This is a genomic window from Aquidulcibacter paucihalophilus, assembly GCF_002105465.1.
Classification (GTDB): Bacteria; Pseudomonadota; Alphaproteobacteria; order Caulobacterales; family Aquidulcibacteraceae; genus Aquidulcibacter; species Aquidulcibacter paucihalophilus.
In genome coordinates this window covers 1-88,535 of the sequence record NZ_NCSQ01000144.1, presented here as the reverse complement: position 1 = coordinate 88,535, position 88,535 = coordinate 1, and the positions used below count along the sequence as shown (strand labels likewise).

Here is an 88,535-nt window from a genome sequence, read left to right as displayed (position 1 = left end):
CAACGCCCTAAGCCACGCCGTGGCCCTCGCCGAATGGATACCCCAAAATAGAGGATACAGGCCTTTGTCTGTGGGTCTGGCGCGCAAACGCGACCATCGGCCAAGCGCTTAAGGCCCATGCTGGTTGCTGTCCGGCTTGGCAAAACCGTTTGTGGCGTCAACCCAGCACGACGGGCGAGATCTGCGAGGATGGCGGGTTCTAAAGCTTGTTTAGACAAGCGCTCCAACACGGGATTGGCTAAGTCCGCACCCAAAACGCCCAGAATCTGCCCGCCTTCACCGCCTCCGGTCCGTTTGGCGATCTCATTGGCGGCAATCGCCCGCGCAATGCCGGTGACTTGCGCTTGTAAGGCAGGTCGATCAATTCGCGCCTCAATGCCCGCCAAGTCGCGGTCCCGTAGTGCCATCACGAAGGCCCGTACATCCGACGAGGCATCAAGCGGACCCGGCGCCGTCGCACAGCCGCTGAGTGCCAAGAGCAAGCAGAACCAGACAAATTTGCGCATATTCATCCCCGCAGAAATTCAAAGCCTAGGCAAATCATCCTAGGCGTGGACGCATGAATGACGACTAAACATTATGCCAGAACATGCTCTGGGAGTTGGCCTAAATAGCTGTGAGAAACACCACACTGGAGAAGAACAATAAGATGGCAAAGGGTGCAAAAAACAGTCCAAAAGCCGCCGTGAGGCCGAAAGCGGTCGTATATCTCAACGCATAGGCATGTTTGAGGTGGAAGAAGAGGTGAATCACGCAAACAAAGAACAAATAGTCGAGGAGGTCAGCCCAAGCGATCCAATGGGCAAGAATCGTAAAACCGATAAAGACCAGGACCAGAAACGCGGATGCATAGAGCGTAAAGACAACATGATCATAAAGTTTAGTATCGCGCCGCCAAGCTAGCAGCAGGCAGATGAAGGGCAGGCTTGCCGGCACAATCAAAATCGCAAAGCTGTGTGCCGACGCGGCAAACTTTTTCACAAAAGCCTTGGGGTCTTTCAGGTTCGGATTAACGCGCTCATTCAGGGCTGGCCATGGCGTTTCCACCTGAAAGCCTGAAGGTGCGAAGAGCAAAATCAATTGCGCGCTTTTATCCCAAAATGTTGCCTTATGGTTATCTTGAGAAAGGATGAGAACCGATTTGCGTGCTAAGTGGACGCCCTCTGGTTCCTTTGCGCTGCCAGTTTCTGCCGTGATGCTTGCTGCGACGGCATTAATTTCAAATAGAATGTCTCTCGAGCCATTTCCAAGCAGGTCTTCACCCTTGTAAATGAAGCTGATTCCAAACGGATCTCCTGTTGCGGTGATTTTACCTTCGGGCAAGGCCTGAATTCGCGCTAGCCTTTCTTCTGTTTGCACCACACGGGCCCTATCCGTTTCCACTTCCGATTTAGCACTCAAGAGCTCTCGGGTCGTCTGCGCATTGCGCTCAGTCTCGGATGTTTGGCCCAGCGCTTGGAGCTTTTGCTGGCTGACTGAGAGCATTTTTTGTGCGTCGGCGAGTTCGGCCCGCACTTCGTTTAGGAGTTCCTGCTTCGTATAGTGCTTAGCTGCAAAATATGTTGGGCCAACCAAGAGGCTATAATAGGTGAAGAGGAAGAAGACGGACGCCACGAACAGGGTAAATGGTGGGAGGAACCCAACACGTTTGCCATAGACAAAATCTCTCGTCAGTTTGCCGGGTCGGAAAAAGAGATTGAGAACTGTTCGAAAAGTCCTCGAATCTAAATTCACGATGCTTCGGAAGATATCCGTGACTTCTTTGAGGTAAGACCGATGGACGGCGGATGATTGTCCGCACCCATGACAGAATTTGCCGACTAGCATGCGTCCGCAATTCTGGCAGGTCGACACCTCGCGTGTCGGTGGACTGATTTGTGTTGGGGGCGCGGAAGTCTCAGCCAAGCTTAATGTCCCGCTCGTGCTTTTAGTTGCAAGCCCACGATCAGCGCCTCGACTGCCTGCGCGCAACTCAGGGGCAGGCCCCAATAGTCATAAATGCCACCCCTTGAGTCATTTCTCCCACAAATGACCACGACGCCGGTGCCGACCTCTTCTTTGATCAGGCTCGCAAGCCAACCCACAAAACCGCTATTGTCGAGGCCGGGTTCGAAATGGAAACAAATGATCTTGAATGCCTCCTGATCCGTGGGGCCATGGATCGGCACGAGTTGTGACCAGACCTCGCCGTCGCGCACCAAGGCCAGCGCCGCGAGGTCGACAGATCGTTGGAAATCTGCCGCCGCAAAAGTTTCAAATCGATAGAGTGCTGGCTCTACCTGCCAGTCGGCGCTGGCAATTACCTGCAACAATCTATGATGCGTTTCGTCGGGGGTCTCCTGACTCACATGGACAAGCATGGCAACTACACAGGGCTCAAATCTTACTCCAAAGTAGTGATAAGCTGACTTAATGCGCGACACAACATGATTTTTGTGGGCGCTATCTGGACAGCAAAAAGCCGCAGGCTGGACCTTTCAGACAATGCCCCTTAGACCTGAAGCATCGGGGGACACGTGCCAAAATCAGTTTTGATCCTTTTTGCGCATCCATCTTATGCGCGTTCGAGAGCCAACTGCGCCTTGCGTTCGGTTGCGCAAGACCGCGAGCATGTGACGGTGCATGATTTGTACGAGACCTATCCGAATTTTCTGATTGATGTGGAAGCAGAGCAGCGTTTGCTGCTGGACCATGACCATATCATTTTGATGCACCCCTTTTTTTGGTACTCTGCGCCCTCCTTGGTGAAGGAGTGGCTCGATGTCGTCTTGGACTATGGATGGGCCTTTGGCGAAGGCGGAACCGCCTTAGCAGGCAAGACTTGGACCCAAGCGATTACGACCGGCGGCCCCGCAAAATCCTATTGCTCCGATGGCTTAAACCGCTTTTCTGTTGAAGAGCTTCTCCGCCCATTTCAGGCGACTGCCAATCTTTGCCAATGTGTTTGGCAGCCCCCCTTTGTCGTGCATGCCAGCCGTCAGGCGACACCGGAAATTCTCGCTGAAGCCGCGGCCAATTTTAGCGCCATGCTAGAGGGGCTTATCGATGGCTGAAGCCAATCTTCTTGAATCCGCCTTTGTCTATTTGACGGCGACTGTTGTTTCAGTACCGATCGCAAAACGCCTCGGTTTGGGCTCAGTTTTGGGCTATTTGATCGCAGGTGCGGTCATTGGACCCTATGTCCTCAACCTCGTCGGCGACCCTGAAAATGTCATGCACACGGCAGAGTTCGGCGTGGTTATCATGCTGTTCCTAATCGGACTTGAACTTCAGCCAAGTCTCCTCTGGCGGTTGCGGACAGCAATCCTCGGTATGGGTGGATTGCAAGTGATTGGAACGGGTGCCATCGCCACGGGCCTTGGCATGGCGCTCGGCCTCACCTGGCAAGTTGCGCTTGCGGTTGGTCTGACCTTGTCTCTTTCCTCGACCGCGATTGTACTTCAGTCATTGCGCGAAAAGGGGATAGCTGGAACCGAAGCGGGTCGCGCAACATTTTCAGTGCTTCTGTTTCAAGACATCGCCATCATCCCGATGCTGGCGCTATTCCCATTTCTCGCGACGATCACCGTTGCTGGGGGCGGCGACGCTGCCAAAGGGGCCTTGGCGGCTTATCCAGGGTGGGCGCAAGGTCTTGCGGTCGTTGTTGCTGTAGGTGCGATTGTCTTGGCAGGCCGCGTGCTGTTGCGCCCAATGTTCCGCTGGGTGGCTGCTTCTGGCTTGCATGAGATATTGACCGCCTTTGCGCTTCTCTTGGTGGTAGGCGTGGCCCTCTTGATGCAATTTGTCGGCATTTCGCCGGCGCTAGGGGCTTTCGTGGCAGGCGTTGTGTTGGCCGACAGCGAATTCCGCCATCAGATCGAAAGCGATATTGACCCCTTTAGGGGCCTGTTGCTCGGCTTATTCTTCATTTCGGTCGGGGCAGGGATAAATTTCGCCCTTTTGGTTGCCCAGCCTTGGCTGATCCTTGGGTTGGTGGTCGCCTTGGTACTCGTGAAGGCGATTGTGATGTTTACCATCGCGCGTGCCTTTGGCCGCAAGACAGGCGAGGCGGCATTGATTGGCTTGGGCCTTGCCCAAGGGGGAGAATTTGCCTTTGTGCTCTTTGCATTTGCGGAAGGCGCAGGGGTTATTCCAGCCGAGGTGACAGCCCCCCTAATCGTGGCCGTTGCTCTTTCGATGGCAATCACACCTTTATTGCTCCTGGCAGGCGATTGGGCGATGCGGCGCCTAGAATCGGGTTCTGGCGAGGCGCGTGCGCCCGAGGTGGAAGAAGGCCATCATGACGTTATCGTCGCGGGCTATGGTCGTTTTGGGCAGATCGTCGGTCGGATGCTCTCCACCTATGGCTATAAGATCAGCGTTCTCGATCATGATGCAGACCAGGTGGATGTTCTGCGAGGCTTTGGCCGCAAAGTGAATTATGGTGACGCAACACGGGTCGATCTTTTGCGCTTGGCAGGTGCCGCCGAGGCTAAGCTTCTAATTGTCGCCATTGATAATGATGAGAAGGCGCTTGAGCTGGTGGAAACCGCCCGAGAGGCCTTCCCCAACCTGAAAATTCTAGCCCGCGCCATTGACCGTCGACACGCCTATCAATTGATGGCTGCCAAAGTGGATGGGTTGGAGCGTGAGACTTTTGCGGCGGCCGTCCGCCTAGGGGTGAAGTCGCTGCAGGTGATGGGCAAGCCAGCCTTTGCAGCTGAGCGCGCCGGCATGATCTTCACCCGTTACGACGAACGCGCCTTGACCGCGATGTTTGAAGATTGGCAGCGGGTTGAGTTCGCCGATTATCAGCGCATCGTGCGGGATCGTACTGCGTTGGAAGAAGAGCTGTTGAAGCGCGACATGATTGCCTTGGTTGGTAAAAGCGATGGCGATGAATGGGGCGAGGAGACACTGGAGCGCGAGGCGTTTGAGCGCACCCTTGCCAGTAAAGCAAAGTCTGATTGATCCAAGCCCCTGTCCGGCCTAAAGACGCGGGGCCGTCGGCGATTTGACGGCTTACATAGGGACCGCTTTACTCATGAACGTGACATTAGACTCCATCCGTGCGGCTGCCGCGCGAATTGAAGGCCGCATCATTCGCACACCTTTACTGATGTCGAAGACGCTGTCGGATATTACCGGCGCAGAAGTCTGGGTGAAGTTTGAAAACTTTCAATTCACGGCGGCCTTTAAGGAGCGCGGTGCCCTCAACAAGCTCTTGTTGCTTACCGAAGCTGAGCGTCGCAATGGCGTCATCGCCATGTCGGCGGGCAATCATGCCCAGGGCGTCGCCTATCATGCCTCGCGTCTCAACATTCCGGCGACCATCGTCATGCCACTGGGCACACCGTTCACGAAAGTGGAGCATACCCGCAAGCATGGCGCGCGTGTGGTGCTGCATGGCGAAAGTCTGTCGGAAGCGACCACCTTTGCGTATCAACTCAAGGATCGCGAAGGCCTGACCTTTGTGCATCCCTATGACGATGCCGATGTGATTTCGGGGCAAGGTACAATCGGCATTGAAATGTTGGAGGATGCGCCACAGCTTGAAACCCTGATTGTGCCAATCGGGGGAGGCGGCTTGATCGGCGGAATTGCTGTTGCCGCCCGCGCCATGAAGAATGACATAGAGGTGGTGGGCGTGCAAACCCGCATGTTCCCTTCCATGCATGCTGAATTGGCCGGTAGAGAGCCTGGCCCGCTCTGCGGGGGACAAACCATCGCTGAGGGTATCGCGGTGAAGCAGGCAGGTCGTTTAGGGTTTGAAATCGCCAAGGAATTGGTTCGCGATGTTTTGATTGTCGATGAGGATGATCTGGAACAGGCCATTACCCTGTTCTGCAATGTTGAAAAAACGGTTGCCGAAGGCGCAGGGGCTGCTGGTTTGGCCGCCTTGCTGGCCCATCCGCAACGCTTTAGCGGCAAGAAGGTCGGGATCGTCCTGTGCGGCGGTAACATCGATTCACGGCTGTTGGCTTCTGTTCTCACGCGGGCTCTGGTGCGCGAAAAGCGGATCGTCAGCTTGCGGATTATTGGCGATGACCGGCCAGGCCTGTTGGCCGTGGTCTCCAAAGTCATTGGCGATTTGGGCGGGAATATTCTCGAAGTAGCGCACAATCGTTTGGCCTTGGATGTGCCAGCAAAGGGCGCAGAATTTGATATTCTTATGGAAACGCGGGACTCGCGCCATACCCAAGAAATCATCGATGCGCTGGTGGCTGCCGGTTATCCACCCCGCACCATTTAACACCGAATGCCCATAAAGGACTGGTCCCATGGCTGCTCTGCCGATCCTCACCATTGGCAACAAAAACTATTCCAGCTGGTCAATGCGGCCTTGGCTCGCGCTGAAATGGGCCGGGATTGGCTTTCAGGAACGGATCATTCCTTTGGGGCCACGCGGCATGGGCCCCAATCCAGACATCGTCGCGGTCAGCCCATCTGGCACGGTGCCGGTTTTGGAATTGCCAGAGGGCGAGAAGATTTGGGACACACTGTCGATTTGTGAATGGGCCCATGAGCAAGCCCCAAACGCAGGCCTTTGGCCTAAGGATTCGATTGCCCGTGCGCTTGCCCGGTCGGCTGTTTGCGAGATGCACTCTGGCTTTGCCGCTGTGCGCCAAACATTTCCGATGAACTTGCGTCGCATAAAGGTCGGCCATGAATGGTCCGACACCGTTCAATACCAAGTCCAGCGTATTGATGACTTGTTGTGCGGCCTCAAGGCGCGCTTTGGGAGTGCCGGCAGTCCCTTCATCATGGGCGATCGCTCGATCGTGGACGCTTTCTACGCCCCAGTTGCAACCCGTTTTCGCACCTACCAGGTGCCGGTGTCGGCAGCGCTTCAAGCCTGGTGCGACGCGATTTTCCAAGATCCAGATTTTGCCGCTTGGGATCAGGCCGCCCAGCTTGAAACTTGGATAATTCCAGAAACCGATGCGGCTTAGGGGCATCGGGTGCAACCATTTGGCGCGCGACAGCGTATCACAAACATGATCCAACGCCGCACCCTCTTGCTCTCCGCCCCATTCGCCCTTTTGTCGGCTTGCTCCAAAGCGGAGGCTGTCGCGACGAAGAGTGATTTGGGAACCGCCCCATCGCCCGCAATAGTCGCCTTGACCCCCCGACCCAATGAGCTGGTCTGGCTACAGTTTAAGGGGACAGTCCGCACCAGCGAATCCGTAGCCGATGTTCGCGCCGCTACGCTGCATCGCGCCGTCGTGCGACGCACAGTCGATCGTGACGTCGGCGAGACCAAATTTTTCGATCTATGGCAAAGTGCTGGCCAGCCAGCTGTGGCGGGGCCCTCTTCCACTCGCGCCCTGCGGTCGCTGCAAGATGGCACAAGCGGATTTTGGTTAGAGCGCGAGTTCACCCATCCCGCTCTCGGTCGAGGCGTGGAATCTTCCCGCTTGGCCCGCACAGGTGCCAATGTGTTGGCACTGAGCGGCAAACAAGTCTGGCTTTTGGGTGGCGGAGTGGGTGCTACGCCAGCCCTAACCGCCGATCAAGCGGCGCAGGTGAATGCGTGGCTCATGAGCCTGGGTCTGAAGCCGACATAGCGGCAATCGCGTCGGCGATGGCGACCGTTTGTTCGGCCATATCGCGATGCAAAAGCTCGGTCATTTTTCCATCGACTTTCAGAACCCCCTTGCCCGCATTGACGGGGTCCAAGAAGGCTGCAATCACAGCTCGGGCATGGGCCACCTCGGCCTCTGTTGGCGCAAATACGCGGTTACAAATCTCAATCTGGCTTGGGTGGATTAAGGTCTTGCCGTCAAAACCGAACTCTAGCCCCTGCCAACACATGGCTTCAAAGCCCTCGCTATTGGCTATGTCATTGTAAACACCATCAATCACCGCTAGGCCATAAAGGCGGGCTGCCGTTACGCTGGCAGCAAGGGCAAAGTGGAAGGGGGCCCTATCAGCGGTTTGACGGGCGCGGGTTTCTTTGGCCAAATCATTGGTGCCCATCACAAAAGCGGCGAGGCGCGTTGTGGCACTCGAAGCAGCAATTGAAGCAATCTCTAGAATCGCCCGCGGCGTTTCAATCATCGCCCACAGGCTCATAGAGGGGGCGGAGCCTAGGGCATCCATGGCCTCGCTGGCAGCACGTACTTCTTCGGCAGACGAGATTTTAGGGAATAAAATCCCATCAGGTCCGGCCGCGACAGCCGCTTCCAAATCTTGTGCACCCCAAGGCGAAGTCAGCCCATTGACTCGGATAATCACTTCCCGCTTGCCATAGCCACCGGCCTTCACGATCGCCGCCACCGAGGCGCGCGCTTCATCCTTAGCATCGGGGGCCACCGCATCTTCCAAATCCAAGATCACCGCATCTGCTGGAAGGTTTTTGGCCTTTTCCAAAGCTTTGGCATTGGCACCGGGCATATACAATACACTGCGACGGGGGCGGGCTTGGGGAGCGGTCATGGGAAGCCTTTCACGTGAGATTTGGCTTCTTCTAGCCACAATCAGGGCAGTGGCGTAAAGAGCAGGCCATGCCATTGGTGCTGATTCTTGGTTCACATGTCGCGGGAAGCCGGGTGGGTGGCACCTTGGCCAGCCTCGCTTTGGCCCAATCGCCGATGAAGATTGATCCCGTACATGTGCCGACCACGCTTCTAGGCCGGCATCCTCGCTGGGGACCGCCGGGTGGAGGGGTGGTTAGTTCTGACTTGTTCGCCGGCATGTTGGAGGGTATTGCCGCCAATGGCCTGTTCGCAGCGGTCGATGGTGTCCTGACCGATTATTTTGCCAGCGCCGAGCAAGTCCAGATTGCCGCTCGGGCGATTGATGCCGTCAAAACAGCCAATCCTAGAGCTATTGTTCTCGTCGACCCCGTTTTGGGCGACATGCCTGGCGGGCTTTATGTCGGGCAAGGGGTGGCCGATGCGCTGGGCGAACATCTGATCCCGCGCGCGGATTATCTTACGCCAAATCTGTGGGAGTTGGGCTATCTGACCAAAACAACTCCGCAAGACCTGAGGCAAATTCATGGTGTTGCTACCGCTTTGGGTCGTCCGTCTTTAATCTCTTCTGTAGAGCGGGATGGCGAGATTGGCGGAATGTTGGTTGATGGAACGTGCGCCTGGCTTGCCAGCCACTTTAAATCAGCCAACCCACCCAAAGGCACCGGCGACTTGATGGCGACGATGTTTCTCGCCCATTTGATCGACGGGCAAACAGCGCCGCACGCCATGGCCTTGGCTTTGGCCGGCGTGTCTTACACGGTTGCCCGTGCCCAAGAGTGGGGCGCAGAGGAATTGCCGATTGTCGCTGCTGGCGTTGAGGCTTGGCGGGCTGAGCCCTTGGCCTTGACCCAGCTCAGCTGAAGGGTCCAAATGCGGCTATGACTGATCTGGTTTCACCTTATGTTGCGCCGGGCTTTGAGCCGGTTTTAGATGCTTTCCACTTGAACTTTGAAGAAGGCCTCGAGTTGGGAGCAGGTTTCTGCGCCATTTTGGAAGGCGAGGTCGTCGTCGATCTGGTCGGTGGCCATATGGACCGCGCCAAAACACAAAGCTGGACGCGCGAAACCTTGGTACCAGTCTATTCCACCACCAAACCGATCGCCGCCATGGTTATTGCCCGCTTGCAGGATCAAGGTCTGTTGAACTTTGATGATCCGATTGGCTGGCTGTGGCCAGAGTTTACTACGCATGGCAAGGAGGTGACTGTGGCGCAGGCCTTATCACACCAAGCTGGCGTTCCGGGTTTCCCCGACCCAATTGATCCCGATCTTTGGCTTAATCCGCCTGCTTTGGCAGAAGCCTTGGCCCATGTCGCCCCCATGTGGCGGCCGACGACGGCAAGCGGCTATCACCCTCTGACCTATGGCTATATCGTAGGTGAACTGGCCCAGCGTGCGCATGGCACCAGCCTCGGAACCCAATTGCGTGTGGATGTCTGCCAGCCGCTAGGTATTGATTTCTGGATCGGCCTGCCCGAACTCCATCACAGCCGTTGTGCGGAAATGAGCCGTCCGAAGGCGATGGCGGAATTGGGGCCTGTTTCGGAGGCCCGCCGCGTGGCTTTTTTGACGCCTTGGGCCTCCCCCAATCGAGGTGGTGCAGCTTGGCGTCTTGCAGAGATTCCCTCCGCTAATGGGCATGGCACGGCGCGTTCGGTTGCCACGCTTTATGGCGTCTTTGCCAATGAGGGCAAGATTGGGAACCACCAGATCATTTCCCCCGAGACGATGGCAGATTTCACCAAGCCGCGCATTCGCGGGCTGGATTTGGTCTTGCCCTATGAGATTGAATGGGCGGCGGGCGTGATGCGCAATTCTAATCTACGCTATGGCAGCAATCCCGAAACCCTTGGTCATTCTGGCTGGGGTGGCTCTGGCGGTTTTGGCGATCCGGCAAAACGCTTGTCAGCGGCTTATGTCATGAACAAGCAAACCCCAGCGCTTTTGGGTGATGAACGCGCCGGACGCCTTATTCAAGCGCTCTATGCTTGTGTGGATGCACGCAAAGCCTGAAGCTTAGCCTCGGCATCTTCCCGCGCCTGCGGATCGCCAACATGCAGCCACGGCCCGTCGAGCACGAGGCCATAAAGGCGACCTTGCGGACTCCAGTCGTCAAACCATGTGCGGGCGAGCGAGCGTTTGGTAGCGGTTTTGCCTTCAAACTTTGCCCTGGTCGTGATTTGCACCCCAGCATACGCATAAGGCGCACTTGCAGCCTCGCCGCGACGGGTAAGCCTGCCGGCTCCGTCCATGAAGAAATCGCCTGGTCCATCAAACCCAAGGGCTTCATCTAGGCGTGCCAGCAGCAGCAAGCCATCCATGCGGTTCGGGTCAAAGGCCTCTGCCATCCGTTTGATGGCGGTCTCATCCAACCAGATCGCATCGGCATTGCAGGTGAAAAGTGGCCCATCTGGGAAATGCTGCAAGGCATAGACAAGGCCACCTTCGGTTTCCAAAGGCTCAGGCAAAGCGTCTTCGCGCGAAAAGATCAGGCTTGGCTTGGCTTTGCCACGGGGGGTTAAATGCGCCACCAATTTCTCGGCAAAGTGAAAGCTATTGACCACGGCTGTGCCGACACCGGCTTCTGCAAGGCGGTCTAACATATGGTCAACCAGGCATCGGCCATCGACCTCAACCAACGCTTTTGGCCGGTCGTTGGTTAAGGGTCGCATGCGTGTGCCGAGGCCCGCCGCAAACACCATGGCATGGCTTGGCATCGCACTCATGCAGTTTGTGCCTGCCGAAATGCCTCGAGGGGCACATAACGTGCCACCCAGCTTTGCATCTCTTTGAGGCGGGGGTGGGTCAGGACTTGGGCCAGATGCCCTGCCTCACGCGGCATGAACTGGCGATAACGTTGCTTGCCATCTCGGCCTACGAGACGGGAGAAGATACCCAAGATGCGCAAAGCATTGATCGCGCCTTGGATGGCCAGCTCTTCATCGAATGGCGCGCGCTCAGACCCCGTCGCATCTAGATAAGCCCGAATGGTCGCTTCATAGGCCTCAGGACTGACATCACGTCGCGCATCATGCAGCAACATGGCAAAGTCCCAAGCGCGATAGCCATGTACAGCGTCTTGGAAATCGAGCAAACCAACGCGTGCGATGCCCTGCCGCTCTGGCAGCCACAATATGTTCTCAGCATGATAGTCGCGCAGGGTAAAGGCGCGTGGATGGGTCAGGATTTCGCCAATCAGGGTATCGCGAATTTCTGCCCATTCGGCGCGAGCATTGGCACTAAATCCATCAAGGCCTAAAAAACGCGGAGTCCAGTCCACAAACAGATTGGCATTTTCGCGCAAGGCAATCGCATCAAAATCTAAGATTGGCCAAGGGCCCATGGGTGAGGGAAGGTTTGCCGGGATCGGCGTCCGATGCAAGGTAGCCAAGGCTTCACCGGCAACATGATAGAGCTCAACTTCATCGGCACGGCCTTCGGCAATGACCCGCGCATAGAGATCATCTCCCAAATCCTCGACGACCGCGACGCCAACAGGCGCATTCACCGCCAAGGTGTCGGGGGCAGAAAAACCGTGGCTGCGTAAATGAGTGCCAATAGCGACAAAGGCCTCCACTCGCGATGCCGCTAGTCGCGACAGCGCGTTCCAGCCCAAAGCCTTACGCGTCTCTTCATCCGCGCCGGGCGGACAAGGCCCATCCTCGTTACCTGGCGGGGCCTTCATGAGAATGGCGGTGCGGCCCTCGTGGTTCAAGCGCTCATAGGAACGGGTAGAGGCATCTTGGTCGAATTTTTGCCGATCTGCTTGGCCGAAGCCTGCGGCATACAAAGCCGAAGCGATCGCCGCCTCAAAACGGGTGGCCTCAAGCGTGGAAGTGTTAGAAGTCATTCAGGCGAGATTTCCAAGTCGTAGTCGGGGAAGCCGACAGATGGGCGCGGCGGTGATCGCCCGAAATGAGGATATGGATGTCGAGGCTGCGGGGCGACAAATGCGGCCCCGCTTTATCTGGCCATTCCACCAAGCTGATCACCTCGTCAAGCTCCTCCCAGCCCAATTCCCAGACATCATCGGGGTTTTCGAGGCGATATAGGTCGAAATGAAGCAGTTCTGGCGCGTCTGGCTGTTCGTCCGGGTCGGGCAGATAGCGCTGCACCAAGGTAAAGGTGGGACTAGGGACTTCGGTGTCGCTGTTGAGAAAAGCTTTGATCAGCCCGCGCGCGAGGGAGGTTTTGCCAGCCCCTAAATCACCCCGCAGCGCCAGGCAATCACCCGCTCGCACCACTTTGGCCAAGCGCGCCCCAAGGTCGCGCGTATCGCGATCGGTCGCAAGGTCGAAGGAAAGCAATAAATCCATCATCACTTTGTCGTTAGAAGAGGTTGGCCGCGCGGTCAAAACCACTCGCTGTTGAAAGCAAGCTAGACTAGGTTTGTTTGCATGTTTTCTTGGCCCAGCCTTCTTCATCTCACAAGCCCCGCCGCAGTTTTACTCCCTGAAACAATCGTTAGTGCGCGGGTGGCCGAGTCTGGGGTAGATACTGAGGTCATTGTAATACGAGCTGAGCGTCTTCCGCCTGATCGGTCCATGCCATCGCAGATCAGTTTGACCAAAACTACCTTGGACTCGTCTCTTGGGGTACGTTTAGACGAGGCGTTGCGGGTTGCACCCGGTGTGGGTCTTTTTAGGCGCACGGCGAGTGGGCCGGCAAACGCCACTATCCAGGGCCTGTCTCTAAGGCCGATTGCGCCAAATGGGGCCGGGCGCGCTTTGGTGAGCCTTGATGGTGTTCCCCAAAATGATCCCTTCGGCAGTTGGGTCTTCTGGGTGCGACATGATCCTTTGTTCTTGGAACGGGTTGACGTGCGTCGCGGAGCAGCTGGAGCAGGCTTTGGCCCACTGGCCCTAACCGGCACGTTGGATTTGGTAGAGGCGCGTGGGGGACCATCCCGCATCCGCCTGTCTGCTGGCGGGCAGGGAGCGCTCCAAGCAGCAGGACGCGGCTCTCTGGCGGCAGGCGATGGGACCATCACCGCTTTAGCCTCGTATGAGATGAATGATGGTCTCATCCCTGTTCGTCGCAACCAGCGCGGTGCCGTGGATCTGCCTGCGGACTTCACGGCCTCTACCTTGACTTTGATAAGCGAAATTCCGGGCCACAACGGACAATGGGCGTTTCGGGCTTCCGGATTTGAGGAAGAAAAGGGGGCAGGAACCCTTGGCGGCCGCAGCGCAGCGCGAGGGGCGGATATCAGTGGGGCTCGAAAATGGGCGGGCGATTGGGGTCAATCGCGGCTTATCCTGTTTGCGCAGACACGTGATTTCTCCAACCAAACTGTGTCTGTGCCGACTGATCGCGCCAGTGTTACACCCGCGCTGGATCAGGTTGAAACTCCGGCTTCAGCCTTCGGCGGGTCCCTGATCTATGCCCCCGCTACGGTGCGTTGGAGTCCAAGGTGGAGCTTGGATTGGCGCCAAAGCGAAGGCGAAACGCGTGAGCTATTCCGATTTATCGGCACCAGTTTCACCCGCACGCGGGTGGCAGGCGGCCAGCAAAAGCTGTTGGGGCTTGGCCTAGATCTTCCGCGTGCCCTGTCGTCCGCAGACGAACAATTGGGCTTAGATGTAACCCTGCGCGTGGATCATTGGGCCCATGATCGCGCCAAGCGCCTAGAGACGGACCGGGTAACGGGGGCGGTGACGCTGTCAGAAGCGTCTTCCGATAAAAATGGCTATGTTGCGACGGGCCGGATGTCCCTATTTGCCATGGGCGGACAAGCGCGCCTGAGCCTGTTTCGAACTTTCCGCCCGCCCAGTCTCAACGAGCTGCACCGTCCTTTTCGGGTCGGTAATGACGTGACTGAGGCCAATGCCAATCTCGTGCCGGAGGTGCTTGAAGGTTTGGATGTTGACTTGAATGCAAATTGGCAGGGGCTTGGCGGGGATTGGAAGGGCAGTCTGACCTTTTATGCGAACAAGCTTAAGGACCCGATCACCAATGTAACCATTGGGATTGGTCCCGGTGTGTTGCCCCGCGTCGGTTTCTTACCCGCAGGCGGCACCCTGCGTCAGCGACTGAATGCGGGGGAAGTTCAGGCCAGAGGTATGGAAGCTGGATTGACTTGGGTAGCGGCTGGAAGCGGCATGCAGCCGGAAGTCGAGATGCGGTTGTCTTTGGTCGATGCCGAAGTTGACGGGGGGCGATTACTTCCCGCTCTGACAGGTCGGCGTCCGGCCCAATCAGCTCCATGGGCAAGCTATCTTGGGTTCACATTGCCGCTGTCAGCCGGGCCAAAGTTGAAGGTCGCGCTGCGTGGTGAAGGCCCGCGCTTTGAGGACGACCTCAATAGCCGCAAACTTAAGGCCTATCAGGCTTTGGATTTGCGCGCCTCTTGGTCGCCAAAACCGGATCTTGACTTCTATGTCGCGGGCGAAAACGTCACGGGTGCACGGATTGCGACGGCCATATCGGGCGCGGGAATCTTGTCGGAAACTGCTACCCCTATCTGGCGCTTGGGCATGACGATTACGCGATAAAGGTGGCTTTTACCTCATCGACAATTTTGTTCTCAATCACACCCAGGCTATCGACTTCACAACGCACCGTGTCGCCCGCAAACAGATAAACCGGCGGCGTGCGGGCAATACCGACCCCCGCTGGTGTACCGGTGAAAATGACGTCGCCGGGCAGCAGCGTGAAGGCGGTGCTTAAATGAGCAATCATCTGCGGGACCTTGAAGATGAGGTCGGCCACGCAACCGTCCTGCATTAATTGACCATTGACGTAGCACCGCAGACGCAACTGATCCAAGTCTGCGATTTCGTCAGCAGTCACCAACACAGGGCCGAACGGGGCATGGGTATTAAACCCTTTGCCCATAATCATCGTCGGTGTGGCCTTTTGCCAATCGCGAACGGAGTAATCACACCCCACGCAATAGCCCGCGATCACTTCATGGGCGCGTTCGACCGGTACATGGCGAGCCTCTGCCCCAATGATGACCACAAGCTCGACCTCGAAATCGAGCATATTAGATACACAGGGCTTTTCTACCTCACCATAGGGCGCATTCACGGCCGTGATCTGCTTCATGAACCAGGTTTGGATTGCAGGCGGTTCTCGACCCGTTTCGGCTGCATGATCGGCATAGTTCAAACCAATTCCAAAGATGCGCGGGGGGTTAGGTACGGGGGCGAGGAACTCAATCGTGTCCACCGGTACTTCTCCCACACTTGCACGGCCGCTTGCGGGGCCGCGAAGTGCCGATATTACGCCTAACCCATCACCGGGGGCTGCCAAAATCTGCGCCACTTTGCCTTCAATTTGCGCGATCCGCCGTGCGCCATTGTGCATAATTGTAGCAAGTTTCATGCGCTTAGCATCCTCATGGTCTCGTGAAGCGCCAAGTTGTGACGATTTGGCAACAGCACACAATTGTGACTTGAGATTGCAGTATTTCACCCTCGACCCCTACGTCAACCATGCGTATAGCCGAAGTAAGCTCTGAGAACTTTGCGCAACGTCATGCGTTGTTGCGGGTTGGCAGAAACAAAGGGCCTGAAACATCAGGCTGAAAACAACCATTCTCTGGGAGAGAAAAATGAATTTTGAACGATTGGGCCGCCGTGGTCTTCTGTTGGCTGCATGCGCAACGTCTGTTTTTGCCGCACCTGCATTCGCGCAGCAACAAGCGCCAACTGCACAAGATGATCGGCCCGTTGAGGAAGTTATCGTTACGGCGACCCGCCGTGAAACCGCGCTGCAAAACGTCGCTGTCGCCGTGACCGCGATCGGTACCCAAGCCATTGAGTCGGCTGGCGTTAAAGACATTCGCGACCTGACCCAATTGGCTCCATCGCTGCAAGTGCCTGTTTCCGAGAACTCCGGTTCGGTTACAGCCCGTATCCGCGGCGTCGGTACGCAAGGTTCTAACCCCGGTCTGGAATCCTCGGTCGGTGTTGTGATCGATGGCGTGTTCCGCGCCCGCAATAGCGTTGCTTTTGGTGACTTGGGCGAAATTCGCGCCATCGAAGTTCTGCGCGGTCCTCAAGGTACTCTGTTTGGTCGCAACACGTCGGCTGGTCTGATCAATGTCACCACGAAAAAGCCAAGCTTTGAGTTTGGCACCTCGGGCGATGCGACCTTCGGCAATTACGGTTTGGGCGGTCTTGGTCTCGGCATCACCGGTCCGCTGATCGAAGATAAGTTGGCTGGCCGTTTGTATGTCACCGCGCGCGCGCGCGACGGTTATATGAATGTGAATAACGGTACCGCCCGCACGGACTCAAATGATTCCAATTATTATGCGATCCGTGGCCAATTGCTCTACACCCCAAGCGAGACCTTTGATGCCCGCTTGATTGTCGACCAAGCTTCGCGCGCTGAGGCCTGCTGTGCTGCTGCAGTTTGGCTTAAGGACGTTCGTGTTCCTTCCACCACTGACATCTTGAACAAGATTTCGCCTAATGCGCTTCAAACCACCCGCAATCTCAACAGCTATCTGGCCAGTGCAAACCGTACCTATGACCAAGATATCGAAGACAAGGGCATCAGCCTTGAGATGAACTGGGATGTTGGCTTTGGTAAGCTGACGTCGATCACGGCCCAACGCAACTGGAAGCGGACCGCGGGTGCTGACTCTGATTATAGCGGCGCAGACATTGTCTATAGCTTGAAGTCAGAAGGTGCTGGCGCTTCGTTTGACAACTTCACGCAAGAATTCCGCTATGCGGGCTCGCTTGGCAAATTGGATTGGTTGGTCGGTACCATCTATTCCAAGGAAACCATCAACTCCCATGTACGGTTCCGCACCGGCAATGATTACCAAGCCTATATTGGGGGTCTCTTGGGGCCTGCCTTGGCTTTGGCAAACCCAGCTTTGGCGGTGAACCCATTGAGCCCAACTGTAACCAACACGCAGCTGGCAGGTGTGGTTTCGACGTGGCAGACCATCTTGGGTGTCACCCCAGCCAATATCGGCACCTTGGCCCCCGGTGGTGGTCAGTTTGACGATTATGAGCAAAATGCGGAATCGATCGCGCTGTTCACCCACAATATCTATCAATTCAACGACGACTTCAGCGTAACTTTGGGGCTGCGTTACACCTCGGAAGAAAAGAAGTTCCAAGCAAGCTATCGCACTCAAGGCAACACGGCCTGTACCGCTCTTGAGAACCGCTTGGGTCTCGATGCAGCCCGCAATGCGGGTGCCTTGTCGGCGGTTGTAGGTGCCATCTGCGCACCGTGGATGCGTTCTGCCCTCGATGGTATGGATCACCGCCAAGAGAAGTCGGAAAAAGAATGGTCTGGTATCGTCTCAGCTGCCTATCGGATTGCCCCCAACATTAATTCTTATGCCTCCTACTCGCGGGGCTATAAGGCTGGTGGCTTCAACCTTGACCGTGCTTTCTCTGACCTGCAGAACAATGTGGTCACCTCCATCATCTCGCCAGGCGTCGGTAACCGCACCGTGCGTCAGCCAAACACGTCGTTTGCACCTGAGACTGTGGATGCCTATGAAATTGGCTTGAAGACTCAGTGGTTTGACCGCGCCTTGACCGCAAACTTTGCGGCCTTCCATCAGACCTTCGAGAACTTCCAACTGAATACCTTCACCGGTATTTCGTTCGTCGTGACCTCGGTGCCTGAAGTGGTCTCGCAAGGGGTTGAATTCGACTACGTGTTGCGCACGCCAATCGAGGGCTTGTCCATCACCGGTGGTGCTGCTTACTCATTGACCGAGTACACCAAGAATTTGGGTTCGGCTTCACAGCCAAATACCTTCTTGGGTCAAAACCCCAACCTCTATTGGTTGCCCGGCGCGCAGCTGACCAGCTCGCCAGTTTGGACCTACGGTTCGGCGTTCAATTATGAGCGTTCGGTCTTCTCCGACAAAGCGACGTTTAAGGCCTATACGGACTTCCGCACGATCACCGACACGATCACCGGTTCCAACTTGGATCCACGCAAGACCCAACCCGGCTATACCCTGATCAACGCCCGTTTGGCATTGAGCACGGCAGACGATCGTTGGACTGTCGAATTGTGGGGACGCAACATCACCGATGAGCGTTATGCCCAGATCACTTTCGATTCACCGCTGCAAGGCGACGCACCTGCTCTGACCAACCAACCCGCTTTGGGTGGCTTCGCGCCACGTCCGGTGACAAGCCAAATCAATGCCTTTGTTGGTGAGCCACGAACCTATGGTGTGACCTTGCGCTGGAACTACTAAGTTCCAACGCTGCCAAATTAAGCTGAGGGGCGCGGCATAGGCTGCGCCCCTTTTGCTTGGTGAGTCTGTGGGAGAGGTATGCAACCAATCTCGCAAACGATGCGTATAGGCTATCATGACCCATCTAAAGCCCTTTACTGCCCTCGTTGCTTTTTCAGCCTTTGCACTCGCGGCCTGTGGGACCCAATCCCCGATCCAACCTGAAACTGTCGCACCACCTGCCAATCTTGCGTCCGCCCCCGTGCCCAGCAATCTGGCGACCGCAGTTTTTGCCGGTGGCTGCTTTTGGTGCATGGAAAAGCCATTTGACGAGATCCCGGGCGTGGTTGCAACCACCTCAGGCTATACGGGTGGCACCTTGGCGAACCCGACTTATGAGCAAGTCGGTCGCGGTGGGACAGGCCATTTCGAGGCAGTGAAGGTCACTTATGACCCTGCAAAGGTCAGCTATCAAAAGCTCTTGGATACCTACTGGCGACAAATCGATCCTTTCGATGCTTTTGGCCAGTTTTGCGATAAAGGCGAGACCTATTTGCCAGCAATCTTCTATGGCAATGACGATGAGAAGAAAGCCGCCGAAGCGGCGCGTGAAGTGCTGTTTGCGCGCTTTAAGAAGCCAATAGTTGTGCAGATTTTGCCAGCCAAGACGTTTTATGACGCAGAAGGCTATCATCAAGATTATTATCAGAAAAACCCGCTTCGCTACGCCCATTATCGCAATGGCTGCGGCCGAGATGCCCGTTTGCGCGCCGTTTGGGGCCAATAAAGATGTAAAAAGCGGCAATATGTCACAATTGCTGCCTAACCCATTTACAAATCGGCCCACCACAGGCTAACGTAAGGGCAAGTCGGGTCTTTGGCTCGGCTTTGGTGTCCGGAATGGTTCATTGCGCTTTTCGTAAGCGCTGGATTGGACCGGCGCTCCCTGAGCATCGCCTTGCGGTGGAGCCCCTGGCTCCACCGCTTTTTTCATTTTGGACTTTGGGGAGCCCTTGGCTCCACCGCTTTTTTCATTTTGGACTTTGGGGAGCCCTTGGCTCCACCACTCTTTTCATTTTGGACTTTAGGGAGCCCTTGGCGCCACCACTCTTTTCATTTTGGAATCGGCAAACCTTTAGCCGGCCTCCATATAACTCAGTCGTCGATTCAGCTTCTCTAAAGTCGAGCTCGATCACAAGTCGCTGCCTAAAGTCTAAACAAAGTGTAACATTGTTGCCACTGTGCGAACAGCTTGGCACATATATCCCCAGTGTTCCCGCCTCAGAGCCGCCGCTGTCATAGAAGTGTCACATAAACGTCGCAGAGGCGTATCTCAAGCGGGCTAGGTGGCCCACTCTACGCGCAGCCTCCCACTACGATGCGCAAAAATGACTTTCACAAGGGGTACCCTATGTCTCACGTAACACGCTTGTCTTCGGGCGTAGCGCTCGCCGCAATCTCATTAGGCATGTTTGGCTGGAGCGGTCCTGCTTTAGCGCAATCCACCGGTTCGCAGCAAACTGAAGCCGAGCTGATCATCGTTACCGCAGCGCGCAGCCGCACAACTGCCGGTCTTATTGAAGCTGAAAAGACCCCAAAGACCCGCTCGACCATTACGGCAGAATATATTGCAACCCAGCCAACCGGCCAAACTGTTTTCCAAAGCTTGAACTTGGTGCCTGGCTTGAACTTCACCAACAGCGACCCTTATGGATCGTCGGGTGGTAACGTTCGCCTGCGCGGCTTTGACGGCAACCGCATCTCTTTGACTGTTGATGGTATTCCGCTGAACGATACCGGTAACTATGCGATCTTCACCAACCAGCAGTTGGATCCTGAATATATCACGCGCACGACCGTCAACACAGGCACCACCGATGTCGACAGCCCTTCGGCTTCCGCAACCGGCGGTACCATCAACCTGCGCATGCGCCGTCCAGATGAGAAGATGGGTTTCCGCGCAACTGCCTCCGCGGGATCGTATGGTTATGGCCGGGGCTTGTTGAGCTTTGATACCGGCGCGTTCGGTCCATGGGGCACCACCGCTTTTGTGGGTGGTTCCTACCAGAGCTACAATAAGTTCAAGGGCCCCGGAGAACTTGAGAAAAAGCAATTCAACGCCCGTGTTTTCCAAAAGCTGAACGATACTGATTTCGTCAGCTTGTCGTTCCACTATAATGAAAACCGCAACGCCTTCTACCGTAACGGTACTTTGGCGCAGTGGGCTTTCTATGGTCCAAATTTCGACAATTTGGCGACCTGCGCCCGCGTCGCTCCTGTTGCGGGCACGGCTCAGAACGATGGCGCAACTTTGGTAGCAAGCAACGCTAATTTCTTGGCAAGCGCCGACAATCCAGACAATCCATCAAGCTGCACCAACTTCTTCGGTCTGCGCATCAACCCATCCAACACGGGTAATATTCGCGGTAGCTCTAACTTCCAATTGACACCAAACCTTCGCCTGACGGTGGACCCAACCTATCAGTACGTGTTGGCAAACGGTGGCGGTACAACTGTGGTCGCCGAAAGCGATCGCCGCTTGCGTGGTGCTGGTTTGGTCTTGACCGGCGCTGGCGCAATCCCCGCCGGTGTTGACTTGAACGGTGACGGCGATGTGCTCGACAGCGTTCGTCTCTATACACCAAATAACACCAACACGAACCGCGTTGGCGTCAATGCTTCCTTGATTTGGGACATTAATGAGACCAACCGTCTGCGCTTCGCTTATACATTCGACTATGGTCGTCACCGTCAAACGGGCGAATTCACCCGCTTGGATGCCCAGGGCAACCCGCTGGACGTCTTTGGCGGCCGTGAAGGTCCAAAAGTCAATGGTGTGGACGGCAGCTTCCTGCGCGGTCGGGACCGCTTCTCGATTGCGCAACTGAACCAGTTCGCAATCGACTATAACGGCCTGTTCTTCGAAGACAAATTGCGCGTCAACATTGGTGTTCGCGCACCATTCTTTGAGCGTCAGTTGGATCAACGTTGCTTCAGCCAAAACGGGACTTCCAACGTACTTTGCACCACCGAAACCCCAAGTGCGACTTTGGCCAACGGCAATGTGACCTTCGTGTCGCAGGGCACGAACCAATACATCGCGCCTTATAAAGCAACGCGTAAGTATGATGCTGTATTGCCAAACATCAGCGCCAGCTATGAGTTCATCGAGAACAACTCGGTGTACGCCAGCTATGCGGAAGGCTTCTCGGCACCTCGTACTGACAACCTATACACCCCATTGCGCGGTGCAACCGGCGGCATCCTTCTGAACAACGCTGTTCCAGAAACCACCCAGAGTTTCGACTTGGGGTATCGCTACCAAGCTTCCAACTTGACGGCTTCGATCGCTCTTTGGAACACCAAGTATGAAAACCGGATCGTCTCTGCGTTCGATGAGAACTTGGGTATTAGCGTGGATCGTAACGTCGGTGCCGTTGATCTGAGCGGTCTTGACTTGGAACTCGGCTATCGCTTGGGCCAACGCTTCACCGCCTACGCCTCGGCATCGTTCAACGACAGCGAAGTGAAAAACAACGTACCGCTGTCCGCAACAACCTCCCTGCCAACCGGCGGCAAGAAGCTGGTTGAGACGCCAGACACCACCTATGGCCTGCGTTTGCAATATGTTCTCGATGGCCTGACCCTTGGTGTTCAAGGCAAATATGTCAGCGAGCGCTTCTCGACCGACGTCAATGACGAGAAGTCGCCGGCTTATAGCGTAGTCGACTTGGATGCGAGCTACGACTTCGACAAATTGGGTGTGAAGAACACGGTTCTTCAGTTCAACATCATCAATCTGTTCGATGAAGGCTATTACGGCAACATCAGCTCCACCAACAATGCGTTGACGATTGCCAACGTGTCGACCGTGGCTGGCGTAACTGTCGCCCGTACCGGTGCGGCACCAACCTATTCGCTGGGTGTACCGCGTACACTGCAAGTTACTTTGAAGACAAAGTTCTAAGCTCAAAGTGCTGTAACGTTTGGTTCATGGGGCGGCCTTTACGGGGGCCGCCCCATTTGCGTTTGTGCCCCCATAGACTAGGGTAAGGGTACATTGTTTTCTCAAGTACAAGGTCTGGTCTGATGAGCTTCGATCCAAAGCGGCGGTTGTTTTTGAACGCATGGGCCATGGGAGTGGCAGCCGCTTCGATCAGTAGCCCTTGGCGCGGCTCGGCTATGGCGCAAACCCCTAAATTCATCTCCGATCCCTTCACTATGGGGGTGGCTTCCGGTGACCCGACGCAAGATGGCTTTGTGCTTTGGACGCGCTTGGCTCCAGAACCTTTGGACCCTGATTACGCCATTGATGGCTTGGTTGATGTTCAATGCGAGATCGCCGAGGATGAGGCCTTTACCAAAGTCGTGCGGCGTGAGTTTGCTGTGGCGCGGCCCGATAATGCGCATTGTGTGCATGTGGAGGTGGGCGGCTTGAAGCCGAACCGCCCCTATTTCTATCGCTTCCGCGTTGGTTTGGCTGTTTCGCCTGTTGGCCGCACGCGCACCACCCCGGAATTTGGATCACCCTTGGCAAAGTTACGTTTTGCTTGGCACTCCTGTGCCCATTATGAGCATGGTTTGTTTACGGCCTATGGCGACCTCGCCAAGCAGAATCCCGATGTCATCCTTTCGTTAGGTGATTATATTTATGAGGTTTCTTATGGTGCGGCTGTTCGACGTATGCCAGTGGAAGATGCCTTTAGCCTGAATGACTATCGATTGATTCATGCTGTCCATAAAATGGACCCGGACCTTCAGGCGGCCCATGCTGCGGCCCCCTGGCTTTACATCTGGGACGACCATGAGGTCGCCAATGATTATCAGGCAGACTTTGGCAAAGTCCTGCCTGGTCAAGATCCCGCTAAGGATTTCCCGATCCGAAAATACAACGCCTATAAAGCCTTTTTCGAGAGCCAGCCGCTCCGCGCGCGTTCTCGATTTGATGCGGTAAACCGTATGCGGATTTATGGTCAAAGTGGCTGGGGTGATCTGCTCGACTTTACTCTGTTGGATACACGGCAATACCGGTCCAAAGGGGCTTGCTTGTCGCCAGGTCGGCAAGAGGCAGAGACCGTGAGCCGTACGTCGTGTGCAGAGCTGCAGGACCCCTCGCGGACCATCCTAGGGGCCCGGCAAGAGCGTTTCATGTCTGAGAATTTTATGCGCGCGCCATTTAAGTGGTCGGTCCTGGTTCAACCTACGCTGTTCGCCACCTTGTTCCAGAAGAATAGCCAGGGGGATCCGACTGCCTTTACAGATGGTTGGAGTGGTTTTGAGCCTGCCCGACAAAAGATTATCGACATGATGGCGCGCCGACGCAGGGATGTGTCTTCCGTCGTGATCGGCGGCGATATGCATGGTTTCTGGGCCAGTGACGTCAAGCAAGATTATGCGAAGCCCGAAAGTGACACGGTAGCAGTTGAATTTGTAGGCGGGTCTATCACGTCGATGTCGTTCAATTATGATCGATGGAACCGCCTGTTCCCCGATAATCCGCACTTGAAATGGCAAGATGACCGTGTGCGCGGCTATGGCCTAGTTGATGTGACGCCGCAGACGATGGATGTCCGCTTAATGAGTACGCCAACCACATGGCGACGCGATCAAGCCTTCAAGCCCTTGAAACGTTATATCGTGGAGCGCGGCAAGGCTGCACTCAACGAGGCCTAAGTTTCACACACAGCTATCTTGCGGCATTAGCGTGGCAGGGCCATGTGACCAGCCTTTGAAATGCTGCCTAGAGGAGCCGTATTTTGACCCACTTGAACATCCCCGCCGAATGGGCCCCTCACAAGGCGATCTGGACGTGTTGGCCCTCGGCGGCAGATCTTTGGCAAGAAAATTTGGTTCCTGCACGGGCAGAAGTGGCTGCGATGATCCATGCGCTGGCGGCAAGCACGCCAAGCGGCAACCCGGGCGATGTGGTCCATGTACTTGCCTATGGCGACGAAGCCATGGCCAGCGCGCGCGAAAGCTTGCCTTCCCATGCGCACATCCGTGCCTGTGGATTTGGCGATATTTGGTTACGCGACACCGGACCTATTTTTGCCAAGCGGGATGGGAAGGCCATAGCCCTGCGCTTCGTCTTCAATGGTTGGGGCGGCAAATATGACCTGCCCTTTGACGATAGCGTCGGCGATCGTGTGGCTGAAGCGGCCGCAACCTCCATTGAGCGGGCAGATTTCATCTTAGAGGGTGGGGCAGTGGATCATGATGGGGAGGGCACCATTTTGACCACAAAACAGTGTTTGCTCAATCCAAATCGAAATGCCGGATGGACCGAGGCGGTGGCAGAGGCTCACTTGCAAGCAGCCTTAGGGGCGAAAAAGGTGTTATGGCTGGATGAAGGCCTCGCCAATGATCACACAGATGGGCATGTCGACAATATTGCCCGTTTTGTTGGCCCCGGACGCGTGATGTGCATGTCACCATTTGGCGAAAATGACCCCAATCGGGACGTCCTCGATCAGATTGCCGCGGATTTACGCAGCATGAAGGATGCAGCGGGGCGGTCGCTGGAAGTAATCCAAATCCCCTCGCCTGGGCTGGTTACAGATGATGACGGGGAGGCTATCCCAGCCTCGCATATGAATTTTATCATCGGCAATGCCAGCGTGGTGATGCCACATTATGGAACGCCTGCAGCCGATGCGGCACTTCGCGGTCTCGCTGCAGCTTTTCCACGCCACCGCGTTGTTGGTATTCAAAGTACGGCTATCCTGACAGGTGGCGGCAGTTTCCATTGTATAACCCAGCAGGAGCCAGTCTGAGATGTCGCGCCTTGTGAACCTAGCCGCCCTTCAGACCCATTATGGTTCTGACTTGCAAGATAATATTAACAGAACCATCGCGCTGATCCGTCAGGCAGCGGCAAAGGGTGCGCAAATCATCCTGCCTTCAGAATTGTTTCAAGGACCTTATTTCTGCACCACCCAAGACGAGCGCTGGTTTGCGACTGCCTATCCCGCACTCGAACATCCCTGCGTAACGCAACTACAACCCATAGCAGCTGAGTTGGGCGTTGTGCTCCCGGTCTCCATCTTCGAGCGCGACGGGCCGCGTTACTATAATAGCGTGGTCATTCTCGACGCCGATGGCACAGCGTTGGGGACGTATCGCAAGAGCCATATCCCTGACGGCCCGGGCTATCAGGAGAAATACTATTTTCGCCCCGGTGATACGGGCTTTAAGGTTTGGAACACGCGCTACGCTAGGATCGGCGTCGGCATTTGTTGGGACCAATGGTATCCCGAAGCGGCCCGCGCCATGACGCTTTTGGGGGCTGAAGTTTTATTTTATCCCACTGCTATCGGGTCAGAACCCCATGATGGCACACTCGATACACGTGATCCTTGGCGGCGCGCCATGCAGGGCCATGCGGTTAGCAATGTCATTCCAGTTGTGGCGGCCAATCGGATTGGCGTGGAAAAGGGCCTTGGAGACGATCAGCATTTCTATGGCTCATCCTTTATTACCGATCATCGCGGAGATTTGATCGCAGATCTTTCGCGTACCGAGGAAGGCATCGCCTTAGGCACCGTTGACCTGACATTTTTGGATCGACACCGCGCAGCTTGGGGCTTTTTCAGGGATAGACGGCCCGATCTGTATGCTCAGAACTGAGTCAAATTTGCCTTTCACGGTTATAAAACCGTAACAAAACCAGACTCAATTCTTAACAACAGCATCTTCTACAGACATTTCCTGCCTCACAGCGGCAATTTAGCGCATAGCCCCCTTCCACAAACGCGAAAGGGCGGCTAGGACTCCGATGGAGCCCGATCGTTACAAAAAGGTTAACGGCGGGACTGATTTTGGAGGATACAGAAAACCATGTTTGCTCTTCTGCAAGCCGCCGGTGCTGCTGACACCGCTGCCACCCCCGCCGCTGACGCAACTGTTGCTGCTGCTGCTGAAACCACGAATGCTGTTGTTGAGTCAGTGAACGCTGTCGCTGCTGCCGCTGCACCTGCTGCACCAAGTGCCGCTGAAGCCGCTGCTGCTGCTGCAGAAGCTGCCAAAAACGCAGGCCAACAAAACATCACCTTGATGGACATGATCGCCGCTTCGCCACTGGTGTCGAAGATCGTTTTGGTCATCTTGTTGCTTTGCGCCGTTTACGCCATCGCCCTGATGTTCGAAAAAATCATTGTCATGCGCGGCAACAAAAAGCGCACGGTTGACTTCATTGCCGCTTACAAGAAGGCAAAGACTCCAGAAGAAGCTGCCCAATTGCTCGCAAAGCAACCAGATGGCTTTGCTAAGAAGATGTTTGCTGCTGGCTATGGCGAGCTGCAAAAGGCGAAGGACGCAGGTCTCTACAACAACCGCGACGCACGCGGCGACTTGTTGGAGCGTATCCGTGCAGCCATGACCGCTGAGCAGAACAAGGGTATTGAAGAGCTGGGCTCCAACATGACCTTCTTGGCTTCGATCGGTTCCAACGCACCATTTATCGGTCTGTTCGGTACGGTGTGGGGTATCATGAACTCGTTCATCGCTATTGCAAACACCCAAACCACCTCGCTGGCCGTTGTGGCACCAGGTATCGCAGAAGCTCTGTTCGCAACCGCTGCAGGCCTCGTGGCTGCTATCCCAGCCGTGTTGATCTACAACTTCTCGGCCAAGCAAACCGGAACCATCGGTGGCTATCTGGAAGATTTTGAAGCCGACTTCATCTCGCTGGTTACCCGCGACATGGACAAGCAGGGCTGATCGGGGCTCTAGAAAAGGAGACCGATCATGGGTGCAAAACTAGCCGGAGGCAGCAGCAGCGGCAAAAGAGGCCAGCTGGATGTGAATGCAGAACCCAACATCGTGCCATTCGTGGACGTTATGTTGGTGCTGTTGATCATCTTCATGGTGGCTTCGCCAGTTGCTTCAGTGGACATTAATGTCACGCTGCCTGACTCCAAGGTCTTGCCATCGAAGCGTCCACCTAAGCCAACCTATGTCACCATTCAGGACAAGGGCGGTAAAGTGGGCTACTTCGTCGGCAATGATGAAGTCGTCGATACGACACAGCTCGGTAAGAAAGCCTTTGAAGGCGTTGTGAAAGACAACCCAACCTTCAATGGTGACTTGGCCAAGATCATCGACCAACGGATCTACGTCCGTGCCGATGGTGAAACGCCATACCGTAATGTGGTTTTCGCAATGAACCGCCTTCAAGATGAAGGCTTCTACAAAGTTGCGCTCGTTGGCGCAGACAAACGCCGCTAGGTTAGGGAGGTACGATCATGTTGAATAATTATACCGCCCATGTCTGTGTCGCCGGAACTTTGAGCTTGAAGGGAGCGACGCACCATGGGCGCTAAACTCTCCGGAGGGAGCAAAGGGAAGGACTTGCAGCCGAGCTCGGAACCAAACATCGTTCCGTTCATCGACATTCTCTTGGTGTTGCTGATCATCTTCATGGTGGCCGCGCCAATTCCGACGACGGACGTGAAGGTGGATCTTCCGCCGCCATCTCCGCCGCCTGAAAAGCAGCAAGAGAAGCCAAAGACCCCGACCGTGGTCGACATTCGCGACGATGGGACGGGTGTGCCGCAAATCTTTGTGGATACCCAGTTGACCGAACCTGATGCCTTGGCTGCCAAGGTGTTGGAACGGATCACCTTCCATGTGCCAGATTCTCCAAACCGCCTGCTGGAAACAGTTCGGGTGCGTGCGGATCAAACCTTGCCATATGCGTCGGTGATGGAAACCATGGCGATTCTGCAAGAAGCCAATTTCCAAAAAGTTTCTCTGGTTGCCGAAGACGCAATCAGTGAAGATCAGTTGCGATAGGAGGGCAATGAGATATGGCTAAATATCGTATGTTGTTCCTCTTGATCTCGATCATTCTTTGGTCGGGTATCTTGTACGGTGTATCAAAAGTACGCCCGCACATCGTGACGGACTTCTTGGACAATCTGAACGTGGTGAAGGCGGAGAAAGAAAAGAAAGCTCCGCCGCCGCCACCACCTCCACCGCCGCCGCCTGAAAAGCTGCCGCCGCCACCGCCACTGGTGGAGCGCCAAACCAAGATGATCGTGGACATTCCACCGCCTCCGGTAGAAGAAATCCGCGAAACTGTGGTCAAGGCACCCCCACCACCTGCGCCAGCGCTGACAGATTATCAGCCGCCAGCACCGCCACCGCCACCACCGGCACCACCCCCTCCGCCTCCGCCACCATCGTGCACCGAGGCACCGAAGAACCCCCGCAAACTGCGTGAGTTCAACGTGGAGCGGGCCTATCCACAGCGTGCTGTGGATCGGGGGACCGAGGGCAGTGTCCGGGCAACCTTGCAGATCGACGCAACCGGTTCGGTTGTCGGGGTGATTATCACCTCAGCCAACCCGCCAGGCGTGTTCGAGTCGGCAGTTGAGCGTGAAGCGCGTCGTATGCGCTTCGAGCCAGCTCGCCGGAATTGCGAAAACGTAGCAGATGATTTCTTGCTCGATGTTCGCTTCGTGCTTGGCGATTAAGCTCAGAAGCTTCGGTTAAGTGAAGGGGCCGCTGCAGGTTTGCAGCGGCCCTTTTGTTTGTGAACTTCGATAGATAGACACAAAAAAGGGGCGGCATTGGCCGCCCCTTTCCGTTCCTTCATGTGCGGACTTATTGTTTACTCAAACAATTTCGCCCAGCGCGGCTTTACACGGTCTTTCCAATGGCCGCGATGATAGGCATCTGAAGCGATCAAAGGCACAACGGTAGAAGCTTCAGCGAAAACCATTTGCTCAAGCGCCACCGAAACCTTGCCCCATGAGCAGGCTTCCTTCAGGGTCGAGGAAGAGCACGCGCCATCGCGTACGTCGGCGACGGTGATTTGAACGGCATAGGCATGCATTTCTGCTTCAACGCCCAAGATTTCGGCGCACACCACGGTGTCTTGCGCAAAGTTCTTTGGCACGCCGCCGCCCACCATGAACAGGCCGGTGCGGCCTGCCGCGATTTTAATGTCGGTAAGTTCGCGGAAGTCGGCGATCGCATCGATCACCAAATAGGGCTTTTTGTCTTTCATGCGCTGGACTTGATGCTTGACCAAGCCAAAGCCTGCCGAGCTATCGACAAAGGCTGGACAGAAGATTGGTACCCCACACTCATAAGCGGTTTGGATCAGACTGCCTTCTTTCTTGGCATTGCCTTCGCTCAACCATTTGCCCATGGCGGCAATGAAAGCGCGTGAGGAATAGGCCTTGGGCTCCAAGCTGTCAGCGATCTCTAGGATGGTGTGATCGCAGGCCTGCAGTTCTTCTTCATCGATATAGGTATCATAGATACGATCGATGTAGAGGCTGCGCAGGGTCTCATCATCGGGCACTTCCAAGGCTTGATAGTGCTTGAAGCCGAGGGCTTCAAAAAAGTCCATGTCGATTATCGACGCACCGGTTGCGACAATGGCATCAACCATGCCGTACTTCACCATGTCTCGATAAACGTGCATACAGCCGCCGGCGCTGGTAGAACCCGCCAGGGTCAACCAAACGGATGCCTCCTTATCGGCGATCATGGTGTTGAAAATCTCAGCCGCACGACCGGTGTCACGGCTGGTGAAGGACATTTTCTTCATGCTGTCGATAATGGGGCGCGCATCATAAGATGTAATGTCCACATGTTCGACGACATTGGAGAGAAGTTCAGCTTTACGATTTACGTTGATGGAATCAGCCATAGTTTGGGCACTCTTTTAACCTGCGCCACAAGGCCAGCGACCGCGCCGGAACTCCCTATGGGACAGTGATGGGCGGCATTAGCCGAAATCGCATCAGAATGAAATCATGCTGATGTGACTGTTGCAGTCGCGCCTATTGGGCCAACCAGGCTCGAAGATGCTGATTGACGGCTTGTGGGGCTTCTTGTTGGACCCAATGGCCAACTCCTTTCAGTCGGATCAAGGTCAAGTCTTCCACGAGGCCTTCATAGCCATCGGTTAATTCCACGCCAAGCGCGAGGTCTTCTTCGCCCCAAATCATCAGAGTGGGCACACGGATGGGGGTTACTTTGTCTCGCGAGAAGTTTGCGAGCCCCGGGGTCTGCGCCGCCGCCCGATAATAATTGACCATGGCCGTCAATGCGCCGGGGATCAGCGCATTGTCGCGATAGATCTGAAGAATCTCCGGCCCAAAATTGGTCTGATCCATCGCCAGAGCGCTAAAAGCCCTTCCAATTGCCTTTGCCCCGGCGGCAGCCAGTAGTTTCTCAGGTAGCCAGGGCAGTTGGAAGAAGAAGATGTACCAGCTCTTCTTGATTTGTTGCCAGGTTCGCAGTCCTTCGGCCATTCGCGCCGGGTGGGGTACGTTCAGGATCACGAGACGCTCAAGCGGTCGCAGGCTTGAGGCGGCAAAGGCCCAGGCAATTATGGCCCCCCAATCATGAGCAATCAGGGTCACGGGCCGCCCGTTGCTTGCCTGATCGATGAGTTGGGCCACATCTTCCATCAAGTGCTCTATGGCATAGTCGCGCATATGAGGTGGCTTGGCGCTCTGACCATAGCCACGCAGATTGGGAGCCCAGACTTCATAGCCGAGTTTGACAAGCAGGGGGATTTGAAAGCGCCATGAATGGTTGGACTCTGGAAAGCCATGCAAGAGCACGGCGAGCTTCGCTCCGCCTGTGCCCGCGACCAAGGTCTCGAGGCGCTGGCCATTGGCCTCGACAAAGACCATCCCGCCCAATGTTTCAGAAGCCATGAACCATTCCTTTTGCCTGTGCTGTAAGCAGATTGCGACGTGACGCCTAGGTTAGGTCGCAAAGCCGTGTGTGGACAATCTGGCCTGCCGCTTCTTGTCTTTAGCTCTGCTTGCGGGCATTTTGTCGGCATGAATATGCATGTTCCACCCAAGGATACACCCGATGCCCTGATGCTAGCCATGGGCGCGCGCGCCCGCGCGGCAGCAAAGGCTGTTCGTGAAGCCAGCGCACAAACTCGTTCGGCGGCTTTGAGTGCTATGGCGCGCCACATTCGCGCTGCCGCGCCGGCAATTATGGCTGCAAATCACACAGATATGGCCCGCAGTGTAGCCGATGGCTTGTCCCCATCGATGCTGGACCGGCTGAAGCTGGACCCTGCCCGATTGGAAGCTATGGCAGCTGCGGTCGAGGATGTGGCCGGTCAGCCTGATCAATTGGGCGAGGTCATGAAGGATTGGACGCGGCCAAACGGGCTGCATATGCAGCGCGTGCGCATTCCCATTGGCGTGATTGGCATCATTTATGAGAGTCGCCCTAATGTTACCGCTGATGCGGGTGCGCTCTGCCTGCGGTCGGGCAATTGCGTCATCCTGCGCGGCGGGTCGGATGCTTTCGGGAGTTCAACCGAAATCACAAAGGCATTGCGTGCGGGGCTGAAAGAGGCGGGGCTTCCAGAAGATGCTATCCAATTGGTGGCTACCACCGACCGGGCCGCTGTGGGTGCCATGTTGTCTGGCCTTGATGGTGCGATTGACATGATCATTCCCCGTGGCGGGAAAAGCCTTGTCGGCCGCGTCCAAGCAGAAGCGCGCGTGCCAGTATTGAGCCATTTGGAAGGCATCTGTCATACCTATATCCACACTGGGGCAGATGCTGCCAAAGCCGTCTCGCTAACCCTCAATGCCAAAATGCGGCGTACGGGTGTCTGCGGCTCTACAGAGACCCTCTTGATCGACGCCGCCGTTGCGCAAACCTTATTGCCGCAGATTGCAGAAGCTTTGACCGCAAAGGGCTGTGAATTGCGCGGCGATGCGGCCGCGCAAGCCATTGTGCCAATGGCTGCCGCCACGGAAGAAGATTGGCGGACAGAATATCTGGCCCCGATTCTGTCTGTAGCCATTGTCCCTGGCATCGAGGCGGCCGTGGCCCACATCGCGCACTATGGTTCTGGCCATACTGATTGTATCGTGACCGAAGATCCGGTCGCTGCAGAGCGCTTCTTGCATGAAGTTGATAGCGCTATCGTACTGGTCAATGCGTCCACCCAATATGCGGATGGTGGCGAATTTGGTTTTGGGGGCGAGATTGGTATTGGAACCGGTCGCCTCCATGCCCGCGGGCCTGTTGGGGCGGAAGGGCTAACGACCTACAAATATGTTGTGCGTGGTTCAGGCCAGACCCGGCCTTAATTCGGGCACCGCTTAAACAGACGGCCCGGGCCAGAGCCATCGACGGCTTGGCCATCCCGCACGAGCACATAGGGTTGATGCTCAGGCAGGCGGCCTTCAAAGTGCCATTCCTGCATCTGGTTTGGCCCCATTTTTTTATAGCGCTCAACAGTCTGGTTACAGCCGACTGGCGCGCAAACCCGTGTCTCAACCTCGATCAGGCCCTCGGCACTGGTGCCGACCCGAAGCAGTTCAAGCTTTTCCCCATCTCCCTTTTCCCCCGAGCCGACTTCGACCTGTGGCGTCGGGTTGAAGCTGAAGGTCTGGAAGTTCTCTTTCTTGTCGCAGGTGGTTGCCCGCCAGACTGACTGGCCAAGCCAAATTTGCGCTGGATTTGCCGCTGTCGAAGCCTCAGACGTTCCGCCCCGAAGACCGGTTGGCTTTTTGGGTTTGGCCTCAGCAGACAGGTTGAGCAATGCCGCGATCAAGAGGGCAGGCAAGATCCCCACGGCAAAGTTGGCAGGCTTAAGCTTGGGTAGAGACACAGGCATCGAACAACTCCAGACTCCAGTTTGCCTGATCTTACCTTGCTAGGGTGTGAACAAAGCCCTGTCTTGGTGTGGATTTATTCTGGCCCTATAGCCCATCACGGCTTATCGTGGTTTTATGAGCGATCTAGCTTCCCTGCCATCAGAAGCGCCTCGGGGTAATCCGATGCGAGATGTCGCCTCTCTGATTGGGGGGCAGACTTTGCTGCAGATTGCAGGTGGCCTTTTGAGCGTTTGGCTGCCGCTGCAAATGCAGGCACTTCACTTCACTGGCAGTCAGATCGGCTTGGTTGCCTCAGCCTACGGGCTAGGCTTTTTGGCCGGGGCTTGGTTTGCGCCCAATATGTTACGCGCGATTGGGGCCATACGCACGTATGCTGCCGCAGCATCTATTGCCTGCGTTACCACGCTTTTGCTCTATGCTAGCGATTCAGCTTGGGCTTGGGCGATCAGTCGATTAGTGGCTGGGGCCGCAATTGCGGTGATGTTTGCGGCTGCTGAAGGTTGGATGGCTGCTGCCATCCCGAATGCCCGCCGTGGTGATGTGACGGGCTTTTACATGCTGTGTACGAAGCTGGGGTTGGTGTCGGGCCCCTTCATCATTGGCTTTACCCATCCAGAACCAAATGCGGCTGGGCCGATCATGGCCGCTGCGGCCTTCCTCGCTTTGTCGCTTGTGCCAATTTCAATTGCCGACACAACGCCACCCCCACCGGCTACGGTTTTGCGCATGTTGCCTTCGCGCCTATTCAAGCTTGCACCGGCAGCCTTTGTGGCAGCCATTGGCTCGGGCCTCGTCAATGGGGCGGTGCTGTCTCTCGCCCCACTTTATGCAAGTGAGCGCGGCGGGCCACAAGCGGCTGCAACCTTCCAAGCAGCAGCTTGGATCGGCTCTCTTTTGGTGCAGTGGCATGCAGGCCGCTTGTCAGACCAGATGGACCGTCGCATCGTTTTGGCGACCCTGATTGGCGTTCCAGCAATTGCTGCCTTTGTGCTGGCAACGGTTGGAGCAGAGCTTTCGCTAACCCTCAATACCATTTTGTTTGCAATTTGGGGGGCGGGGGCCTTGTCTTACTATGGCATTGCTGTTGCCCATTTGGGGGATCGCACCCCCAGATCAGAATTACCAGCTGCGAGCGCTGGCCTGCTGTTTGTGTGGGCGGCGGGGACCATCGTCGGGCCAGCCATCGGTGGCTTGTTGGTGGAAGTGACTGGCAGTGCCTTATCAATCTTTTGGCAAGCCGGTGTCGTCTCGGCCATCATGGTGCCATGGGTCTTGTGGCGTACGGCACGGCGGCCGGCTGTACCCCGCGCCGAGAAAGTTGGTTTTGGACCGGTGCAAACCAATTCGGTCCTCGGGCAGATTTTGGCGATGGGACGCAAGTCGTCTGACGGCGGGGAACCCCCCACGAAGCCATGAGTGCCTCGTCTTTACCCTCCGCCTTTCAGACTTGGTTTGCGCGACGAGGTTGGATACCGCGTGCCCACCAATTAGAGCTTTTGGCCGCCGATCAAGCTGGAGATCACAGCCTGCTGATTGCACCAACAGGGGCAGGCAAGACTTTGGCGGGCTTTCTGCCCAGTCTGATTGACCTCGCCAAACCGCACAATGAGCCAAAAGGCCTGCACACGCTCTATATCTCGCCACTCAAAGCCTTGGCCGTGGATGTCGAGCGCAATCTGATGACCCCAATCAGCGAGATGGGTCTGCCCATTCGAGTCGAGACGCGCACGGGCGATACACCCGCCACCAAGCGCCAGCGTCAGCGTTATGATCCGCCGGACCTTTTGCTAACCACACCAGAGCAAGTGGCCTTGTTCGTCGGGATGCCAGACGCACCGACCCTGTTCGCCGGGTTGAAGCGGATCATCATTGATGAGGCCCACGCTTTAGCTCCAACGAAGCGAGGGGACCTCTTGGCGCTTGGCATGGCAGCCCTTCAGCGCTTTGCACCCACAGCGCGTCGTACAGGCCTATCCGCAACGGTGGCTGATGAAGCGGCATTGGCGCAATGGATCTGCCCACAGGCGAGGTCTGAGGCCCGCTTTGCCCGTATTGTGCGGGGCCCAAAAGGCACGTCGCCGGATGTCTCGATGCTTTTGTCGGAAGAGCGTATTCCGTGGGCGGGACATACTGGTCGTCATGCCATGCAAGAGGTCTATCAGACCATTCAGCGCACCCAAATGGCTTTGGTCTTTGTGAATACGCGCTTCCAAGCAGAATTGGCCTTTCAAGAGCTTTGGAAAATCAATGACGCCAATCTCCCCATCGCGTTGCACCATGGCTCACTCGATGTCTCGCAGCGCAGGAAGGTGGAGGAAGCCATGGCGCAAGGCCGTCTGCGCGCCATCGTTTGTACCTCCACACTCGATCTTGGCATTGATTGGGGCAATGTCGATTTGGTCATTCAGATGGGGGCACCAAAAGGCTCCTCGCGCCTCATTCAACGAATTGGTCGGTCTAATCATCGCCTCGATGAGGTCTCCAAGGCTGTTCTGGTCCCGACAAACCGGTTTGAAATGCTGGAGTGTCAGGCGGCACGCGACGCGGTTCTGGCCCAGCATCTTGATGGACCTGTTCCACGACGCGGCGCAATCGATATTTTGGCGCAGCATATCATGGGCTGTGCTGTGGGCGCGCCCTTCCATGCCGACGATCTCTATCAGGAAGTGACATCGGCTGGCCCCTATTATCTGCTCCCGCGTGAGCAATTTGATCGGGTCTTGGGCTTTGTGACCGATGGCGGCTATGCGTTAAAGTCCTATGACCGTTTTGCACGCTTGATCCGGGATAGCCAAGGCCGCCACTTATGCCGCAATCGCGATGTCGCGCGGGCTTGGCGAGTCAATGTGGGCTCCATCGTGGCAGAGCCTGTTTTGAAAGTTCGTCAGGTTTCAGCCAATCGCGCCCGTCGGCCAGGGACGCCCACATCCGGCAGTGCCTTTGTTGGTGGTCGCATTGTTGGCGAGATTGAGGAATATTTCGTGGATGGGCTTTCGCCGCGCGACACTTTCCTCTTCGCCGGCGAAGTCTGGCGGTTTGAGGGCGTCTCGGGCACGGATTGCCTTGTCAGCAAGGCGCAAGATCAATCACCAAAAGTGCCATCTTGGGCTGGTGGCAAGTTTCCCCTCTCCACCTATCTGGCGGGACGCGTGCGCACGATGATTGCCAACAAAAGCTATTGGTCGAACCTGCATCCCCAACTGCAGGAATGGTTGCAGTTGCAGGACTGCTTCTCGGTCATACCCCGGGAGGATGAAATCCTGGTGGAAACCTTTGCCCGGGGTAATCGGTTCCATCTCGCAATTTACCCGTTCGAAGGCCGTCTCGCCCACCAAACACTCGGCATGTTGCTGACCCGCCGCCTGGAACGATTGGGATTGGACCCCTTGGGATTTGTCGCCAATGATTATGCGATATCAGTCTGGGGACTGAAGGATATGTCTCGTGTGGATATGGACAAGCTCTTAGACCAAGACATGCTGGGAGACGATTTGGAAGAATGGCTTGAGGAAAGCGTTCTGATGAAGCGGACCTTCAGGAATTGCGCGGTCATCGCGGGCCTAATCGAGCAAAACCAAGTCGGCAAACAAAAGACAGGGCGGCAAGTAACCTTTTCGTCGGACTTGATCTTCGACGTGCTCCGCCGCCATCAACCCGATCATGTCTTGTTGGAGGCCGCTCGTTATGAAGCCGGTGAAGGTCTTTTGGACATTCGGCGCTTGTCAGAATGTTTAGCGCGTATCGTCGGTCAAGTCCGTCATCAGAAACTGACCCGGATTTCGCCTTTTGCGGTACCACTCATGCTGGAAATCGGCAAAGTGCCTGTAAATGGGCAGGCCCTAGAAAACATCTTGGAAGAAGCTGCGGGCGACAGCCTCTTGCGCGAGGCGATTGGCCCCGACGGATAAGAAGCAGGATTAAGCTTGCTCGAGCCGGGCTGCTAAGGCTTCTAGACGGCCCGCAGCGCCATCAAGCGCTGTAACGGGGGATGGATCTTGGGCGGCTTGGGCGGCCTGGGCGCGCACGTCACTCAGCCGGGCGATTTCCGCTTCGGCCTTGTCGAGCCTAACTTTTAAATCATGCATCTCGTCGGCAACGATTAATGCACCCATTAAGAAAAGGCGCTGATCCCCAATTTGTCCGACAGAACTCGCCAAACGCTTTACATGCTCGTCAAAATAACGCGCCAAGCGCATCACATGCTCTTCTTGGCCCTCATCGCAGCCAATCGCATATCGACGTCCATTTATTTCAATCTGTACTTTGGCCAATACACGGCTCCATGGCTTCGGTCAGACTTAAAACCGGTTCTGGCCAAAAGGCCAGTCCTTAACCTGCATTGGTAGGGGACTTTTTGAGCGACTTTTCCGGTCTATCCTTGCGGCTAGCCCTTACAGCTCGCGCGGCGCTCTAGATGAACATGCCAACAACGGTCGAGATGCCACCCGAAATGAGTCCGATGATGGTGATCAAAACCGAGGTAATTGTGAACGCCCCACCCATTTTCATGGCGAGACCCGCAACAACCGACAATGCACCACAGCCCAACACCGCTTGCAGCCAAGGCACATCTGCACCCCAGATCAAGGCCATACAGGCCACCATCGCTGCGATCAGTACACAGCCCCATTGGGTCGCAACCAAAAACGACTGATACATGGCAGATTGCTCTGCGATATCCATTTCGCCGGGGGTGTAGTGATCGTCGTGGCTGGCCATATGAACTCTCCGTTAGCCCCTCTTAGCCGCGCATCGGGGTCTTAGGCAAGATGGAGATGCCAGCCAAACTGGATTCCAATGCGGCAATCGTGGCCAGAGGCTGGTCTAATGGCAGGTGGTGCTGTGCTTCTGGAATGGTGACAAAGCCCGTGCCGGTTGGGAAAATCGTCTTCATATAAGAGAAGATGCGGTCCTCCATCAAAAATGAGTTACCACCTCGCATAACGATGGTGGGGACCTTTAGCCGACTGGCGCGTTCCGACATGACCATAGGCGTGAAACTATTCCATAAAAATGGATCAAACTGCCAAGTCCAACCACCTTCCACCTGCTTGAGTGAGCCCCGCGCAATGTGATCCAAGGCCCAATGGTTGTCGCACGACTGCGGTGGTGCGAGGCGAAAGCGCGCCAATCCATCCTTAAGCGTGGGGTAAATTCGATTGGGGGCTGTTCGCTTTGGCGGGCCCTTCCACTCTTCGCCTGGGGGTTCGATTGGGCTGTCGAGCAAGATTAGTCCGCCAACCTTCTGGGGTGCCTTCAGCGCGGTATAGATAGCGGGCACGCCACCAAACGAATGAGCGATGACGACAGGGGGCTGACCACTCACAGCCAAGCTTGCATTGGCACATGCGCCCAATATTTCGTCGGCAAACAAATCCATCGTATAGGTTTCGCGCCAGTCTGATCCGCCCATGCCGGAAAAGGAAAGTGCAGCCACCCGATAGCCGGACTTGGCGAGAAAGGGCGCAATGAAGCTCCACCAACCCGCATGAGCCCCATTGCCGTGCAAGAGTAATGCGCCTGGCTGGCCAATCTGCCCCCACATCAAGACTTCGATCTTCGCGCCTTCAACGTAGAAGTGCGTGATCTCAGGTGCATGCGCAATGGCGTCCAAGGCCCAAGCTGGATATGGGGGGCGCTCCCCACCATAGGGCTCTAGTGGCCCTTTATCGCGGCTGCCGTCAGCAACTTCTGGCACGGAGGATAATTCGGAACGAACAAGATTGTGTGGGCTGGCCTCGGTCATCTCTTTGACTTGGCCTAAGGCGCGCGCTTGGGCAAGTCGTGACCTAGCGTCAATCGCCGATCGGTTTCAGCGCAGACCGACGCGTTGAAGTGCTTGATCTTGCCGAATACCCAGGGCAGCTTCATCAAAGCCTGCAATCGAGTTCTGGAACAATTCATAGAAATTGAGCTTTGCCCCTAAATGCAAATAGGCCGCACCTAAGCCGATGGCGGCGCGGTCCATAAACACAAACTCCCTCGGAATGGTCACGGGACCGTGCTCTTTCAAGAGATTACGCACTTCAAACGCTTCTTTGCGTCCATAGTCGCCAGGCGCTATTCCATCGGCCACGGTGCGCACCCGATTATCAAGCAAGGGCGCATAAATGAACCGGGCCCACAGGTTTAGAACTTCAGCTAGTTTGCGCGTAAGTCCCTTAAATCCCCAAATTTCATAGGCTGCCATGGTGCCGTCAAAGTCATTGCGCTCCAGCGACAGATAAAGCTGCACGACACCGGCCACAAAGCGGGGTGGGAAAATGCGAACGCAGCCAAAGTCAAGCAGATTGAGGCGGTTAGCCCCCGGCGTCAGAGAGTAATTGCCCAAATGGGGGTCGCCATGGATGACCCCGGTTGCCATCATGGGGACCCACCAAGCCTTGAACAATAAGGTCGCGATGCGGTCACGCTCTTCTTGAAGCGCTTGCTTAAAGGTCAATAGCGGTGCCCCATCAAGCCAGGTCATGGTCAAAAGCCGCCCGGTTGACAGCTCGTCAATCGGCTGTGGGCAGGCAATATCGGGTTGGCTACCTAAGAGATCGCCATAAAGACGCATATGCTGGCGCTCACGCATGTAGTCGAGCTCTTCGCGTAAGCGGTCGGTCACTTCCTCAACCGCCTCGCTGGGGTCAAGCGATTTTTCAAACGTCCGAAATAGGCTGAGTAGAGACTTTAACTGCGCGACGTCAGACTCAACTGCGCTCGCCATATCTGGATATTGCAGCTTACAGGCAACCAGACGGCCATCATGCAAGGTGGCCCGGTGAACTTGGCCGAGGGAAGCCGCATGGGCCGCCTCACGCTCAAACTTGGCAAACCGGCTCTCCCACTCAGGTCCTAGTTCAGCGCGCATGCGTCGTTTGACGAAGGGCCAGCCCATGGCAGGGGCATTGGATTGGAGGGCGGCTAATTCCTCAGCATATTCGGGCGGCAGAAAGTCAGGGATCGTCGCCAGAATCTGCGCCACCTTCATCAAAGGGCCGCGTGTTTTGCCAAGCGCTTGACGCAGGGCCATGGCGATCGTCTTGTCCGCATCGCTGCCGCCTACTAACCTTTGGGCCCCAAAGGTGGCCGCAGCCGCACCCATATTGACCCCAACACGGGCAGCACGGCTCAGCCGGCCACTTAATCGATTGCGCTCACGATCTTCGCTCATGGCCACTATGTAGGGCGATAGGCCGATCGAAGCGAGGGTCGGGTATCAGTTTGCTCCTAAAAACTGCGCCGCTTCATCCAAAGCTGCGCGGGCATCTGAACTCGATGCGACAAATAGCTGCCAGACATGGGGCAAGCCGGGCCAAATACTTAGACGCGCTTCCACATTGGCTGCCCAAAGCGCATCGGCAAATGCGATGGCTTGATCCCGCAGCGTCTCTGCACTGCTGACCTGTATTAGGGTCGGCGGAAAGACCGCTAATTCTGCTGGTGTGGCCCAGAGTGGTTCAACCAAGGCATCACTTGACGCAGCCGTTGCAGCATAGACGCTCCGAACATGTTGCATGCCCTCAATACTGACCACTGGATCGCGAGAAGGACAACTTAGGCGCGCTGGCAAGGCGGATGTTGCCAAAAATGGGCTCATCAGAACCAGCCGATCCGGTATTCGTCCCCCCGTTCGGTTAATCTGGATGACACTCGCCGCAGCCAGATTCCCGCCAGCGGAATCCCCTGAAACATAGAGTCCCCTTGCCGGTTTTTGGCCTTCCGGGCCTGTTCCGGCAGCAAAGCCTATCGCTGCAACACAATCCATTAGGCCTTTAGGAAAGGGTGCCTCTGGCGCAAGGCTATAGTCAATCGCAAGCACCGCACATCTGGTTGTCATCGCCAATTCGGCTAGCATTGCCCGATGGCTAGAAAGCGACCCTGCAATCCAGCCTCCACCATGCAAATGCACGATGCGATGACCGGGAGTCATATCAGGTGGGACCAGCCATTCACCGGCAATCTGGCCGATGACGACTGATTCATGCCCGCATTTGGCTAGACCCTGGCCTACCTCGCCACGGCCATAGAAATTTGCGTGCTTGCGCGCTGCTTCAATCGGGTCCGCGGCATCCGGCGGCGTGGCCAGATGTTCAAACATGCCATTCAGTAAGGCGGACCGGGTTGGGTTTGACATAGGTGATATTCCTTAGAAGCTTCGCGCGATCGACACGCCAAAATGACGCGGCGGATCATAGGAGGCAACGCGTAAGGAACCCAAGAGCGGCGACACCACAGACATGCTGGACAAGGTCGTCTCATCGGTCAGATTGCGGCCATAGGCAGACAAGGTCATGGCCCCACTAGGCGAGGTCCAGCTCACGCCAATATCCACTTTTCCATAGCCCTTTTGTAAGGCGTCCGGGGTGTTGAATTCAGTGAAATAGAAGTCTGATCGCCACGACGCTACGCCACTGGCCATCACCACAGCACCGCTAGCAAGCGGCTTGCGCCATTGCACCCGAACCCCGCCGGTGAAGTCGCTGACCAGTGGCAGCGTCTTTCCCTTCAAGTCGAAGGCCGCAAAGCCGCGCCGGGGGTCTGTTGTTGAAAAGCGATCAAAGCTCGCATCTAGGTATGAGAAGTTGGCCGAAAGGGTCAGTTCCTTTGATGGCCGGACACTGGCTTCGCCTTCGATCCCTTGGATGGTTGCTTCCGCGGCATTGGCAAGAATTTGGCTCAAAGGCCCGATCTGGACGACTTGGAGGTCACGATAGCTGCTGTTGAAGATAGCAAGGGAAAGTGATGGGCGTTTGCCGCTTCCGGTTAGCTTGAAGCCCAACTCCGCATTTTCAATCGTTTCGGGTCGAACAGCTGGTGTAAATGCGCCTAAGTTAAGCGCCCCCGCCTTAAACCCAGAAGAGACAGAGCCATACACCAGGATGCGTTCTTGTGGTCGCCACTCTGCAGTCGCTTTTCCAGAAACTTTCGACCAAGATTTCGACTGTGATCCCTTTGTCGAGCTGAAAAAGTCGAGGAATTCATCTATTCTCTTTTCGTCGGAGTTGTACCGGATACCACCGCGAACGGTCACCTGATCATTCAGTTTAAGCCCGAGTTCTCCATAAGTCGCCCATGAGTTGGAAACGAGGTCGCCCCCGCCTGCAAAGCGAAATGGAATTGGGAAGTTGAGGGGTAGGACCGGGTTCAAAAAAGTACCCGGCAGCTGGCCGGGTACAGTTGTCACGCGGGATTGGTCGAACTGCATAGCGGTCGCCCCAACCAACCATTCAAGACGGCTGCCCTTTTGAGAGGCGGCATAGACTTCCAAGCTTTTCTGTTCACTTTGGGTGTCGAGTGTCGTGACAGCCACCGGGCGGGCTGTGCCGTCTTGGTCAAATGTGATCGCGCGGTCGCTCGAGCGAATATCGGCGATCGCGGTTAATTCAAACGTTTTAAAGCTGCGCTCATAAACGCCAGTCAAGCTTTTGACTTCCCGCTCGTTGGTGCCAATTTCGGAAGTTAGGATCCGCGGTGCCGCAGGCGGCTTGACGCCATAAAGAAACTCAGCCGGTTGTGGGAAGACATCTGGTAGGATCTTAAGCGCTGGGCCATTGTTGTCTTGCTTGAGGCCGGAAACGACGAGGCGCAGGATGCCACCGGCTATGTCAGCTTCGATTTGAGCCCGCATAGAGGTCAGGCCTTCATCATCAAAGTGATCAGGGCCTGCAGCCAATGTATTGCTTGCAAAACCGTCGAGGGCCTTGTGTTCAACCGCCAAGCGACCCCGCACGCGGGCCGTGATTGGGCCGGATAGCGTTAAGGCCCCTTCGAGCCGACCAAAGTCCCCTGCGGTCAATACGGCCTCGCCTTCAAAATTCTCTGTCGGCCGCTTAGACACCAAGTTGATTGCTCCACCCGTTGCATTGCGGCCATAAGGAGCACCCTGCGGCCCACGTAGCACTTCAACCCGCGCGATATCGAGAAAGGCGACCCCAGTCGCCTCTTGGTCCGACAAATAGACACCATCACTGTGTAGCGCGACACCAGGGTCACCACCTGGACTGAAAAAGGAGTTACCGACGCCCCGAATATAGATTTGGCTGATGCCAAAGTTCGACGTGTAAGCGAGGCTTGGTACTTGGGCACCGAGGTCCGCGAAGCCTGCGCCTCCCGTCATGCGCAAGTCATTCCCCGCAATTGCTGTTAAGGTTTCGGCCGTGTCGAGCAGAATTGTGCTGCGCTTTTGCGCGGTCACAACAATGGTTTCGGGTTCCATTGCTTCCTGCGCCAAGGCTGGCCCTGCCGCCACGCCTAACGCGATCAGTGTCAATGCAGTGCCTTGAACTAAGCCGGTGCGCCTGATTGGTAGGTTGGTCTTCATCGCATTTCCCCTCACGTTTTTCTTGAGAGAGTGCGGGCGATTACAGACTTCGGGAAGGACGCTTTCGTTTAGGTGATGCGGACATTTTCGCTCAATTATGGGATTGCTCGAGGGCTTGGTTCCGCCATCTTTGCCGCGCGCGGCGGAGGCTTCGACTGTCAGAATAGCCCAAGAGATGGGCGGCCTCTTCGCCGACAACATGTGCTGCACTATGGCTTTGGTCATGGCACTGTCGGTGGGCTTCGAGAAGGCTGCGGAAGGAAGTTCCTCGAAAACTTAAATGTCGGCGTAGCGTGGCTGCGCTTACGCCCAATTGCCGGGCGATGCTACTTTGATGGGTCTGGCCAGAATCAAAGGCTTTTGTGACTAAGTCGACAAAGTCCTGATCCGGAGTCGTTCTACTCGGTGGGTACGCGGCGTTCGCCAGCCGCCTGTAGATCGCTTCGGCTTCACTTTCATAGTGTTGGATCTTGCGGGGCAGAAGCTTAGCAGAAGCTGCCTCTGCCATGTAAACGATTACGACCGCGTCTGCGTTGCCGAGGCGCATGGGTCGATCAAGCAGTCCCAGCATAGTTCCTAGATCGTCGGCTCCACCCCGGGGCAGTTCAATCCAGCGGACATGAATGGCTTCGCCCGTCAGCCACAGGCACAGGCAATGAAGCACCATGATCCAAAGTTCGCTGTAGAGCGCTCCAGAGGGGTGCCCCATCGAGGGGCAGGTGACCGCAAGACGCAAGCCGCTGCGAGTCATATCAATCTGTAGGATGATTTCAGAATTGAATAACTCTGAGGCAATTTGAAAGCGCCTCAGACCGTCGCCGAAGTCATCAGCTTGGCTCATACTTGAGGCCAAAACTTCAAACGTTCCAAAGCGATGCGGCCGCGTAGCGAGGCTGTGGGTTTCTTCTTGCTTGTGGCGAATGTTATTATTGAGGAGTGTCCAGGTTTGCTCAAACGAGATCGAGGCGTCTGCACCTGGCCATTCGAGAGCCGAGAGGCTAAACAAATCTCGTGCAGCCTCAGGCCCGACTAAGTCAATCAAGTAGCGAACAGGTAAGGAGGCTTTTTTGACGCGGCAGGGCATTGAGACTGATTCCCCCCATCAAGCACGAGGAGGGCTGAGCCCCCCACATAGAACCCTGTATCCGGTTTCCTAATGTGGAGAAGCTCATAAGCCTTGTCTAGCCATCCATCTCGACGAGCATATTCGCCCTCTGCTAGGGGAATAGGTGCCCTAAAGGATTCGCGCAATGTCACTTCCCCTGTCGATCTTTATCATTGCCAAAAATGAGGTTGATCGCATTGGGCCCACGCTTGAGTCTGTGCGTGGCCTTTCAGACGATATTGTGGTCATTGATTCTGGCTCCACCGACGGCACACAAGAGCTCGCAGAAGGCTTGGGGGCACGCGTAATCTTTAATCCGTGGCCGGGTTATGGTTTGCAAAAGCAATTCGGCGAAGATCAATGCCGCCATGACTGGATGCTTAATGTCGATGCCGATGAGGTTGTGACGCCAGAGTTGGCAGATGCTATTCGTACGGTCTTCAGCCAACCTGATCTGGCACCTTGCGGTTATGAAACCGACATCATTGAGATGTTTCCCGGCGAAGCTCGCCCCCATCCTTGGGCCTTTCGCTTAAGCCCGGTTCGATTCTACCACAAAACGGTCGGGCGCTACTCAGCCTCGCCGGTACATGATCGGGTGGATATTGTTAAAGGTACACCGATTAAGCGGCTTGTTGGCGTAATTGAGCATCGATCCATCCGCTCGTTGGGTCACGAATTGATCAAGTTAAATGCTTATGCGGATATGCAAGCGAATGACTTAGACCGCAAAGGTCGCAACATTAGTGCCTTGCGTTTAGTGGTGGAATTCCCGCTTGCTTTCTTAAAGGCTTATGTCACGCGGCGCCATTTTGTGCGCGGCCTTTATGGTTTCATGACGGCCATGAATTACGCTTTTTACCGTTATTTGCGCCTTGCCAAGCATTGGGAGCGCCGCCTAGGCCGCTAGGCCCTAGGGCTTTACAGCCCAGCCGCGCCAGAAGCCCTCAACATGCGCTGCTAAGAAGGCATCCACATCAAACTGCGCTTCTTCGGCTTCGCCAAAGGTTGCCATCATCATGGCCACGGCCGCAATCGGTGCACAGAACAATCGCGTCAGCGTGGCAGCATTGGCACCCTGGGTCTCATTAGCTGCCAGAGAGCGCTCGAACAAATTCTTGATTGATGCCTCGACAGGATCGATAAAGCCATGGCGCAAGAAGGCGGCTAGATCAGGGAAACGATCTGCTTCACCCACAGCGATCCGCCATGGCGCGAGCGCACCAGGCGCACTCAAAGCAATGCGGGCGTCGCGGACCAATTGGTTCAACAGGGGCTTAGTCGGACCACGATGTTCGTCGATCAAACGGCATGCGCCTTCGATTTGGTCCGCCAAAACGCGCCGCACCAAGGCTTCAAACAATACCTGCTTTGAGTCAAAGTAACGATAGACGATCGGCTTTGTTACGCCAATTGCGGATGCAATGTCAGACATCCGTGTGCCTGCATAACCATTTTCGGTAAATAATCGCGTAGCTTCGATAAGAATTCGCTCAGCACGGTCCTGAGCGGCGACCGCGGGCCGAGTACTCAACTTACCTTGTGGCATACACAATCCTCCACCTTTAAAATTCGTTTTTTTGCTTTTACATTGCGTCGCTCTAATGAGAAGACCTAAATTGCACATGTTACCACAGGAGAACCTCTGGGAATGGCGATTTTCCTGCTAATCATTCTCATTTATTATTTGATTTAAGTAATCGCAGGGTAGAACCCTGATTCACTCATCTGGGGAATTCGCCATGTTGCCCCTGTTCATTTTCCATTCAGAAATGATATAATTTTTGGTAACCTGATTGGGGAAAATGTCGTGCCATCTAGACAGGCTGCTGACTAATCTTTCATTTTACTGCATTGATTATAGTGCAATAAAACTCCGGAGCGATGTGGGTTTTGGGGAAAATCACTTTGACAGCGCTAACTTGGAAAATCTTGAGTTTTCACCTCAGGCGCGTATCCTGAAATCGGCTATCCTAGCTTTCTTTCGATGAGAGCACGTCGTGCGCCAATTAAATCCGGCGGCTCAAGCCCGGTATTTAGTTACTGCAATTTTATTGCTGTTGCTGCTCCATCTGGTGCTGCATTTCAAGCGCAATCGACCTCTGTGGCTTGGTTGCCGCAATAAACTGGTCGGGCCGCGTGCGCGGTGAGCGCACGACTTTTAGAAAATCGCTGTCTAAAGAGAGGCGTTCTGCCTGGCGCACATGAACATCGACCTCCAGCAGACTGTCGGCATCGCCTTTGAGAACCCCACGGGTTGGGGGCACATCGGCATAGTCGCGACCGTAGGCAACAACCACGTGGCGCTCATTGGCCAGCATGTCATTGGTTGGGTCAAAGCCGACCCAGCCTTGCTCTGGCAGATAACATTCCACCCAAGCATGGGAGGCATCTGGCACCGAGCGGATTTGGGTATCCTGTTCGGTACGGGCGAGATAGCCGGATACATAACGCGATGGGATCCCCCAATGGCGGGCTACTGCCAGCATGATATGGGTAAAGTCTTGGCAGACACCTTTGCGGTGCTCAAGCGCTGCATCTATCGGGCTATCGGCGGCGGTAAAGCCTGGCAAATAATCAAAGGCCCCGTAGATTTCACGGTTCAAAACTCTGAGACCCGTTAGTGGATCAGGTGGCAAAGCCAAAAGATCGTGCTCACGCATAAAGGTCTCTAGGTGGCCTGAACCGTCGACAAAGGTCGATGGACGCATCATGTCGTAATAGCGGCTGCGAACTTCATCGCTGCGCAAATGTGCCCAAGCACCTGGGTCAACTTTGGCAGGAAGGGGTTCGGTCCTCTCATAGGTTTCAACCATCGCGCGTGATCGGATCACAAGCTCAGTATGCTTGGCGGGGACATCAAAATGATAGACGATATTGCCCAGCCAATCGCGATAGGTCATCATTTTGGCGCGTGGTTCGGTCACAATATCAAAGCCCACCAAGCGTTGCATCGGCAGCGTTAGGGGCTGCAACCATAACTCCATCACGCTTTCACGGACGGGGGCAGAATAGGTATAGCGGGTCTCATGCGTAATCTCGAGGCGCATCAACGCACTCCCAATGTGCTGGTCCCGGGCAGGCGATCTGCCAAAGAATAGCTTATAAAGGCTGCGTGAACCGCATCTGAGATCGCGATACAATCATCGGCGACTTGCGCGATAAAGGCTTGTCCGCTCTTTCCGGTTACTTCTTCTAGCACGGCGAAGTTTAGGCGGGCTGCAAGCCTGCCTGATAAGCGGGTGCAGGTTTCGCGTGCGCGCTCATCAGCCAGCGCGCCAACCGCATCAATATGTTCGGCAATCGTATTGGCACAAAAGCGCAACGACCTCGGGAAGTACGGGTCCAAGACCAGAAAGTCTGCGATTTGATCACGTCGAAACGTCGCAGTCTTCACCCGCAAATACGGTTCCAAGCCACAGCACATGCGCAAAAGCTGCACCCAGCCGAAATCACCGATTGCCGCCTGTTTTTCACCAAAATGCAGATCAAGTAGGCGAACAATTAATTGCGCCCGCTCAATGGCGCGACCCATCGATAAAAAATGGAAACCTTCACCATGGCTCATAGTGCCCGAAACAATGCCTTTAAAGGCATGCAGGTCATTGATGGTCTCTTCAAAGAAGCCTGCCGCGATTTGATTGAAATTGCGTTTGGCCGCGGTCTCACGCACCCGAAAATAGAGGCGATTTAACCGTTCCCACATTTCGGTGGTGATTTGATCTCGCACTTGGCGGGCGTTCTCGCGTGCAGCGAATACAGCTGTGTGGATGGAAGAAATCTCGCCCTTGCCGCCAAAGGTCAGAAGACGGGCTTCCTCTAGCGCATCCATGCGCGCTGCCATGGGCGCAGCACCCAAAGCCCGCATCGCGCGCTCGGTGGTGATTTCCGCTTCTTCGGCACCTGCCTCAAGCCCCGCAGTCAAAGTGATCTGCAGCACACGGCAAGCATGCTCCGCCCGTTCGGTATAACGGCCAATCCAGTAAAAACTGTCTGCAACGCGCGATAACATCATGACCGTGCCCGCCCATCACTTGGCCCCGACAGGACCCATGTATCTTTGGAGCCACCCCCTTGGCTTGAGTTCACCACCAGCGAGCCTTTGCGCAGCGCGACACGGGTCAGAGCTCCCGGAGTTAGCGTCATTTTGGCACCGCAGAGGATGAAGGGTCGCAAATCGACGTGGCGCGTCTCAACCGCCCCATCAATATAGGTCGGTGCCGTCGACAGCGAGATGGTGGGTTGGGCGATATAATTGTCCGGGTCGGCCTTAATCTTGGCGGCAAATTCTTCAATTTGGGCTTTGGTGGCATGTGGCCCGATCAACATGCCATAGCCGCCGCTCTCGCCAACCGCCTTGACGACAAGTTTATCGAGATTGGCCAAGACATGCGACATCTGGCTTTTCTCTCGACACAAAAAGGTTTCAACAATGTCGATGATTGGGTCTTGGTCGAGATAATGTTTGATGATTTGCGGGGTATAGGCATAGACCGCCTTATCATCGGCGACACCGGCACCTGGCGCATTGGCGATTACCACATTGCCGGCGCGATACGCATTCATAAGCCCAGCAACACCAAGGGTAGAATCCGGACGAAAGGCAAGGGGGTCGACAAAGGCGTCATCAACACGGCGATAAATGACGTCTACCCGCTTCAAGCCAGATGTTGTGCGCATGTAAACGACATTGTCATGAATGGCCAAATCGCGCCCTTCCACCAAGGGCGTTCCCATCAAGCGCGCCAAGAAGGCATGCTCAAAATAGGCAGAGTTAAAGACGCCGGGCGTGAGCACCACCACTGTTGGATCTGGCTGATACTCACTCGCGAGGCTCTTCAGCATGGCCAGCAAGTCGTCAGGATAGGATTCAACCGGGCGCACGCGCGCGGCACGGTAAAGGTCTGGGAATGCGCGTTTAACCGCATCGCGGTTAGACAACATGTAAGAGACACCTGAGGGTACCCGAAGATTATCTTCGAGTACCACATAAGCCCCATCTTCGCGCCGGATGACGTCCGTGCCGCAAATGTTGACATAGGCCCCGTGCGGCACTTCAACGCCCAACATCTCGCGACGATAATTGGACGAGCCTAGAATGAGGTCTCGCGGCACATAGCCATTATTGATGATGGCTTGATCGCCGTAAATGTCGGCCAAAAACAGGTTTAAAGCTTCTAGGCGTTGCTTAAAGCCGCGCTCTAATTTGTCCCATTCGGCCGCTGGGATGATGCGCGGCAAAATATCAGTGGGGATAATCCGCTCTGTCGAATCTTCATGGCCATAGACTGTGAACGTAACCCCTTGGGCCATGAAGGTGCGGTCGATATTGGCTTGCAGGTCGCGTAGGCTCTGCGGTGTGGCTTGGCTCAAACGATTGTAAAGCCCGGCCCAGCCTGGGCGGGGATCGCCTTTGGCGTCAAACATCTCGTCATAAGCTGCACCGAGATGATAGCCTTCAAATGGCCCTTCTTGGCCAGGGCGCGGTGGCGCAGCCATGTCACTTAACTTGTCCGGCGCGCGCGCCATGGTGTTTCCCCTTGTGCGAGCGCACTCCACGGGCGAGCGCGCCATCTGTCAAGCGGACTGAGTGTGTCTTGCGCAGGCCTGCCCAAAAAACAGGCGCCCCAAACCTGACGAGCCCTCGGCAAACAGCACTTGCTCCAACCACCCCATGCCTGTTAGCCTGTCCGCAAGTTGACAAAAACAAGATGATCAGGAGTGCTAGGGATGCGGTTTGAGGGCTCGAAGAATTATGTGGCGACGGATGATTTGAAAGTCGCAGTTAATGCGGCCATCAAATTGGAGCGCCCCCTGTTGATTAAGGGTGAACCTGGAACCGGCAAAACCGTCCTGGCGATCGAAGTGGCAAAGGCATTGGGCCTTCCCTTGTTAGAGTGGCATATTAAATCGACCACGAAGGCCGTGCAGGGTCTTTATGAATATGATGCCGTAAGCCGCCTGCGAGATAGCCAGTTGGGCGACGAGCGTGTCAAGGACGTGAAAAACTACATCAAAAAGGGCAAGATGTGGGAAGCCTTTGAGCATAAGGGCCGCTGCGTGCTTTTGATCGATGAGATTGATAAGGCCGACATCGAGTTTCCAAACGACCTCTTGCAAGAATTAGATCGGATGGAATTCCACGTCTATGAGACGGGCGAAACCATCAAAGCGGTTGAGCGCCCCATCGTGATCATCACGTCGAATAATGAAAAGGAATTGCCAGACGCTTTCCTGCGTCGCTGTTTCTTCCACTACATTAAGTTCCCAGATGAAGACACGATGCAGTCGATCATAGACGTCCACTTCCCCGGCATCAAAAAACGTCTGATTTCCAATGCGCTAGCTAGTTTCTACGACATGCGCAAAGTGCCTGGCCTGAAGAAAAAGCCATCAACGTCCGAATTGCTGGACTGGCTCAAGCTCTTGGTAACGGATGACATCGACCTCGATGCGATCAAGCAAAAGGATCCTTCAAAGCTGATCCCGCCCTTGCACGGCGCGCTATTGAAGAACGAGCAGGATGTTGCCTTATTTGAGCGTCTGGCATTTTTGGCACGGCGCGAAACCCGCGGTTAAATTGTTTCAGACGGGGCGGTCCTAGAGTTTGCCTATCCCCGTCCAAACAATCCAAGCTCCCACGAGAACCACGACGGTTGCAAAGACCAAAGCGAGCGCACGTTTGTGCTGGCCAAGGGATTGGCTGGCCCTTGTGCCCAAGGTACTGCCCAGCAAACCTCCGGCAATCATCAGTCCAGCGACGGGCCAGTTTACAAGCCCAGACAACGCATAGCTGGTCGTTGTCGCGGTGCCAAAGGCTGCTACGCTCACGAGCGAAGTGCCTACTGCAATGCTTATTGGCATGCTGGTGGCCCACATTAGACCCGGAACGATCAGAAAGCCGCCGCCGATCCCAAAAAAGCCAGACGCCAGCCCAACTCCAGTTCCGCTGGCGATTAATCGAGGCATGAGGATGGGGGCGCTCGCGAGCGATAGCCGGACATCGGGTGCTTCAATCCGGGTGGGCTTGCGGGCAGCAAGAATTCCAACAGCGATCATAACAAAGCCAAACAACGTGAGCAGCTTTTGGCCGTCCATCGCCTTGCCCAGACTGCTGCCCAAGGTCGCGCCCAAGACACCGAAGGCTGAAAACATGAACGCACATCGCCATTTCACATTATGAGCGCGAGCGTGCGCCCATAGGCCTAGTAAAGCATTGGCTGCCACAGAGACCGCCGCCGTTCCGATGGCCGTATGGGGATCTACGACCCCAACCACATAGAGAAGAAGGGGAACGGCTAGGATGGATCCGCCACCGCCAATCAAGCCCAAAATGGCTCCAATCAGAAGCCCCGATCCTAGGGCGGCAATGAGAGTGGCGGGGTCCATGGCTCACCCTGCCTTGAGGGGCAGGGATGTTTGAGGCCGGTTCCATGGCATAAGGGCCAAGACTTTCGCCATCCCGCACCAGCCCGTTGTCCCCGCGAAAGTCAGCCCTGCTCCGATGAAAGCGGACAGGCCAAAAAAGCCAGGATGAACCCATGTGCCAAGAATAACGCCAAGCAACACCAGGCTGCCTGCGGTAATTTGAACTTGGCGCATAATTTCAATCGGTTGACTCTTGTCTGTGATGACGGGCAGGCCGGCCGCCTTCCAAGCTTCGATACCACCTTCAAGTACATAAGCATCGCATGTAGTGGCGGCAGCTAGTCGGCTGGCATGTGCGGCGGTCCGATTCCCGGCTTTACAGTGGAAGATAATGGCCTGATCGCCCGTAAGCGGTAAAGCCTCGTCCAAACGGGACAATGGGACGCTTTTGGCCAATCCAATGCGTTCGCGAGCGACTTCATCGGCCTCGCGTACATCCACCAGCCGCGCGCCATCGGCGAGGAGGCGCTTTGCTTCTTCAATGGAAATGGCTTTGAGGGGCATGTTTCACTCCTGAGGTTTAAGGGGGTCAGGCAGCGTTTGGGCTGCAATAGAGATGGTGGAGGGTCTCCATCAGTTCAGTCAGCTTTGGGTCAGCGATGGAGTAAAAGATTGTGGTGCCCTCTCGCCGCGTCGACAAAAGGCCTTCTTCGCGCATCACCGCGAGATGTTGGCTCATCGCTGATTGACTAAGGCCAATCGCTGTGCCGAGCGCACCTGCGTTGGCTTCACCCATTTCAACTAACTGGCATAGCACCAAAAGACGTCGTTCATTGCCAAGTGCTTTCAATAATTTAGCTACCAAGCCAGCGCGAGCGGCCATGTCACGTGCTGTTTGTTCAAGCTCGACTTCCGAGGGCATTTACGAAGCTCCATAAATTAGCACTTGCTAAATTAGCAAAATCTAATATTTAGTCAAGCCTATCATCCAGCACGATGGAGAAGGATTATGTCAGAGCCAATTGTCACCGCATTTTTCGATGAGACCACGTTTACGATCACCTATCTGGTCGTTGATCTTGAGACGTCGCGGGCAGTCATCATCGACCCTGTTTTGGACTATGATCATCGAGGTGGCTCCCTTTCGACCCGATCGGCTCAGGCCGTTCTCGACGCCGCTGCAGAGCAGGGGGCCAAGATTGACTATATTCTAGAAACCCATGTCCATGCCGATCACCTAAGCTCTGCCCCGTTTTTGAAGGCCCAGACTGGCGCGAAGATTGTAATCGGTAGCTCTATCGACAAAATCCAGAAGACCTTTGCCCCTGTGTTTCGAGCCGATGATCTGAGCATGACGGGTGGGGAATTCGATATATTGGCGACAGATGGCCAGGTCCTGCAGTTTGGCGGACAAGAGATCAGGGTCATCCATATGCCAGGTCACACACCCGCCTGCGTTGCCTATCATATTGGTTCTCATGTTTTTGTCGGCGACACTTTGTTCATGCCCGACTACGGCACCGCACGGTGCGATTTCCCAGGGGGTGATGCGGCCGCTCTCTATCGCTCGATCCAGAAAATCTTCGCCCTGCCGCCTGAGACCAAGCTCTGGATGTGTCATGATTATAAGGCTGCTGGCCGGGATCATTATGCGTGGGAAAGCGATGTCGCCACGCAGCGCGCCCACAATATTCATATCCATGATGGTGTGTCGGAGGCAGAATTTGTTGCCATGCGGCAAACCCGGGACAAAAGCTTAGCCCCGCCTGTGCTTCTATTGCCCTCGGTCCAAGTTAATATGCGGGCAGGCTACTTTCCCCCAGCCGATCAAGCCGGAAAGCGCTTTCTGTTGATCCCCGTCTCCGGGACAATCCCCAACTAGGTCGCGATTTCGGCCCCGGGGGTTAAGCCTGCGCGCTAATTCTAGGTGTCGGGCACTCGACAAGTGCGCTGGCTTCTCTAATGTCGGAGATAAATCTCAAATGTCTCAGGTTACACGCCCATGTTTCAACGCTTCTTCTCTGAACTTCGCGACGCCAAGGTTCCTATCAGCCTGAAGGAATATCTGCTTCTGATGGAGGCGATGGATAAGGAAGTGATTGAGAGCGACATCACAGAATTCTATTATTTGTCGCGCTCGGCACTGGTGAAGGATGAGCGGAATCTCGACAAATTCGACCGCGTCTTTGGGCATGTCTTCAAAGGCTTAGAGAAGACCAGTGATGCCCTGGCTGCGGCGATACCTGAGGATTGGTTGCGTGCCCTAACGGAAAAATATCTCACCGAAGAGGAAAAAGCTGAGATTGAGAGCTTAGGCGGTTGGGAAAAGCTGATGGAGACGCTGCAGAAGCGCCTCGAAGAGCAGAAAGAGCGGCACGAAGGCGGCAATAAATGGATCGGAACGGGCGGTACTTCGCCCTTTGGCGCTAATGGCTATAATCCTGAAGGCGTCCGTATTGGTCAAAAGGAAGGCCGTCATGGTCGAGCCGTCAAAGTTTGGGACAAGCGCGAGTATAAGAACCTGGATGATCAGGTTGAGCTTGGTACCCGCAACATCAAAGTCGCGCTACGCCGCTTGCGCCGCTGGGCTCGAGATGGTGCCCCTTCCGAACTCGACCTCAAAGGGACAATTGATACGACCGCGCGGAATGGCTATCTCGATGTTGTCATGCGGCCAGAGCGCAGAAATACGGTGAAAGTGCTGATTTTCTTTGATATTGGTGGCTCGATGGACGCCCATATTAAGGTATGCGAAGAGCTGTTTTCTGCGGCGCGGACCGAGTTCAAGCATATGGAATATTTCTACTTCCACAACTGCATTTACGAGGAAGTGTGGAAGGATAATCGCCGCCGCAATGCCGAGAAACTGCCGACTTGGGACGTGCTGCATAAGTTTCCAGCCGACTATAAGGTTGTGTTTGTGGGCGATGCGACCATGAGCCCGTATGAGATCACCTATCCCGGTGGTAGTGTCGAGCATTGGAATGAAGAGCCGGGTGCGGCGTGGCTCAAACGCGTATCGGACGTCTATCCCCATCTTATCTGGATCAATCCGGTGCCAGAGCGGCACTGGGATCATACTCCGTCTGTAAACTTGATCCGCGATGTAATCGGGCGTGACCGTATGTTCCCCATGACAATCCAAGGTCTTGATCGGGCCATGCGTGAATTGAGCCGATAAGTATGACCCAAGGTTGATTGCCTTGTGAAGGCGATCAAATCAGGCGAGGTTTGCATGCTGAGTAGAGGAGTGTGCGGATGTCCTGGATCAAGATTAGGCCGATTGCTGTGGGCCTGGCCCTGTCTTTAGTCGGGCTGGGTGCGCTTGCCGCGTCGCCCGATGTCTTTGCAAAGCTTGATTCTGATAGGGACGGGCACTTGATCAAGTCTGAACTGCAAGTGCCCTGCGACCGCGATATATTTGCGTCTCTAGATCGAAATGGCGACAACGCCATCGACCGCCAAGAATTCCGAACCTCTGGCGACATGGCCACCTATGAGGACAAGGGTGGGATCGATGAAAAAGGCGCACAAGTTCGGTGGTTGGAGTTTCGTATCGGGCGCTTTGATCTCCAAGATGGGACTTTCGTCACCTGCAATGCGACCGAGGGACAATATCCCCTTGAGGTGAACGCGTCGCGTTCTGATATCGAACTCGCGAAGCAGACAATCCAAAATCGGCTAGTAGAAGATGCGATGCGCCTCGCCAGGCGCTAGCATCCCACCGCGAAGCGCCCCATGAGGGGGCTATGCTGGCTGAAGTGCTCCCCCCTCTTGATCCGACACTGGAAGATGCGCAGGCCACGCTGCATCGCGTCTTCGGCCATAGCGCGTTTCGAGGCTTGCAAGCCGACGTAGTGGCACATGTTATGGCCGGTGGCGATGCTTTGGCTGTATTGCCGACAGGTGGCGGCAAAAGCATGTGCTACCAAATCCCAGCGCTTTTGCGGCCCGGAGTTGGCATTGTTGTTTCGCCACTGATTGCCTTGATGACGGACCAGGTGGAGGCCTTGCGCGCGGCGGGGGTTCGGGCAGCGCGGCTCGATTCCAGTATGGCTTGGGACGACAAACAGGCCGTATTCTCAGCGCTAGAGGCTGGGCGGCTCGATATCCTTTATGTGTCGCCGGAAGGCCTTTCTTCTGGGGTTTTGATTGAGCGCCTAAGCCGCTATTCGATTTCCTTAATCGCCGTCGATGAAGCCCACTGCGTCAGCCAATGGGGCCATGATTTCCGCCCAGATTATCGCCGTTTGGGTGCGCTTCAGGAAGCCTTCCCCGGCGTGCCACGCTTGGCCGTGACCGCGACCGCTGATGTCCGCACGCGCGAAGATATTCGACGTCAGTTGCATTTGACGCATGCACCTGAGTTTGTTGCAAGTTTTGACCGCCCCAACCTCATCCTCTCCACCCGGCGTAAAGATAGCCGTACCGCCGCACGAATCCTTGAACTGGTGTTAGCGCGCCAAGGTCTGTGCGGCATTATCTATGTCACCGCCCGTAAAGAGACCGAAGAGTTGGCGGCAAGCCTGCGCGAAAAAGGCGTTCATGCGCTGGCCTATCACGCCCAAATGCCATCGGATCAAAAGTCCGAGCATTTGAGGCGCTTTCAAGAGGAAGATGGCGTGGTGATGGTGGCGACCATCGCCTTTGGTATGGGCATTGATAAGCCCGATGTGCGCTATGTCATTCATGCCGATCCACCCAAAAGCATCGAAGCTTATTGGCAGGAGGTTGGGCGCGCAGGTCGCGATGGCTTGCCTGCAGAAGGAATTGCCTTTTACGGCTTTTCGGATCGTCGCTTTATGGCCGAGCGGATTGATGGCTCGCCTGCGCCCGATGAAGTGAAACAGGTTCAACGATCTAAGCTGAACCAGCTTTACAGCTTTCTCGACGGGCTTGCCTGTCGTCGGGGCGGGGTTCGCCGCTATTTCGGCGAGACGGATGTGCAAGATTGTGGGCAATGCGACGTCTGCACCAATCCTACAATGGGCCATAATTCAAGCCAGTGGGCGAAGATGGCTTTGTCCGCCGTCATCCGCTGTGAGGAAAGCTTTGGGCGCGGCCGGATCATTTCGCACCTGATCGGAGCCGAGCCTGATGGGCCTTTGGAGACCCGTTTTGCCGAACGCTCCACCTTTGGCATTGGTAAGGGTCTCAACAAGACCGCTTGGCGCCGCGTACTCGATCAGCTCTTGTTTGATGGTATTCTGGCAGAGCAAAGTCGCGATGGCTTTCCTCTTTTGACCATTGCGTGCCCGGATCTTGCACGGTCGGTTTTGAAGGGCGAGGTACCGGTTTTCACGCGCGAGGACCCTGTTCAAGCCGGTGGCGCTAAGCGCAGCGTTGCGAAGATTGCTTTGGATGATGATCTCGATCCAGAGACATTGGCTCTCTATCGCACGTTGCGAGACTGGCGGCTGGAGACCGCGCGTGCGGCAGGTATACCACCCTATGTTGTCTTCCATGATTCCGTTTTGCGCCAAGTGGCTTTGGCGCGCCCGTCGACGACATCTGCTTTGATGATGATCTCAGGTATCGGCGAAGCGAAGGCTCGTCGCTATGGCCAATCTATCCTCGCACTCTTGTCGAAAACCTAGTTTACGGTCCTGAAATAGAATTCTGTTAGCGTCACACTACGTAATCTGGGCAGGAGGCCCGAAGTGATGACATTACGAGTCCTATTCCTTTTGGTTGCTGCCACAAATTGTGTGCTGTTGACGGCTTGTGCCGGCGGTGGCGGTGGTGGCGGCGGGACCGTTGTCCAGCCATCACCTTTGCCGCCGCCTCCACCCCCGCCGCCCCCACCACCGCCCCCACCACCGCCACCACCTCCCCCGCCGCCGCCGCCGCCTCCGGCACTGGTTGCAGGTGTGGACTATCCGTCAGCGACATCGCGCGAATACACGCGCAGCTGGGGTCTGGCCGGCATTAAGGCCGTTAAGGCTTGGGAATATGGCGCAACTGGCGCAGGCATCCGTGTCGGCGTTGTCGATACTGGGATCGATCTGCAGCAGATTGATCTTAAGAATAATATTTCGCCTTTGTCGCGCGATATGGAAATCGGCCGCCCTAATCAGACCATTGCGGCAGAAGAACGTCACGGGACACGCGTATCGGGTGTGATCGCGCATGAGTTCAATGGTCAAGGCACGGTGGGCGTTGCCTTCAAATCTACCATCATTAGCTATCGCGCAGACCGCGAGGGCACGTGTGAGGAAGTGGGTGCGGACAAGGGTTGTAAACTGCCTGAGACCAATATTGCACGCGGTGTTGATTCTGCCATTGCAGACGGCGTCCGTGTGATCAATCTGTCCCTTGGCGGGTCAACTTCAACTGGATCGACACTGAATGCTGCCCTGTTGCGAGCAACCAATGCAGGGATCGTTATTGTAGCTTCGGCTGGGAATGATGCCACAGCGGATCCAGAATTCCCTGCGCAATTGTCGATTGATCCGCGCTTCCGTGGTTTGATCATCGCGGCGGGTTCAACCGATACAGTTGAGGCACTTTCAACCTTTAGCGCAAAGGCCGGAGTCACGCGCACCAATTATTTGGTGGCACCCGGTACGGATATCATCGCGGATTGCGACACGACTTCCTGCTGGCGCGTGTCGGGAACCTCTTTTTCGGCCCCACATATCAGTGGTTCCTTGGCTCTTTTGTTCCAAGCTTTCCCTAATCTGACCGGTGTACAGGCGGTCGATATCCTTTACCGCACGGCGCGCGATCTGGGCACAACCGGCATTGATGACACGTTTGGCCGCGGCATTATCGACCTTGAACGCGCGTTCGCGCCCGTCGGGGCGACGGCGACCACCAGTTCCAGCGGCGAAGCTGTGCGCGTCGACTTATTTGATGGGATTGCAGGCCAAGCCTTTGGCGATGCCTTTATGCAGGATGGCCTATCTACTGCCGTGCTGGATGAATATCAGCGTCCTTTCAATGTCTCACTCGGTTTCCGCTTGCGTCCTCAATCGGATTTGGGCTTTAGCGCAGAAACTTATGCTTCCGAGCCACAACAGGCTGCCCAAATCGGCGATAGCCTCTTAAGCTTTAGCCGTCGCACGCCTGCCAGTGCCGCGTGGGGCGTGCAAGATGATCGGGTCCATGCCCAAACACCGGTTATTCGCGCTTTGATGCCCGCTTCAACAACGCCATGGGGCGGCAGCCTCGCCCTATCGTTAGCGCAGTCGGGTTCAGATGCCGCAACGCGACCCTATGGTCTGGCGGGAGATGCGGCAGGCGGTGGCACCCAGTTTGGCTTGATGGGCGTGGGACAATTCCAATCCTTTCAGGGCCTGATCTTTTCTAAAGATGCCTTTAGTTTGCATGCATTCAATGCAACCGGTGGTGCAAGCCGTGTGCGGACCTTAGCGGAGACACGCCAAAATGCTTCCCTAGTCCAACTGGCGCATCAGGGTGCACGCCTTACCAGTGTGCTGGAAATGGGCAGTTTGGCAGAGCAGGGCAGCTTCTTGGGCTCTCGCTGGAATGATGGCGCGTCTCTGGTTGAAACCCGACAAGTCGACGGAACACGGACACAAAGCCGGTTTTTGGGGCTGCAGTTTGATTGGGCTTTGACGGATACAGCCAGTGTAACCGCGCGGATTCAGGGCACCCGGCTGTCTGACTTTTCCGGCAACAAGGCTTTCGCAGCGGGCGCTCCAATTTACGCCAGCGCAGCATCGCTGGTTTATGCCAAAAGCCTGTCAGATGGCTGGTGGCGCTTCGGGCTAGAGCAGCCTTTGCGGGTAGAGCAAGGCAGCCTGCGTTACCGTTTAGCTGATCCTTACCTGATCTGGGGCAGTGCTCAGACTTGGTCAGAGCGCCGCTTTGATGTGGCACCAACAGGCCGGGAATTGCGTTTGACGGCAAGCCGGGACTGGCTCTTAGGTGGTGCATCTGAGACTGCCGCGTGGCTGGGCGTTGAATTGACCCACATTCATCAGCCTAACCATATCGCCGACGCCTCGTCCCAAACCCTGATGCGGGTGCGCGCGTCCACGCGGTTCTAACATCGAATAAGTGCAGGCCCGATTGCACACCAACTAACAGTCATCGGGCTTCCAAAATTCGCAAGAGACCGTTATGTCTGTGCCCATAGGGCCCTAAAGTGAAGGGGCCCGCGACCCCTTGCCCGGCCGTCGCGCCGGGCGATTTTGTATCTGGAGGCCAGAAATCATGTACGAGATCTTGATGCCCAAAGCCACTGCCGTGTGGTTGATCGACAATACCGGCCTGACATTCGACCAGATCGCAGCTTTCTGCGGCCTGCATCCGCTGGAAGTTAAAGGGATTGCCGATGGCGACGTCGCAACCGGTGTGCGCGGTTTGGATCCAATCGCCAATTCGCAATTATCGCGTGAAGAGATTGCGCGCGGGGAAGCCGACCCAAATTATAAGATTAAGCCGCTGGAAGGCCGCAAGTTAGATTTGCCACCGGTGAAGAAGCGGGGTGGTCGCTATACGCCGGTATCGCGTCGCCAAGACCGCCCAGACGCGATCGCTTGGTTCTTGCGCTACCATCCAGAAGTCACGGACGCCCAGATGGGCAAGTTGATCGGCACCACCAAGTCGACCATCGAAAGCGTGCGCAGCCGCACCCATTGGAACAGTGCCCAAATTAAGCCGGTTGACCCCGTAACGATCGGCCTGTGCACGCAGATTGAGCTTGACGCTTTGGTCAAAGCGTCCTCATCGCGCCGTGCAAAAGCTGCAGCCGAAGCGGGCATTATTGATCCTGAAGAAGGTCCAAGCCTGCAGCCTGCCTCAAAGCCCAGCTTCTATGTGGATGAGAGCGAATATTGATCCTTTGCCGAAAGGCGAGATCAGTGCACGTCAAAGCCCTTCCCCGTCGATGGGGAAGGGCTTTTTCTTGGGCGACCTGGCGGGTGACCCCGAATCCCCCGGCGTCTCAGATGGGTGCGCCTAGAGTGACTTGCGCCCACTCAGAAATTCCATCGCTCAGACCAAGCTATTGCGGGCATTCAAGAAGTAGTCTTGGATAGCAAAGTCCGGGGGCGGATGGGACACTGGGGGGCATATGGGACGGGTTCAATCATGGTTATCGCGTGCCCATCCGGCGGCTTTCATTGCCTATGGTGGTCTTGTTGCCTTTTGTGCCTATTTCTCGATGTTCGCGTTTCGCAAGCCGTTTTCAGCAGCGACCTATGAAGATGTCGCGGGCTGGGGCTTTCTTCTCGATTACAAGGTCGCCTTGGTAATCGCCCAAGTGCTGGGTTATGCCGTCTCGAAATTCATCGGCATTAAGGTCATTGCGGAATTAGATGGAGCCAAACGGGGGGTCGCCATCTTGGCCTTGATCGGCCTTTCTTGGTTTGCTCTGATCCTATTCGCGCTTGTGCCAGCCCCTTGGAATGTCGCAGCCTTGTTCCTTAATGGGTTGCCTCTGGGGCTGATTTGGGGCTTGGTTTTCAGTTTCTTGGAGGGGCGCAGGACCTCTGAGGCTCTTGGCGCAATTCTATGCGTCAGCTTCATTGTCTCTTCTGGCATTGTGAAGACTGTTGGAAGCCTTTTGATGAGCCAGTTTGCCATGAGCCCCTTCTGGATGCCAGCGGCAGCTGGGGCATTATTCTTTCCGCTATTGTTCTTGGCCGTCTGGGGCCTATCCCTGTTGCCGCCTCCCTCAGAAGAGGACCAAGCCCAGCGCGTCCGTCGCGCACCCATGCAGCCCAAAGAGCGTAATGGCTTTATGTTGGCTTATGCGCCCGGCCTTATCCTTCTTGTTGGTGCCTATGTCTTTCTGACCGCCTTTCGCGATTTCCGCGACAATTTCGCTGCCGAGATTTGGCGCGACCTTGGCCAAGCCAATGGTGCCGCGATCTTCACCCTATCTGAGTTGCCGGTTGCCGTGGTGGCTTTGGCCATCTTAGCCTCTCTTATGGTAATCAAGGATAATCGGATTGCCTTTCTCGTCGTGCATGGCATTTTAGCGGCAGGCTTTGCCTGTATTGGCCTGTCGACTTTGGCCTTCCAACTTGGGTTGATTGGTCCCATTCTCTGGATGATTTTGGTGGGCGCAGGCCTTTATGCGGCATATACACCGTTCAATACGGTCCTCTTTGACCGACTGGTGGCAGCCAGTGGTCGTGTCGCCACGGCCGGCTTCCTAATCTATGTTGCTGATTCGGTTGGCTATATTGGTAGTATCAGCCTGCTTCTGACCAAGAATCTGGGCAATATCCACCTCGCTTGGGTGCCATTTTTTGTCCAAGCTGCCTATGGCGTTGGCTTTGTCGGCTTCCTCGGCATTTGTGCCTCAGCGCTTTACTTTCGCAAACGTTTGGTACGTTGACGGGGCGCTCCAGCCCTATAACCTGGCATGCAAGGTCATATCATCTGGCTTCACAAGCATGGATGAGCTGAAGCCAGAGTGAGACACGTATGGCCTTCTAGACCCGCACATTCAGCCTCGAATGGCTTGGCTAAGGGCAGCAGCGCCTTGCAGGATGAAATCGTGATCTGAGCTTAAGACAAAAAGGCTTGCCCCTTTTTCCCGCCAAAGCGGCACATCACTGCTCCGCGCAAGGAACATCCCCGTGACCCGCCCAGCGGCCTTTCCAGCTTCAACGATCCGTTCGACGGCTGCCACGACGATTTCATCATCGGGGGTTATCGCGCCATAGGCGACGGTCAGATCCGCGCGGCCAATAAACAGCGCGTCAATTCCCTCTACCCGCGCGATAGCCTCACATTCTTCAACGGCTTCAACGTCTTCGATCTGTGCAATGACGATGACGTTTTTAGCGGTCTCACGATGTTTCGCCATGCCCTTGGTTGTAAAGCCAGCTGAGCGGCTAGAACCGGCATAACCGCGACCTCCCGGGCCATAGTGACAGGCTTTCACGGCATCGGCGGCCTCCTTGGCACTGCGAATATGGGGAAGAACAACACCATCGGCACCACAATCAAGGGCATTGAGAATGTGCTCATGACTGCTTGATGCAGGCCTCACAAGTACGGGTTTTGCATAGGCTCGTGCGGCCAGAATGCATAAGTCTAAGCTTGTCCGGTCGAACGGGGCATGTTCGGCATCGAGGACTAAACAGTCCAGCGAACTCAGGCTCAAGACCTCGACAATCATTGGGCTGGGTGTCTTGACCCAGGTCGCGGCAATCACGTCACCCGCGCGCAGCTTATCCCGAAACGTGCTCACGCGGCCTGGCTCCATAGTTTGCTGCTCGCTAATTCGGCACCATCAACCAGTGTTTTGAGTTTGGCCCAGACAATTTCAGGATCAACCGCCCCAAACCCTGCAAAGGTCGAAAAGCCGCAATCGGTGCCCGCAATCACGCGCTCTCGACCAATGATTCCAGCAAACCGCTCAAGGCGTTCTGCCACAACCCGGGGATGTTCAATGAAGTTGGTCGTCGAATCGATGACGCCCGGGATCAGAACTTTGTCGTCTGGAATGATCGCTAGCATTTCAACAAAATAGTTCCAGTCGTGCTGGTGACGTGGATTGGAAGTCTCAAACAAAAGGCCTGCTGGCTTGGCCTTCATCAGCGTTGGCAGGATCACGCCCATTTCAACATCATGATGGTGCGGCCCTTCATAATTTCCCCAGCAGACATGCATACGAACACGTTCAGCCGGCACATTACGCAGTGCATGGTTCAGCACATCGACATGGGTGCCGATGAGTTTGAGATAGTCCTCATCGCTACGATCCTTGTACATCATGTGCCGACCGAGCCCTAAATCTGGGCTGTCGAGTTGCAAGATCAGGCCAGCCGCGACGATTGCCTCATACTCTGGCCGCATCGCCTCGGCGAGGGCCTCAAGATAATCATCCTGTGTTGGGTAATGCTCATTGGGTTGAAAGAGCGCGATAACGCCGGGCGAAGCAGCATTCATGAAGCCTGCAACAGGCATATGCTTCGCGATGGCTGCTGCCATGAAGCGGAGGTCGGCCTTGAGAGGCTCCATCGACTTCACGGCGACCGGACCGATACATTTCGGACGCCGATAGGTCGGCGTACCGCCAGCACTGGCTTGGCGTTGTAGAAAGCTTGGAAAAGCCTCGAGGTCAGACGGTGGGGTTCGCGGACTATCACCGTCAAAACCTGTGATCCGGTCCTTGATATAGGTCGCATAGGAAATTTTGGACATTTCTCCATCTGAAACCAAATCGATCCCAACCCGAACTTGGTTCGCGACGGTCTCATCAACTGCTCTACCAATCACCTCGTCAAATTGGGCTTGGTCAATAGGGTCGCCACGTTCGGCGGCAAAAATCAGGTCCGTGACGGCCTTGGAACGCGGCAATGAACCGACATGGGTAGTTAGAATGCGGTCGCTCATGCGTTCATCTCCTGCTTTGGCGTTGCTTTTAGGGTCTTTAGCCAGTCTGAAATGGCCCGACGGAAGGCTGATGGCTGCTCTAGCGGCACCAAATGCCCGGCGTCTTCAATCTCGATAAGGCTGGCGTTACGATTGCGGGCAGCCATGTGGGTGTGCCAAGCCAGCGGACATAACCGGTCGTCAGCCCCAGCAAGGATAAGAAGTGGGCCCTTGAAGCCGCCAATCACGTCGCACAAGGCTGGCCGGGTTCGAAGCGCCTCGCTTTGACGCAAAAACACGTCCGGCCCAAGGCCTATTCCCATTTTCAATGTTAAGTCGAGGATTTCTGAACGCTTTTGGCCATGCGAGGCAGGGCTCAGATAATGTGGTTTGAGCTCGTCTCGCACGACCTCGAGCAAGTGGCCGTTTCGAACTCGGGCTTGTTGGGCCAGGCGGGCAGCCGATCTTTCGGGTAAATCGGCCGTGCAATTGGTGCTGGAAAGCACCATCCCAACCAAGCGCTCTGGTGCGAGCTTAGCCATCATCAGCCCCACAATAGCCCCCATGGAAAAGCCGATTGGGATGATGGGCCCTATAATTGTCTTCAGGACATCATGGGCCAAGCTCTCAACATGATTTGATTGTGTGAGGTCAGCAAACTCATTTGGGTAGCCAGGGATCGATCCTACATCCTGCCACAGCCTGTGGTCGCACATGTGGCCTGGGATCCAAACAAGGGTTGGAGGTGCCGTCACAACAATCGTGCCGACCGACCGGACAGCAATTCCCCCGCGAACAAACGTTGTTCGGGAGAAATGTCTGGGCTCTCAATTCGCTCTAACAGCATAGCGACAGCCGCTTGGGTCATGCGCCGCACAGGCTGACGTATCGTCGTGAGTTGATAGGCCTCCCAAGTTGCAGGGCTCACGCCATCAAAGCCTGTGATCGATAATTCGTTTGGAACCTTTTTGCCAATAATATTTCGCGCCGTGTCCATGGCTCCAATCGCCATTAAATCATTGACGCAAATCAGCGCATCCAGCTTGCCATCTGTCAGGTCCATCAATGTCCTTAGGCCGGCACCGCCACTTTCATAATCGAACCGACCCCGGACAAATTGGGCTTGTATGCCATGATGGGCGAGGCGATTTATCGCTGCATTGGCGCGTTCTTCACCGACATAAGAATCAGCAGGGCCGCCGATAATCCCAAAGCACCGATGGCCTGCTTGCACCAAACCGTCCACCAAAGCACGCTCGCCCAAGTCAGAATCACAACAGACGCTGGCGACCGGCACCCCCTCACCAACACGATTATAGAGCACCAAGGGGACCCCGCGGTTGGAGAAGGCAACCAATTGATCCGTAGACAGACGGGCGGCAACGACCGCGCCATCGACGCGGTAACGCCAGACCTGACCTAAGACTTCCTCGACATCAGATTCTGCGGCCAAACTGAACAAAAGGACGCGCACCCCATGTTGTGACAAACGTTGGGTGAGTTCGGCCAAAACCTCTGGATAATAGAGATTTGTTAGATTGGAAATAATGATGGCAACGAGGTTGGAGCGCTTGGTAATCAAACCTTGAGCAATGGCATTGGGTTCATAGCCTAGCGCTTGAGCCGCCTCGACAATGCGAGCCCGTGTAGCAGGAGCGACGGAGGCACCTTTCCTAAAGGCCCGGCTGACAGCGGACTGGGACACGCCGGCGCGACGTGCAACATCATAGGATGTCACCCCAGTCTTTTCTTGTGTGGTTTGATCAAGCGGCTTCTTTTTTGCCATAACGTCGCACCCGAATATCTGCCTGCTCTTTATGGCCTGCAAAGCCTTCTATGGCGCAAAGGCGTGAGCAGTATTCACCTATCATCACACTGGCCTCATCGGTCAAGACACGTTGATAAGTGCAGGTCTTGATGAATTTCCCAACCCACAGCCCGCCGGTAAAGCGAGCATTGCCGCGCGTTGGTAAAGTGTGGTTGGTGCCGATGACTTTGTCACCATAGCTGACATTGGTGCGAGAGCCCAAAAAGAGAGCGCCATAATTCGTCATGTTTTTCAAGAAATAGTCCGGGTCACGGGTCATGACTTGGACATGTTCCGAGGCAATTTGGTCGGCAATTGTGACCATCTCTTCATAGCTATCGGCAACGATGACTTGGCCATAATCAGCCCACGCCTTTCCCGCGATCGCCGCTGTTGGCAGGATTGTCAGCTGTCGCTCGATCTCTGCCATCGTATCCCGCGCAAGCCTCTCGCTATTGGTAAGCAAGACTGCCGGTGAATTGGGGCCATGTTCGGCCTGACCTAACAGATCGGCGGCACATAGCTCGCCATCGACGCTCTCATCGGCAATGACGAGGGTCTCGGTTGGGCCGGCCAATAGGTCGATGCCGATGCGGCCAAAGAGTTGGCGTTTGGCTTCGGCGACATAGGCGTTGCCCGGACCTACGATCATATCAACCGGGGCAATGGTTGAGGTTCCAAGCGCCATAGCGGCAACCGCCTGCACCCCGCCGATACAATAGATTTCGTCTGCGCCCGCCATGTGCATCGCAACCACAATGGCTGGATTGGGTACGCCTTGATAGGGTGGTGCAACCGAGACAATGCGCTTCACGCCTGCCACTTTTGCCGTCACCACACTCATATGGGCCGATGCGACCAACGGATATTTGCCGCCGGGGACATAACAACCCACACTGTTCACCGGCAAATTCTTGTGCCCCAAAACGACGCCTGGTAAAGTTTCTACTTCAACATCCTTGAGGGCATCTTTTTGGATTTGGGCAAAATTGCGTACCTGTGTCTGCGCGAACCGAATATCTTCAATCGTTTGCGGGCTTAGAGCGCGATACGCAGCATCGATTGCATCTGGACCTAATCTAAAATTATCTGGTGCCCAATTGTCGAGTTTCGACGACCAATCGCGGACAGCATCATCGCCTCTGGCCTTGATATCCTGAATGATGGCCTCAACAGTAGCCCGAACGCCAGCATCGGCCTCTTCAGCTGCCGTTTCACTGATTCCGGTTTTTAGATATTTGGCCAAATCAGCCTCCCAACGCTTGCCACATAGCTCGATTGCACGATACGCTAGCCTAAATGACTGCGAAGTCAAAGACCAAATTGCGGAAACAAGAATGGGATACAGTGATGGGTAAAGGCACAAGGCTACCAGCTTGGGCACAGGGGCTATTAGGGCGGCAAGCAGTCGTAACCGGGGCCAGTCGGGGGCTGGGGTCAGCCATCGCAATTTATCTGGCGGAGGCAGGTGCTAGGGTCCATGCCGTGGCGCGAAACGCGGTCGATTTGCAAGAACTGGCTGATCAAAACGCGAATATTCTGCCGATGGTCGGCGATGTGACCGACCCTGAATTCATTGCGGATTTGGGTAAGCTTGAGATCGACATCCTCGTCAATAATGCCGGCATGAATCGCCCGCTTCCAATCCAAGAGGTCGACCCAGAGACACTCGACAGGATGCTGGAGCTGAATGTACGCGCTGCCTATTTAGTTGCTCAAGCCGCGGTAAAATCGATGTTGGCCCATGGTCGTGGCGGTTCAATCATCAATATCACCAGTCAGATGGGTCATGTCGGGTCGCCAAGGCGCACCGTCTATTGCATGACCAAACATGCGTTGGAAGGATTGACCAAGGCCATGGCGGTAGAGCTTGCGCCCCATGGCATTCGGGCAAACTCGGTGGCCCCGACCTTTATCGAGACCCCGATGACTAAGCCTATGTTGGACGATCCCGCTTTCTTTAGTTTTGTTAAGGGCATGATCCCTATGGGCAAAATTGGGCAGGTGGAAGATGTTGCGGCTGCGGTCTTGTATCTTGCAAGCCCTGCCTCCGGCATGGTGACGGGCACAAGCCTGCTCGTTGATGGCGGCTGGACAGCACAATAGGCAAGAAAAAGGGCTGAAGCGCTTCCACTTCAGCCCGTCATTCTTAAGTAGGCGCGAGATCAGAAGCGCAGATTTGCCTTAATGCCCCAGAGCTTAGGTGGCGCATAGCTGGCCTGGAGGGCACCGCCGCCGCCCCAAACGAAACGGGTCGCCGTTGCTTCATCGGTCACATTGTTGACAAAGGCACCCACGGACAGATTGTCATTCAGGTCCCATGTAACGCGCAGGTCCAGTTTTGTGTAAGCGTCCTGCTTGTCCAGAATTGAATTAGCAGGTTGGCCGTAGAAACCGCTATTGAACGTCAGGACGGCTAGGGGCGTGACTTGGCCTAGGCTGCCTAGGTCAAAGACATATTGCGCTGAGAAACTGCCCGAATAGTCAGATGCATATGGCAGTTTCTTGCCCGTCAGATCACACCCAAATGCGAGGGCTGGGGCGCCTGGAGCGCCAGTCCCGGTTCCTGGAACTGGACCACAATTATAGCCCGGTGCGAAAATGCGACGCTGCCCAGCATTGGCAATCGTGATGCCATTGACAATTGTGGGGGTGAGTTGGGTTGCATCTGCCACAACAATCGAGGTCCCAAATGGCAAAGGCACATTGGTATAGTCGGTGTATTTCGCATCGAGGACAGACAGCGAGAGGTTTAGGGTCAAATCATCAATCGGACGCCAGATAGCCTCAATTTCAGCGCCAGTGGCCTCGGCTTTACCGCTGTTTTCGATGATCGACAGGGTCGTATTGCCTGCCGGGATCTGCCGCTGCTCTTGCAGGCTGTCATATTGGTTGAAGAAAGCAGCAATGTTTAACTGCAGCGTATTGTCTAAGAAGCGGTTTTTGCTGCCGATTTCAAACGCGGTGACTTCCTCGGGCTTGAAGGTTGGGGTCAGAGCAGCTTGGTTTTGACCTGAGTTAAACCCACCCGAGCGGAAGCCCGTCGAAACCGACCCGTATAGCAGGCTGTCTTCACTAAGTTGGTAATCGGCGGCTAAGCGCCACGTCAACTTTTCAAACTCAGCCGTATCATAGGTCGCCCCGGTAAGCACCGCCGGATTGGCGGCCAAACAAGCAAAGCCTGGACGTGGCTGGATTGCGGTTGCCGCAAAGACGCAATTGGTTGGCGCGCCCTTGGAACCAAAAGCACCTGCTGGAATGCCGCCGGTAGCCAAGGTGATCGCGGTCCCCACTGGCGTTGGCGGTGTCCCGGTCAAAGGAAGCACGGATGCCGCATTGGCGAATTTGAAGTCCTTCGTATCACGGGTAAATCGAAGACCGGCCGTCAGCTTCAAGGCTTCGTTCACCGCGTAGGTGCCCTGGGCATAAGCTGCAATCGACGTCGTATCGGCGCGCTGTTCATCATAGAAACCGGCCCCAGCAACGGGCAAAGTGACGGGTGCCCCCACCCCACGGATGGTCCGTGGCACTTGCTCGTTGATAAAGACGCCGCGCAATTCGTCGTCAAAATAATAGGCTCCGACAACATAGCTCAGCGGCCCGTCCCCGCGTGACAAGATTTGGAATTCTTGGCTGAAAGTCTTCGCTGATGTTAGCTGATAGTCTGTACCGATTGTGCTGGCGGAAAAATCCGTATCGGACGTGCGCACCGCTTCAAAGTCCGCAAAGCCGGTAATGGACTTAAGGGTGAAGGCGTCAAACTCATAGGCAATGTTGGCGCTGGCCCCAGTGGAGCTTAGGTCCAAAATAGTCTTTTGGTCGGTGTCAATCGTATAGGGGTCGCCAGCCGCAAACAGCGGAATGCCGGCATCAATGGTCAGTGGCGCATCGACCACCCCATCGCGGTTCCCCCCGCGCGTATTCAAGTTGCGGATCGGGGTTGCATTGAACAATTGCTGATTTGAAGGGACGTCAAAGAAAGTGCCGACAAGCTTATAGCCAAACGCCGATCCCCCCGCGCCACCACGGGTTCCTTGGTCAATCTTGATGGTCGCTGTCAGCTTGTCTGTTGGCTTCAAAAGTAAAGCTGCCCGCAAATAGCGCGTCTTTTCATCAAACAGATTACTGCCATTTGGATTGACGTTCTTGACATAGCCATCATCATCTTCCGAAGCCCCACTGATGCGCAAAGCGGCATTGTCGCTAATGGGGATGTTCACAAATGACTCGATGCGAACTTTGTTGTTCTCGCCGATTGTGACGTCTAGCCCGCTCTTAAACTGTCCCATGCGTGGTTGAGCCGTCGCGATAGAGATATTGCCGCCAAATGTGTTGCGGCCATAGAGGGTTCCCTGTGGGCCACGCAACACTTCAACGCGATCAAGATCAACGAAGCCTAAAGTCGCCTGTTGGGCACGCGATTGGTACACGCCATCAATGAAGAATCCGATTGTGGTATCGCCATTGACGCCGACATTCTCGGTACGAACCCCGCGAATGGCGGGACGGGCGTCAACACCGGAACGACCAAATGTTAGACCGGGTACCGAGTTTTCGAGGCGTGACATGTCGGTAAGGCCGCGCGCTTGAATTTGGGCAGCGCTAAAGGCGGATACAGACAGGGGTACATTCTGCAGGTTTTCTTCGCGCCGCTGTGCCGTCACGACAACGGTTTCAATGCCACGCTCAGGCTCGGCTGCCGCATCCGAGGGACTTTGTTGCGCGAAGCTCGGCGTTGCGACCATAAAAGCCAAGCTAGAAATGGTTGCTAAAAGTGTTGTTTTTGTCGCGTGAGTGACGAAATTATTCAGCATCGCAAGGACCCCCTCGATTTTCCGAAAGATAATATGATTGTATTATGACTTCGAATGCAAGCAGAATTTAACAGGGTCAAGTGCTGTCTGGGCGTAATTTATGACCTTGCTGCGCGAGAAATCTGCAAGTGTGGCAGAAATGCCCGCAAACTGGTCTATAGCCCTGCTCAACGAGGCAGATGCAACCCAGCCTTTTTCGCATGCGCATGCAAAACTGAGTCGCTCTTAGACGAGATATTCAAACAGAGCCAAGGCGATCAATGTGGCCATAAGATAGGCCAGCAACCACAGGCTCTGCTTATCTATCGCGCCCGGCATCGCATTCCAATTCCCATCCTTGAGCGGCCGGCCTTCCGCCGCAAACCGGGCTTGTTGACCGGGTACGGAATAAGGGGACCATTCGGCTTGCTTGCCGTCCAAGATGCGGCTTGCGGTCCATCCGACCATGATGGTTGCCGTCCCGCCGATTAAACAGAACCAAGGCCAAGCAATATCGGTGTAATTTGCGACGAACGCAATGAGAGCAAAGCCTGCAACGACTCCGACCATCAGGCCGCGCTCAGTTGTGTGCTTTGAGAAGAAGCCCAAGCCATACATGCCAAGCTTTGCTCCAACAAAATAGCTGCCAATCTTGCTCAAAACTTCAAGAATAGAGCCGTTGGATTGATCGTAGAGGATAGCAGGGCCAATGATGATCACCGCCCAAATGACCGTCGCAATGCGGGTTGCACGGAGATAATGCGCGTCGTCTCCATCTTTTTTGAAATAGCGCTGATAGAAGTCGACCACGCTGGCCGTCGCCATCGAATTGAAAGCAGAGCTTAACGTAGACATGGAGGCCGCCAGAACTGCTGCTGCCAGAATGCCGAGCAGTCCTGGCACGCCAGACTCTGAGGCAAACTGTAAGATGATCTGATTGGGTTGGTCGAAAGGCTTGCCGTCATAATAGCCATAGGCGAGCACGCCGATGAAGAAGAACAGAAAATAGATCGGAAATGCGGCATAGCCCATTAAAAGATACGATTTTTTCGCATCACCTATATTTTTCGCCCCTAAAGTGCGCTGAACCATCATTTGGTTTGCGCCATAAACGGTGATGTGAAACAAGGTCATGCCAAACAGGCCCGAATAAATGGTTGTCGCCACACTTGGGTCGGGTGTGACATCCATCGCACTCAATCGCCCCAATTCCTTGAGGTTTGCCAAGACCTCACCAACTGGTGTCGGCATAGCAACAAAAAGCGCGATGAGAATAACGATCGCGCCACCAAACAAAACCACTGCTTGGAAAACATCGGTCCAAATGACGGCCAACATGCCGCCCATCGTCGTATAGATGAGAGCCATGATGGTCACGATGACCACAGCCATGGGGATGGACATTCCGGTAATGAACTTCAAAACAAGGGCGGTCGCAAACAGGATCGCGCCAGTTGATAAGCCTTGTGTCACCAAGAAAATAATCGACATGACGGCCCGACTTAGCTGTCCAAACCGACGTTCTTGATACTCATAAATTGAGGCAACCCCACTCATGTAAAAGAAGGGTAGGAAGAAGCCTGTGACCAGAATAATGACAATGGGATAATTCAAATGAATGGCTAAAGCCGCCAGTCCATCCTTATAGGCCCAGGCCGGCGCGCCCAAAAAGGAAAGTGCACTGATATAGGTGGCAATCACCGACAGACCGATGGCCCACCACGGAGTTGAACCGTTTCCGAGGTTAAATTCTTTGGCTGTCGTGACTTTGCGACCCAAGACAAATCCCAGCACCAGATTGCCAATCAAAAAGGCGAAGACGATTGCCCAATCAAGTGCGTCAAACTTCATGTCATGCCCCCGCCTTTGCTGTAGCCAATGGGCCCGCAAACAGATCTATGCCGAACTGCTTGAGCAGATCGATCATATCGATAAAAACCCAGTTTTCACTCAGGAAGTCGCCATCGCGACGCCAGAAATCCATAACCCGCATGGTTATGCGCTTGTTGGTTGCTGGAAGCCCTAACCACCCATCGCCCAAATGCGTTGCGTTTATGCTGGGCCAGCCTGAAGATGCGACAAAAGCACCATCCCCAATGCGACACCGGTGATTGCCGCCGATGCGGTCTGGAAACGCGGTCAAAAAGGGTTGCTGGTGTGCCCGCTCATAATCCTGATGCCCGCGGGCGCTGCCGATGCCACCGGGCCCATACCAATGAAACTGAGGGGTCCAAAAGCGGGTCATGCCCATGCTCTTTAGGGACTTGCCGTCATAACTCATGAGGCCGGCAATCATGGCTTCAACCAATTTCAGGCTCTTCTCGCTCTCCGAAGCCTCCGACAGGCCGAGGTAAAGGCCGTCTTGGGTGGCTGGTGCAGGCGACAAGGATTCACCCAATTGTGCTCGAACCGGCCAAACGCCACATTCTATCATCAGCCGTGCAATGTCGAGGATGACAATACTTTCAACAACTTGACCATGCTCCATTCGCTCAAACCAGCCAAAACGAAGCCAGTGCGGACGATGGGTTGCGGCAATCCCAAAGAAGTCCTTTTCAAACCTGCCAACGAGCCAACCGTAACTGGCAATCCAATCGCCTGATTTGAAAACCCCCTGCATCAGGATGTCGGTGCGGCGTTCGAGGTCGGAGAAAGACGCCACTAAAGGGGCGAAGAAACCCTCATAAATGGCGTTTCGACCAACCAAACTGTCCCCGGTGGCACGGTCAAATGGGGCACATACTGACATGACACAGTTTGGGGCATAGAGTTCGTCCAGGAGGCTGGACGCGCTGAGGCTTAAGTCGCGCGCCGCATTGATCGCGCGCCAGTAGTCTGGTTTGAGGTTTTTCGGTTCGTTCATCCAAAGTATATTGACTTCGAATGCAACGGTCGTAAACCCTTATTTTGAAGCAAGTGGCTTTTAGGGTGATGAAGAATCTGTCGATCGACAGGTTTTGACGATTGGATGGTTGGGGTGGATCAGGATTTTGCTTCTATGTCCCGCGAAGGTCTGCGTCCGAGGCACGCAGAAGATTGGGAAGCGCGTTTGGTGCGCTACGTAGATCTGCGTCCGTGCTATAATGCGTTCATCGATTGTCGTTCACCGGGGTCGGAAGCAAAAGAGAATTTCACCATTATTGGCCCCGGGGTTTCTGAAAATCCCGATCAATATGTCCATATTGCTGAGCCGCATGGCTTTAATATTGGTGGTGCCCGCCAACCACCTGGATGTGTGAACTCTCAGCATAGCCACGATACGGCAGAAGTATTTCTCGTTCATACGGGGCATTGGCGCTTTGATTTGGGCGAAAAGGGTCAAGATGCCCAGGTTGAAATGGGGCCCGGGGATGTCATTTCGATTCCGACGGGCCTGTTTCGCGGCTTTACCAATATTGGCGAAGATATCGGCTTCCTCTGGGCGGTTCTGGGCGAGGATGATCCCGGTCGTGTTCTTTGGGCACCCGATGTTTTCAAATTGGCCCGAAAGCATGGACTTGTGCTGTTGGAGACCGGTCAGTTGATCGACACGGTGGCGGGGCAAACGGTGCCAGCCGATGCCACCATCATGCCCGAAACAACCTCAGAGCAAGTTGCCTCACTGCGCGTCGTCACGCCGGCAGAGGCGGCATCTTTTGTTGCCAAAGCAAGGCCAGGCACCTACCCGATAATCCATAAGGACGGCATCTTGCGCGGTGAGCATGGTTTCAGTTTGTCGCAAGTTTCGCTCAATGCGGGCCAAGAGCTTGAAGAAATAGCTGGTGCGGTGCTGTTTGTTCATCGAGGTGCGCTGACCCTTATATGTGGTAACGGTCCCTTGCCTTTAGAGATTGGCGATACATTGTCTGTTCCTCAGGAAGAAACGCCCAAGATTATTGCCAACCAAGACAGCCTTATCCACGTCGTCAAAAAATTATAGGGCCACAATGAGCGCTTTGGGCCTTTATGGTCGAGACATAGCCGACCTGCTTGCGCCTCAAGGTGCACGCCGACAGCCCATGCAGGGCTTTGATCCGATTTATGTGGACATCATTGACTATATCATTCGCTGTACGCACCGAATTTGGGAGGAAAAGGACATTGGTCTTATCGCCACCCATTATAGTCCCGATTGTCCGATCCATTTGATGAGTGGCGATGTCGCTGGGGTTGAGGGTGTGATCACGGGCACGCTCAAAACCTTGCACAGCTTTCCGGATCGAACCTTGGTCGGCGAGGCGGTTATCTGGTCGGGGAATGAGACCGATGGCTATCATTCATCTCATCGCATCACGAGCCACGCTACCCATCAGGGCGACGGCGAATTTGGACCTGCGACCGGGCGCAGGGTCTGTTTCACGACCATTGCCGATTGCTTGTGCCTTGAAAACCGCATCGTCGAAGAATGGCTTGTCCGAGACAATGCCAAGATTGCCCGCGATTTGGGGACCAGCGCGAAGGCTTTAGGGCAGGCGCAAGCCAAGGTCTTGCCAGCGACCGATGCCGGGATCGCAGACTGGCGGGCAAAACTTATTGACGACATTCTTGGCCAGGGGCCATTGGACTTTAGAGACCCATCGTTTCCTGATCCAGCTCAAGATCCTGATGAGTTTGCCTACCTCGTGTTTCAGCAGATTTGGAACTTGCGTCGCTTATCGCGGGTGAGAGAGATCTATGCCCCCCATGCCCATTGGGCCGGGCCGGATGCCCGGCTGCTGTTCGGCCATGGCGAAATCGCAGGATGGATTGGCGCGATTTTGTCCATGTCTAAAGGTGCGCGGGTTCGCGTTGACCATATTGGATCCGTCACCGAAGGGCCCTTTACCGACATCGCAGTGCGTTGGAGCTTTGCCGGTACCCATGACAGCACGGGGCTATACGGCCCACCAACGGGTGTGCCGCTCTATATTCTGGCGATTAGCCATTGGCGCACCTTGGGCGGCGTCATTGTCGAAGAAACCACCATTTTCGACGAGATCGCCCTGTGGCATCAACTGAGCGGTGGAGCATGAGCGCCATGACCTTGGGCGAGATGTTGACTGAACTCTATGTCAACGAAAATGTCGGCGCGCTTGAACGACTTTATCTGCATCGGGCCACCCGACGTAGCCGCGGCGAACTTATCTTCGGGCGAGACGCCATCCGACAGCAAGCCCTAGCCGACCTCGCCGAGTTTTCAGGTTGGCACTTCCAAGTTAACGCCAGCACAGACGCGTTTGCAGATGTTGAGTGGTTATCGCCTGATGGCGCAACTATGCGGCGACACTACTGGATCACACTGGAAAATGGCCGAGTAGCTGCGGATAGAGTGATTGCGCTGCTGCCTCACGCGGAACCACTTCAGCAATATCATCAGCTGCTTGGTGAATTAGATTCAGGTCACGGGCAAGTCGGACCGGGTGACCTTGTTGGGTTCAGCTCGATCGCTCAATGTCTGCACAAGATTTGGAACGGCAGGCAGGTTGGGGTCCTAAACGCGCTTTATGATCTTGAAGCACGCTGGACTGGCCCCGGCTCAGAGGGCGGTCTGTTAGACCTCAAAAGCTGGTGGCTCGCACAATTCTTGGCTTTTCCACAATCCCATGTCCAATTTGAACGAGAACTGGCTTTCGAAGATACTCGAGCGCTCCTCTGGCAATGGGCCCGCATCGACATCCATGGGCGTCGCGACCGCGTTGCTGGCAGCACGTGCTTGCACCTGGTAGGCGACAGAATCGTAGAAGAGACCACACTCATTGAGTAAGGCGCGCCCTTCTTGGGGGCACACGCCGGGCGATGCCAGCTCGCTTTCGATTTTCGCCTTCTCTCTGCGTTGCGGCGCGGTTGGATTATTCACGTGCTCCGGGCAGGGCTCTTCTGCCCGCAGACCGATATCGCACGGATCGCAGCCTTGCCTGTATCACCTTTGTTCAGCTTCAGAGTGCTTATCTCACCGGCCGACGAACTTTGGCGCTGCGTCAAAGTCGGACGGTGTGAAAGGCTTATCGGTGAAGAGGAAAGGGTAATAATAGGTTCGAAGCTGGGTGTGATAAGCTCGCACGCGTTCTTGATAAGCCAAGTGTGCTGCTACATCCGTGCGAGCAAGGCGGTGTAGACCGCGCTGGATCGCGATAGGCGGCAGAGCGAGGGCGACAAGTCCTGCCCGGGTATCACGCGAAGCGATTCCTTCGCGATAAGCACGAGACATTGGAGCAACCTGTTCATCACCTAAGTGCTGGAAAGCATAGTACCACTTCCACTCAAACGGCCTTTGCATGGGCGGTGATTTAGCATATTCTGGATAGAGCTTGTAAAAACGCTGCAGGGTCGCTTCGCGATCTAGGTCCCAAGCATCATGCACTGCCTCGCGATTTTCGCGCATGATCGCAGCCCCATCTGGAATGGGCGTTGTGGCATTGATAACGAGATTGGAGCCAGCGGGCGCAATCAACGTAACCACAAACCAGATGGTGGCCAGCATGGCGGCATTGGTTGGCGAGCTTGCTCCGGCTTGTGCGACAAGGCTTGCAATGACGGTCCAAAACCCAAGCAGGACAAGGATGAGTGCCGTGAAGGCGAGCGTCTCGCCAAGTCCAGCACCGCTTACGGCAGCACCGATCCAGAAGACCACTATGAGAATCGCGCTGACCAAACCAAAGCGTGCCGCAATGCGGGGGATCCAAAGGCGCGTTCGGGCTTTTGGCATGACTTGCAAGCTCGACAGGCGTCCTGCCTCGCGTTCACCAGACCACAGGTCATAGAAGAGAACAATCAGAACCAAAGGTGCTAAATAGATCGCTACGAAGGCAAAATCGAAGCGGCCGGGTAAGGTCAGTTCGGGGTTTTGCGCTTCATTCTCATGAATTTGGCCCTCTAAAGCCAAAGCCCGAATACGCAGCACAGAGGGGGCAATATCGCGCTGGCCAAGGGCAGCAAAAGCAAGCGGGGCTGGCGGGTCCCAGGTGGGGTGAAAGCGATAATAGGCCGCGTCACCCGCCTCTGTCGCAAAGACTTTGATTGCAGCCGTATCCTTCTCTTGCAGCGCGATAACTTCGGTGATGGCGGCCCTTTGCTTCGCAACTTCCTGTAGCCCAAGCCCAACAGACCCGGCCGCCAAGGCGGCTAGGAGTGCAATCGCCCAAAGGCTTGCCCGCTGGCGCAATAGAAAGCCAATTTCTCGCCAGAAATGTTTCATAGAGCCCTGGCTCCTAGGGTGCGGGCACCAAAGCCTGCCAAAACGACCAAGGCAGCAAGCCAGGCTGCGAGCTTCAGGATTGGGGAGACGGCATTTGAGAAGCGCTCTGCGGTGCTGGTAGGTTTGAACCTAAAGTCAGGGGCTTTTGCCCAATAGTCCGCAGCGATTCGGGTGCGTTGTTCGGCTTGTCGATCCTTCGAGCGCGCCGCATCATCGGCAAGCTTTAGTTTATCGCGGTGGAGACCGTTGAGATATTGGACCATGGCGAAGCGATGGGCCTCACTTTGCTGCAGAAAGCGCAAATGGGTTTCAAGATCGGTTCCCGCTCCTGCCATCGAGACGCGGCGAACCGCCAAGGCTGGGCTTAAAATTGAAAGATACGACACGATTTGGCTTTGAGCGCGTTGGGTTGCGGCCAAGTCGGCAAAGTGCTTGTCGAACAGTCTGGAGGTCAGCGCCTCCCCTTCGGCAGAAACGGCCCCTCGGAAGTTGAAGGGGAGGTCCTCAATCTTTGTTACGCCGTACTGGGCCAGTGTCCGAGCTTTAAAGGCACCAAAGAAGGGATCGTCTGGATTATGGCTATCGCCCAATTCGCGCAGCTCTGCTTGAATCCTTAAATCGGTTGCGGCACGGGTGTCTAAAGGCATCAAGCGGCTTGCCAGTTCGGCAGCCCCACGCGGGGCAATGATGGCGACAAAGCACCATATTCCAATCAAGATCAGCAAAGCAGCTTGCCCTGATCGGGCCAGAGCTGAAGCGGAAACGATCCCAAGAACCCAGATCGCCACATAAAGGCCGTAGCCAAGCCCGATCATGGCTGCAGCAACGGCTTCGCTCGGCATCGCGATGGCCATTAGAATGAGGGCTAACCAGGCCGGTGCTAGAGCAGCAAAACCAACCGCACCAAGTGCAAGTGTCTTGCCAAGGACTAAATCTCTTGGCGTCACTCCAGAAGACAATAGCAGACGGAGGCTACCTCGCGTGCGCTCCCGCGTGATCATCGAGAAGCCTAGAAAGGTCAATAGAAGTGGGGCAAGCGTTTGTAGAACAAAGGCCGGCGTCAATTGACCAAAGCGCATCAGACTGGAGTTTTCGCGCACAGCCGAAATGGTTGCACTGTTTTGACGATGGCCCTCGAGATAAAGCGTTGTGCCGCTAAACGGGTCAATCCCCGGATCAAACCCGGCAAGTGAGCCAATCGGACGATAAACATAGCTGCCATAATGCACCATACGGTGTGGGTGGCGGGCAGGTTGGGCTTCAAACAGCGCGTCAGTTTGGGTCTGATTGGCAAGGCGGTTTTGACGCTCTTGTGCCATATGGGCGTGCGAGCTTGCTGCAGCGATAGTCGACAAAAGCGCTAAGGCGATCACGCCAATCAAGGCCACGCGTGAACGTATCATGAGGGCAAGTTCCGCCCGTGCGATCAAGCGGGCGCGTTTCATGCAGGGGTGTTTCCGAGGCGCGCTTGGGTGAAGGCACCATAGAGGGATTGCAAGTCAAACCTTGGGCTCGTCTGTTGGGCTTGCCATTGGGAAGCCAGTTTTCCGTCCATCATCAGGCCGATTGTGTCAGCGACATCAATGGCACCCAACAAGTCATGCGTCACCATCAAAATCGCTACATCCTTGGTCTTGAGGTCCACCAAGAGGGCATGGAAATCCTGTGTTGCTTGTGGATCGAGCCCGCTCGTCGGTTCATCCAGCAGAAGCACGGGGGTTCGACGTAGCAGGGCCAGTGCGATCGCTGTTTTCTGGCGCATCCCTTTGGAGAAAGTGGATAAGCGTTGATCATGGGCGGCAGAAGCCAGCCTGACTTGCGCAAAGGACGCGTCAATTTGGGCTTTAGACCGTGATTGACCGGCAAGGCTTAGGAAGTAGTCCACATTCTCCCGCGCGGTGAGATGTTCATAAAGGGCTATCGTTTCGGGCAAATAGGCGATCGCGTCCCGCACAGCATCGGGCTGATTGGCGGGGTCTTTGCCATCAACCAGAACCTGCCCGCTTGTGATGGGCAAAAGGCCCAACGTGGCAAACAAGGCTGTGGACTTTCCCGCGCCATTGCCGCCCAAAAGCGCATAAATATGCCCCGCTGGTACTGTCAGGGTCAAACCATCGAGCACGGTTTTCGAGCCGCGTCGAACCACAACATCCCGCAGCGATAAACCCCCGTCCCCCATCCGATCACCCCTTAGAAGCTGTAGCGCAAAGCCAAGGTCACATTACGTGGGGCACCTGGGGCAACCCAAAGCCTGCTGAATGAATTGGTGTAGAAAGTGGTGTCGGCGACATTATTGACCTGGCCATAGAGTTCCAAATTATCGGTTAGGTCATAGGTCGCAAACAAGCGCAGCGTCGTATAGGCGGGCAACTCAAAAGTCGTTGCCGTTTCTCCGAGACGTTCGCCCACATAGAGCAATCCGCCGCCGAGCTCTAACTCGCGCCCACCTAACTCAAACTCTTTCGAGACAAGCGCACTCACCGTATGCTCTGGTACATTGATTAGGCGGTCGCCTTTTTTAATGAGCGCAGCAAAATTAGGATCAAGCCCATCCTTGGCCACTTGCGCATCCACATAGGCGTAAGAGACTCTGAGATCGAGTTCGCCAGGTAGCTCTGCGGTCACGTCAATTTCAAGGCCACGGCTCTCGGCCTCGCCGATGGCGAGAGAAAAGCCCGCATTGACTGGATCTGCCGTGATGATGTTCGTCTTTGTCATGGAGAAGGCTGCAAAGGTCGCCTCCAGATCGCCATCGAGAAGCGTGATCTTACTACCCACTTCGACGGATTCAGATTCCTCTGGGGCAAAGGCCTTGCCTGCAAAATCTGTTCCCGAATTGGCCCTAAAGCCTTGTCCATATGACCCATAAAGGGTGAAGACCTCATTGGCTTCAAAGACAAACCCAACTTGTGGGCTGAATTTGGTATCGCTGAACGAGGTAGTGCTATTGTTCGCTCGGTTCAGGCCGTCGGCAGAAAAATCATCATATCGCCCGCCTATACGAATATGCAGTCTATCCCCCAGTTTGATCTGGTCTTGGATATAAAAGCCCCAAGCCTTTTGCTCATCCAAGCGATTGATTTGAGGACCCGGCGTTGGAAGCGGAAACTGGCCATAGACCGGATTGAATATATTGATCACATTGCCCGCAGCAGCGCTTGGGTTTCCGGCAAGCGAAGGCGGCCGAAAGCGCAAAAACAGCTGGTCGTTGGAGAATTGATCATAGTCAAAACCCGCCAAGATTCGGTGCTCGAGTGCGGCGGTCTCAAACCGCCCAGTAATCTCGGCGCGATAGACGATATGTTCGGCTTCATAATCGCGGAAGCGACGCTGGCGCGACAAGGTTTGCCCATCCACAAAAAAGCGTTGCCGCGCCGTGGCCAGCTCAGCTTCAGTTGAGAAACCCTCTAGATCGGTGGCGCGATAGCCGGCGCCAATCAAAAGGCTCCAGTCGTCATTTAAATCATGTTGAAGCTGAAGTTGGTGGCCGGTCGCATCTGCTTGCAATGGCCCATCGCCGGGCTCGCCCAAAAAGCGCGAGCTTGGGATTACACCCAGTTGATTGTTGAAAGAGACCACGCCACGATCAAAGGGAAGTTCTTGACGGGTGATTTCGCCTTCATAGGACAGGCTGGTTCGTGGCGTGATGCGCCATTGTGCGACAGGAAAAATGCCCGAGCGTGTGGTTTCAAGTGTGTCGCGAAAGCTGTCGCTTTGCTCGTAAAAGCCGCCCAATCGCACCGCTACCTTGTCGCCTAAGGGGCCCGTCCAGTCGCCGTCCAATCGGACTTTGTCAAAGCTGCCCAGTGCGAGGCCAATCGTACCTTCCGACTCAAGCTTGGGTTTCTTGGTAACAAGATTGATGGTGCCTCCGGGTTCGCCCCGGCCGAAGACGGCTGCTGAGGGGCCCTTCAAAATCTCAATCCGCTCAATCCCAACAATGTCGCGGGGGCCGCCAAAGCCCCTGCCAGCATTAAAGCCATTCACGAGATAGCCACTTGGCAAATTTTCATCGCCCGCAAAACCACGCACCGCAAAATTATCCCACAGGCCACCGAAATTATTCTGGCGCGCCATGGAGGCTGACAAGTCTAACGCATCCGACAGTCGGGTGATGCCAACCTCTTCCAAAGTATCCGCCTCCAAAATATCGACAGATTGCGGCGTCAGTTTCAAGGGAATATCAGCCCGATAGGCTTGGCGTTGGGCTGTGACAACGACGGTTTCGTCGGTTTCCGGGGCAGCAAAGGCCGAGACGGGAAGTAATGCGACAGCAATGAAGGTGCTGGTCAAAAATGAAAGTCGGCGGGTTGTCATCGTGCCTCAGTGCCTCTGAAATTGGTTGGCATAAGTGTTCAAACACTTTTCTGGCGGGTTGTTACATTATCACATAACAGATGTCAGGGGGGCGTAGGCAGAAGCCTGCGGTTGTGTGATCACATGGTCGCGAGACATAGGCGTGTGATAGACAAAGATGCAGCACGCTGGTCCAAGGGCTGGCCATCCCGCACCCGTTCATCCTCCCCCTGCCGAACCAGACCGCGCGCCAGCAGACATAGACGCGTTCAATCTTGCGCTTGAAACGACCTGAGTGAGACGAGCGCCTCGAAAGCCTAGCTAACAGCGAGACTATGCCATCTCGGTTTTGGGAGATCAAAAAATGGAGCGGGCGATGAGATTCGAACTCACGACATCCACCTTGGCAAGTTTGAACGCATAGATCTATGGTTGATTTTAGCTTGTCATAGCTTTTAAAGACTAACTTGATTTTACAAAGACTTAAGCGCACTTTTCGCCAGCGCTTGTGATGGCTTGTCAGGGCTTATTTTTAAGTTGGTAGCTGAGTGGTAGCTGGCGCGGCACAAAATTTGCGACGAACTCACACATTCTCACCTCTGTTGTGGTCATGTGTTTGGAGCAGACACCGCTATGAATTGAAGGATAAGCCAGATGTCGACTACCCCTTTGAAGGCTCGGTTGACCAAGCGATTGGTCGATAGCGCAGCACCAACAAGTAACGGTGAATTCAGGATCTGGGACGCCAGTGTTCGGGGTTTCTTTTTGCGGGTCTGGCCCGGTGGTCGAAAGACCTATTGCCTAAAGGCTCGTGCGAACGGGGTGCAGCGTTGGGTCACGATCGGTGAGCATGGGGCACCTTGGACGCCTGAGATGGCACGCGACAAAGCGCTAGAGTTGATTACCGCACTCAATCGAGGTGAAGATCCAAGTTCCATACTGGGCAAAGCGGCTAATTCGGATACTCCTTCACCGAGTATTGCCGAACCAAAAGCTCTCCAGCCAACAACGATCTCAGAGCTGTTTGATTTCTATTTGCGGGAGGGCCCCCAAGATAAGCCTTTGAAGCGGGAATCGTCATGGGGCGTTGATCGCAGCTGCTATCTTCGCCACATCCAGCCTTTGCTGGGAGACAGGGTCGCCGCTCATTTGAGGCCGTCAGATCTGGCAGCCTTTCAAGCGAAAGTCGCTGCAGGGGAAACGTCCGCTGACATCAAGACCAAGAAACAGGGAAGGGCCATCGTCACAGGCGGTCCGGGTGTGGCTGCGCGGGCCATGCGATGTTTGTCGGCCATGCTTAATTGGGCCATCTGGCGGGAGCTTCTTAAAGATAACCCAGCCAAGCACGTTCAAAAGTATCGTGATGCGGAGCGTGATCGTCCGCTTACAGAAGATGAGGCCCGACGAGTTTGGGCAGCGCTAGATGACGCAGAAGCAGCATGGCTCTTAACGCGAGACATGGCGGACATCATCCGCCTCATCATGTTGACTGGCGCTCGCCGAAACGAAATCGTGGAACTGCAATGGTCGGAGGTAGATCTCGGCCGATCCAGATTGGTGCTACCTCCTGTCCGAACCAAAATGGGTGGACTCAATCGATCACGTATCATCGCTTTATCTGATCCCGCGCGTTTGATTATTGAAAAGCGTACGCCAGGACGTGGGACTTGGGTATTTATGTCAGAACGGGTTGATAAGCCTCTAGTTGGCGTCAATCGTGCTTGGGAAAAGGTTCGCGCAATCATCGGTCTGCCCGATGTCCGACTTCACGACTTACGCCACAGCTTTGCAACCTTTGCAGTTGAGGGCGGCGCGTCGCTTTATGTTGTTGGCAAATCTCTGGGGCATCGAAAGAGTGTTTCAACTGAGCGCTATGCCCATATTGGCGATCTGCCCCAGCGCGGTGTCGCCGACCTAGTCGCATCCCGGATCGTCACGCCACGCGCAGATCAAGGTGACAATTGACAATTGTCGCTTGACATTCCATGGTCTGCGGAGTATGCGAAATGGAGATAGGGAGCGTTCGAAACAAAGCACTATTGGCCTTTTTGGAAACCGGCAAGTCCAAAGGGCTGCCAAGCAACCTTGTCGAGAGGCTGCGCAGAATGCTGGTCTGGCTTGATGCAATTGATCAAGCCAATGACCTATATGTGCCTCCAAATTACGGAGCGCATCAGTTGGCTGGAGATCGCGCAGGAGTTTGGTCGCTTACTGTCAGCCGGAACTGGCGTATGACTTTTCGAGTAAGCGAAAGCCTTATAATTGAGGACTTGGATTTGGAGGATTATCACTAATGGCAATCAAATTGCACGATAGTTTTGCCATGCATCCCGGCTCATGGCTCCGCAACGAGATCATCGAGGCCCACGGTTTGTCAGTGACCGATGCAGCCAGTCATCTCGGCGTGACGCGTCAAGCACTAACCAATCTCTTGACTGGGAAAGCTGGATTGTCAGCAGAAATGGCTATCCGTTTTGAAAAGGTATTTGGCACGCGTGCTCAGACGTTGCTCAAGATGCAGCTTAGCCATGAGTTAGCCCAGGCTCGTGCCAATGAGGATGGCATTAAGGTCAATCCACTGGCCGCATAATCGCGCAGATGCAAGTTGAGTTCATGATCCACTGTCTTGGCAAACAGCAATTGTCCCAAACCGCCTTTTCGGCAAGATCAAAATAATGCCGATAAAGAAGAAATCCAAAATTCCTTTAGTCCAAGCCCCGTGTTCGACCTGCCGGAGGCTAGGTCGAGAGGTGATAACGGGACGCGCCCCGCGTCCCGACACTTGCATGTGCGCCAGAGCGTGAAGGGCGGGTCAAGGTGGGCCGAGCCCCCTTCAAGAAGGTTACCTTGACGCGCCCAAACGCTCTGGCATTTGGCGAAGATTGACGTTGCAAGAGCCTACCGTCCGTATTGGCTGGTATTGGCGAACATGCGCTCCTGCGCCCACACATCAAGCGCGGTGACGAGATAACGGATCAACCGGGGGCCATATTTGATAAAGGGAGGGCCTTCACCGGTTACGCGCCAGCGGTTCAAAGTGTGCTTGGAAATCTTCAAATGGGCGGCGGCATCTTCGACGGTCAGAAGTGTGTCTGTATTCATGAGTTTCATCCTCTATCAGGCTCGACAAGCATCGCGAAACTGCGATCTCGTAAGGCCAAGAAAAATCATAAAAACCACACTAATCCAGTATGTTCACCAAAATCGGGAAGCCCAAAAAACGGGACTTATCCACCTGATATCCACAGTTGGATCGATCTGTTTCGAAGGGTTCCAGCACGCACCGGCGTAGCCAATTGTGACCCTCCATGCCCCATCGCCACAATACGCCTCAGAGGGGAAATTGGGGGTGCAACGGGCAAGATTAGAGGCCTCAGAAGTAAAATTTCGACAGTCTGACTGCAAAAAAGCTTGGCTAGGACCATAAAATGCTGACGGGTGCTGTGAAGATACGTTCGCTTACCTCTTGGACGCAATCACCGTCATGAAGAACAATGCCAAGCTTAAATTGGTTTTGAGCTGTATCGCGTAGTTTTGTCAGACCTCTGATGTCTGCAGGTCTGATTGTTGCGCTCGCTTTGACTTCGATCCCAATCAGATGGCCTGGAGACCGCTCTAGTACAAAGTCCACTTCCACTTGGTCCTTGTCCCGATAATGACTGATAGAGGTGTGGCGGGCAGTTAAGCTCGCAGCTTTGCGCAATTCACCAAAGACGAAGGTCTCCAACAATGGGCCAAAGAGCTGTCTGTCGCGTTCAAGTTTCGCATGATCAATATTTTGCAACGCTGCAACCAAACCAGAATCGAAGAAGTGTACCTTGGGCGCGCGCACAAGCCGCTTCAGGGCATTAGAATGCCATGCTGGAACTCGAGTTATCAGGAAAAGGCGCTCCAGTAGGCCAAGCCATCTTTCGATAGATTTTGCGTCTACCCCAATAGTACTCCCCAATGCTGAAAGGTTTAGCAATTGGCTTGCTCGCACAGCCAGATTGTTGACCAGTGCCAACATCTGATCGGGCTTCGTGATAAGCGCCAACTCGCCCACATCCCGCAAAGCAAGTGATTGAGCATACGACAAGAGCCAGTCTGAACGACGCTTAGCATTGGCGCGAGCAAGCGCCTCTGGATAACCTCCGGCAAGGACAATCTCGGCTAGATTGCTAGTGGCGAACTTCGGAGTCTGGCGCGTGATGAGTCCTTCAAAGGCGTTATCCAGAAACTGAGATGGTCCTGATTGAGCAAGCTCGCTCTGCGACAACGGCAACAATTCAATGGTCTCGACTCGGCCAGCCAACGAGTCAGGCGTAACGCTTGAGCCAAATAGATCGGCCGATCCCGTGAGCAGAAACCTGCCGAAGCGCTGATCTTCATCAACCGTTTGCTTGATTGCCAAAACTAAATCGGGAGCTCGTTGAATTTCGTCGATTACGGCCCGATCTAGGCGACGGATAAAGCCGGTTGGGTCTGAGTTCGCAAATGCGCGGGTTTGGTTATCGTCGAGGGTCAGAAACTCCAGACCCTCGCGTTTGGCTATCGCCTTAGCTAGTGTTGTTTTGCCCGATTGTCGTGGCCCCACGAGTGCGACAACACGTGTATCAGAAAGCGCGAGGTCCACTAGGTTTGCAGCGTGGCGAGAGAGAAGTTGGCTTGTCATAAGCTTGATGTCCGGGACGGTCGCTAGAGTGCGTTGATTCTTGTTGGGACAAGTCTATACTACCGTCCAATACGGAATGAAAGTGCGTCTAATCCGGAATCATAGCCCGTCTATTCCCGCATGAAACGGCACTGTCTTAATCAATCGAGCTAACTAAGTTATTCTTTCAGCAATCCAGTCAGACAGATCGGTCCTTCTATAGCCAATGGCTCTGCCGCCTAATCGCACAAATCGTGGTCCATCTCCCCGCATCCGCCATTTCTTCAAAAGGCTGAGTGAGACCGACAATAGCGACGCGGCTTCGACTGGCCGCACGACTTCAGGGGGAAGGGTCCCGAGACTCTTGCGCGGCGGCGGTTCTACTTTGACCGGTGCGCGAGGATGCTTCGGTGAGACATCAGATTTGGAAAGCAGGGCAGCCGCAACGGGCAACGCTTTCACCGCCTTTGGCTTCTGGCCGAGCGCCAAACTCTCTCCAAACAAACCAAGCTGGCGCTGATCCACATCTGCTCTGAGCCGTCTTCCCATTAGACATCTCCGCGTTCGGAGTTGGGCAGGAGCAAGTTTTGGGCCAATCGTTTTGCACTGTGCGGCTTCGTGTCAGCTACGGTTTTGGTAGGCATAAGCGTAAACTCGTGGCTGACCATTCAGTGTGATGGTTCGGGACTGAGTCGATTACCGGCTTTCCTTGCCTTTTGGGCAAACTTGAAGCCTTTTAAAGTCACTGGCTGATAGCGTGTCGCCAGTCACGCCCGCCTTATTGTAAGGGAACTACTGGCGGTGGCTGACAAGCCCCGGGAGCAATAGCTAACGAATACGGCTTCTCAAAGCAATTTCGGAGGCCAATCAATGCGCGCGCATTAATCAGATTTCTTTGGCCAGCTTTTCTTCGGAGTGTATCGATCGACTGATCAAGTATAATTGGCTCTTTGTTCAGAAACGCCCAAGACCCCAAAGCATAGGAATTCCAATCGAAATTGTCTGACTCTGCGCTTTCTTCAGGTGACCTAAGTGTCGAAAGGAATAGTAAAGAAGCAACCTCGTAGTTTCCAAGATGAGCTTTGTGCTGGCCGAGATGCCATATCAATACATCGACTTCGCGCTGAGCGAGACCTTTATGCTCAACAAGATAACGCTCGGTGATATAGGCAGCTTCGGCATGACAGCCCTTCATCGCAAGCTCTCTAGCCGATGCAGGGTGCCCACCTGTTTGGTCAAAGGCACGAAAGTCTAACAAAAGGGCTTCTGCTTTTTGCTGACTGGAAGTGTAACACGCTTTTGGGGTGCCTGAAGTGTTGACATTCTTCGCAAATGTCGATCCATTCGACTGACAAGAAGATATTAAGAAACAAATAGATAACAACAGAGTCGGCACCAAAAAAGATTTGCTGAAATTCTTCATCCCCTCCTCCGCAACACTTCTATTCACCTAGATTGGTAATCTTAGCAGCTTGGACCTTGACCTGAGCCCTTAGGGTCCCTCGTTCTTTATGAGAG

Annotated in this window: 78 protein-coding genes; 37 read left to right on the top strand and 41 right to left on the bottom strand. The window is 55.2% G+C overall.

The features are described 5' to 3' along the window. From B7364_RS09580 to B7364_RS09570, 3 genes are all read right to left on the bottom strand, one after another. Window positions 1-506, bottom strand: a 506-nt coding sequence (locus B7364_RS09580) for a DUF2939 domain-containing protein (RefSeq protein ID WP_198534169.1), incomplete at its 3' end; no start/stop codon positions are given. A 100-nt stretch (window positions 507-606) separates the two neighbouring features. Continuing rightward, window positions 607-1,734: a DUF3667 domain-containing protein gene (locus B7364_RS09575; protein WP_157893625.1), complete on the bottom strand. Its 1,128-nt coding sequence runs from the start codon at window positions 1,732-1,734 to the stop codon at window positions 607-609. 173 nt (window positions 1,735-1,907) lie between these two features. Next, window positions 1,908-2,360, bottom strand: a complete 453-nt coding sequence (locus tag B7364_RS09570) for a DUF6196 family protein (RefSeq protein WP_085339773.1) — start codon at window positions 2,358-2,360, stop codon at window positions 1,908-1,910. A 156-nt stretch (window positions 2,361-2,516) separates the two neighbouring features. On the opposite strand from B7364_RS09570, the gene B7364_RS09565 reads away from it, so the two are divergent. The 5 genes from B7364_RS09565 (at window position 2,517) to B7364_RS09545 (ending at window position 7,547) form a co-directional block, all read left to right on the top strand. Then, the gene (locus tag B7364_RS09565) at window positions 2,517-3,053 is read left to right on the top strand and encodes an NAD(P)H-dependent oxidoreductase (RefSeq protein WP_085339772.1); all 537 of its coding nucleotides are present in this window, start codon (window positions 2,517-2,519) and stop codon (window positions 3,051-3,053) included. Further along, window positions 3,046-4,950, top strand: coding sequence for a monovalent cation:proton antiporter-2 (CPA2) family protein (locus tag B7364_RS09560; RefSeq protein WP_085339771.1), 1,905 nt, complete (start codon window positions 3,046-3,048; stop codon window positions 4,948-4,950). The genes B7364_RS09565 and B7364_RS09560 overlap by 8 nt, the downstream gene beginning before the upstream one ends. Window positions 4,951-5,023: 73 nt before the next feature. Continuing rightward, on the top strand, window positions 5,024-6,232 hold the full coding sequence (locus tag B7364_RS09555) for a threonine ammonia-lyase (RefSeq protein WP_085339770.1): 1,209 nt from the start codon (window positions 5,024-5,026) through the stop codon (window positions 6,230-6,232). 28 nt (window positions 6,233-6,260) lie between these two features. Next, complete coding sequence (locus tag B7364_RS09550) at window positions 6,261-6,932, top strand: glutathione S-transferase (protein ID WP_085339769.1); 672 nt, start codon at window positions 6,261-6,263, stop codon at window positions 6,930-6,932. 45 nt (window positions 6,933-6,977) lie between these two features. Next, window positions 6,978-7,547: a hypothetical protein gene (locus tag B7364_RS09545; RefSeq protein ID WP_085339768.1), complete on the top strand. Its 570-nt coding sequence runs from the start codon at window positions 6,978-6,980 to the stop codon at window positions 7,545-7,547. Here the strand turns inward: B7364_RS09545 and B7364_RS09540 are convergent. Then, window positions 7,519-8,418 carry an HpcH/HpaI aldolase/citrate lyase family protein gene (locus tag B7364_RS09540; RefSeq protein ID WP_085339767.1) on the bottom strand — a complete coding sequence of 300 codons (900 nt, stop codon included), beginning with the start codon at window positions 8,416-8,418 and terminating at the stop codon, window positions 7,519-7,521. The genes B7364_RS09545 and B7364_RS09540 overlap by 29 nt on opposite strands. 68 nt (window positions 8,419-8,486) lie before the next feature. Here B7364_RS09540 and B7364_RS09535 point away from each other — a divergent pair, with 68 nt between their 5' ends. After that, window positions 8,487-9,320 carry a bifunctional hydroxymethylpyrimidine kinase/phosphomethylpyrimidine kinase gene (locus tag B7364_RS09535; RefSeq protein WP_085339766.1) on the top strand — a complete coding sequence of 278 codons (834 nt, stop codon included), beginning with the start codon at window positions 8,487-8,489 and terminating at the stop codon, window positions 9,318-9,320. A gap of 17 nt (window positions 9,321-9,337) precedes the next feature. Beyond that, window positions 9,338-10,471: a serine hydrolase domain-containing protein gene (locus tag B7364_RS09530; RefSeq protein ID WP_085339765.1), complete on the top strand. Its 1,134-nt coding sequence runs from the start codon at window positions 9,338-9,340 to the stop codon at window positions 10,469-10,471. Here B7364_RS09530 and B7364_RS09525 read toward each other — a convergent pair. The 3 genes from B7364_RS09525 to tsaE are packed head-to-tail and all read right to left on the bottom strand — an operon-like array spanning window position 10,441 to window position 12,777. Beyond that, a complete protein-coding gene (locus tag B7364_RS09525; RefSeq protein ID WP_085339764.1) occupies window positions 10,441-11,184 on the bottom strand; it encodes a nucleotidyltransferase family protein in 744 nt (247 codons plus the stop codon). The genes B7364_RS09530 and B7364_RS09525 overlap by 31 nt on opposite strands. After that, complete coding sequence (locus tag B7364_RS09520) at window positions 11,181-12,308, bottom strand: aminoglycoside phosphotransferase family protein (protein ID WP_085339763.1); 1,128 nt, start codon at window positions 12,306-12,308, stop codon at window positions 11,181-11,183. Before B7364_RS09520 ends, B7364_RS09525 begins: the two co-directional genes overlap by 4 nt. Next, a complete protein-coding gene (gene tsaE / locus B7364_RS09515) occupies window positions 12,298-12,777 on the bottom strand; it encodes a tRNA (adenosine(37)-N6)-threonylcarbamoyltransferase complex ATPase subunit type 1 TsaE (RefSeq protein ID WP_232780866.1) in 480 nt (159 codons plus the stop codon). The genes B7364_RS09520 and tsaE overlap by 11 nt, the downstream gene beginning before the upstream one ends. 78 nt (window positions 12,778-12,855) lie before the next feature. On the opposite strand from tsaE, the gene B7364_RS09510 reads away from it, so the two are divergent. Continuing rightward, window positions 12,856-14,952: a TonB-dependent receptor gene (locus B7364_RS09510; protein WP_085339762.1), complete on the top strand. Its 2,097-nt coding sequence runs from the start codon at window positions 12,856-12,858 to the stop codon at window positions 14,950-14,952. On the opposite strand, the gene B7364_RS09505 is transcribed toward B7364_RS09510, so the two are convergent. Next, entirely contained in the window at window positions 14,942-15,787 is an 846-nt protein-coding gene (locus B7364_RS09505) for a fumarylacetoacetate hydrolase family protein (RefSeq protein WP_085339761.1), read from the bottom strand. The genes B7364_RS09510 and B7364_RS09505 overlap by 11 nt on opposite strands. 229 nt (window positions 15,788-16,016) lie before the next feature. Between B7364_RS09505 and B7364_RS09500 the strand changes: the two genes are divergently transcribed. The 10 genes from B7364_RS09500 to B7364_RS09455 all read left to right on the top strand — a co-directional run bounded on the left by B7364_RS09500 (window position 16,017) and on the right by B7364_RS09455 (window position 29,104). Continuing rightward, on the top strand, window positions 16,017-18,650 hold the full coding sequence (locus B7364_RS09500; protein WP_085339760.1) for a TonB-dependent receptor: 2,634 nt from the start codon (window positions 16,017-16,019) through the stop codon (window positions 18,648-18,650). 115 nt (window positions 18,651-18,765) lie between these two features. Then, a complete protein-coding gene (gene msrA, locus B7364_RS09495) occupies window positions 18,766-19,416 on the top strand; it encodes a peptide-methionine (S)-S-oxide reductase MsrA (RefSeq protein ID WP_085339759.1) in 651 nt (216 codons plus the stop codon). Window positions 19,417-20,040: 624 nt separating this feature from the next. Further along, entirely contained in the window at window positions 20,041-22,596 is a 2,556-nt protein-coding gene (locus B7364_RS09490; protein ID WP_085339758.1) for a TonB-dependent receptor, read from the top strand. Window positions 22,597-22,718: 122 nt separating this feature from the next. Continuing rightward, window positions 22,719-24,302, top strand: a complete 1,584-nt coding sequence (locus tag B7364_RS09485) for an alkaline phosphatase D family protein (protein WP_085339757.1) — start codon at window positions 22,719-22,721, stop codon at window positions 24,300-24,302. A gap of 83 nt (window positions 24,303-24,385) precedes the next feature. After that, on the top strand, window positions 24,386-25,402 hold the full coding sequence (locus tag B7364_RS09480; protein ID WP_085339756.1) for an agmatine deiminase family protein: 1,017 nt from the start codon (window positions 24,386-24,388) through the stop codon (window positions 25,400-25,402). Window position 25,403: 1 nt separating this feature from the next. After that, a complete protein-coding gene (aguB, locus tag B7364_RS09475; RefSeq protein WP_085339755.1) occupies window positions 25,404-26,255 on the top strand; it encodes an N-carbamoylputrescine amidase in 852 nt (283 codons plus the stop codon). Window positions 26,256-26,465: 210 nt separating this feature from the next. Continuing rightward, the gene (locus tag B7364_RS18260; RefSeq protein ID WP_085339754.1) at window positions 26,466-27,347 is read left to right on the top strand and encodes a MotA/TolQ/ExbB proton channel family protein; all 882 of its coding nucleotides are present in this window, start codon (window positions 26,466-26,468) and stop codon (window positions 27,345-27,347) included. 27 nt (window positions 27,348-27,374) lie between these two features. Beyond that, window positions 27,375-27,854 carry an ExbD/TolR family protein gene (locus B7364_RS09465; protein ID WP_085339753.1) on the top strand — a complete coding sequence of 160 codons (480 nt, stop codon included), beginning with the start codon at window positions 27,375-27,377 and terminating at the stop codon, window positions 27,852-27,854. 123 nt (window positions 27,855-27,977) lie between these two features. Continuing rightward, on the top strand, window positions 27,978-28,421 hold the full coding sequence (locus B7364_RS09460) for a biopolymer transporter ExbD (RefSeq protein WP_157893624.1): 444 nt from the start codon (window positions 27,978-27,980) through the stop codon (window positions 28,419-28,421). Between the two features lie 14 nt (window positions 28,422-28,435). Continuing rightward, a complete protein-coding gene (locus B7364_RS09455) occupies window positions 28,436-29,104 on the top strand; it encodes an energy transducer TonB (RefSeq protein ID WP_085339751.1) in 669 nt (222 codons plus the stop codon). 137 nt (window positions 29,105-29,241) lie between these two features. Here the strand turns inward: B7364_RS09455 and B7364_RS09450 are convergent, their stop codons facing one another. Together B7364_RS09450 and B7364_RS09445 are read right to left on the bottom strand one after the other, a co-directional pair. Next, the gene (locus B7364_RS09450) at window positions 29,242-30,291 is read right to left on the bottom strand and encodes a 1,9-bis(guanidino)-5-aza-nonane synthase (protein WP_085339750.1); all 1,050 of its coding nucleotides are present in this window, start codon (window positions 30,289-30,291) and stop codon (window positions 29,242-29,244) included. Between the two features lie 133 nt (window positions 30,292-30,424). After that, entirely contained in the window at window positions 30,425-31,309 is an 885-nt protein-coding gene (locus B7364_RS09445) for an alpha/beta fold hydrolase (protein WP_085339749.1), read from the bottom strand. 171 nt (window positions 31,310-31,480) lie between these two features. Here B7364_RS09445 and B7364_RS09440 point away from each other — a divergent pair, with 171 nt between their 5' ends. Beyond that, complete coding sequence (locus B7364_RS09440; protein ID WP_085339779.1) at window positions 31,481-32,719, top strand: glutamate-5-semialdehyde dehydrogenase; 1,239 nt, start codon at window positions 31,481-31,483, stop codon at window positions 32,717-32,719. Here B7364_RS09440 and B7364_RS09435 read toward each other — a convergent pair. After that, window positions 32,716-33,249 (bottom strand): hypothetical protein, encoded by a 534-nt coding sequence (locus B7364_RS09435; RefSeq protein ID WP_085339748.1) that lies wholly within the window; start codon window positions 33,247-33,249, stop codon window positions 32,716-32,718. The two genes, B7364_RS09440 and B7364_RS09435, sit on opposite strands and share 4 nt — an antisense overlap. Before the next feature lie 115 nt (window positions 33,250-33,364). Between B7364_RS09435 and B7364_RS09430 the strand changes: the two genes are divergently transcribed. Together B7364_RS09430 and B7364_RS09425 are read left to right on the top strand one after the other, a co-directional pair. Next, window positions 33,365-34,666 carry an MFS transporter gene (locus B7364_RS09430; protein ID WP_085339747.1) on the top strand — a complete coding sequence of 434 codons (1,302 nt, stop codon included), beginning with the start codon at window positions 33,365-33,367 and terminating at the stop codon, window positions 34,664-34,666. Beyond that, entirely contained in the window at window positions 34,663-37,158 is a 2,496-nt protein-coding gene (locus tag B7364_RS09425; protein WP_085339746.1) for a ligase-associated DNA damage response DEXH box helicase, read from the top strand. Before B7364_RS09430 ends, B7364_RS09425 begins: the two co-directional genes overlap by 4 nt. A 9-nt stretch (window positions 37,159-37,167) precedes the next feature. On the opposite strand, the gene B7364_RS09420 is transcribed toward B7364_RS09425, so the two are convergent. From B7364_RS09420 to B7364_RS09390, 7 genes are all read right to left on the bottom strand, one after another. Then, on the bottom strand, window positions 37,168-37,521 hold the full coding sequence (locus B7364_RS09420; protein WP_085339745.1) for a cell division protein ZapA: 354 nt from the start codon (window positions 37,519-37,521) through the stop codon (window positions 37,168-37,170). Window positions 37,522-37,660: 139 nt separating this feature from the next. Beyond that, window positions 37,661-37,969 carry an aa3-type cytochrome c oxidase subunit IV gene (locus tag B7364_RS09415; protein WP_085339744.1) on the bottom strand — a complete coding sequence of 103 codons (309 nt, stop codon included), beginning with the start codon at window positions 37,967-37,969 and terminating at the stop codon, window positions 37,661-37,663. 22 nt (window positions 37,970-37,991) lie between these two features. Further along, window positions 37,992-38,996, bottom strand: a complete 1,005-nt coding sequence (locus tag B7364_RS09410) for an alpha/beta fold hydrolase (protein WP_085339743.1) — start codon at window positions 38,994-38,996, stop codon at window positions 37,992-37,994. A 66-nt stretch (window positions 38,997-39,062) separates the two neighbouring features. Further along, window positions 39,063-40,409 carry an ABC1 kinase family protein gene (locus B7364_RS09405; RefSeq protein ID WP_085339742.1) on the bottom strand — a complete coding sequence of 449 codons (1,347 nt, stop codon included), beginning with the start codon at window positions 40,407-40,409 and terminating at the stop codon, window positions 39,063-39,065. A 45-nt stretch (window positions 40,410-40,454) separates the two neighbouring features. After that, window positions 40,455-41,372: an alpha/beta hydrolase gene (locus B7364_RS09400; RefSeq protein ID WP_085339741.1), complete on the bottom strand. Its 918-nt coding sequence runs from the start codon at window positions 41,370-41,372 to the stop codon at window positions 40,455-40,457. A 12-nt stretch (window positions 41,373-41,384) separates the two neighbouring features. Then, the gene (locus B7364_RS09395) at window positions 41,385-43,559 is read right to left on the bottom strand and encodes a TonB-dependent receptor (RefSeq protein ID WP_198534161.1); all 2,175 of its coding nucleotides are present in this window, start codon (window positions 43,557-43,559) and stop codon (window positions 41,385-41,387) included. A 91-nt stretch (window positions 43,560-43,650) separates the two neighbouring features. Further along, on the bottom strand, window positions 43,651-44,601 hold the full coding sequence (locus B7364_RS09390; RefSeq protein WP_232780865.1) for an AraC family transcriptional regulator ligand-binding domain-containing protein: 951 nt from the start codon (window positions 44,599-44,601) through the stop codon (window positions 43,651-43,653). A gap of 208 nt (window positions 44,602-44,809) precedes the next feature. Here B7364_RS09390 and B7364_RS09385 point away from each other — a divergent pair, with 208 nt between their 5' ends. Beyond that, window positions 44,810-45,574, top strand: coding sequence for a glycosyltransferase family 2 protein (locus B7364_RS09385; protein ID WP_085339738.1), 765 nt, complete (start codon window positions 44,810-44,812; stop codon window positions 45,572-45,574). Between the two features lie 3 nt (window positions 45,575-45,577). On the opposite strand, the gene B7364_RS09380 is transcribed toward B7364_RS09385, so the two are convergent. From B7364_RS09380 to B7364_RS09365, 4 genes are all read right to left on the bottom strand, one after another. Beyond that, window positions 45,578-46,213: a TetR/AcrR family transcriptional regulator gene (locus B7364_RS09380; RefSeq protein ID WP_198534159.1), complete on the bottom strand. Its 636-nt coding sequence runs from the start codon at window positions 46,211-46,213 to the stop codon at window positions 45,578-45,580. Window positions 46,214-46,715: 502 nt separating this feature from the next. Beyond that, window positions 46,716-47,714 carry a transglutaminase family protein gene (locus B7364_RS09375; protein WP_085339736.1) on the bottom strand — a complete coding sequence of 333 codons (999 nt, stop codon included), beginning with the start codon at window positions 47,712-47,714 and terminating at the stop codon, window positions 46,716-46,718. Further along, window positions 47,714-48,679, bottom strand: a complete 966-nt coding sequence (locus B7364_RS09370) for an alpha-E domain-containing protein (protein ID WP_085339735.1) — start codon at window positions 48,677-48,679, stop codon at window positions 47,714-47,716. The genes B7364_RS09375 and B7364_RS09370 overlap by 1 nt, the downstream gene beginning before the upstream one ends. After that, window positions 48,676-50,193 carry a circularly permuted type 2 ATP-grasp protein gene (locus tag B7364_RS09365; RefSeq protein ID WP_408606335.1) on the bottom strand — a complete coding sequence of 506 codons (1,518 nt, stop codon included), beginning with the start codon at window positions 50,191-50,193 and terminating at the stop codon, window positions 48,676-48,678. Before B7364_RS09365 ends, B7364_RS09370 begins: the two co-directional genes overlap by 4 nt. 201 nt (window positions 50,194-50,394) lie before the next feature. On the opposite strand from B7364_RS09365, the gene B7364_RS09360 reads away from it, so the two are divergent. Then, window positions 50,395-51,243 (top strand): AAA family ATPase, encoded by an 849-nt coding sequence (locus B7364_RS09360; protein WP_085339734.1) that lies wholly within the window; start codon window positions 50,395-50,397, stop codon window positions 51,241-51,243. Window positions 51,244-51,264: 21 nt separating this feature from the next. Here B7364_RS09360 and B7364_RS09355 read toward each other — a convergent pair whose 3' ends face one another. Genes B7364_RS09355 through B7364_RS09345 form a run of 3 tightly spaced genes read right to left on the bottom strand, consistent with a single transcriptional unit; the run spans window position 51,265 to window position 52,954 of the window. Next, window positions 51,265-52,053 carry a sulfite exporter TauE/SafE family protein gene (locus B7364_RS09355; protein ID WP_085339733.1) on the bottom strand — a complete coding sequence of 263 codons (789 nt, stop codon included), beginning with the start codon at window positions 52,051-52,053 and terminating at the stop codon, window positions 51,265-51,267. A gap of 3 nt (window positions 52,054-52,056) precedes the next feature. Then, window positions 52,057-52,596, bottom strand: a complete 540-nt coding sequence (locus tag B7364_RS09350; protein ID WP_085339732.1) for a rhodanese family protein — start codon at window positions 52,594-52,596, stop codon at window positions 52,057-52,059. A gap of 25 nt (window positions 52,597-52,621) precedes the next feature. Continuing rightward, window positions 52,622-52,954, bottom strand: coding sequence for an ArsR/SmtB family transcription factor (locus B7364_RS09345; protein ID WP_085339731.1), 333 nt, complete (start codon window positions 52,952-52,954; stop codon window positions 52,622-52,624). Between the two features lie 87 nt (window positions 52,955-53,041). Here B7364_RS09345 and B7364_RS09340 point away from each other — a divergent pair, with 87 nt between their 5' ends. The 7 genes from B7364_RS09340 (at window position 53,042) to B7364_RS09310 (ending at window position 62,347) form a co-directional block, all read left to right on the top strand. Next, window positions 53,042-53,914: an MBL fold metallo-hydrolase gene (locus B7364_RS09340; protein WP_085339730.1), complete on the top strand. Its 873-nt coding sequence runs from the start codon at window positions 53,042-53,044 to the stop codon at window positions 53,912-53,914. Between the two features lie 120 nt (window positions 53,915-54,034). After that, complete coding sequence (locus tag B7364_RS09335) at window positions 54,035-55,213, top strand: vWA domain-containing protein (RefSeq protein ID WP_085339729.1); 1,179 nt, start codon at window positions 54,035-54,037, stop codon at window positions 55,211-55,213. A 77-nt stretch (window positions 55,214-55,290) separates the two neighbouring features. Beyond that, a complete protein-coding gene (locus tag B7364_RS09330) occupies window positions 55,291-55,749 on the top strand; it encodes an EF-hand domain-containing protein (RefSeq protein WP_085339728.1) in 459 nt (152 codons plus the stop codon). A 32-nt stretch (window positions 55,750-55,781) separates the two neighbouring features. After that, entirely contained in the window at window positions 55,782-57,629 is a 1,848-nt protein-coding gene (gene recQ / locus B7364_RS09325; RefSeq protein WP_085339727.1) for a DNA helicase RecQ, read from the top strand. A 66-nt stretch (window positions 57,630-57,695) separates the two neighbouring features. Then, window positions 57,696-60,047, top strand: a complete 2,352-nt coding sequence (locus B7364_RS09320) for a S8 family peptidase (protein ID WP_085339726.1) — start codon at window positions 57,696-57,698, stop codon at window positions 60,045-60,047. A 166-nt stretch (window positions 60,048-60,213) separates the two neighbouring features. After that, window positions 60,214-60,840, top strand: coding sequence for a DUF1013 domain-containing protein (locus tag B7364_RS09315; protein ID WP_085339725.1), 627 nt, complete (start codon window positions 60,214-60,216; stop codon window positions 60,838-60,840). A 235-nt stretch (window positions 60,841-61,075) separates the two neighbouring features. Beyond that, window positions 61,076-62,347, top strand: coding sequence for a DUF5690 family protein (locus B7364_RS09310; protein WP_085339724.1), 1,272 nt, complete (start codon window positions 61,076-61,078; stop codon window positions 62,345-62,347). Between the two features lie 111 nt (window positions 62,348-62,458). On the opposite strand, the gene B7364_RS09305 is transcribed toward B7364_RS09310, so the two are convergent. From B7364_RS09305 to hisD, 5 genes are read right to left on the bottom strand one after another with little or no spacing between them, the layout of a single operon-like run. Beyond that, the gene (locus tag B7364_RS09305; RefSeq protein WP_198534158.1) at window positions 62,459-63,208 is read right to left on the bottom strand and encodes an HpcH/HpaI aldolase family protein; all 750 of its coding nucleotides are present in this window, start codon (window positions 63,206-63,208) and stop codon (window positions 62,459-62,461) included. Further along, on the bottom strand, window positions 63,205-64,356 hold the full coding sequence (locus tag B7364_RS09300) for a cobalamin-independent methionine synthase II family protein (RefSeq protein WP_085339722.1): 1,152 nt from the start codon (window positions 64,354-64,356) through the stop codon (window positions 63,205-63,207). Before B7364_RS09300 ends, B7364_RS09305 begins: the two co-directional genes overlap by 4 nt. After that, complete coding sequence (locus B7364_RS09295) at window positions 64,353-65,051, bottom strand: alpha/beta fold hydrolase (RefSeq protein ID WP_085339721.1); 699 nt, start codon at window positions 65,049-65,051, stop codon at window positions 64,353-64,355. The genes B7364_RS09300 and B7364_RS09295 overlap by 4 nt, the downstream gene beginning before the upstream one ends. 35 nt (window positions 65,052-65,086) lie before the next feature. Next, the gene (locus B7364_RS09290; protein ID WP_085339720.1) at window positions 65,087-66,121 is read right to left on the bottom strand and encodes a LacI family DNA-binding transcriptional regulator; all 1,035 of its coding nucleotides are present in this window, start codon (window positions 66,119-66,121) and stop codon (window positions 65,087-65,089) included. Continuing rightward, the gene (gene hisD, locus B7364_RS09285) at window positions 66,099-67,388 is read right to left on the bottom strand and encodes a histidinol dehydrogenase (RefSeq protein ID WP_085339719.1); all 1,290 of its coding nucleotides are present in this window, start codon (window positions 67,386-67,388) and stop codon (window positions 66,099-66,101) included. The genes B7364_RS09290 and hisD overlap by 23 nt, the downstream gene beginning before the upstream one ends. A 104-nt stretch (window positions 67,389-67,492) precedes the next feature. On the opposite strand from hisD, the gene B7364_RS09280 reads away from it, so the two are divergent. After that, window positions 67,493-68,248 (top strand): SDR family NAD(P)-dependent oxidoreductase, encoded by a 756-nt coding sequence (locus B7364_RS09280; protein WP_085339777.1) that lies wholly within the window; start codon window positions 67,493-67,495, stop codon window positions 68,246-68,248. Between the two features lie 59 nt (window positions 68,249-68,307). Here B7364_RS09280 and B7364_RS09275 read toward each other — a convergent pair whose 3' ends face one another. From B7364_RS09275 to B7364_RS09265, 3 genes are all read right to left on the bottom strand, one after another. After that, window positions 68,308-70,956: a TonB-dependent receptor gene (locus B7364_RS09275; protein WP_085339718.1), complete on the bottom strand. Its 2,649-nt coding sequence runs from the start codon at window positions 70,954-70,956 to the stop codon at window positions 68,308-68,310. Window positions 70,957-71,181: 225 nt separating this feature from the next. Continuing rightward, entirely contained in the window at window positions 71,182-72,786 is a 1,605-nt protein-coding gene (locus B7364_RS09270) for a sodium:solute symporter family transporter (protein ID WP_085339717.1), read from the bottom strand. 1 nt (window position 72,787) lies between these two features. Further along, window positions 72,788-73,798, bottom strand: coding sequence for a nuclear transport factor 2 family protein (locus tag B7364_RS09265; RefSeq protein WP_085339716.1), 1,011 nt, complete (start codon window positions 73,796-73,798; stop codon window positions 72,788-72,790). Window positions 73,799-73,933: 135 nt separating this feature from the next. Here B7364_RS09265 and B7364_RS09260 point away from each other — a divergent pair, with 135 nt between their 5' ends. From B7364_RS09260 to B7364_RS09250, 3 genes are read left to right on the top strand one after another with little or no spacing between them, the layout of a single operon-like run. Then, complete coding sequence (locus B7364_RS09260; RefSeq protein WP_085339776.1) at window positions 73,934-74,854, top strand: cupin domain-containing protein; 921 nt, start codon at window positions 73,934-73,936, stop codon at window positions 74,852-74,854. Between the two features lie 7 nt (window positions 74,855-74,861). After that, window positions 74,862-75,926, top strand: coding sequence for an ester cyclase (locus B7364_RS09255; RefSeq protein ID WP_085339715.1), 1,065 nt, complete (start codon window positions 74,862-74,864; stop codon window positions 75,924-75,926). Beyond that, window positions 75,923-76,657 carry a nuclear transport factor 2 family protein gene (locus B7364_RS09250; RefSeq protein WP_085339714.1) on the top strand — a complete coding sequence of 245 codons (735 nt, stop codon included), beginning with the start codon at window positions 75,923-75,925 and terminating at the stop codon, window positions 76,655-76,657. Before B7364_RS09255 ends, B7364_RS09250 begins: the two co-directional genes overlap by 4 nt. Window positions 76,658-76,843: 186 nt before the next feature. On the opposite strand, the gene B7364_RS09245 is transcribed toward B7364_RS09250, so the two are convergent. The 4 genes from B7364_RS09245 to B7364_RS09230 are packed head-to-tail and all read right to left on the bottom strand — an operon-like array spanning window position 76,844 to window position 82,405. Next, entirely contained in the window at window positions 76,844-78,088 is a 1,245-nt protein-coding gene (locus B7364_RS09245) for an ABC transporter permease (RefSeq protein WP_085339713.1), read from the bottom strand. Beyond that, a complete protein-coding gene (locus B7364_RS09240; protein WP_085339712.1) occupies window positions 78,085-79,533 on the bottom strand; it encodes an ABC transporter permease in 1,449 nt (482 codons plus the stop codon). Before B7364_RS09240 ends, B7364_RS09245 begins: the two co-directional genes overlap by 4 nt. After that, window positions 79,530-80,267 carry an ABC transporter ATP-binding protein gene (locus tag B7364_RS09235; RefSeq protein WP_085339711.1) on the bottom strand — a complete coding sequence of 246 codons (738 nt, stop codon included), beginning with the start codon at window positions 80,265-80,267 and terminating at the stop codon, window positions 79,530-79,532. Before B7364_RS09235 ends, B7364_RS09240 begins: the two co-directional genes overlap by 4 nt. Before the next feature lie 11 nt (window positions 80,268-80,278). Beyond that, complete coding sequence (locus B7364_RS09230) at window positions 80,279-82,405, bottom strand: TonB-dependent siderophore receptor (protein ID WP_085339710.1); 2,127 nt, start codon at window positions 82,403-82,405, stop codon at window positions 80,279-80,281. Window positions 82,406-83,038: 633 nt separating this feature from the next. On the opposite strand from B7364_RS09230, the gene B7364_RS09225 reads away from it, so the two are divergent. The 3 genes from B7364_RS09225 to B7364_RS09215 are packed head-to-tail and all read left to right on the top strand — an operon-like array spanning window position 83,039 to window position 84,974. Then, window positions 83,039-84,349, top strand: a complete 1,311-nt coding sequence (locus B7364_RS09225) for a tyrosine-type recombinase/integrase (protein ID WP_085339709.1) — start codon at window positions 83,039-83,041, stop codon at window positions 84,347-84,349. Window positions 84,350-84,369: 20 nt separating this feature from the next. Continuing rightward, on the top strand, window positions 84,370-84,678 hold the full coding sequence (locus B7364_RS09220) for a type II toxin-antitoxin system RelE/ParE family toxin (protein WP_332835082.1): 309 nt from the start codon (window positions 84,370-84,372) through the stop codon (window positions 84,676-84,678). Then, window positions 84,678-84,974, top strand: a complete 297-nt coding sequence (locus B7364_RS09215; RefSeq protein ID WP_085339707.1) for a HigA family addiction module antitoxin — start codon at window positions 84,678-84,680, stop codon at window positions 84,972-84,974. The genes B7364_RS09220 and B7364_RS09215 overlap by 1 nt, the downstream gene beginning before the upstream one ends. Window positions 84,975-85,282: 308 nt before the next feature. Here the strand turns inward: B7364_RS09215 and B7364_RS09210 are convergent, their stop codons facing one another. From B7364_RS09210 to B7364_RS09195, 4 genes are all read right to left on the bottom strand, one after another. After that, complete coding sequence (locus tag B7364_RS09210; RefSeq protein ID WP_198534156.1) at window positions 85,283-85,486, bottom strand: helix-turn-helix transcriptional regulator; 204 nt, start codon at window positions 85,484-85,486, stop codon at window positions 85,283-85,285. A 313-nt stretch (window positions 85,487-85,799) separates the two neighbouring features. After that, the gene (locus B7364_RS09205) at window positions 85,800-87,038 is read right to left on the bottom strand and encodes an ATP-binding protein (RefSeq protein ID WP_085339705.1); all 1,239 of its coding nucleotides are present in this window, start codon (window positions 87,036-87,038) and stop codon (window positions 85,800-85,802) included. A 153-nt stretch (window positions 87,039-87,191) separates the two neighbouring features. Then, window positions 87,192-87,566, bottom strand: coding sequence for a helix-turn-helix transcriptional regulator (locus tag B7364_RS18005; RefSeq protein WP_085339704.1), 375 nt, complete (start codon window positions 87,564-87,566; stop codon window positions 87,192-87,194). 229 nt (window positions 87,567-87,795) lie between these two features. Further along, entirely contained in the window at window positions 87,796-88,440 is a 645-nt protein-coding gene (locus B7364_RS09195) for a hypothetical protein (RefSeq protein ID WP_085339703.1), read from the bottom strand. Window positions 88,441-88,535 lie beyond the last annotated feature (95 nt).

Excerpts from the sequence above, each read along its gene's own strand:
- recQ (WP_085339727.1), top strand. The coding sequence starts at position 55,782 with ATGCTGGCTGAAGTGCTCCCCCCTCTTGATCCGACACTGGAAGATGCG.
- B7364_RS09535 (WP_085339766.1), top strand. The coding sequence starts at position 8,487 with ATGCCATTGGTGCTGATTCTTGGTTCACATGTCGCGGGAAGCCGGGTG.
- B7364_RS09295 (WP_085339721.1), bottom strand. The coding sequence starts at position 65,051 with ATGTGCGACCACAGGCTGTGGCAGGATGTAGGATCGATCCCTGGCTAC.
- B7364_RS09310 (WP_085339724.1), top strand. The coding sequence starts at position 61,076 with ATGGGACGGGTTCAATCATGGTTATCGCGTGCCCATCCGGCGGCTTTC.
- B7364_RS09435 (WP_085339748.1), bottom strand. The coding sequence starts at position 33,249 with ATGCCTGTGTCTCTACCCAAGCTTAAGCCTGCCAACTTTGCCGTGGGG.
- B7364_RS09205 (WP_085339705.1), bottom strand. The coding sequence starts at position 87,038 with ATGACAAGCCAACTTCTCTCTCGCCACGCTGCAAACCTAGTGGACCTC.
- B7364_RS09370 (WP_085339735.1), bottom strand. The coding sequence starts at position 48,679 with ATGATGTTATCGCGCGTTGCAGACAGTTTTTACTGGATTGGCCGTTAT.
- B7364_RS09365 (WP_408606335.1), bottom strand. The coding sequence starts at position 50,193 with ATGGCGCGCGCGCCGGACAAGTTAAGTGACATGGCTGCGCCACCGCGC.
- B7364_RS09375 (WP_085339736.1), bottom strand. The coding sequence starts at position 47,714 with ATGCGCCTCGAGATTACGCATGAGACCCGCTATACCTATTCTGCCCCC.
- B7364_RS09275 (WP_085339718.1), bottom strand. The coding sequence starts at position 70,956 with ATGCTGAATAATTTCGTCACTCACGCGACAAAAACAACACTTTTAGCA.
- B7364_RS09455 (WP_085339751.1), top strand. The coding sequence starts at position 28,436 with ATGGCTAAATATCGTATGTTGTTCCTCTTGATCTCGATCATTCTTTGG.
- B7364_RS09380 (WP_198534159.1), bottom strand. The coding sequence starts at position 46,213 with ATGCCACAAGGTAAGTTGAGTACTCGGCCCGCGGTCGCCGCTCAGGAC.
- B7364_RS09260 (WP_085339776.1), top strand. The coding sequence starts at position 73,934 with ATGTCCCGCGAAGGTCTGCGTCCGAGGCACGCAGAAGATTGGGAAGCG.
- B7364_RS09195 (WP_085339703.1), bottom strand. The coding sequence starts at position 88,440 with ATGAAGAATTTCAGCAAATCTTTTTTGGTGCCGACTCTGTTGTTATCT.
- aguB (WP_085339755.1), top strand. The coding sequence starts at position 25,404 with ATGTCGCGCCTTGTGAACCTAGCCGCCCTTCAGACCCATTATGGTTCT.
- B7364_RS09245 (WP_085339713.1), bottom strand. The coding sequence starts at position 78,088 with ATGAAACATTTCTGGCGAGAAATTGGCTTTCTATTGCGCCAGCGGGCA.
- B7364_RS09210 (WP_198534156.1), bottom strand. The coding sequence starts at position 85,486 with ATGAATACAGACACACTTCTGACCGTCGAAGATGCCGCCGCCCATTTG.
- B7364_RS09225 (WP_085339709.1), top strand. The coding sequence starts at position 83,039 with ATGTCGACTACCCCTTTGAAGGCTCGGTTGACCAAGCGATTGGTCGAT.
- B7364_RS09550 (WP_085339769.1), top strand. The coding sequence starts at position 6,261 with ATGGCTGCTCTGCCGATCCTCACCATTGGCAACAAAAACTATTCCAGC.
- B7364_RS09505 (WP_085339761.1), bottom strand. The coding sequence starts at position 15,787 with ATGAAACTTGCTACAATTATGCACAATGGCGCACGGCGGATCGCGCAA.
- B7364_RS09215 (WP_085339707.1), top strand. The coding sequence starts at position 84,678 with ATGGCAATCAAATTGCACGATAGTTTTGCCATGCATCCCGGCTCATGG.
- B7364_RS09290 (WP_085339720.1), bottom strand. The coding sequence starts at position 66,121 with ATGGCAAAAAAGAAGCCGCTTGATCAAACCACACAAGAAAAGACTGGG.
- B7364_RS09220 (WP_332835082.1), top strand. The coding sequence starts at position 84,370 with ATGGTCTGCGGAGTATGCGAAATGGAGATAGGGAGCGTTCGAAACAAA.
- B7364_RS09440 (WP_085339779.1), top strand. The coding sequence starts at position 31,481 with ATGCTAGCCATGGGCGCGCGCGCCCGCGCGGCAGCAAAGGCTGTTCGT.
- B7364_RS09395 (WP_198534161.1), bottom strand. The coding sequence starts at position 43,559 with ATGAAGACCAACCTACCAATCAGGCGCACCGGCTTAGTTCAAGGCACT.
- B7364_RS09270 (WP_085339717.1), bottom strand. The coding sequence starts at position 72,786 with ATGAAGTTTGACGCACTTGATTGGGCAATCGTCTTCGCCTTTTTGATT.
- B7364_RS09330 (WP_085339728.1), top strand. The coding sequence starts at position 55,291 with ATGTCCTGGATCAAGATTAGGCCGATTGCTGTGGGCCTGGCCCTGTCT.
- B7364_RS09430 (WP_085339747.1), top strand. The coding sequence starts at position 33,365 with ATGAGCGATCTAGCTTCCCTGCCATCAGAAGCGCCTCGGGGTAATCCG.
- tsaE (WP_232780866.1), bottom strand. The coding sequence starts at position 12,777 with ATGATGGATTTATTGCTTTCCTTCGACCTTGCGACCGATCGCGATACG.
- B7364_RS09360 (WP_085339734.1), top strand. The coding sequence starts at position 50,395 with ATGCGGTTTGAGGGCTCGAAGAATTATGTGGCGACGGATGATTTGAAA.
- B7364_RS09555 (WP_085339770.1), top strand. The coding sequence starts at position 5,024 with ATGAACGTGACATTAGACTCCATCCGTGCGGCTGCCGCGCGAATTGAA.
- B7364_RS09240 (WP_085339712.1), bottom strand. The coding sequence starts at position 79,533 with ATGAAACGCGCCCGCTTGATCGCACGGGCGGAACTTGCCCTCATGATA.
- B7364_RS09450 (WP_085339750.1), bottom strand. The coding sequence starts at position 30,291 with ATGGCTGATTCCATCAACGTAAATCGTAAAGCTGAACTTCTCTCCAAT.
- B7364_RS09530 (WP_085339765.1), top strand. The coding sequence starts at position 9,338 with ATGACTGATCTGGTTTCACCTTATGTTGCGCCGGGCTTTGAGCCGGTT.
- B7364_RS09490 (WP_085339758.1), top strand. The coding sequence starts at position 20,041 with ATGTCTCACGTAACACGCTTGTCTTCGGGCGTAGCGCTCGCCGCAATC.
- B7364_RS09540 (WP_085339767.1), bottom strand. The coding sequence starts at position 8,418 with ATGACCGCTCCCCAAGCCCGCCCCCGTCGCAGTGTATTGTATATGCCC.
- B7364_RS09265 (WP_085339716.1), bottom strand. The coding sequence starts at position 73,798 with ATGAACGAACCGAAAAACCTCAAACCAGACTACTGGCGCGCGATCAAT.
- B7364_RS09280 (WP_085339777.1), top strand. The coding sequence starts at position 67,493 with ATGGGTAAAGGCACAAGGCTACCAGCTTGGGCACAGGGGCTATTAGGG.
- B7364_RS09465 (WP_085339753.1), top strand. The coding sequence starts at position 27,375 with ATGGGTGCAAAACTAGCCGGAGGCAGCAGCAGCGGCAAAAGAGGCCAG.
- B7364_RS09235 (WP_085339711.1), bottom strand. The coding sequence starts at position 80,267 with ATGGGGGACGGGGGTTTATCGCTGCGGGATGTTGTGGTTCGACGCGGC.
- B7364_RS18005 (WP_085339704.1), bottom strand. The coding sequence starts at position 87,566 with ATGGGAAGACGGCTCAGAGCAGATGTGGATCAGCGCCAGCTTGGTTTG.
- B7364_RS09560 (WP_085339771.1), top strand. The coding sequence starts at position 3,046 with ATGGCTGAAGCCAATCTTCTTGAATCCGCCTTTGTCTATTTGACGGCG.
- B7364_RS09400 (WP_085339741.1), bottom strand. The coding sequence starts at position 41,372 with ATGTCAAACCCAACCCGGTCCGCCTTACTGAATGGCATGTTTGAACAT.
- B7364_RS09355 (WP_085339733.1), bottom strand. The coding sequence starts at position 52,053 with ATGGACCCCGCCACTCTCATTGCCGCCCTAGGATCGGGGCTTCTGATT.
- B7364_RS09570 (WP_085339773.1), bottom strand. The coding sequence starts at position 2,360 with ATGCTTGTCCATGTGAGTCAGGAGACCCCCGACGAAACGCATCATAGA.
- B7364_RS09250 (WP_085339714.1), top strand. The coding sequence starts at position 75,923 with ATGAGCGCCATGACCTTGGGCGAGATGTTGACTGAACTCTATGTCAAC.
- msrA (WP_085339759.1), top strand. The coding sequence starts at position 18,766 with ATGACCCATCTAAAGCCCTTTACTGCCCTCGTTGCTTTTTCAGCCTTT.
- B7364_RS09320 (WP_085339726.1), top strand. The coding sequence starts at position 57,696 with ATGACATTACGAGTCCTATTCCTTTTGGTTGCTGCCACAAATTGTGTG.
- B7364_RS09315 (WP_085339725.1), top strand. The coding sequence starts at position 60,214 with ATGTACGAGATCTTGATGCCCAAAGCCACTGCCGTGTGGTTGATCGAC.
- B7364_RS09345 (WP_085339731.1), bottom strand. The coding sequence starts at position 52,954 with ATGCCCTCGGAAGTCGAGCTTGAACAAACAGCACGTGACATGGCCGCT.
- B7364_RS09525 (WP_085339764.1), bottom strand. The coding sequence starts at position 11,184 with ATGAGTGCGATGCCAAGCCATGCCATGGTGTTTGCGGCGGGCCTCGGC.
- B7364_RS18260 (WP_085339754.1), top strand. The coding sequence starts at position 26,466 with ATGTTTGCTCTTCTGCAAGCCGCCGGTGCTGCTGACACCGCTGCCACC.
- B7364_RS09425 (WP_085339746.1), top strand. The coding sequence starts at position 34,663 with ATGAGTGCCTCGTCTTTACCCTCCGCCTTTCAGACTTGGTTTGCGCGA.
- B7364_RS09415 (WP_085339744.1), bottom strand. The coding sequence starts at position 37,969 with ATGGCCAGCCACGACGATCACTACACCCCCGGCGAAATGGATATCGCA.
- B7364_RS09335 (WP_085339729.1), top strand. The coding sequence starts at position 54,035 with ATGTTTCAACGCTTCTTCTCTGAACTTCGCGACGCCAAGGTTCCTATC.
- B7364_RS09350 (WP_085339732.1), bottom strand. The coding sequence starts at position 52,596 with ATGCCCCTCAAAGCCATTTCCATTGAAGAAGCAAAGCGCCTCCTCGCC.
- B7364_RS09445 (WP_085339749.1), bottom strand. The coding sequence starts at position 31,309 with ATGGCTTCTGAAACATTGGGCGGGATGGTCTTTGTCGAGGCCAATGGC.
- B7364_RS09500 (WP_085339760.1), top strand. The coding sequence starts at position 16,017 with ATGAATTTTGAACGATTGGGCCGCCGTGGTCTTCTGTTGGCTGCATGC.
- B7364_RS09485 (WP_085339757.1), top strand. The coding sequence starts at position 22,719 with ATGAGCTTCGATCCAAAGCGGCGGTTGTTTTTGAACGCATGGGCCATG.
- B7364_RS09300 (WP_085339722.1), bottom strand. The coding sequence starts at position 64,356 with ATGAGCGACCGCATTCTAACTACCCATGTCGGTTCATTGCCGCGTTCC.
- B7364_RS09545 (WP_085339768.1), top strand. The coding sequence starts at position 6,978 with ATGATCCAACGCCGCACCCTCTTGCTCTCCGCCCCATTCGCCCTTTTG.
- B7364_RS09405 (WP_085339742.1), bottom strand. The coding sequence starts at position 40,409 with ATGAGCGAAGATCGTGAGCGCAATCGATTAAGTGGCCGGCTGAGCCGT.
- B7364_RS09510 (WP_085339762.1), top strand. The coding sequence starts at position 12,856 with ATGTTTTCTTGGCCCAGCCTTCTTCATCTCACAAGCCCCGCCGCAGTT.
- B7364_RS09385 (WP_085339738.1), top strand. The coding sequence starts at position 44,810 with ATGTCACTTCCCCTGTCGATCTTTATCATTGCCAAAAATGAGGTTGAT.
- B7364_RS09255 (WP_085339715.1), top strand. The coding sequence starts at position 74,862 with ATGAGCGCTTTGGGCCTTTATGGTCGAGACATAGCCGACCTGCTTGCG.
- B7364_RS09230 (WP_085339710.1), bottom strand. The coding sequence starts at position 82,405 with ATGACAACCCGCCGACTTTCATTTTTGACCAGCACCTTCATTGCTGTC.
- B7364_RS09520 (WP_085339763.1), bottom strand. The coding sequence starts at position 12,308 with ATGACTTCTAACACTTCCACGCTTGAGGCCACCCGTTTTGAGGCGGCG.
- B7364_RS09340 (WP_085339730.1), top strand. The coding sequence starts at position 53,042 with ATGTCAGAGCCAATTGTCACCGCATTTTTCGATGAGACCACGTTTACG.
- B7364_RS09410 (WP_085339743.1), bottom strand. The coding sequence starts at position 38,996 with ATGACCGAGGCCAGCCCACACAATCTTGTTCGTTCCGAATTATCCTCC.